The 110552-nt window shown below is 68.2% G+C and carries 103 protein-coding genes and 4 tRNA genes (1 of these 107 only partly in view); 48 read left to right on the top strand and 59 right to left on the bottom strand.

What is annotated here, in order from left to right; all coding sequences use genetic code 11:
• The first annotated feature begins 164 nt into the window (after window positions 1-164).
• The 4 genes from clpP (at window position 165) to AC07PF_RS15640 (ending at window position 5092) form a co-directional block, all read left to right on the top strand.
• Window positions 165-773: an ATP-dependent Clp endopeptidase proteolytic subunit ClpP gene (clpP, locus tag AC07PF_RS15655; protein WP_007855689.1), complete on the top strand. Its 609-nt coding sequence runs from the start codon at window positions 165-167 to the stop codon at window positions 771-773.
• Between the two features lie 203 nt (window positions 774-976).
• Entirely contained in the window at window positions 977-2242 is a 1266-nt protein-coding gene (gene clpX, locus AC07PF_RS15650; RefSeq protein ID WP_007855690.1) for an ATP-dependent Clp protease ATP-binding subunit ClpX, read from the top strand.
• A gap of 190 nt (window positions 2243-2432) precedes the next feature.
• A complete protein-coding gene (gene lon / locus AC07PF_RS15645) occupies window positions 2433-4859 on the top strand; it encodes an endopeptidase La (RefSeq protein WP_494609133.1) in 2427 nt (808 codons plus the stop codon).
• A gap of 157 nt (window positions 4860-5016) precedes the next feature.
• A tRNA-Gly gene (locus AC07PF_RS15640) sits at window positions 5017-5092 on the top strand.
• A 117-nt stretch (window positions 5093-5209) separates the two neighbouring features.
• Here AC07PF_RS15640 and AC07PF_RS15635 read toward each other — a convergent pair.
• Window positions 5210-6217 (bottom strand): GlxA family transcriptional regulator, encoded by a 1008-nt coding sequence (locus AC07PF_RS15635; RefSeq protein ID WP_494612500.1) that lies wholly within the window; start codon window positions 6215-6217, stop codon window positions 5210-5212.
• Between the two features lie 163 nt (window positions 6218-6380).
• On the opposite strand from AC07PF_RS15635, the gene AC07PF_RS15630 reads away from it, so the two are divergent.
• Window positions 6381-7586 (top strand): DJ-1/PfpI family protein, encoded by a 1206-nt coding sequence (locus AC07PF_RS15630; RefSeq protein ID WP_494612499.1) that lies wholly within the window; start codon window positions 6381-6383, stop codon window positions 7584-7586.
• Here AC07PF_RS15630 and AC07PF_RS15625 read toward each other — a convergent pair whose 3' ends face one another.
• The 4 genes from AC07PF_RS15625 to AC07PF_RS15610 form a co-directional block, all read right to left on the bottom strand.
• Window positions 7587-8066, bottom strand: coding sequence for a YdeI/OmpD-associated family protein (locus tag AC07PF_RS15625; protein ID WP_494612498.1), 480 nt, complete (start codon window positions 8064-8066; stop codon window positions 7587-7589).
• A 241-nt stretch (window positions 8067-8307) separates the two neighbouring features.
• Window positions 8308-8763, bottom strand: a complete 456-nt coding sequence (locus tag AC07PF_RS15620) for a hypothetical protein (RefSeq protein ID WP_146187919.1) — start codon at window positions 8761-8763, stop codon at window positions 8308-8310.
• Between the two features lie 213 nt (window positions 8764-8976).
• Entirely contained in the window at window positions 8977-9429 is a 453-nt protein-coding gene (locus AC07PF_RS15615; RefSeq protein ID WP_494612497.1) for a hypothetical protein, read from the bottom strand.
• Complete coding sequence (locus tag AC07PF_RS15610; protein ID WP_494612496.1) at window positions 9417-10028, bottom strand: hypothetical protein; 612 nt, start codon at window positions 10026-10028, stop codon at window positions 9417-9419. The genes AC07PF_RS15615 and AC07PF_RS15610 overlap by 13 nt, the downstream gene beginning before the upstream one ends.
• A gap of 76 nt (window positions 10029-10104) precedes the next feature.
• Between AC07PF_RS15610 and AC07PF_RS15605 the strand changes: the two genes are divergently transcribed.
• Entirely contained in the window at window positions 10105-11013 is a 909-nt protein-coding gene (locus AC07PF_RS15605; RefSeq protein WP_494612495.1) for a LysR family transcriptional regulator, read from the top strand.
• Here the strand turns inward: AC07PF_RS15605 and AC07PF_RS15600 are convergent.
• From AC07PF_RS15600 to AC07PF_RS15590, 3 genes are all read right to left on the bottom strand, one after another.
• Window positions 10977-11717, bottom strand: coding sequence for an aldolase (locus tag AC07PF_RS15600; RefSeq protein WP_494612494.1), 741 nt, complete (start codon window positions 11715-11717; stop codon window positions 10977-10979). The two genes, AC07PF_RS15605 and AC07PF_RS15600, sit on opposite strands and share 37 nt — an antisense overlap.
• Window positions 11718-11720: 3 nt before the next feature.
• The gene (locus AC07PF_RS15595; RefSeq protein WP_494612493.1) at window positions 11721-12725 is read right to left on the bottom strand and encodes a Bug family tripartite tricarboxylate transporter substrate binding protein; all 1005 of its coding nucleotides are present in this window, start codon (window positions 12723-12725) and stop codon (window positions 11721-11723) included.
• A 145-nt stretch (window positions 12726-12870) separates the two neighbouring features.
• Window positions 12871-13629 (bottom strand): helix-turn-helix domain-containing protein, encoded by a 759-nt coding sequence (locus tag AC07PF_RS15590; RefSeq protein WP_494612492.1) that lies wholly within the window; start codon window positions 13627-13629, stop codon window positions 12871-12873.
• A gap of 92 nt (window positions 13630-13721) precedes the next feature.
• On the opposite strand from AC07PF_RS15590, the gene AC07PF_RS15585 reads away from it, so the two are divergent.
• On the top strand, window positions 13722-14414 hold the full coding sequence (locus tag AC07PF_RS15585; RefSeq protein ID WP_494612491.1) for an aspartate/glutamate racemase family protein: 693 nt from the start codon (window positions 13722-13724) through the stop codon (window positions 14412-14414).
• A 49-nt stretch (window positions 14415-14463) separates the two neighbouring features.
• Window positions 14464-14537, top strand: a tRNA-Cys gene (locus tag AC07PF_RS15580).
• A gap of 110 nt (window positions 14538-14647) precedes the next feature.
• On the opposite strand, the gene AC07PF_RS15575 is transcribed toward AC07PF_RS15580, so the two are convergent.
• The 8 genes from AC07PF_RS15575 to AC07PF_RS15540 are packed head-to-tail and all read right to left on the bottom strand — an operon-like array spanning window position 14648 to window position 21927.
• Window positions 14648-14953, bottom strand: coding sequence for a gamma-butyrobetaine hydroxylase-like domain-containing protein (locus AC07PF_RS15575; protein WP_494609121.1), 306 nt, complete (start codon window positions 14951-14953; stop codon window positions 14648-14650).
• On the bottom strand, window positions 14943-15962 hold the full coding sequence (locus AC07PF_RS15570; RefSeq protein WP_494612489.1) for a HEAT repeat domain-containing protein: 1020 nt from the start codon (window positions 15960-15962) through the stop codon (window positions 14943-14945). Before AC07PF_RS15570 ends, AC07PF_RS15575 begins: the two co-directional genes overlap by 11 nt.
• 10 nt (window positions 15963-15972) lie before the next feature.
• Window positions 15973-16821 (bottom strand): ABC transporter ATP-binding protein, encoded by an 849-nt coding sequence (locus AC07PF_RS15565; RefSeq protein WP_494612488.1) that lies wholly within the window; start codon window positions 16819-16821, stop codon window positions 15973-15975.
• The gene (locus AC07PF_RS15560) at window positions 16818-17627 is read right to left on the bottom strand and encodes an ABC transporter permease (protein ID WP_145696082.1); all 810 of its coding nucleotides are present in this window, start codon (window positions 17625-17627) and stop codon (window positions 16818-16820) included. The genes AC07PF_RS15565 and AC07PF_RS15560 overlap by 4 nt, the downstream gene beginning before the upstream one ends.
• A 49-nt stretch (window positions 17628-17676) precedes the next feature.
• Window positions 17677-19089 (bottom strand): ABC transporter substrate-binding protein, encoded by a 1413-nt coding sequence (locus AC07PF_RS15555; RefSeq protein ID WP_494612487.1) that lies wholly within the window; start codon window positions 19087-19089, stop codon window positions 17677-17679.
• A gap of 49 nt (window positions 19090-19138) precedes the next feature.
• Window positions 19139-19372, bottom strand: coding sequence for a 4Fe-4S dicluster domain-containing protein (locus AC07PF_RS15550; RefSeq protein WP_007856045.1), 234 nt, complete (start codon window positions 19370-19372; stop codon window positions 19139-19141).
• 27 nt (window positions 19373-19399) lie between these two features.
• The gene (locus AC07PF_RS15545; RefSeq protein ID WP_494612486.1) at window positions 19400-21139 is read right to left on the bottom strand and encodes a fumarate reductase/succinate dehydrogenase flavoprotein subunit; all 1740 of its coding nucleotides are present in this window, start codon (window positions 21137-21139) and stop codon (window positions 19400-19402) included.
• The gene (locus tag AC07PF_RS15540) at window positions 21136-21927 is read right to left on the bottom strand and encodes a GntR family transcriptional regulator (RefSeq protein WP_494612485.1); all 792 of its coding nucleotides are present in this window, start codon (window positions 21925-21927) and stop codon (window positions 21136-21138) included. The genes AC07PF_RS15545 and AC07PF_RS15540 overlap by 4 nt, the downstream gene beginning before the upstream one ends.
• 265 nt (window positions 21928-22192) lie before the next feature.
• Between AC07PF_RS15540 and AC07PF_RS15535 the strand changes: the two genes are divergently transcribed.
• The 8 genes from AC07PF_RS15535 (at window position 22193) to AC07PF_RS15500 (ending at window position 27793) form a co-directional block, all read left to right on the top strand.
• The gene (locus tag AC07PF_RS15535; protein ID WP_494612484.1) at window positions 22193-22708 is read left to right on the top strand and encodes a DUF1697 domain-containing protein; all 516 of its coding nucleotides are present in this window, start codon (window positions 22193-22195) and stop codon (window positions 22706-22708) included.
• A 144-nt stretch (window positions 22709-22852) separates the two neighbouring features.
• Window positions 22853-23602: a hypothetical protein gene (locus AC07PF_RS15530; protein WP_494612483.1), complete on the top strand. Its 750-nt coding sequence runs from the start codon at window positions 22853-22855 to the stop codon at window positions 23600-23602.
• A 227-nt stretch (window positions 23603-23829) separates the two neighbouring features.
• Complete coding sequence (locus AC07PF_RS15525) at window positions 23830-24669, top strand: fumarylacetoacetate hydrolase family protein (RefSeq protein ID WP_494612482.1); 840 nt, start codon at window positions 23830-23832, stop codon at window positions 24667-24669.
• A 19-nt stretch (window positions 24670-24688) separates the two neighbouring features.
• Window positions 24689-25276 carry a VOC family protein gene (locus AC07PF_RS15520; RefSeq protein ID WP_494612481.1) on the top strand — a complete coding sequence of 196 codons (588 nt, stop codon included), beginning with the start codon at window positions 24689-24691 and terminating at the stop codon, window positions 25274-25276.
• 105 nt (window positions 25277-25381) lie between these two features.
• A complete protein-coding gene (locus AC07PF_RS15515; RefSeq protein WP_494612480.1) occupies window positions 25382-26371 on the top strand; it encodes a Bug family tripartite tricarboxylate transporter substrate binding protein in 990 nt (329 codons plus the stop codon).
• Between the two features lie 63 nt (window positions 26372-26434).
• Window positions 26435-26986, top strand: coding sequence for an NADPH-dependent FMN reductase (locus AC07PF_RS15510; RefSeq protein ID WP_007856057.1), 552 nt, complete (start codon window positions 26435-26437; stop codon window positions 26984-26986).
• Window positions 26983-27420, top strand: a complete 438-nt coding sequence (locus tag AC07PF_RS15505) for a nuclear transport factor 2 family protein (RefSeq protein WP_494612479.1) — start codon at window positions 26983-26985, stop codon at window positions 27418-27420. The genes AC07PF_RS15510 and AC07PF_RS15505 overlap by 4 nt, the downstream gene beginning before the upstream one ends.
• Before the next feature lie 40 nt (window positions 27421-27460).
• Window positions 27461-27793 (top strand): YciI family protein, encoded by a 333-nt coding sequence (locus AC07PF_RS15500; RefSeq protein WP_007856059.1) that lies wholly within the window; start codon window positions 27461-27463, stop codon window positions 27791-27793.
• A gap of 24 nt (window positions 27794-27817) precedes the next feature.
• Here the strand turns inward: AC07PF_RS15500 and AC07PF_RS15495 are convergent, their stop codons facing one another.
• The 9 genes from AC07PF_RS15495 to AC07PF_RS15455 all read right to left on the bottom strand — a co-directional run bounded on the left by AC07PF_RS15495 (window position 27818) and on the right by AC07PF_RS15455 (window position 37614).
• Window positions 27818-29524, bottom strand: a complete 1707-nt coding sequence (locus AC07PF_RS15495; RefSeq protein WP_494612478.1) for a tannase/feruloyl esterase family alpha/beta hydrolase — start codon at window positions 29522-29524, stop codon at window positions 27818-27820.
• Window positions 29525-29684: 160 nt separating this feature from the next.
• A complete protein-coding gene (locus AC07PF_RS15490) occupies window positions 29685-30593 on the bottom strand; it encodes an SDR family NAD(P)-dependent oxidoreductase (protein WP_494612477.1) in 909 nt (302 codons plus the stop codon).
• 55 nt (window positions 30594-30648) lie between these two features.
• Complete coding sequence (gene kce, locus AC07PF_RS15485) at window positions 30649-31590, bottom strand: 3,5-dioxohexanoate:acetyl-CoA acetone transferase (protein WP_494612476.1); 942 nt, start codon at window positions 31588-31590, stop codon at window positions 30649-30651.
• A gap of 65 nt (window positions 31591-31655) precedes the next feature.
• Entirely contained in the window at window positions 31656-32375 is a 720-nt protein-coding gene (locus tag AC07PF_RS15480) for an ABC transporter ATP-binding protein (protein ID WP_494612475.1), read from the bottom strand.
• On the bottom strand, window positions 32372-33127 hold the full coding sequence (locus AC07PF_RS15475) for an ABC transporter ATP-binding protein (RefSeq protein WP_007856064.1): 756 nt from the start codon (window positions 33125-33127) through the stop codon (window positions 32372-32374). The genes AC07PF_RS15480 and AC07PF_RS15475 overlap by 4 nt, the downstream gene beginning before the upstream one ends.
• Window positions 33124-34449: a branched-chain amino acid ABC transporter permease gene (locus AC07PF_RS15470; RefSeq protein WP_494612474.1), complete on the bottom strand. Its 1326-nt coding sequence runs from the start codon at window positions 34447-34449 to the stop codon at window positions 33124-33126. Before AC07PF_RS15470 ends, AC07PF_RS15475 begins: the two co-directional genes overlap by 4 nt.
• Window positions 34450-34453: 4 nt before the next feature.
• The gene (locus tag AC07PF_RS15465; RefSeq protein ID WP_494612473.1) at window positions 34454-35395 is read right to left on the bottom strand and encodes a branched-chain amino acid ABC transporter permease; all 942 of its coding nucleotides are present in this window, start codon (window positions 35393-35395) and stop codon (window positions 34454-34456) included.
• Between the two features lie 133 nt (window positions 35396-35528).
• Window positions 35529-36779, bottom strand: coding sequence for a branched-chain amino acid ABC transporter substrate-binding protein (locus AC07PF_RS15460; RefSeq protein ID WP_007856067.1), 1251 nt, complete (start codon window positions 36777-36779; stop codon window positions 35529-35531).
• Between the two features lie 43 nt (window positions 36780-36822).
• The gene (locus AC07PF_RS15455; protein ID WP_494612472.1) at window positions 36823-37614 is read right to left on the bottom strand and encodes an SDR family oxidoreductase; all 792 of its coding nucleotides are present in this window, start codon (window positions 37612-37614) and stop codon (window positions 36823-36825) included.
• Between the two features lie 306 nt (window positions 37615-37920).
• On the opposite strand from AC07PF_RS15455, the gene AC07PF_RS15450 reads away from it, so the two are divergent.
• A complete protein-coding gene (locus tag AC07PF_RS15450) occupies window positions 37921-39897 on the top strand; it encodes a helix-turn-helix domain-containing protein (protein ID WP_494612471.1) in 1977 nt (658 codons plus the stop codon).
• A 102-nt stretch (window positions 39898-39999) separates the two neighbouring features.
• Here AC07PF_RS15450 and AC07PF_RS15445 read toward each other — a convergent pair whose 3' ends face one another.
• Window positions 40000-41493 (bottom strand): ABC transporter substrate-binding protein, encoded by a 1494-nt coding sequence (locus tag AC07PF_RS15445; protein ID WP_494612470.1) that lies wholly within the window; start codon window positions 41491-41493, stop codon window positions 40000-40002.
• A 583-nt stretch (window positions 41494-42076) separates the two neighbouring features.
• On the opposite strand from AC07PF_RS15445, the gene AC07PF_RS15440 reads away from it, so the two are divergent.
• From AC07PF_RS15440 to AC07PF_RS15425, 4 genes are all read left to right on the top strand, one after another.
• Window positions 42077-42152, top strand: a tRNA-Gly gene (locus AC07PF_RS15440).
• A 165-nt stretch (window positions 42153-42317) separates the two neighbouring features.
• A tRNA-Leu gene (locus AC07PF_RS15435) sits at window positions 42318-42410 on the top strand.
• Window positions 42411-42898: 488 nt separating this feature from the next.
• A complete protein-coding gene (locus AC07PF_RS15430) occupies window positions 42899-43543 on the top strand; it encodes a DUF6806 family protein (RefSeq protein WP_035204089.1) in 645 nt (214 codons plus the stop codon).
• Between the two features lie 58 nt (window positions 43544-43601).
• Complete coding sequence (locus AC07PF_RS15425) at window positions 43602-44138, top strand: M48 metallopeptidase family protein (protein ID WP_494612469.1); 537 nt, start codon at window positions 43602-43604, stop codon at window positions 44136-44138.
• A gap of 8 nt (window positions 44139-44146) precedes the next feature.
• On the opposite strand, the gene AC07PF_RS15420 is transcribed toward AC07PF_RS15425, so the two are convergent.
• The 4 genes from AC07PF_RS15420 to AC07PF_RS15405 form a co-directional block, all read right to left on the bottom strand.
• Window positions 44147-44809 (bottom strand): TonB family protein, encoded by a 663-nt coding sequence (locus AC07PF_RS15420; protein WP_494612468.1) that lies wholly within the window; start codon window positions 44807-44809, stop codon window positions 44147-44149.
• Between the two features lie 47 nt (window positions 44810-44856).
• On the bottom strand, window positions 44857-45735 hold the full coding sequence (gene murI, locus AC07PF_RS15415) for a glutamate racemase (protein WP_007856116.1): 879 nt from the start codon (window positions 45733-45735) through the stop codon (window positions 44857-44859).
• 205 nt (window positions 45736-45940) lie between these two features.
• Window positions 45941-47494: a fumarate hydratase gene (locus tag AC07PF_RS15410; protein ID WP_494612467.1), complete on the bottom strand. Its 1554-nt coding sequence runs from the start codon at window positions 47492-47494 to the stop codon at window positions 45941-45943.
• Between the two features lie 134 nt (window positions 47495-47628).
• A complete protein-coding gene (locus AC07PF_RS15405) occupies window positions 47629-48528 on the bottom strand; it encodes a LysR substrate-binding domain-containing protein (protein ID WP_494612466.1) in 900 nt (299 codons plus the stop codon).
• A gap of 103 nt (window positions 48529-48631) precedes the next feature.
• Here AC07PF_RS15405 and AC07PF_RS15400 point away from each other — a divergent pair, with 103 nt between their 5' ends.
• Genes AC07PF_RS15400 through AC07PF_RS15390 form a run of 3 tightly spaced genes read left to right on the top strand, consistent with a single transcriptional unit; the run spans window position 48632 to window position 51989 of the window.
• Window positions 48632-50047: an amidase family protein gene (locus AC07PF_RS15400; protein ID WP_007855253.1), complete on the top strand. Its 1416-nt coding sequence runs from the start codon at window positions 48632-48634 to the stop codon at window positions 50045-50047.
• Between the two features lie 44 nt (window positions 50048-50091).
• Window positions 50092-51102, top strand: coding sequence for a tripartite tricarboxylate transporter substrate-binding protein (locus AC07PF_RS15395; protein WP_494612465.1), 1011 nt, complete (start codon window positions 50092-50094; stop codon window positions 51100-51102).
• A gap of 59 nt (window positions 51103-51161) precedes the next feature.
• Window positions 51162-51989 (top strand): inositol monophosphatase family protein, encoded by an 828-nt coding sequence (locus tag AC07PF_RS15390; protein ID WP_494612464.1) that lies wholly within the window; start codon window positions 51162-51164, stop codon window positions 51987-51989.
• Here AC07PF_RS15390 and AC07PF_RS15385 read toward each other — a convergent pair.
• Both AC07PF_RS15385 and AC07PF_RS15380 read right to left on the bottom strand, forming a co-directional pair.
• Entirely contained in the window at window positions 51986-52339 is a 354-nt protein-coding gene (locus tag AC07PF_RS15385; protein ID WP_494612463.1) for a hypothetical protein, read from the bottom strand. The genes AC07PF_RS15390 and AC07PF_RS15385 overlap by 4 nt on opposite strands.
• Window positions 52340-52612: 273 nt before the next feature.
• The gene (locus tag AC07PF_RS15380) at window positions 52613-54766 is read right to left on the bottom strand and encodes a putative bifunctional diguanylate cyclase/phosphodiesterase (protein ID WP_494612462.1); all 2154 of its coding nucleotides are present in this window, start codon (window positions 54764-54766) and stop codon (window positions 52613-52615) included.
• 644 nt (window positions 54767-55410) lie between these two features.
• Here AC07PF_RS15380 and fumC point away from each other — a divergent pair.
• Together fumC and AC07PF_RS15370 are read left to right on the top strand one after the other, a co-directional pair.
• Complete coding sequence (gene fumC, locus AC07PF_RS15375; RefSeq protein ID WP_494612461.1) at window positions 55411-56796, top strand: class II fumarate hydratase; 1386 nt, start codon at window positions 55411-55413, stop codon at window positions 56794-56796.
• Between the two features lie 415 nt (window positions 56797-57211).
• Window positions 57212-59269 carry a TonB-dependent siderophore receptor gene (locus AC07PF_RS15370; RefSeq protein WP_494612460.1) on the top strand — a complete coding sequence of 686 codons (2058 nt, stop codon included), beginning with the start codon at window positions 57212-57214 and terminating at the stop codon, window positions 59267-59269.
• Window positions 59270-59518: 249 nt separating this feature from the next.
• On the opposite strand, the gene AC07PF_RS15365 is transcribed toward AC07PF_RS15370, so the two are convergent.
• Entirely contained in the window at window positions 59519-60388 is an 870-nt protein-coding gene (locus tag AC07PF_RS15365) for an NAD(P)-dependent oxidoreductase (RefSeq protein ID WP_494612459.1), read from the bottom strand.
• Between the two features lie 121 nt (window positions 60389-60509).
• Between AC07PF_RS15365 and AC07PF_RS15360 the strand changes: the two genes are divergently transcribed.
• Window positions 60510-61316: a helix-turn-helix domain-containing protein gene (locus AC07PF_RS15360; RefSeq protein ID WP_494612458.1), complete on the top strand. Its 807-nt coding sequence runs from the start codon at window positions 60510-60512 to the stop codon at window positions 61314-61316.
• Here the strand turns inward: AC07PF_RS15360 and AC07PF_RS15355 are convergent.
• The 6 genes from AC07PF_RS15355 to AC07PF_RS15330 form a co-directional block, all read right to left on the bottom strand.
• Window positions 61313-62161, bottom strand: coding sequence for an SMP-30/gluconolactonase/LRE family protein (locus AC07PF_RS15355; RefSeq protein ID WP_494612457.1), 849 nt, complete (start codon window positions 62159-62161; stop codon window positions 61313-61315). The two genes, AC07PF_RS15360 and AC07PF_RS15355, sit on opposite strands and share 4 nt — an antisense overlap.
• Window positions 62162-62177: 16 nt before the next feature.
• Window positions 62178-62990: an NAD-dependent epimerase/dehydratase family protein gene (locus AC07PF_RS15350; RefSeq protein WP_494612456.1), complete on the bottom strand. Its 813-nt coding sequence runs from the start codon at window positions 62988-62990 to the stop codon at window positions 62178-62180.
• Window positions 62983-63714 (bottom strand): ribonuclease activity regulator RraA, encoded by a 732-nt coding sequence (locus AC07PF_RS15345; protein WP_494612525.1) that lies wholly within the window; start codon window positions 63712-63714, stop codon window positions 62983-62985. Before AC07PF_RS15345 ends, AC07PF_RS15350 begins: the two co-directional genes overlap by 8 nt.
• 8 nt (window positions 63715-63722) lie before the next feature.
• Window positions 63723-64922 carry a mandelate racemase/muconate lactonizing enzyme family protein gene (locus AC07PF_RS15340; RefSeq protein ID WP_494612455.1) on the bottom strand — a complete coding sequence of 400 codons (1200 nt, stop codon included), beginning with the start codon at window positions 64920-64922 and terminating at the stop codon, window positions 63723-63725.
• 19 nt (window positions 64923-64941) lie between these two features.
• A complete protein-coding gene (locus AC07PF_RS15335; protein ID WP_494609071.1) occupies window positions 64942-65931 on the bottom strand; it encodes a Bug family tripartite tricarboxylate transporter substrate binding protein in 990 nt (329 codons plus the stop codon).
• Between the two features lie 94 nt (window positions 65932-66025).
• The gene (locus tag AC07PF_RS15330; protein WP_494609070.1) at window positions 66026-66676 is read right to left on the bottom strand and encodes a GntR family transcriptional regulator; all 651 of its coding nucleotides are present in this window, start codon (window positions 66674-66676) and stop codon (window positions 66026-66028) included.
• A gap of 102 nt (window positions 66677-66778) precedes the next feature.
• On the opposite strand from AC07PF_RS15330, the gene AC07PF_RS15325 reads away from it, so the two are divergent.
• From AC07PF_RS15325 to AC07PF_RS15315, 3 genes are all read left to right on the top strand, one after another.
• The gene (locus AC07PF_RS15325) at window positions 66779-67768 is read left to right on the top strand and encodes a porin (protein ID WP_494609069.1); all 990 of its coding nucleotides are present in this window, start codon (window positions 66779-66781) and stop codon (window positions 67766-67768) included.
• Window positions 67769-67868: 100 nt separating this feature from the next.
• Complete coding sequence (locus tag AC07PF_RS15320) at window positions 67869-69311, top strand: aldehyde dehydrogenase family protein (RefSeq protein WP_494612454.1); 1443 nt, start codon at window positions 67869-67871, stop codon at window positions 69309-69311.
• Window positions 69312-69380: 69 nt separating this feature from the next.
• Complete coding sequence (locus tag AC07PF_RS15315) at window positions 69381-70937, top strand: hypothetical protein (protein WP_494612453.1); 1557 nt, start codon at window positions 69381-69383, stop codon at window positions 70935-70937.
• 119 nt (window positions 70938-71056) lie between these two features.
• Here the strand turns inward: AC07PF_RS15315 and AC07PF_RS15310 are convergent, their stop codons facing one another.
• The 7 genes from AC07PF_RS15310 to AC07PF_RS15280 all read right to left on the bottom strand — a co-directional run bounded on the left by AC07PF_RS15310 (window position 71057) and on the right by AC07PF_RS15280 (window position 79062).
• Window positions 71057-71827 (bottom strand): Crp/Fnr family transcriptional regulator, encoded by a 771-nt coding sequence (locus tag AC07PF_RS15310; protein ID WP_494612452.1) that lies wholly within the window; start codon window positions 71825-71827, stop codon window positions 71057-71059.
• Window positions 71828-71954: 127 nt separating this feature from the next.
• Window positions 71955-73073 carry a DNA topoisomerase IB gene (locus AC07PF_RS15305; RefSeq protein ID WP_494612451.1) on the bottom strand — a complete coding sequence of 373 codons (1119 nt, stop codon included), beginning with the start codon at window positions 73071-73073 and terminating at the stop codon, window positions 71955-71957.
• Window positions 73074-73154: 81 nt separating this feature from the next.
• The gene (locus tag AC07PF_RS15300; RefSeq protein ID WP_494612450.1) at window positions 73155-74315 is read right to left on the bottom strand and encodes an RDD family protein; all 1161 of its coding nucleotides are present in this window, start codon (window positions 74313-74315) and stop codon (window positions 73155-73157) included.
• A 134-nt stretch (window positions 74316-74449) separates the two neighbouring features.
• Window positions 74450-75454, bottom strand: coding sequence for a glycine betaine/L-proline ABC transporter substrate-binding protein ProX (gene proX / locus AC07PF_RS15295; RefSeq protein WP_494612449.1), 1005 nt, complete (start codon window positions 75452-75454; stop codon window positions 74450-74452).
• A 29-nt stretch (window positions 75455-75483) separates the two neighbouring features.
• On the bottom strand, window positions 75484-76716 hold the full coding sequence (proW, locus tag AC07PF_RS15290) for a glycine betaine/L-proline ABC transporter permease ProW (RefSeq protein WP_494612448.1): 1233 nt from the start codon (window positions 76714-76716) through the stop codon (window positions 75484-75486).
• Window positions 76713-77960, bottom strand: coding sequence for a glycine betaine/L-proline ABC transporter ATP-binding protein ProV (gene proV / locus AC07PF_RS15285; protein WP_494612447.1), 1248 nt, complete (start codon window positions 77958-77960; stop codon window positions 76713-76715). Before proV ends, proW begins: the two co-directional genes overlap by 4 nt.
• A 529-nt stretch (window positions 77961-78489) precedes the next feature.
• Window positions 78490-79062 (bottom strand): TIGR00645 family protein, encoded by a 573-nt coding sequence (locus AC07PF_RS15280; protein WP_007855275.1) that lies wholly within the window; start codon window positions 79060-79062, stop codon window positions 78490-78492.
• A 190-nt stretch (window positions 79063-79252) separates the two neighbouring features.
• On the opposite strand from AC07PF_RS15280, the gene acs reads away from it, so the two are divergent.
• Window positions 79253-81256 carry an acetate--CoA ligase gene (gene acs / locus AC07PF_RS15275; protein ID WP_494612446.1) on the top strand — a complete coding sequence of 668 codons (2004 nt, stop codon included), beginning with the start codon at window positions 79253-79255 and terminating at the stop codon, window positions 81254-81256.
• 412 nt (window positions 81257-81668) lie between these two features.
• Window positions 81669-82139 (top strand): hypothetical protein, encoded by a 471-nt coding sequence (locus AC07PF_RS15270; RefSeq protein ID WP_007855277.1) that lies wholly within the window; start codon window positions 81669-81671, stop codon window positions 82137-82139.
• 89 nt (window positions 82140-82228) lie between these two features.
• Here AC07PF_RS15270 and AC07PF_RS15265 read toward each other — a convergent pair whose 3' ends face one another.
• Window positions 82229-82534, bottom strand: a complete 306-nt coding sequence (locus tag AC07PF_RS15265) for a c-type cytochrome (protein WP_007855278.1) — start codon at window positions 82532-82534, stop codon at window positions 82229-82231.
• 119 nt (window positions 82535-82653) lie between these two features.
• Between AC07PF_RS15265 and AC07PF_RS15260 the strand changes: the two genes are divergently transcribed.
• The gene (locus tag AC07PF_RS15260; protein ID WP_494612445.1) at window positions 82654-82896 is read left to right on the top strand and encodes a TIGR04438 family Trp-rich protein; all 243 of its coding nucleotides are present in this window, start codon (window positions 82654-82656) and stop codon (window positions 82894-82896) included.
• Window positions 82897-83028: 132 nt separating this feature from the next.
• Here the strand turns inward: AC07PF_RS15260 and AC07PF_RS15255 are convergent, their stop codons facing one another.
• The 3 genes from AC07PF_RS15255 to AC07PF_RS15245 are packed head-to-tail and all read right to left on the bottom strand — an operon-like array spanning window position 83029 to window position 86213.
• Window positions 83029-83907 (bottom strand): LysR family transcriptional regulator, encoded by an 879-nt coding sequence (locus tag AC07PF_RS15255; protein WP_007855281.1) that lies wholly within the window; start codon window positions 83905-83907, stop codon window positions 83029-83031.
• Between the two features lie 60 nt (window positions 83908-83967).
• Window positions 83968-84915 carry an ornithine cyclodeaminase family protein gene (locus AC07PF_RS15250; RefSeq protein ID WP_494612444.1) on the bottom strand — a complete coding sequence of 316 codons (948 nt, stop codon included), beginning with the start codon at window positions 84913-84915 and terminating at the stop codon, window positions 83968-83970.
• Window positions 84912-86213, bottom strand: coding sequence for an FAD-dependent oxidoreductase (locus tag AC07PF_RS15245; protein ID WP_007855283.1), 1302 nt, complete (start codon window positions 86211-86213; stop codon window positions 84912-84914). Before AC07PF_RS15245 ends, AC07PF_RS15250 begins: the two co-directional genes overlap by 4 nt.
• Before the next feature lie 252 nt (window positions 86214-86465).
• On the opposite strand from AC07PF_RS15245, the gene AC07PF_RS15240 reads away from it, so the two are divergent.
• The 3 genes from AC07PF_RS15240 to AC07PF_RS15230 all read left to right on the top strand — a co-directional run bounded on the left by AC07PF_RS15240 (window position 86466) and on the right by AC07PF_RS15230 (window position 89422).
• Complete coding sequence (locus tag AC07PF_RS15240; protein WP_145696143.1) at window positions 86466-87371, top strand: amino acid ABC transporter substrate-binding protein; 906 nt, start codon at window positions 86466-86468, stop codon at window positions 87369-87371.
• 83 nt (window positions 87372-87454) lie between these two features.
• A complete protein-coding gene (locus AC07PF_RS15235; protein WP_494612443.1) occupies window positions 87455-88204 on the top strand; it encodes an amidohydrolase family protein in 750 nt (249 codons plus the stop codon).
• A 273-nt stretch (window positions 88205-88477) separates the two neighbouring features.
• Complete coding sequence (locus tag AC07PF_RS15230) at window positions 88478-89422, top strand: amidohydrolase family protein (RefSeq protein WP_494612442.1); 945 nt, start codon at window positions 88478-88480, stop codon at window positions 89420-89422.
• 88 nt (window positions 89423-89510) lie between these two features.
• Here the strand turns inward: AC07PF_RS15230 and ilvD are convergent, their stop codons facing one another.
• On the bottom strand, window positions 89511-91217 hold the full coding sequence (gene ilvD / locus AC07PF_RS15225) for a dihydroxy-acid dehydratase (RefSeq protein ID WP_494612441.1): 1707 nt from the start codon (window positions 91215-91217) through the stop codon (window positions 89511-89513).
• A gap of 163 nt (window positions 91218-91380) precedes the next feature.
• Between ilvD and AC07PF_RS15220 the strand changes: the two genes are divergently transcribed.
• The gene (locus AC07PF_RS15220; RefSeq protein ID WP_494609054.1) at window positions 91381-92346 is read left to right on the top strand and encodes a LysR family transcriptional regulator; all 966 of its coding nucleotides are present in this window, start codon (window positions 91381-91383) and stop codon (window positions 92344-92346) included.
• On the opposite strand, the gene AC07PF_RS15215 is transcribed toward AC07PF_RS15220, so the two are convergent.
• Window positions 92343-93518, bottom strand: coding sequence for an MFS transporter (locus AC07PF_RS15215; RefSeq protein WP_494612440.1), 1176 nt, complete (start codon window positions 93516-93518; stop codon window positions 92343-92345). The two genes, AC07PF_RS15220 and AC07PF_RS15215, sit on opposite strands and share 4 nt — an antisense overlap.
• Before the next feature lie 48 nt (window positions 93519-93566).
• Window positions 93567-94580: a GlxA family transcriptional regulator gene (locus tag AC07PF_RS15210; RefSeq protein ID WP_494612439.1), complete on the bottom strand. Its 1014-nt coding sequence runs from the start codon at window positions 94578-94580 to the stop codon at window positions 93567-93569.
• A gap of 258 nt (window positions 94581-94838) precedes the next feature.
• On the opposite strand from AC07PF_RS15210, the gene AC07PF_RS15205 reads away from it, so the two are divergent.
• Window positions 94839-96131, top strand: coding sequence for a hypothetical protein (locus tag AC07PF_RS15205; protein ID WP_494609051.1), 1293 nt, complete (start codon window positions 94839-94841; stop codon window positions 96129-96131).
• Between the two features lie 90 nt (window positions 96132-96221).
• On the opposite strand, the gene bfr is transcribed toward AC07PF_RS15205, so the two are convergent.
• Window positions 96222-96692 (bottom strand): bacterioferritin, encoded by a 471-nt coding sequence (gene bfr, locus AC07PF_RS15200; protein ID WP_007855294.1) that lies wholly within the window; start codon window positions 96690-96692, stop codon window positions 96222-96224.
• A gap of 212 nt (window positions 96693-96904) precedes the next feature.
• On the opposite strand from bfr, the gene lgt reads away from it, so the two are divergent.
• Together lgt and AC07PF_RS15190 are read left to right on the top strand one after the other, a co-directional pair.
• On the top strand, window positions 96905-97744 hold the full coding sequence (gene lgt, locus AC07PF_RS15195; RefSeq protein WP_494612438.1) for a prolipoprotein diacylglyceryl transferase: 840 nt from the start codon (window positions 96905-96907) through the stop codon (window positions 97742-97744).
• 10 nt (window positions 97745-97754) lie between these two features.
• Window positions 97755-98804, top strand: a complete 1050-nt coding sequence (locus AC07PF_RS15190) for a serine hydrolase domain-containing protein (protein ID WP_494612437.1) — start codon at window positions 97755-97757, stop codon at window positions 98802-98804.
• Between the two features lie 49 nt (window positions 98805-98853).
• Here the strand turns inward: AC07PF_RS15190 and AC07PF_RS15185 are convergent, their stop codons facing one another.
• Together AC07PF_RS15185 and AC07PF_RS15180 are read right to left on the bottom strand one after the other, a co-directional pair.
• Window positions 98854-99282, bottom strand: coding sequence for a GNAT family N-acetyltransferase (locus tag AC07PF_RS15185; RefSeq protein WP_494612436.1), 429 nt, complete (start codon window positions 99280-99282; stop codon window positions 98854-98856).
• 42 nt (window positions 99283-99324) lie between these two features.
• The gene (locus AC07PF_RS15180) at window positions 99325-100245 is read right to left on the bottom strand and encodes a LysR family transcriptional regulator (RefSeq protein ID WP_494609049.1); all 921 of its coding nucleotides are present in this window, start codon (window positions 100243-100245) and stop codon (window positions 99325-99327) included.
• A 107-nt stretch (window positions 100246-100352) separates the two neighbouring features.
• On the opposite strand from AC07PF_RS15180, the gene AC07PF_RS15175 reads away from it, so the two are divergent.
• Window positions 100353-101843 carry a M20 family peptidase gene (locus tag AC07PF_RS15175; RefSeq protein WP_494612435.1) on the top strand — a complete coding sequence of 497 codons (1491 nt, stop codon included), beginning with the start codon at window positions 100353-100355 and terminating at the stop codon, window positions 101841-101843.
• 7 nt (window positions 101844-101850) lie between these two features.
• On the opposite strand, the gene AC07PF_RS15170 is transcribed toward AC07PF_RS15175, so the two are convergent.
• From AC07PF_RS15170 to AC07PF_RS15160, 3 genes are all read right to left on the bottom strand, one after another.
• The gene (locus tag AC07PF_RS15170) at window positions 101851-102369 is read right to left on the bottom strand and encodes a GNAT family N-acetyltransferase (protein ID WP_494612434.1); all 519 of its coding nucleotides are present in this window, start codon (window positions 102367-102369) and stop codon (window positions 101851-101853) included.
• A 10-nt stretch (window positions 102370-102379) separates the two neighbouring features.
• Entirely contained in the window at window positions 102380-103213 is an 834-nt protein-coding gene (locus tag AC07PF_RS15165) for an alpha/beta hydrolase (protein ID WP_494612433.1), read from the bottom strand.
• A gap of 79 nt (window positions 103214-103292) precedes the next feature.
• Window positions 103293-104177, bottom strand: a complete 885-nt coding sequence (locus AC07PF_RS15160) for an SDR family oxidoreductase (protein ID WP_494612432.1) — start codon at window positions 104175-104177, stop codon at window positions 103293-103295.
• A gap of 110 nt (window positions 104178-104287) precedes the next feature.
• Here AC07PF_RS15160 and AC07PF_RS15155 point away from each other — a divergent pair, with 110 nt between their 5' ends.
• The 7 genes from AC07PF_RS15155 to AC07PF_RS15125 all read left to right on the top strand — a co-directional run.
• The gene (locus AC07PF_RS15155; RefSeq protein ID WP_494612431.1) at window positions 104288-105178 is read left to right on the top strand and encodes a helix-turn-helix transcriptional regulator; all 891 of its coding nucleotides are present in this window, start codon (window positions 104288-104290) and stop codon (window positions 105176-105178) included.
• 36 nt (window positions 105179-105214) lie between these two features.
• Window positions 105215-105526: a cupin domain-containing protein gene (locus AC07PF_RS15150; protein ID WP_007861092.1), complete on the top strand. Its 312-nt coding sequence runs from the start codon at window positions 105215-105217 to the stop codon at window positions 105524-105526.
• Between the two features lie 330 nt (window positions 105527-105856).
• A complete protein-coding gene (locus AC07PF_RS15145) occupies window positions 105857-106525 on the top strand; it encodes a GntR family transcriptional regulator (protein ID WP_145696162.1) in 669 nt (222 codons plus the stop codon).
• Window positions 106526-106527: 2 nt separating this feature from the next.
• Window positions 106528-108024 (top strand): malonyl-CoA decarboxylase, encoded by a 1497-nt coding sequence (locus tag AC07PF_RS15140; protein ID WP_494612524.1) that lies wholly within the window; start codon window positions 106528-106530, stop codon window positions 108022-108024.
• 170 nt (window positions 108025-108194) lie between these two features.
• Window positions 108195-109190: a tripartite tricarboxylate transporter substrate binding protein gene (locus AC07PF_RS15135; protein ID WP_145696163.1), complete on the top strand. Its 996-nt coding sequence runs from the start codon at window positions 108195-108197 to the stop codon at window positions 109188-109190.
• Between the two features lie 8 nt (window positions 109191-109198).
• Window positions 109199-109999: an enoyl-CoA hydratase/isomerase family protein gene (locus AC07PF_RS15130; RefSeq protein WP_494612430.1), complete on the top strand. Its 801-nt coding sequence runs from the start codon at window positions 109199-109201 to the stop codon at window positions 109997-109999.
• A 39-nt stretch (window positions 110000-110038) separates the two neighbouring features.
• Window positions 110039-110552, top strand: partial view of a malonate--CoA ligase gene (locus AC07PF_RS15125; protein WP_007861103.1) — the start only. 1052 nt of this gene lie beyond the right edge of the window; only the first 514 of its 1566 coding nucleotides appear in the window; the start codon lies at window positions 110039-110041; its stop codon lies off the right edge, out of view.

Genomic DNA, 110552 nt, shown 5'->3' with positions numbered 1-110552 from the left:
AGTTTCATGCCACGCAGGTGGTGTGCAGCGTTGGGGATAACTAAGATGCGCATACGGGTCGTCCCTTGCGGACGGCTCGGCATCGGTCTGATACAGGGGCTTGTGCTTTGGTGCACAAGCCCCAATTCATTTCTGGGTACAGTACGTGCCTGACTGGAGAAATAATGAGTTCACTGGATACACAAGCCCTGGGCATGGTCCCCATGGTCATCGAGCAGTCCGGACGCGGTGAGCGCTCCTACGACATCTACTCGCGCCTGCTCAAGGAGCGCATCATCTTCCTGGTGGGCGAGGTCAACGACCAGACCGCCAACCTGGTGGTGGCGCAGCTGCTCTTTCTGGAGAGCGAGAACCCCGACAAGGACATTTCGTTCTACATCAACTCGCCTGGCGGCAGTGTGACGGCCGGCATGGCCATCTACGACACCATGCAGTTCATCAAGCCCGATGTGTCGACCATGTGCGTGGGCTTCGCGGCCTCCATGGGCGCCTTCCTGCTGGCGGCCGGCGCCAAGGGCAAGCGTTTCTCGCTGCCCAACTCGAAGATCATGATCCACCAGGTGCTGGGCGGCGCGCGCGGCCAGGCGACCGATATCGAGATCCACGCCCGCGACATCCTGCGCACCAAGGACCAGATGAACCGCATCCTGGCCGAGCGCACGGGCCAGCCCCTGGAAAAGGTCAAGAACGACACCGAACGCGACTACTTCCTCACGGCCGACGAGGCCAAGGAATACGGCCTGGTGGACCAGGTGATCGCCCAGCGCCCCTGATCGGGGCCGTGCGATCGCGCGGCGGCGCTCGTTTCCCTGGCTTGCCTTGGCGTTGCGCTGGGGTTAAGTTATGAAAACTGCCCGCGGCCCGGGATGGATGCAGTGCATTCACCCCCGGTCGCAAGGGCGGTTTCCCCGGGAAAGAGCGCCGCTTTTTATTTGGTTATCATCCCGACAACTTTCCGTAACAAGGCATTGCCCCCATGGCCGAGAAAAAAGGCTCCTCCAGCGAGAAAACCCTCTACTGCTCTTTCTGCGGCAAAAGCCAGCACGAAGTGAAGAAGCTGATCGCCGGACCGTCCGTCTTTATCTGCGACGAGTGCATTGACCTGTGCAACGAAATCATCCGTGACGAGCTGCCCTCGGGCGAGCTGGCCAAGGACGCCAAGAGCGACCTGCCCACGCCGCTGGAGATCAAGACCAACCTGGACAACTACGTCATCGGCCAGGACCAGGCCAAGCGCACGCTGGCCGTCGCGGTGTACAACCACTACAAGCGCCTGCGCCACAAGGACAAGGCGCACAAGGACGACATCGAGCTGTCCAAGAGCAACATCCTCCTGATCGGGCCCACGGGCTCGGGCAAGACACTCCTGGCCCAGACGCTGGCGCGCATGCTGGACGTACCCTTCGTGATGGCCGATGCCACCACGCTGACGGAAGCCGGCTACGTGGGCGAGGACGTGGAGAACATCGTCCAGAAGCTGCTGCAAAGCTGCAACTACGAGGTCGAACGCGCCCAGCGCGGCATTGTCTACATCGACGAGATCGACAAGATCTCGCGCAAGTCGGACAACCCCTCCATCACCCGCGACGTGTCGGGCGAGGGCGTGCAGCAGGCGCTGCTCAAGCTGATCGAAGGCACCATGGCCAGCGTGCCGCCCCAGGGCGGGCGCAAGCACCCGAACCAGGACTTCCTGCAGATCGACACGACCAACATCCTGTTCATCTGCGGTGGCGCTTTCGCGGGCCTGGAAAAGGTCATCGAGAACCGCACCGAGGCGTCGGGCATCGGCTTTGGTGCATCGGTCAAGAGCAAGAAGCAGCGTTCGCTGACCGAGGTGTTCACCGAGATCGAGCCCGAGGACCTGATCAAGTTCGGCATCATCCCCGAGCTGGTGGGCCGCATGCCCGTGGTGACGGCGCTGGCCGAGCTGAGCGAGGATGCGCTGGTGCAGATCCTGACCGAGCCCAAGAACGCCCTGGTAAAGCAGTACAGCAAGCTCCTGGCCATGGAAGGCGTGGACCTGGAGATCCGCCCCGCCGCGCTCAAGGCCATCGCCCGCAAGGCACTGGCCCGCAAGACCGGCGCGCGCGGCCTGCGCTCCATCCTGGAGCAGTCGCTGATCGGTACCATGTTCGACCTGCCCAACCAGAGCAACGTCGAGAAAGTCGTGGTGGACGAGTCCACCATCGAAGAAAGCAAGCCGCCGCTTCTCGTGTACCGAGAGGCTGCCAAGAAGGCCTAGGGCCCTGAGAGCGCAAGCCCACGCGTTCTGAGCGTTCCAAGATGTCCCGGCGGTGCCTGCAACTGACTGCATGCGCCGCGCCGGGCAGCCCTCGGTGCTGCCCTTCAACCCTTCTTCCAGCGCGGCTGGGGGAGGGGGTTGAAAATCCCCACATGTGGACCATCTGCCACAGAGTTAACTGAGGATTTCCATGTCCGGACATACCCCCCTGCCAGCCACCCCCATCGACCTGCCGCTGTTGCCCTTGCGTGACGTGGTGGTGTTCCCCCACATGGTGATACCGCTCTTCGTGGGCCGCCCCAAGAGCATCAAGGCGCTGGAGCTGGCCATGGAGGCCGACCGCCGCATCATGCTGGTGGCCCAGAAGGCCGCCGCCAAGGACGAGCCCTCGGTGGCCGACATGTTCGACGTCGGCTGCGTCTCCACCATCCTGCAGATGCTCAAGCTGCCCGACGGCACCGTGAAGGTGCTGGTCGAGGGCCAGCAGCGCGCGCTGGTCTCGTCCATCGAGGACGGCGAGACGCACTTCACCGCCACCGTGACGCCCGTGGAACCTGCTGCCGAGGCCGCAAAGCCCAGCGAGATCGAGGCCCTGCGCCGCGCGGTGATGCAGCAGTTCGACCAGTACGTCAAGCTCAACAAGAAGATCCCGCCCGAGATCCTCACCTCCATCTCCAGCATCGACGATCCGGGTCGCCTGGCCGACACGATTGCCGCGCACCTGCCGCTCAAGCTCGAGAACAAGCAGATCGTGCTCGACCTGTCGGACGTGAAGGCACGCCTGGAAAACCTGTTCGAGCAGCTCGACCGCGAGGTCGACATCCTCAACGTCGACAAGAAGATCCGCGGCCGCGTGAAGCGCCAGATGGAGAAGAACCAGCGCGACTTCTACCTCAACGAGCAGGTCAAGGCCATCCAGAAGGAACTGGGCGAGGGCGAAGACGGCGCGGACATGGAAGAGATCGAGAAGAAGATCAAGCTCGCCAAGATGCCCGCCGAGGCGCGCAAGAAGGCCGATGCCGAGTTCAAGAAGCTCAAGCTCATGTCGCCCATGTCGGCCGAGGCCACCGTGGTGCGCAACTACATCGACGTGCTCACGGCCCTGCCGTGGAGCAAGAAGACCAAGATCAAGCACGACCTGGTGAATGCCGAGGGCGTGCTCAACGAAGACCACTTCGGCCTGGACAAGGTCAAGGACCGCATCCTCGAGTATCTTGCAGTGCAGCAGCGCGTGGACAAGGTCAAGGCACCCATCCTGTGCCTGGTGGGCCCTCCTGGCGTGGGCAAGACCTCGCTGGGCCAGTCGATCGCCAAGGCCACCGGCCGCAAGTACGTGCGCATGGCCCTGGGCGGCATGCGCGACGAGGCCGAGATCCGTGGGCACCGCCGCACCTACATCGGCGCACTGCCGGGCAAGGTGCTGCAGAGCCTGTCCAAGGTGGGCACGCGCAATCCGCTGTTCCTGCTGGACGAGATCGACAAGCTCGGCACCGACTTCCGTGGCGACCCGTCGAGCGCGCTGCTGGAGGTGCTGGACCCCGAGCAGAACCACACCTTCGGCGACCACTACGTCGAGGTGGACTTCGACCTGTCCGATGTGATGTTCGTCGCCACGTCGAACTCGATGAATATCCCGCCGGCCCTGCTCGACCGCATGGAAGTGATCCGCCTGTCGGGTTACACCGAGGACGAGAAGACCAGCATTGCCATGAAGTACCTGCTGCCCAAGCAGCTCAAGAACAATGGCGTGAAGGACGAGGAGCTCGAGATCACCGAGCCCGCCGTGCGCGACATGGTGCGCTACTACACGCGGGAAGCCGGCGTGCGCTCGCTCGAACGCGAGCTGTCCAAGATCTGCCGCAAGGTGGTCAAGGGCCTGCAGCTCAAGAAGCTCGAGCCCAAGGTCATCGTCACGGCCGACAACCTGCCCGACTTCCTGGGCGTGCGCAAGTACACCTACGGCCGTGCCGAGGCGCAGAACCAGGTGGGCCAGGTGGTCGGCCTGGCCTGGACCGAGGTGGGCGGCGACCTGCTGACCATCGAAGCCGCCGCCATGCCCGGCAAGGGCGTGATCACGCGCACCGGCTCGCTGGGCGACGTGATGAAGGAGTCGGTCGAGGCTGCCCGCACGGTGGTGCGCAGCCGCTCGCGCATCCTGGGGATCAAGGACGAAGCGTTCGAGAAGCGCGACATCCACATCCACGTGCCCGACGGCGCCACGCCCAAGGACGGCCCGAGCGCGGGCGCTGCCATGACCACGGCCTTCGTCTCGGCGCTCACGGGCATCCCCGTGCGCGCTGACGTGGCCATGACCGGCGAGATCACGCTGCGCGGTGAAGTTACCGCCATCGGCGGCCTCAAGGAAAAGCTGCTGGCGGCCCTGCGTGGCGGCATCAAGACGGTTCTGATCCCTGAAGAGAACGTCAAGGACCTGGCCGAGATTCCGGACAACGTGAAGAGCGGCCTGGAGATCGTGCCCGTGCGCTGGATCGACAAGGTGCTGGAAGTGGCCCTGGCCAGCCGGCCCGTGCCGCTGACCGACGAGGAAGTGGCCGTGGCGGCCGCGCCTTCGGCCGAGAAGGCCGGCGCACCGGCGGCCGACGGCCTCAAGCACTGAGAGGGTGCGGGTACAGCCCTGGTGAAAAAGTCGATGGAATGAATTGATTGCAAATTTTTCTGGGGTTTTCCAGAGACCCCCAAAAAATGCGCTACAATTCATTCCATCGCAGCACACAACGTACTAAACGATGTACAATGTAAGGCTTCGGTAAAATGCGGGAATAGCTCAGTTGGTAGAGCGCAACCTTGCCAAGGTTGAGGTCGAGAGTTCGAGACTCTTTTCCCGCTCCATATTTCGCAGGCGGTGTTTGTCACAAGCACTGCAGGCAATCAAAAAGGATCCTTCGGGATCCTTTTTTGTTTTCTGCCATTCCATCCCTTCGCTTCGGTTTGCCTGTGCCGGTTGCCCTACCGCGCGGGCCCGAAGCGCTCCCGGTACTGGCCCGGTGTGGTGCGCACGCGCTTCATGAAGGCGCGCTGCAGCGCGTCCACGCTGGTGAAGCCTGCGCGCTGTGCCACGCGGGCCAGCGGCCAGGCAGACGTCTCCAGCAGCGACTTGGCGCGGTCCACGCGCGCGGCCTCCACGAACTGCGCCGGGGTGAATCCCGTCTCGCGGCGGAAGGTGCGGGCAAAGGTGCGCTCGGTCATGCCGGCACGCTCGGCCAGGGCCGCGTTGCTGCACGGGCCGGTGGGGTCGGAGATGAGGGCGGTGGTCAGGCTGCGGATCGGCGGCGTGGCCGTGGCCTGCACCGCCAGGCCGGTGCTGAATTGCGACTGCCCGCCGGGCCGCCGCAAAAACAGCACCAGCTCGCGCGCCACGGCCAGCGCCGTGGCCGCGCCGCAGTCCGCCTCCACCAGCGCCAGGCACAGGTCGATGCCCGCCGTCACGCCCGCCGAGGTGTAGACCGGGTGGCTGGCCACGAAGATGGCGTCGGGCTCCACCTCGATGGCCGTGCCCAGCGAGCCCAGCAGCTCGCAGCGGTTCCAGTGCGTGGTGGCCCGGCGCCCGTCGAGCAGGCCTGCGGCGGCCAGCACCAGTGCGCCCGTGCACACGCCCACCACGCGGCGCGCGGCCGCTGCCCGGGCCTGCATCCAGTCCCGCAGGGCGGGGTGGCTTGCCGCGGCCAGCAGGGCCTGCTCGCTGCCGCCGGTGACCACCAGGGTGTCGATGCCGGGGGGCGCGTGCTGCAGTGCGACCACCGGGCCCAGCTGCAGGCCGGCGTGCGTGGCCAGGGGCTGGCCGGTGGGTGAGCACAGGGTCAGCCGGTAGGGCGCGGCGCCCGCCGGCAGGTGCTCGTTGGCCACCGCGAACACCTCCATGGGCCCGGCCACGTCGAGCATCTGCACACCGTCGAAGGCGATGAAGACCACCTCGGTACAAGCGGGTTGCGGGTCGGATGCGGTGCTGGGGGGCATGGGCTGGGGGCGTGTGGCAAGGGTGGGGCATGCTATCGCGCCCCGGGGTTGCCGGCCGCGGCGAAGGGTTGGCGGAAAGCGCAGGTGTTTTGTCCGACCGCAGGCGGTGGGGCCGCCTATCGTCACCGCACCGCGTTCGCGCACCCGTTCCTTCTGCTTGCCCATGGTGCCTTCTCCTTCCTCCCTCAACCGCCGCCAGGCCCTGGCCTGCTGCCTGGCACTGGCCGGCACGGCTGCCTGCGGCTGTGCCGCCACCGCCGAGCGCCCGGCCCCGGGTGCCGTGCCCCGCCAGTCGCGCCAGGTCTTTGCCGACGAGCTGCGGCGCTCCCTGCGTGCTGCGGGCGGTTCCCGTCGGCCCGTGGTCGCCGTGCTCGCGCACAACGCGGGCACGGAGATCACGGACTTCCTCGTGCCGCACGCGGTGCTGGCCCGCTCGGGCGTGGCGCGGGTGCAGGCGGTGGCACTGCGCCGGGGGCCGGTGGCCCTGTTGCCCGCGCTGCGGGTGGAGGTGCCTTGCGGGCTGGACGATTTCGACCGGCAGCACCCGCAAGGGGCCGACTGCGTGGTGGTGCCCGCCATGCAGGTGGACGACGACCCGGCCCTGCTGGACTGGGTACGCCGACAGTCTGCCCAGGGGGCCGCCATCGTCGGCGTCTGCTCGGGCGCGCGCGTGCTGGGCCGGGCAGGGCTGCTCGACGGGCGCGGTTTTACAGGGCACTGGGCCGACCGGCGCACGCTCCAGGCCCGCCACTCCACGGCCCGCCACGTCCCCGGCCAGCGCTACCTGGCCGACCGGGGCGTGGTGACCACCACCGGGGTATCCGCGTCCATCCCCGTGTCGCTCGCGCTGGTCGAGGCCCTGGGCGGTGCCGCCGCCGCACAGGCGCTGGCGCAGCAGGTGGGCGCAGCGTCCTTCGGGCCGGAGCATCCGAGCGAAGCCTTCGGCCTCTCGGCACGGCGCGTGGCCGTGTACCTGGCCAACCAGGCCCGGGGATGGGCGGGCGGGCGCCTGGCCGTGGGCATCGGGGACGGTGCCGATGACATCGGGCTCGCGCTGGCCATGGATGCGTGGAGCCGCACGCACCGCCTCGCCGGGCTCACGGTGCAGGCCGTTGCGGGCCGCCCTGTGGAGCCGCCCCTGCGCCTGGCCAGCGGGCTGCGCGTGCTGCTGCCGCCGCGCCCCGAGGGCACGCCATGGCCTGCACTGCCCTTGTACGCGGATGCCAGGCCCGCGCAGGTGCTGGACGCCGCCCTGTGCGACATCGGCCGGCGCTATGGCGCGGGCACACGCGACTGGGTGGCACTGGAGATGGAGCACCACCCGCTGGACGGTGCCGGCGGCTGCGCGGAGCCCGGCGCAGGGAGCTAGCTATTGCAGGTCCCCGCCACCCCACTGCTGCACCAGCAGCGCTGCACGGCGCTCGCGGGTCGCGGGGCTCTTGCCCGCGCGGATGTGCTCCATCGCCACGCGCTGCATGGCACCACTGAGGCCCTGCCATGCGGCGGCTCGCCCGGGTGACTGCGTGAGCAGGGCCTGCAGCTCGGCCGGCACGTCGGTGCTCGCGCGGGTCAGTTCCACCTGCAGCGCATCGCCCACGGCCACGCCGGCCGCCTTGCACCATGGGGCGGTGAACTCCAGGAACCAGGGCGACCGCGGGGAAGTGTCCCAGCGCTTGAGCGTGCGCCGCCCCAGTGCATGGCCGTTGGCCGTGCCTTCCACAAGCGTGGTGGCCTGCAGCCCCCAGGGCGCGACCACGGCATGGGGCAGCAACACGTACACGGGCAGGCGCGGGTCCTTGCGGGCCAGGGTGGCGGTGCAGCGCAGGGTGTCGGGTGCGGTGGCGGGCATGGGGATATTTTCAGGGGCCGGGGCCTTGGGGCGATCGATGGTCAGAGGCCGCCCCAGGTGCAGCGGGTGAAGCCGTGGACGGTGGTGATGCGCGCGTGGTGCGAGCCCTGCTCGCAGACGAGGCGCAGGCAGTCCTGGGCGGCGGCCGGCTGCGGCGATGTGGCCCAGATGAGCGGCAGGACCAGGGCGCCGCGCAGGGCCGTGGGGTGGGGCCTTGGCGGTCGGGCGGGTGGCGCTTTTTTTACTTGAAGGTGCTGCTCAGGATCACCCACTCGATGCCGTCACCGTCGCCGCCCACGTCCTCGCGCGTGGCGATGTTGATACCCAGTTCCGGGCAGTCCTGGCCATCACCCAGCCACTGCGTATCGCGCAGCTGCAGTTTGGCTGCCTTGAAGCGCTTCTTCACTTCGGCAAAGGTGGTGCCGCCGTGCAGCGGTGCGCCCTGGTAGGCCAGCGTGCCGCCCAGGAACTCGATGTCCTGCACCTTGTCGCCGGCGTCGTAGCGCACGCGGATGAAGGTGGCCTTGTCGGCGCTCTGGAAATCGTCCTCGTCCTGGTAGCGGTCGGGCTTGGGCGGCACGAAGCCGGCGGAGGCCATGGCCGCACGCAGGGCCGCACGCGGCTGGCCGAAGTCGATCTTCAAGGCGCCGCAGGAGATGCCTTGGCGGGGCAGGAGTTGCCAGGTGGAAGGTGTCATGTGCTTGCTGCAGGGAACGGCCGGGCCGGCGGCGGTGCGGATGGTACCCTGCGCCTGTACTCCGGTGCTGCACAGCAGCAGGGCGAAGCAGCACAGCATCGGGGCGCCAAGGCGGGATGGGAGGAGCACGCGGGCCTCTGGGTCGGCGGTGGACTGGGATGGCAAGCATAGCGGCCCTGTCTGATCCCACGGCCTGGCAAAGGGGCTTTTGCGTCAACCCGCGTGGCTGGCAAAGCGCACGATGCGCCACTGGCCCGCCCTCGTGCGCTGCAGGACGATGCCGAACAGGCAGGGGCTGCCCTGGAATTCCACGGTGACCTGGGGCTCGTCCACCTCGCGCCCTGCGAGCCAGCGCCGCAGGCGGTTGCCATGGGACTGGAGGGGCAGGGTGTAGCCCACCTGTGCGGGTGGGCACAGGTTGCGGGCCGCATGGGCCTGGAACTGCTCCAGCGTGGTCCCGGTGGCCCCGTTACGTGCCGTGCGCGCATGGGCGGCGGCAAAGCGGCCCTGCTCCACATCGTCCACGAAGGCCTGGGCCTCGGCGATGGCGCTGGCGGGCGTGTGCGGCTGGTGTAGCAGCCACCATGCCATGGCCCCGGCCAGTGCTGCTGCGGCGGCCACGGCCAGCGCGGCCCGGGGAGGGACGCTGCGCTTCAGGCCACCCACCAGTCCGCCACGAGGAAGGGGCGCTGCTGCCCCGGCACGCTGACCATGATGTGTCCGCGCCCACAGGTGGGGCCGCAACGCGTGCCCAGGTAGCGGATGGACACGGCGGGCACAGGCTCCTTGGCGCCCGGGGGCAGCACCGCGGCCTGCCCGCGCTCCAGGTGGGCCAGCAGTACCCATTGGTCTTCACCGTCCAGCGCCTGCGTGACCTGGCTGCAGCCGTGGCCGTCCCGGGCGCTGCCTGCAGCCTCGAGCAGGGCGGCTGCGCGGCGCCCTTCGATCAGCGCCATGCGCTCGGCCTCGGTCTTCCATTGCGTGGGCTTGGCCGCTGCCTGGCGTGCCAGGGCCTCGCGGTCCAGCAGCACGGTGATGCCGTTCAACTGCACCGACAGGCAGGACGCCGGTGCCCGCGGACGCTGGGCCACGCTGCGGGTCTCGTCCACCTCGGTGCCGGCGGGCGGACGTTCGGGCGGCGTGCCTGCGCCGTGGGCCGTCATGCCGGCCCCCAGGCCCATGGCCAGCACGAGGTGCGCAAGAAGGCGCCGCGCACGGTGTCGGGTGGGGCGGGCGGGCGGCTGTGTAGCGAATGCATGGCGCATGGCGATGGTGGGTGGTGAGGCAGGGGCGGGGCTGGATCATTCTAGGGGCCTGCAGATTCGCCGATGGCTGCATAGAATGGCTGCGATGCACGACAAGGACCGCCTGCTGCGCACATTTTTGCTGGTAGCCCAGGGCGGCTCGCTGCAGAAGGCTGCGGACAAGCTCGGCCTCACCCAGCCTGCGGTGAGCAAGCAGATCAGCGCGCTCGAATCCTTTCTCGAATGCGCGCTGTTCACGCGCCATGGGCGTGGCATGGCGCTCACGCCGCCGGGCCAGCGCCTGGCGCAAAGCGTGGCCGAGCAGTTCGCGCTACTCGATGCCGCGCTGGACACGGCGCGCTCCGCTGCCGATGCCGTGCGCTATGTGCGCATCGCCTCTGTCAACACGCTGGCGGCCTACCTCTTGCCGCCTGTCGTCGCGCAGTTGCGGCAGGCACACCCGGTGCTGGTCGTGCGGCTCGACACGGCCAGTTCTCCCGATGTGGTGGACCAGGTGGTGCGCGGCCACGCGGACCTGGGCATGGTCTACGACCTGGCGGTGAACACCGATGCGGTGCAGGTGCAGCGCCTGTACCACGAGGAGATGTGTGCCTATGGCCTGCTGCCGCCGGGGGCGCAGGCCGTGCCGCTGACGGTGGCTGCGCTGTCGCAGCGCCCGCTGATCGTGCCGCCCCGGCCCTATGCCCTCAGGCGTGTCATCGAACGCGAGCTGCCCGGCCCCTTGGCCATCGCTGCCGAATGCAGCTCGGTCAGCGCCTCGCTGGACCTGGCGGCGGCCGGCGTGGGCATGGTCATCCTGCCCAGCGCGCTGCCCGAGCTGGCCGTGGCCCCGCGCGGCCTGGCCCGCTTTGCCATCGCCGATGCCGACCTGGGGCGGCAGGTGGTGGTGATCCACCGCGCCGGCCCCCAGCCGCCGCAGGCGCTGGCGGCCGCGCTGCAGGTGATCGGTCAGTTCGCGGCCCGTGCCGCCTGGCGTGCCCAGTAGTCGAAGGTGCCATTGACGATGGCGCCCTGGAGCAGGAAGTCGTGCGCCTCCTTCGCTGCTGCGGGCTCCACCGGCTGCAGCGGGCCGATGGCCAGGGCATCCAGGCACATGCGTGCGTTGCGCTCGGCAAACACGTTCAGGTAGACGGCCTCCTGCAGCGTGGCCCCGGTGCAGACGATGCCGTGGTTCACCAGCAGGGCCGAGCGCCGGCCCGCCAGTGCGCCGGAGATCAGCGCGCCCTCGTCGTCGCCGGTGGGCACGCCCGGCCAGTGCGCCAGGTAGCCGCAGTCCTCGTGGAACACGGCGGCATCCATGTGCGCCACAGGCATGGGGATGCCCAGCATCGACAGGGCCGACAGGGCGGGCGGGTGTGTGTGCACGATGGCACGCACACCGGGGTGGTGGCGGTAGATCCAGCTGTGGAAGCGCACACCGGGGTTGGCCTTGCCGCGGCCCTCCAGCGTGACCAGGTGCTCGTCGATGAGCAGGGTGGAGGCCTCGCCGGCCTCTTCGAGCCCGGTGCCCAGGGCCAGCGTGAACATGCGCGACGAATCGCCGTCGCGCACGGTCACTTGGCCGGCCAGGCCGCAGGCATGGCCCTGGTGGGCCAGGATGTGGCAGGCATCCACGAAGGTGTTGCGAGGGCGGGCGTCGCGCGTGCCGCTGCCTGCGACAGGGTCCAGGTGCAGGGTTTTTTCGTGCATGGCTCAGTTCTCCAGCTTGATGCCGCGCTCCTGGATGAGCGCGCGGTTGGATTGCAGCTCCGTGCGCATCAGCGCGCTGAAGTCCGCAGGGGTGCTGGCAAAGGGCGCAAAGCCCAGGGCCTGCATGCGCGTGGCGAATTCGGCGCTGGTGACGACGGATTCCAGCGCGGCGGCCAGGCGTGCAGAGGCCTCCGCCGGCATCGCCGCCGGTCCCACCACGCCCACCCAGGGCGCGAAGTCGAAGCCCTTGAGGCCCGATTCGTGGAAGGTGGGCACGTCCGGCATCAGCGGGCTGCGCTCCAGCGTGGCCACGGCAATCGCCTTCACCTTGCCCGTCTTCTGGTACTGGCTGGCCAGGTTGGTGTCGATGAAGGTCAGGTCCACATGGCCGGCCACCACGTCGGCCAGCGCCGGCGCACCGCCGCGGTAGGGGATGTGCGTGACGAACACGCCCGAGCGTGCCTTGAAGGTCTCGAAAGCCAGGTGCGGCGGGCTGCCCACGCCCGCCGAGCCATAGGTCAGCTTGGCCGGATGGGCCTTGGCGTAGGCGATCAGTTCGGCCGGCCGGGGTGCGGCCGCCATGCCGGGCTGGGCCACCATCACCAGCGGGATCCTGGCCACCGTGCCGATATAGCGGAAGTCCTTGGCCACGTCGTAGGACACCTTGGGCTGCAGCACCGGGTTCACGGCCAGCGCGCCGACGTCGAGCAGGCCGATGCTGTAGCCGTCCGGCGCGGCGCGGGCAATGGTCTCGGCCGCCAGCATGCCGCCGGCGCCGGGCCGGTTGTCCACCACCACCGGCTGGCCCAGGCGGGTGGCCAGCCGCTCTGCCGTCAGGCGCGCAATGGTGTCCACCGCACCCCCCGGCGCCTGCCCGATGACGATGCGCACGGGGCGGCTGGGGTAGCGGTCTGCAGGGGTGGGCGCTGGCTGCGCGAACACGGGCAGGGCCGTGACCATCAGGCCGGTCAGCAGCAGCGCGGAGAGGGGGCGGAAGCGGGATTTCATCGGTGTACCTCGGGTGGGGAGTGGGGCCGCCGAAGCGGTCCACGCAGTCTAGGTACGGCCTTTTCATCGCGGCAGTGGCCCGGGGGCAACTCCGCCATGACGGGGAGTTATGGCTCGCGCGCCCACGGCGCAGGCGCCATGCCGGTCAGCGGCTGGTGCGGCTGCGGTAGGCGGTGGGCGTGGTGCCGAATGCCTTGCGGAACGCCGTGCCCATGTGCGACTGGCTGGCGTACTGCGCGGCGGCCGCCACATCGGCCAGCGTGCCCTGCGGCACTGCGTGCAGCATGTGGCGGGCGCGCTGCAGCCGGCGCTCGTTGACGTAGGCGTGGGGCGTCATCCCGGTGAGCTGCTTGAAGTGGCGCAAAAAGGCCAGCGGCGTGAGCTGCAGCCAGGCGCTCATCGCGGCGAGCGAGAGGTCCTCATCGGGGTGACCGACCTCGTCGTCGATGCGCTCGAGCACGCGGGTGTACAGTGGCCGCAGTTCGGCCAGGGCACTGGGGGTGGCGGGGGCGGCCTGCATGGCATCCAGTCCAGCCAGCAGGCTTTGCGCCAGGGGCTCCAGCGCTGCAGGCGGGGCTTGGCGCACCAGCAGCCCCCGCAGGGCCAGGGCTTGGCGCAGCAGGGCGGGTGGGGCGGTGCACTGCGGGCGCGTGGGCGGGCCAGCTGTGCCATCGTCGGGCGCAGCATTCCAGCGGATCACGAGGTACTCACCGCCTGTGGGCGATTCCGAAAACACGTCCAGGCCCGGCGGCGTGTACGAGAGGGTGCCCATCCAGGTGTCGAAGTCCTCGCGCCGGTCCGTGCCGATGGCGTGCACGCCGGTCTGCCGCTCCAGCGCCATGCCCAGCGAGGCGCACTGCGGGTTGTCATGGGCGCTGTAGGGCGCGCGGGCGAGCAGTTCCACCGTGAGGCCAGGGGCAGGGGCCGCTGAAATTCCGTGATAGACGATGGGCTGCACGGCCCGGATCATGGCACTTTTTTGCGAAGGAGCTTCGTGTGAAGACCATAGGCCTGATCGGTGGCATGAGCTGGGAATCCACCGCCGAGTACTACCGCCTCATGAACCAGGAGGTGCGCACCCGCCTGGGTCCGCTGCGCTCGGCGCAGCTGCTCATCCACAGCGTGGACTTCGGCCCCATCGCCCAGGCCCAGCACGAAGGCCGCTGGGACGACGCGGGCGAGCTGCTGGCCGGCAGCGCACGCCGCCTGCATGCCGCAGGCGCCGACGCCATCGTGCTGTGCACGAACACCATGCACAAGCTGGCCGGCACCATCGCCGCCGCCACGCCCCTGCCGTTCCTGCACATTGCCGCGCCCGTGGGCGAGGCGGCACGCCAGCGCGGCCTGCGCAGGCTGGGCCTGTTGGCCACTGCCTTCACCATGGAGCAGCCTTTTCTCAAGGACAAGCTTGCGCAGGACCACGGCCTGCAGGTCGTCACCCCCGACGCGCCCACGCGCGCCGATGTGCACCGCGTGATCTATGAGGAACTGTGCCAGGGCATCGTGCGCGACGCCTCGCGCGGCTTCTACCAGCGTGCCATTGCGCAACTGCAGGCACAAGGCTGCGACGCCATCGTGCTGGGCTGCACCGAGATCTCGCTGCTGGTGCAGCAGGCGCACAGCCCGCTGCCGTTGCTGGACACCACGGCGCTGCACGCCAGGGCGGCCGTGGACTTCGCTCTGGCATAGCGGTGGTTTTCCAGACCTGCCGCAAATTCGGTTAGAATCTGAGGCTCACGGCGCGATAGCAAAGCGGTTATGCCCCGGATTGCAAATCCGGTTAGACCAGTTCGACTCTGGTTCGCGCCTCCAGAATTTTCCAAGCCAGTATTGAAAAGCCTGCTATTTCATCGATAGCGGGCTTTTTTCTTTTGGTCTTTCCATCGCCCGTATTTTCCCGGCTTCAGCGGGCTGTTTCTGGGCTAAGAGCCGCTGGCGTGCTGCCGTTCGAGCAATCCCCTGAGAAACCCCCACGGAAAAATCCCGCGGTCGTGCCCGTCGCTGAACACGAACTGCACCCCGTAGGCTCCCACCGGCTGGATGGCTGCCACCTGGACCGCGGCCTCCGGGGCCAGCCCGCTCAAACCATTGCCGCGCAATGCCTTGCAGTCGGCGCAAGGGCAGTGGGCGCGCAGCACGGGGTAGGCCACCACCTGCCGCTCCCCGTCCGCCCAGAAGAACTCGAGTGCCGCGCGTGCACGGTGGTCGACGATGGAGTCAGGCGCCATGGGGTGTGCCCGACTGCGTTGCTGCTGCGGCAGCGATCTGTGCGATGGCCAGGCGCACGGACTTGCGCACCTCTGGGTCCGGGTCGTGCGCGGCCTGTTCCAGCCCGGGCAGCGCTGCGGCATCGCCGATTTCGCCCAGGGCCAGCGCCGCCTCCTTGCGCAGGTTGCTGATACTGTGGCCCAGTGCCGCGAGCAGCGGGGCCACGCTGCCGGCGCTGCGCAAGCGGCCCAGGCTGCGCGCTGCGCGCAGGCGCACCTGCCAGTAAGCATCATCCAGCGCCACCAGCAGGGCGCCGGTGGCCGCCGGCTGCTGCAGCTTGCCCAGCGCGGTGGCCGCTTCCTCGCGCACCTGCCAGCTGGCATCGCGCAGCGCTGTTTCCAGCGCGGCGCGGGCGCCGGCGTCGCCGGCCGCAAAGGAGAGTGCGCCCACGGCCGCACGGCGCACCTCGTCCACGGCGTCGGTCACCGCGAGCGCGGCCAGGGCGGGCAGCGCGGGCGCATGCTTGAGGTAGCCGAGCACGCCGATGGCTTCGCGGCGCAGCGCCACGGCCTCCGCCGTGTCCTGCCCAGGGCCTGGCTCCTGCAGCACCGCCAGCGCAGGCGCGGCGCTCGCCGGCACGCGCAACTCGCGCAGGGCGCGCAGCACGGCCGCGCGCACCCGCGCAGGCCCTCCATTCGCGTACGGCAGCAGCCATGCCGCGCAGGCAGGGTCTTTCAGCTCGGCCAGGCTGTGGGCGGCGGCCTCACGCACCTGGGCATCGGGGTCGTCGAGCACCTGGGCCAGGCCTTCCACCGCGTCCTGCTGCTCCATGGTTTCCAGCGCCAGCGCGGCCGCGGCGCGCACGGCCGGCGTATCGTCGCGCAGGGCCGCGACCAGCCAAGGCGCATGCGCCTCGTCGGCCAGATCGCCGAGGTCCATCACGGCGATGCGGCGCACCTGTGCATCGGTCGAGGCCAGGCGTTCGGCAAGGGCCTGCAGTTCGGGATCGTCGAGGGTCGAGGGATTCATTGGCGGTGGTCTAGATGGCGAAACGCAGTTGTGCAGCCGTGGGCGCACCCAGCGGCGTGAGGCGTTCCAGCGGCGCGCTGGCCGCCGCATGGGGATGCAGCAGTTGCAGGCATTGCCGCTTGAGCGCGGTGAATTCGGGCGAGGTGACCAGCGAGGGATCGCGCGGCCGCGCGAAGCCGAGCGCGAACTCGGCGACGATGCGGCCCGGCCGTGGCCCCATCACGAGCACCCGGTCGCCCAGGAACAGGGCTTCGTCGATGTCGTGCGTGATGAAGACGATGGTGGTGCGCACACGCGCCCAGGCATCGAGCAGCTGCCGCTGCATCATGAGCCGGGTCTGGGCGTCGAGCGCACCGAAGGGCTCGTCCATGAGCATCACGCGCGGATGGTTGATGAGCACGCGCGCAATCTCCGCGCGCTGCTGCATGCCGCCCGACAGCTGCGAGGGGTAGAAGCCCGCAAAGTCGCCGAGGCCGACGACACGCAGCATCTCCTGCGCGCGCGCATGGCGCTCGCGGCGGCCCACGCCCTGCATCTTGAGGCCGAAGGCCACGTTGTCCAGCACCTTCTTCCATGGAAACAGGGTGTGGTGCTGGAACACCAGGCCGCGGTCCGGATGCGGTCCGTGCACCGGCTCGCCGTCCACGCGGATGGCGCCGCCGGCCGGTGTGAGGTGGCCGGCCAGCGCGCCCAGCAGCGTGGACTTGCCGCAGCCCGAGGGGCCGAGCAGGCAGATGAACTCGCCGGGTTCGGCGTGCAGCGTGATGTCCTGCACGGCATCGAAGGCCTGGGCGCCCTGGCCCAGGCGCACCCGCAGGCCGTCGATGGCGATGCGCCCGGTGCGCACGTCGGCCTTCATGAGCGCTGCTCCTGCAACGCGCGCCAGGGCATCAGCGCCTGGCCGGCGTGGCGCACCAGCGTGCTGCTGCCCATGCCCAGCACACCGATGCACAGCATGCCGACCACGATGTCGGCGTAGTTCTGGATCGTGTAGGACATCCAGGTGTAGTAGCCGATGCCGAACTGGCCCGAGATCATCTCGGCCGTGACCAGGCAGAACCACGCCGTGCCCATGCCGATGGCCAGGCCGGTGACGATGCTGGGCAGTGCCCCGGGCAGCACCACCTCGCGGAACACGGCGAGGCGGCCCGCGCCCAGGCTGCGTGCCGACGCCACGAGGCGCGCATCCACGCCGTCCACGCCGTGCACCGTGTTGAGCAGCACCGGGAACAGCGCACCGACGAAGGTGATGAACACCATCGACGCCTCCGACGAGGGGAACATGAGGATCGCCAGCGGAATCCATGCCACGGCGGGAATCGGGCGCAGGACTTCCAGCGGCGGCAGCAGCGTGTCTTCGGCCCAGCGGGCGCGCCCGATGGCCAGGCCCAGCGCCACACCCACCACGGCGGCCAGCCCGAAGCCGATGAACACGCGGCGCAGGCTGGCCCCGAGGTGCTGCAGCACCAGCGGCGATTGCACCAGGGCCCAGGCGGACGCGGCCACCTCGCGCGGCGGCGGCACGTTCTGGAAGGTGATGAAACCCAGGTTGATGCGCTGGCCGGTGGCCAGATGCCAGGCGAGCACGCAGGCGAGCAGCGCGGCGATGCGCCAGGCCGCGCGCGGCAGGCCGGCGCGCAGGGTCAGGGAGGTGGAACTGGCCATGGTCGGTCAGGAGCGGTTGGCGCGTGGTGCAGTCGGGTGGGAGGGGGCGTCAGCCGGCCAGCGCGGCGCGCACGCCGGCGAAGTCCGCCACCTTGCCCCCGTGCCTGGCGGCCCAGGCATCGGCCTGCTCCTTGAGCAGGAAGGCATCGACCTCGCCCTTGGCGCCCAGCACGAACCAGGCATCGGCCGCGAGCAGCTTGTTGCCGCTGTTGCGGTCCTGGGCGTAGACCACGCGGGCCTTCTTGCCGGCCTTTTCCAGCCTGTTCAGGTCACCCAGGGCATTCTCGGGCGAGGCGTAGTGCCGCACCAGCGGTTCGCCGGCCACCCAGACCTGGGCCACGCGGGCCACGTCGGTGATGGGCTTGCCGGTCACGGCGTCCTTGGCCACCAGCGGTGCGCGGGCGTAGTTCTTGAGCTGGCGGTCGTAGTCGAGGCCCGCCTCCTTGAAGGCCGTGCGGATGTAGCCGTCCTGGACGAAGGCCTCGGCATCGATGTCGTTGTCGGTGCGCTTGAGCAGGCGCAAGGTCTCCAGCGAGGTCTTCACCGCCTGGCGGTACTCGGGCTTCCAGCTCAGGTCGCGCGTCTGCAGGCCCAGCGGGCCGTGGAACAGGTAGTTGACCTCGGCCTCGATGCCGGTGACCTTGGCGATCAGCTCGCTGTATTTTTCGGGTTCGGCGGCCACCAGGCGATCGGCCTCGAGCGCGGCACGCAGGTAGGCGGCGACGATCTCGGGGTACTTCTTGGCATAGTCCTCATCGACCAGGCTGCCATGGAAAGTGGGCGCATTCGCCTGCGAGCCATCGTAGATCTTGCGTGCGAAGCCGCGGTAGGGGAACAGCTCGGCGAAGGGCACGAAGTCCGCGTGCGCCTCGACCTTGCCGGCCTGCAGCGCCGGGCCTGCCACCTCGGGCGCCTGGGTGGTGATGGTGACATCCTTGAGCGGATCCCAGCCCTGCGCCTGGATGGCGCGCAGCAGCATGCCGTGCGAGGTCGACGCGAAGGGCACCGAGATGGTCCGGCCCTTGAGCTCGGCGAGCGACTGCACCTTGGAATCCTTGGGCACGACGATGCCGTTGCCGCTGCCGGTGGTGCTGCCGGAGAGCACCGTGATGAAGATGCTCTTCTTGCCCGCCTTCTGGAAGGCCGCGCCGTTGAAGCTGCCCGGAAAATCGGCCATGGAGCCCAGGTCGAGCTTGCCTGCCACCATTTCATTGGTCAGCGGTGCGCCGGAGGTGAAGTTCTTCCACTCGATCTGGTACTGCGCGTCCTTGTACTTGCCGGTGCGTGGCAGGTATTTCTCCAGCAGCTTGAGCTCACGGATCAGCAGGCCACCGGTGGCGCAGTTGATCGTGGTGTCCTGCGTGCCGATGGCGATGCGGATGGTCTCGGCCTGGGCAGCCGGAAAGGCCAGCGCCAGGGCAAGGGTTGCGCCCCACAGGGCCAGGGATTGTGCGTTTCTCATCGTGGTTTCCTCCGGTTGGATAGACAGGGCTGCTGCCTCGAACAGGTTCTCAGCGCAGCAGATACGGGATATCGACCGTGACGGCCCCGGTGGGGCAGTCCTTTTCGCAGGGCATGCAGTACCAGCACTCGTCGAATTTCATGAAGGCCTTGCCTTTGCTGAGATCGATGGCGAGCACGTCGAGCGGGCAGACGTCGACGCAGACGGTGCAGCCCTTGTGGGCAATGCACTTGTCCTCGTCCACGCGCACGGGCACGCTGGTGGGGTTGAAGGCGAGTGGCATGGGGTCTTCTTGGGGTGTTGGGGGTGGTCAGGTCTCGGCCGTTTCACGCGCCGTGGCGGGCACGCGCAGGTGCTGGTAGGCCGACATCTCGTGGGCATCCAGCGGCACGATGTAGGGATCGATCGGCCGCTTGAAGCTCACCATGGCCTCGCCCTGCTTTTGCAGCTGCGTGTGGCAGAACCAGTCGCGGTCGTTGCGCTCGGGGAAGTCCACGCGGTGGTGGTACAGACCCCAGCGGCTCTCGGTGCGGTACAGCGAGGCGCGTGCGGCCATCTCGGCGCAGTCGCGGATGGCGTGCACCTCCATGGCGCGCATCAGCTCATGCGGCCCGGGGGCGCTGAGCTGTTCCAGGTCCTCGTGGATCTGCTCGAAACGCGCCAGCCCGATCTCCATCTTGCGTGTCACCTTGGGCGGCTGCAGGTAGTCGTTGACCATGCGGCGCAGCTTGTATTCGACCTGCGCGGGCGGCAGGCCGCCGCTGCCCCGCAGCAGGGGCGCAGTGACACGCGCATGCTCGCGCGCGACCTGCCCGGCATCGAGGGCGGGCAGTTCGGTCTCGGCGCAATGGCGCGCAGCGCTTTCCCCGGCGAGCCTGCCGTAGACGAAGGCGCCGAGCATGTAGTTGTGCGGCACGCAGGCCAGGTCGCCTGCCGCATGCAGGCCCGCCACGGTGGTGCGCGCGTGTTCGTCCACCCACACCCCCGAGGCCGAGTGGCCGCTGCACAGGCCGATCTCGGAGATGTGCATCTCCACCATCTGCGCGCGGTAGTCGGTGCCGCGCCCGGCATGGAAGCGGCCCCGGCTCGGGCGTTCGTTGGTGTGCAGAATGTGCTCGATGGTGGCGATGGTCTCCTCGGCCAGGTGGTTCAGCTTGAGGAAGACGGGGCCGTTGCCGCCCTGCAGTTCGTTGTAGAACTCCATCATCATCTGGCCGCTCCAGTAGTCGCACTCGATGAAGCGATCGCCCTTGTTGTTGGTGGTGTGGCCACCGAAGGGGCCGGTCACGTAGGCGCAGGCGGGGCCGTTGTAGTCCTTGATCAGCGGGTTGATCTGGAAGCACTCGATGCCCGAGAGCTCGGCGCCCGCGTGGTAGGCCATGCTGTAGCCGTCGCCGGCATTGGTCGGGTTCTCGTAGGTGCCGAAGAGGTAGCCCGAGGCCGGCAGCCCCAGCCGCCCGGCGGCGCCGGTGGCCAGCACCACAGCCTTGGCGCGGACCACGTGGAACTCGGCCGTGCGGCAGTCGAAGGCCATGGCGCCGGCAATGCTGCCGTCGGCCGCCGTGAGCAGGCGCGTGACCACCAGGCGCTGCGTCATCTCCACCCGTGCGCGCTTGAGCCGCCGGTAGAGCACGTTCTTGATGTTGTGGCCCTCGGGCATGGGCAGCACGTAGGTGCCCATGTGGTGCACCTTGCGCATCGCGTAGTCGCCGGTCTCGTCCTTCTCGAACTTCACGCCCCAGCGGTCGAGCTCTTCGATCATCGCGTAGCTGTTGCGCGCATAGGCCATGACCGTCTTCTGGTTGACGATGCCGTCGTTGGCCGTGGTGATTTCCTTCACATACTGCTCGGGGGTGGCGAACCCCGGCACCACCGCATTGTTCAGGCCGTCCATCCCCATCGAGATGGCGCCGCTGCGCTTGACGTTCGCCTTCTCCAGCAAGAGCACTTCGAGCGCGGGATTGGCCTCCTTGGCCTTGACGGCGGCCATCGGGCCGGCCGTGCCGCCGCCGATGACCAGCACGTCCACGGTGCGGGTAATGGTGTTCATGGGGTGGCCTTTGCAGGGTGGTTGCGGTCGGGGGCCGGCGGCGTGCGCGCAATGCGCAGGCGGTGCTGGAAGGCGTCGCCGCGGAAGTACAGGTCTTCGAAATCCAGCGGCGTGCCATTGGCGGTGTGGGTCAGGCGCTCCACATGCAGCACGGCCGTGCCCTCGGGCACGCTCAGTGCCCGCGCCAGGACTTCGTCGGACAGCATGGCCTCGATCTGCAGGTCGGCGTGGCCGAGCGCGATGCCGTAGTCGTTCTCCAGGATCAGGAAGATGTCGCGCCCGGCCAGGTCCGCCTGGCGCAGGCGCTCGCCGATGGCGTGCGGGAGATAGGTCACTTCATAGGACACGGGCGCCCGGTTGAGGTTGCGCACGCGCTTGATCTGCGCCACGGGCGAACCCTCGGTGAGACCCAGGCGCTGGGCGACGCGCGGTGAGGCGGGCACGGTCTTGTGGCTCGTGACCTGGTTGCGGATTTCGTAGCCCATGCGCACCATGGCCTCGGCGAAGCCTTCAAGCTGGCCCAGGTGCTGGAAGGCCTTGGGCTTGGTGACGAAGGTGCCCTTGCCCGGGATCTTGAAGATCAGGTTCTCGCGCTGCAGGTCGCTCAGCGCCTGGCGCACCGTGATGCGGCTGACCTGGAACAGCGCCACCATGTCGCTCTCCGAGGGGAGCTGGGCATGGGGTGCGTAGGTGCCATCGAGGATGCGCTCGCGCAAGGTTTCGCGCACCTGCGTATAGAGGGGAACGGGCGAAAAGGCGATCGGTGCGAGGACCTTGGCTGAAGACATTGGCTGACTTGTTATGACCAGTTGGGTTGGGTCTGATGCTAGCCAGCGATGCTTCTTCGGTTAAATAACCAAAACGTGCTTCTATATTTGAAAAATGCTGAGTGTGCGGATGGCCCGCATCGGCATTGGCATCGCGCAGGCCCGCGCGCCATGCCGGTTGTCCAAACCCGTGGCACCGGCCTTGATGCGCGCGGGGTGATCCGCCCCGAACACGTCTCTCTCTCAGGCGGCAGTAGACTTTTGTCAAACCACACCTGGAGTGACTGTGGAACGCTATGTCGCTTTTCTGCGGGGCGTCAGCCCCATGAACTGCAAGATGCCAGAACTCAAGCGCTGCTTCGAGGCGGCTGGCTTTTGCGATGTGAAGACCCTGCTGTCCAGCGGAAACGTGGCCTTTTCTGCAAAGCCCGACATCGTTCCCGTCCTGGAGGGCGCGGCAGAGGCCGCAATGGAGGCGCACCTTGGACGGATTTTTCAAACCATTGTCCGTCCGTCTTCCTTCCTTGGGCGGCTGTTGGGGCGGGAGCCGTTCGCGGATTTCAAGCTCTCCGCCAATGCGAAACCGGTCATTACCTTTCTTCGCAAGCCCTGCGACGCAGAGATCGCGCTTCCGCTAGGGCCAGCGCACGCCCGCATCCTCAAGCTCGAGCACACGGAAGTGTTTTCAGCCTATGTTCCCGACGAGAAAGGCGCTGCGCTCGGGGCCCTCCTCGAGAGAAAATTCGGCAAGGCCATCACGACCAGAACGCTGGAAACGGTGCGAAAGTGCGCTGCCTCTTAGCGGTGGTGTGGAGCGAACCGATAAACTCGGCTGCGCTGGCTCCAGGTCCGCGAGGGCGTGGTGCAGGGCCAGTGTGCCACCGGTGTTGACGTCGGCCGGAGACGCTTTGGGTCCGCGATGTCGCTCCACACAAGGGTTCCCGGCATGGCCAGATCGAACAAGCGCCTCGTCGAGCAGCCTCCTTTACCTGCCTCCCATTTCGCAGCGCAGACGTCCGATGGAGTCGCGAAGGACCACCGGGTGGAGACCGCGCGCAGAAGGCGGGAAGAAATGCGGGCGCGCATCCTGGCCGCTACCCAGCGGGTGATGGTGCGGATCCGCGATGATGCCCCGGTGATCGAGGATGTCGTGCGAGAGGCCAAAATCTCCCGCGGGACGTTCTATACCTACTTCGACTCGTTGGACAAGGCCTGTCTGGCGGCCGGCCTTCAGGCGCAGGACCAGATGATGCGGGACATCGACCAGCTCCACAGCTGCCTGAAGGAGCCCTGGGCGCGTGCCGCCGTGGGGTTTCGCGTGTTCATGGTCCGTGCCTGGCAGGACCCGCTGTGGGCGTCGTTCGTGGTGCGGCTGGATACCTGGCAGTGCGAGTCGCGGCTGGGCAAGAGCATCCTGCGCGATCTTGAGGACGGCAAAGCGGCTGGCTATTTCCATTTCCAGGATGCGATAGCGGCCACCGAGTTCGTGCTGGGCGCTTCCGCCAACACCGTGCAGGCCTGCCGGCGCGGTGTTGCCGACCTGCAGCGGTACATGGAGACTGCACAGCACATGCTGTTCCTCTCGCTGGGTGCCTCGGCGGAGCTGGCCGATCGTGCCGTGGCGTTTTCCCAAAAGCATCTTGAGGCGTGGGAGTCTGGCGAGCTGCAGGCGTGGTTGCCGCTGAAGGCTGACTAGCAGACCGGGCCGGTTGCGCCGCGGCATTCGCTGCAGGCGGTGCATTCCCGCGCGGGCGCCTGGCCCGCGACACGCATGCTGTCGCCTGGCTGCCGTGCGCCTGCGGCGGATGACATTTCGTCAATTTGACCCAAGGTATCTCTCGATGGTGGCTGCACCGGTCCCTTCGCATACTTCGTGCATTCGCCACGTCGCTCGCTGCGACAGGCTCTGCAAGAGACCGATTCATGAAATTGCTACGACATGGCCCCGCAGGCCAGGAGAAACCCGGTGCCCTGGATGCCGATGGGCAGGCACGCGACCTGTCGCTGTTGGTGGCCGACTTCACCCCCGACTGGCTGGCACCTGAGAAGCTGCAGGCCCTGGCTGCGATCGACCTGGCGCGCATGCCCCTGGTCCCCAGGGGCACGCGATTCGGCACGCCTGTTGCCGGAACACGCCAGTTCATCGCCATCGGGCTGAACTACCGAAAGCACGCGCTCGAGGCGGGCATGGAGATCCCCAAGGAGCCGGTGATTTTTTCGAAGGCGATCACTTCGCTGTCCGGGCCCGACGACGACGTCACGCTGCCCCCGGGTGCCGAGACCGGTGACTGGGAGATCGAACTCGGTCTCGTGATCGGCCGCACCGCGCGCCAGGTCCCGGTCGACAGGGCACTGGAGCATGTCGCCGGATACTGCCTCGCCAACGATGTGTCGGAACGCGACTGGCAGACAAAGCGCGGGGGCACCTGGAGCAAGGGCAAGAGCTTCGACGGCTTCGGCCCGATCGGGCCCTGGCTGGTGACCCCGGACGAGCTGGAGGGCCTGCAGGGCATCCCGCTGGAGCTGCAGGTCAACGGCCAGGTGCGCCAGCGCAGCAGCACGGCGGACATGATCTTCTCCGTGGCCGAGATCGTCTCCCACCTCAGCCAGTTCATGACCTTGTTGCCAGGCGATGTGGTGATCACCGGCACGCCGGAAGGAGTGGGGCTGGGGACGAAACCGGAACCGGTGTTTCTCCAGCGCGGCGACGTGATGACCCTGAGCGCAGGGCCCCTCGGCACCCAGCGCCAGCGTGTCATCTGAACCAGGAGCAATGCACACCATGTCCACCCCAATTCGCCCGCAGAGCTTCGCGCATGTCGTCTACCGAACCTACCAGTTCCAGCGCATGCTCGACTGGTATGTCGCCGTGTTCAACGGCGAGGTGCAGTACCAGAGCCCGGTGATCGCCTTCGTCACCTACGACCACGAACACCACCGCGTTGCGCTGCTCAACCTGGGGATCATCAAGGGCGAGGGCGAGTCCGGTGCGCGCTCTCCACGTGGCCAGCCCGGCATGGACCACGTCGCCTACGGCTACCGCGATCTGACCGAGCTGCTGGACAAGTACGAGGAGCTCAAGGGCAAAGGTGTGATGCCCTACTGGTGCATCCACCATGGGATCACCATCTCGCTGTACTACGCGGACCCCGACGGCAACCAGATGGAGTTCCAGGCCGATTGCTTTGACGACAACGATGCGGCCAATGCCTTCATGGATGGGCCGCATTTCGAGACCAATCCGATTGGCGTCGAGTTCGACCCCGAGGAACTCCTGGCAAAGCTGCGCGCGGGAGCGCCGGCATCCGACTTTCTGCCCCGGCGTGTGCAGCTCCCGGTGTCGGACATCCGCGGATCGCTGATGGGCTGACGCCGAGCCACCGATCTCTCTTTTCTCTTCTTTCGCTGCCACGCCCCTGCGGTCTTGCCGGGGCAGCGGTGGCCGAGGGCGCACTGCGCCACTGACTGGACTCCCGTGAAGCCCCTTCCATTGGCATCGGCCCTGTGCCGGGTCGTCCTGTTCGCCGGCATGGCGGCCTGTTCGGCCCCTGCGCTGGCGCAGGACACCTATCCTTCGCGCCCGATCACCCTTGTCGTGCCTTTTGCCGCCGGTGGTGCTGCCGATACGGCACTGCGGGCTTTCCAGCCCGCGCTGCAGCGCAGCCTGGGCCAACCCGTGGTGATCTCCAACCGGGCGGGCGCTGGCGGTGCCATCGGTGCCACGGCCGTGGCCAACAGCAAGGCCGACGGCTACACGCTGCTGTTCACCTTCTCGACCCTGGCCACCCTGCCCGAGCAGGCGATCTTGAACCGGCAGACGCCGCCGTTCACGCTCGAGCAACTGCTTCCCGTGGCGCGCATCACATCGGACCCGGTGGCCATCGTAGTCCGTGCCGACAGTCCCTACCGCTCGGCGGCCGAATTGATCGCGGCGGCCAAGGCGAAGCCCGGTGAAGTCACCTACGCCTCCAGCGGGAACTACGGTCCGAGCCACATTCCCGCCGCCATCCTGGCCGATGCGGCCGGCGCCAGGTTCAACCACATTCCCTATACCGGTGGCGCGCCCATGATCACCTCCCTGCTGGGCGGCCAGGTGGATTTCGCGGTGTTCAGCCGCTCGCTGATCTCCGCGCAGGTGGAGTCCGGCAAGCTCCGCTACCTTGCGAGCTACGGCACGGAGCGGTGGACACGGGCCCCTGTTCCCGCGTCGTTGGCAGAGGCGGGCCTGCGCATCGACTATGTCAACTGGCTTGGCGTCTTTGCGCCCTCGCAGACCCCGCCCGAGGTCGTTCGGCGCCTGCAACAGGCACTGCGCGGGGCCGCCGCCGACGCGACCTTCGCCGACACCTACAGCAAGAGCGGCGGCATGGTCACCTACCTGGATGGGCCGGAGTTCCAGCAGTACTGGTCTGCCGAGATCCAGCAGGCCAGGGACATCATCCGCAAGATCGGCAAGGTCGAATGAAGCACGCCCGCACCGGCTGACGCCCGTGCTGCCGCACCACCCCTCAACCATTTCAGGAAATCCATGCAAGCCATCGACGTCGCCATCCTCGTGGGCAGTCTGCGCCGCGAATCCATCAACCGCAAGCTGGCCGACGCGCTCGTGCGCCTCGCCCCGGAGAACCTCCGGTTTCGCCATGTCGCGCTCGACGAGCTGCCGATGTACAACGGTGACCTGGAGGCCAACCGGCCCGAAGCGGTGAACCACTTCACACGCGAGTGTGCGCGGGCCGATGCCTTTTTGTTCGTGATGCCGGAGTTCAACCGGTCGCTGCCCGCAGTGCTCAAGAATGCCATCGACTGGGGTTCCAAGCCGATGGATCGCAACGTGTGGCGCGACAAGCCGGTGGCCATGACGGGCACGTCGCCGGGTGCCATCGGCACCGCTGTCGGGCAGCAGCACCTGCGCCAGATCCTCGGCATCCTGGGCTCCAGCGTGCTGGGCGGAGAGGCCTATGTGTCTTTCAAGCCAGGATTGATCGACGCGGCCGGGGACATTGCCGTCGAGGACACGCGGGTGTTTCTGGCTGCCTACATGCAGCGGTTTTCGGCATTCGCCGCCAGGTTGGTCCCATGAACACCCATCCCCCTGTGGCCGCGGCAGACGCGCTCGACGAGGCGGCCTGCACACGCCTGTGCATTGACTTCGCCAACCACATCGATGCGCGCCGGTACGGCGCGTGGCTCGACCTGTTCACCGAGGATGGGGTGCTCGACCGCATGGGCACGCGGATGTGCGGCCGTGCCGAGCTGAAGCGCTTCCTGGATGCGCGGCCGGCCACGGTGGCGACCTGCCATCTGTGCACCAACATCCGCGTGGAGCGGGCATCGCACGACGAAGCCACCGGCTTTTGCTATGTGCTGTTCTTCAGCGGGGTGGCGGGCGAGGCAGGTGCAGCCGCCACGGCAGCAGGTGCGCCGTCTGTCGTGATCTACCGCGACCGGTATCGGCGCACGCCAGCCGGCTGGCGCATTGCCGAACGCCGCATCGAGATGGCGATGAAGCCCTGACCCACCCCTGCGTTCCGTTTCCCATGGAGTGACCACAGACATGCTGTTCATGCTTTACTGCACCGATGCGCCCAACCAGTCGGAACGCCGGGCGGCGCTGCGGCCCCAGCACAAGGCCCAGGTCGCCAAGGTGGCAGACCAGCTGGCGCTTGCAGGCCCGATATTCGCCGAGGATGGCGTCACCATGATCGGCAGCCTGGTCGTCGCCGATTTCCCGGACCGCGAAGCGCTGGACGCCTGGCTGCGCGACGAGCCTTACACGCAGCAGGGCGTCTACGGACAGGTTTCCATCCACCCGTTTCTCAATGTGTGGCCGCAGAAGGCGGGCGCTCCGCCGCGTGATCTGGGGCGCATCACCGCGTTCGCGCGCTGACACGCCCCTCTTGATGGCAGGCGGCTACTCTGCGCAGGCAAACGAAGCGGCCAGATTCACGTCGCCCGTGCCTTTGTACTTTGGCCACAGGGGATGGTCGCAAAGGGGCCGGGTCCGCCCGGGGACCCCTGTGGCGTCGGTGGTGATCTGGTTGCCGGGGGCGGTGCCGCCCTCGACCCAGCGCTCCAGGGCCGTCAGCGAGTCCCAGGTGGCATTGAAGGCCGTGCTCACCGCATGCCCGAGGCCGGGGACCTCGTAGTAGCGAGCGAAGCTGCGCACGCGCTCCGGGCCCATCTGGCTCTGAAGACGGCGGTAGTAGTCCTCCGTGGCGCGTGAACTGACCAGCACGTCGGCCAGGCCGTGCGCCAGCAGGAGTTTTCCTCCCTTCGCTGCGAAGGCCGAGATGTCGGTTGCGGTGTCCAGCTGGCGGCTGAGCTCGCTGATGCGGGGGCCCCAGGGGCCGGGGTTCTCGGGGTCCAGCAGCAGCGAGTTGAAGCTGGCGTCGCGCGTCACCGAGTACTTGATCCACTGGTCCACCAGCACGCTGATGTAGGGGGCTGTGCGGGGCACGGGCATGGCCGGCGCGGTGGTGCCCAGCGCGAGGAAGGTCACCGTGGGTTGCACGGGAGACGGGTTGGACGCGATGCCCAGGTCCGCCCCCCAGACGTTGTAGCCCGGGTAGCGTGTTTCGCCGCTGGCCAGCGGAAAATGGAAGACCGTGTCGGTGTTCATCACCTTGAGCGCGCGGATCTGCGCGTCGGACAGGCAGTTGTCACCGGTATCGGCGCCACCTGCGCAGCGCAGTGGCGCACCGCCCGCCGTGGCCAGCACCGGGTCGAAGCTGGCATTGCATTGCTTCTGGTTGCTGATCAGCCCGTCCTGGATGCCGTCGAGCGCGTCGCAGGCCTCCATGGCGGCCTTGTAGACGAGTGCCCGCTTGGGCACATTGGGGTAGGCGCCCGGCTGGGCCAGGGCGATGTTGCTGCGATGCCCACCCAGCAGTGCCGCCGCGTCGTTCCACGCCGGGTACCAGGCAATGGCACCGTCCCAGTCGGCTGGCCAGCGCTGGATGGCGGCGAGCGCTTCGCGGCCGCCCGTGGAGCCCCCTGCAAAGTACGATTTCTGTGGATGGGCGGCGTAGCGCGCCTTGACGATGTGCATGGCCGCGTCGCGCGTCTTCTTCAGCGCATCGCCGCCAAAATTGCGCACGGCTTCGTCGTTCAGGCCCCAGGTCCCGTCCTGCGATCCGTAGGCGTTGGCCTGGTGGCCCGAGTCACTGGCGAACGTGGTGTAGCCGCGGCCCAGAGGTGTCGGCTGGTCCAGGGGGCCGTTGGAGACATTGCCCCGCACGTTGGGAACCGAGCCGTTGAAGCCGCCGCCGCCAAACATCATGGCCTTGTTGTTCCAGGCCATGGGCAGCGCGACATTCAAGCGGATGTCGGGTGCCGCGGCGTCGACAGGGCCGATGCGTGCGGTGACCAGGCAATGGGCCGGTACCGTGGCGACGCCGCTGCCGCTCGCTTCGACTGGAGTGGCGGTGAGCACGCTGCCGCCCGATGTGGGCAGGTGGATGGCGGATGCCGGGATGGCCAGCCCCGCCAGCTTGTCGCAGGCCAGGGGTGCCGGCGCAGCGTCCGCCGAGCCATTGCCGCCGCAGGCAATCACCGCCGCGCTGGCGAGGGCCAGCACAGCCCACCGTCCGGGGGTATTGAGCGCATAGAACTGTCTCATGCTTGTCTCCTTGTGTTTTTGGATGGAATGCCGGGCAGCGCCTAGGGCCGCCGCCCGAGACGAGTCTCGATGGGCCAGACAGCCAGGGCAATGTGCGCGCCAGACACCTGGGATGCCCGGCGCATGTGCGCTGCCCACGGTGTCGGGCGCCGGGCCGCCGTCAGACAGCGGTGGCGACCTGCGTTTGCAAGCCCGCCTTGGCGAGTTCGTGCCGGTACTGCTCCCATCCCGAGGCGGGGACCATTTCCTGCGCACGGGACTGCACCTGCGGCAGCCTGCTGCGCACTAGCTCGGCGGCGTCGGGGCCGCCGCTGACATGGATGCCTTGGGTCATGGTGATGTGGGCGCTTTCGAAGCTGCCGGCGCCTGCCAGCAGGATCATGCGGGTGGGCGCATCGTCGGCCACCAGCGCGATCAGCCCCGGGCTGACCCGTTCGGGCGCCAGGCTGTCCAATGCGTCCTGCGGCAGCACGCCATGCGTCATCCCGGTGGCGGCGCTGGGCGCCAGGCAGTTGACCCGGATGCCGTGGCGTTCCCCCTCCAGCGCAAGCGTCTGCATGAGGCCGACCAGCGCCATCTTTGCCGCGCCGTAGTTGGCCTGCCCGAAGTTGCCGTACAGCCCCGAAGACGAGGTCGTCATGACGATGCGGCCATGGTCTTGCGCCCGCATGAGCTCCCACACCGCGCGGGTGCAGTGCACGGCCCCCATGAGGTGCACTTCCACCACCAGGCGAAAGTCGTCCAGCGACATCTTGGCGAACGACTTGTCGCGCAGGATGCCCGCGTTGTTCACCAGAATGTCGATCCGCCCCCACAGGCCGGCCGCCTTGTCGACCATGGCCTGCACCTGCTCCGGCTGGGTCACATCGGCGCCGTCCACCATGGCCTCGCCCCCGGACTGCAGGATCTCCGCGACCACGCGCTGGGCCGGGGAGCCGGTGCGCTCGGCACCCAGGTCGTTGACGACCACGCGTGCGCCATGGCGCGCCAGTTCCAGCGCGTGCGAGCGCCCCAGGCCACCGCCGGCTCCGGTCACGATGGCCACTTTGTTGTGCAACAGCTTGCTCATTGATGTTCCTCTCGCTTCGTTCAGATGAATCAGGTTTCTTCAGGGGCGCACGGGCTCAGATGGCCGTCGCGCTCGCGCCTTTGAGGCCGAGCATGGTCCGCGCCTCGGCGGGGCTGGCCACTTCCAGGGACAGCTCCTGCAGGATGCGCCGGATCTTGTGCACCTGGTCCGCGCAGGAGGTGGCCAGTTGCCCCTTGCCCAGGTACAGGCTGTCCTCCAGCCCCACCCGTACGTTGCCGCCCATGGCCGCCCCGATGGTGAGCAGCGGCATCTGGTGGCGCCCGGCGCCCAGCACCGAGAAGCGGTAGCCGTTGCGGCCGAACAGCCGGTCGGCCGTGGACTTCATCACGTACAGGTTCTCCGGGTCGGGCCCCAGCCCACCCAGGATGCCGAAGATGGCCTGGATGAACAAAGGCCCCTTCACCAGCCCTTCGTCCACAAAGTGGGCCAGGTTGTGCAGGTGGCCCACGTCATAGCACTCGAATTCGAAGCGGGTGCCGCAGTCCTCGCCCAGCACCTTCAGGATGTGCTTGATGTCGCGGAACGTGTTGCGAAAGATCAGGTCTTCCATGCCCTCGATGTAGGGCTTTTCCCAGCCATGGCGCCACTCGGAGATCTTGCGCGCTGCGGGGTGGATCGAGAAGTTCATGGAGCCCATGTTGAGCGAGCACATCTCCGGCTGGGCGAGCAGCGGATAGGCCAGCCGCTCCTGCAGCGTCATGCGCGTGCTGCCTCCGGTGGTGATGTTGATGACCGCATCCGTGGCGGCCTTGATGCGCGGCACGAACTGCGCGAACACGGCGGGGTCGGCGGTGGGGCTGCCGTCGGCGGGGTTGCGCGCATGCAGGTGCAGGATGGCCGCCCCAGCTTCGGCGGCGTCGATGGCTTGCCGGGCGATCTCATCGGGTGTCAGCGGCAGGTAGGGGGACATGCTGGGTGTGTGCACCGAGCCTGTCACGGCGCAGGAGATGATGACTTTGTTCAGGTGGTTGTCCATGGCGTTGCTCGGATAACGGGTCGCAAGGAGAGGTGGGGAAAGGAAACAGGGGGCGCAGGGCGCGCTCACACGGCCAGCCAGTCGGCCAGCAACTGCGCGTCGGACGACAGCTCTGCGGGCGTGCCTTCGAAGACGATGCGGCCATGTCCCATCACGCAGACGCGCGTGGACACCTTCAGGGCAATGGCCAGCTTCTGCTCAACCAGCACGACCGAGACACCGCGCCGGTGCATGTCGCGGATGCACTCGCCCACGGCGGTGACGATCTTGGGCGCCAGGCCCTCCGTGGGTTCGTCGACCAGCAGCACCAGCGGATTTCCCAGCAGCGACCGGCAGATCGTCAGCATCTGCTGCTCACCGCCCGAGAGGCTGGCCGCCTTGGTGTTGCGCCGCTCCTTCAGGCGCGGGAAGTAGTCGAACATCTGCCCGACCGTCCACTGCACTGCGCCCGGCACGGCGGGCTGTTCACCCATGTGCAGGTTTTCGTCCACGGTCAGGTTGCCGAAGACCTCGCGCTCTTCAGGCACGTAGCCCAGGCCTGCGCGGCAGATGGTGAATGGGCGCTGGCCCGTGATGTCGCGCCCCTGCAGGCGCACGGTGCCCGCAGTGGGGGGCACCAGTCCCATCAGCGCCTTCATGGTGGTGGAGCGGCCCGAGCCGTTGCGGCCCAGCAGGCTGACCACTTCATTGCGGCGCACGTCGAACGAGACGCCGTGCAGGATGTGGCTCTTGCCATAGTGCGCATGCAGCTGGTCCACGCCCAAAAGCGTTGCGTCCGGGCTCATGCCAGCACCTCCTCGCCGAGGTAGGCTTCCTTCACCGCGGCGTTGTCCCGGATCTCGTCGGGGGTGCCCGTGGCGATGACCTGGCCGTAGACCAGCACGCTGATGCGGTCGCTGATCGAGAAGACCACCTGCATGTCGTGCTCGACGATGAAGAGCGCGCGGCCCTGGGTCACCTCGCAGATCAGCTGCGCGGTGTAGTCGGTTTCCTCGTTGGACATGCCCGCCATGGGCTCGTCCAGCAGGATGACCTGGGGGTCCGAGGCCAGGGTCATGGCGATCTCGAGAGAGCGCTGCTCCGAGTACGAGAGTTCTGCCGCCATCATCCGTGCGCGTGACTGCAGGCGCACCCGTTCCAGCAGGTGTTCGGTCTGCTCGCGCACGCGCACGACGCTGTCGATGAATTTCCAGAACGTGTACTGCAGGCCATGCGAGCGCATGACGGCCAGCCGCAGGTTTTCGAACACCGTCAGCTTGGGAAAGATGTTGGTGATCTGGAACGAGCGTGACAGGCCCAGGCGATTGATCTCCTGGGGCGCCTTGCCCTGGATCTGCGCGCCGTCGAACACGATCTCGCCCGAGGTCGGTGTGAGGTTGCCCGAGATCAGATGGAACAAGGTGGATTTGCCCGCGCCGTTGGGGCCGATGAGGGCATGGCGCTCTCGGGGCCGCAGGTCCAGGTCCACGCCCCGGATGATCTCGGTCGGGCCGAAGGACTTCTTGAGGCCCCGAAGGGAGAGAATGGAGTCGGTCATGCGGGCTCCTGTGTGCGGGTGGTGATGGTGGAAGGTGCGGTGGCCGGGGTCGCGGGCGATGCAGCGGGGCTGTCGCCGCCCTGGCGCTCGTCCTGCAGCGTCCGCAGCTGCCTGCTGGCGACGAAGGCGAGCGCAATTCCTGCGAGCAGCAGCGCGAGCGGCACCAGCCAGGTGGTCAAGGCCAGGGGCACCCAATCCACGCCGAAGAGCGGGATGGCTGGCCAGGGCGCCGAGGGATCGGTGCCGAGCGAGGCACGGTAGTCGCGTGAGAACACGCGGCGAAGCATCTCCACCACGAAGGCCGTGCCACTGCCAAGCAGGACAGTCGCAGCTGTGAAGAGCGCGACCACGGGCGCGAGCCGCAACGGGCCGGCCCTGCGCCACAGCAACACCGATCCGCTCGCGAGCCCTGCCAGCCCCTGCGGCATGAACATCATGACCACCACGAAGACAATGCCCTGGTAGAGCAGCCAGGACTGGGTCAGGTCCGACACCGCGTAGCCGAAGAACGTCATCAGTGCTGCTCCCAGCGCCGGCCCGAGGAAGGTGCCCACGCCACCGATATAGGTGTTGAGCACGGCCGCCGCCGAGAGCGTGCTCTCGAACAGCACGTAGTTCGCCGCTTCGTTGTTGATGACCTGCAGGCCGCCCGCGATGCCCGAGAACATGGCCGACACCGTGAACACCAGAACGCTGAGCCGGTGCACGTCGTAGCCCAGGAAGGCCAGCCGGTGGCGGTTCTCGCGCAGGCCCAGGGCCAGCCGGCCCACGGGGGTGCGGGTGTACAGGTACAGCAGCAGCAGGGAGAGCAGCACCCAGGCCAGCGTCAGGTAGTAGACCTCGGCGGTGGAGCCGAAGCTGAGACCCAAGGAGGGCATGCGCATGCTGGAAACGCCGGCCTCGCCGCCGAAGACACCCTTGATGTGCGGGGCGATGGAGTGCAGCAGTTCTGCGATCGCCAGAGTGATCATGGCGAAGTAGGTGCCCGTGCGCTGGGTGGAGAACCAGCCCGCGATCACGCCCACCGCCAGCCCCCCCAGTGCGCCGGCCAGCGGCAGCAGCGGGGTCGGGACAATGCCGGCGCCCCCGACGGCGTTCATGGCGTGGACCGTGGCGAAAGCACCCACGCCGAAGTAGGCCGCGTGGCCGAACGACAGCATGCCGGCCTGGCCGCACACCACGTTGTAAGCCGAGGCGAACAGCGCCGCGATCAGCATCTGGATGGCTGCATTGAGCAGGCCCGCGGACAGCAGGTAGGGCAGGCCCGCCAGGATGGCGGCGCCCAGGCACAGGCTGCCAAGCAGGAGATGGCGTGTGGTCATGGCATCAGGCCTTTTCACCCAGGAGACCGGAGGGGCGCACCAGCAGCACGAGCAGCATGAGTGCGAAGGGCAGGGTGGCGGCAAGGCTGGAAAGCTTGAGCGTGAGCAGCCCGCCCACGCCCTCGGCCCAGCCGCGGACGCCGAACACCGCCAGCAGGTCGGCCAGGCTGGCATCGATGGCCACCGCGAGCGAGGTGATGGCGCCGATGAGAAGCGAGGCCAGCATGGCGCCCTCGAGCGAGCCCAGGCCGCCCACCACCACCACCACGAAGACCATCACGCCCAGCTCCAGGGCCATGTTGGGATTGGTGGTGTAGAAGGCGCCGGCCACCGCGCCGGCCAGGCCGGCCAGGGCCGCCCCCACGCCGAACACACCCATGAACACCAGGGGAACGTTGTGCCCCAGCGCTTCGGCCATGCGCGGCCGGTAGATGGCCGAGCGCACGACGATGCCCACCCGGGTGCGTGTGAGCAGCAGGTAGATCACCACGAACATGGCCACCGCCACCGCCCCCATGAACACCCGGTAGGCGGGATAGCTGGCCGCGCCGATGGAGAACGCCGCGAAGTCCAGCCCGTGGGGAAGGCGGTAGTTGACCGGGAAATTGCCGAAGAACAGCTTGATCAGCTCGGCGATGATGAAGGACAGGCCGAAAGTGAGCAGCAGCTCATGGGCATGGCCGTGGTGGTGCACGCGGCGCAGAAAGTACTTCTCCACCCCCACGCCCACCAGTCCGACCAGTACGGTGGCTGCAACTAGGGCCAGGGCGAAGCCCAGTACGTCGGTGAGGGCGTAGGCAAAGTACGCACCCAGCATGTAGAACGATGCGTGCGCGAAGTTGAGCACGCCCATCATCCCGAAGATGAGCGTGAGGCCGGCAGAGACCATGAACAGCAGCAGGCCGTAGATGGTTCCGTTCAGCAACGAAACGATGAAGGTGTCCATAGGAGTGTGTGGTTCGCGAGGAAAAAGGCGGACGAGCGCTACCCTGCAGCGGGCCGTGGGGCAGCCCGCCGGGGGGCTCGTGGGACGAAAAGAGCGAAGAGGGAAGGGGCGCCCGCTCCGGGGCGCCGGCCTATCAGGAGGGGCGTTGCATCTTGCAGCTGGCCTGGGCCGGCGTAGCCGCTTCCTGGGCCGAGAACAGCTTCACCGGCTTGAAGCCCATGTCGGTGTTGTCCACCTTGTAGCGGGCCTCCTTGGAGACCGTGGAAACGACCAGGGGCAGCAGGGCCTGGTGGTCGTCCGCACGCATGCTGATCTCGCCGTTCGGTGTCGAGATCTTCGTGGTCTCCAGTGCGCGAGCGAAGGCGTTCACGTTGAACTTGCCACCTTCGGGTTTCACGCGGCCCAGGGCATCGCCCACCATCAGCAGACCGAACACGGTCTGCGGGTCGGTGGCTACAGGCGCGCTGCCGGTCCTGGTGCGGTAGTCGTTGACGAACTTCTCACCTTCGGCCCCGCCGGCCTCGGCATTGAAGGTGTGCGCGATGAAGTGGCCGACGGCCAGGTCCCCGGCATTGGCGATGTTGCCTGGCTGGTCCAGGAAGATGGTGCCAAAGCGTGTCTTGAGGCCGGCGGCGCGCGTGGCCTTCATCAACAGCAGCAGGTCGTTGGACCAGTTGCCCGTGATCACGGTGTCGGCCTTGGCCGCCCCGATCTTGGCCACATAGGGGGCAAAGTCCTGGATGCGGTTGACGTCGTGCAGTGTTTTCTCGACCACTTCGTAGCCGCCCGGCGCTGCGTTGTCGACCGTGGCCTTCTCCATGTCCTGGCCCCAGGAGTAGTTCTGGTTGATCGCATAGACACGGCTGCCCAGGGCGCCTGCCGACTTCATCGCCTGCACGAGTGCCTTGGTGCGCACCTGGGCGTTGCCGCTGAACCGGAAATGGTGGAAGTGGCACTTTTCTCCGGTGAGTTCGAGCGCCTCGGCCCCGACGTTCAGGTAGACGATCTCCTTGCCCGGGTTGCGCAGGTTGTGCTTGCGCACGTCCTCGGTGAGCTGCCCGCCCACGGCGGACGAGGCCCCCTGCACGATGAGGTGCACGCCATCGGAAATCGCGGTCTTGAGCTTGTCGGCTGCGCCGGTGGGGCCACCCTGGTTGTCGTACTCCACCAGCTGGACGGGCTGGCCGTTCCAGCCGCCCAGGGCATTGATGCGGTCCACGGCATAGCGGGCCGCCGTCCGGTACATCAGGCCCGAAGCTGCCTGCGGACCCGAGAGCGTCTCGATCACGCCGATCTTGACGTTCTGTGCGGATGCGGTGCCGCTGGCCAACACGCCGGCCGCGGCAATGGCGGCAGCGCCGAGGGTGTGGTTGATCATCTTCATACGGTCTCCTTTTGTTGATATGGGCGTACCGGCAGCAGGTGCCTTACAGGTACTCGAGATTTCCGTCCACGCTGATCGCCTGGCCGGTGATGTTGCGGGCCGCAGGCGAGCTCAGGAACAGGGCGGTGGCCGCCACGTCCTGCGGTGTGACCATGCGGCGCAGCGAAATCTTGCGCAGGTATTCCTCGCGCATCGCATCCACGCTGATCCCGGCGCTGGAGGCTCTGGCTGCAATCACCCCCTCCATGCGCTCGCCCTCGACGGTGCCGGGCAAGATGGCGTTGACGCGCACCCCCGCAGGGCCGAGCTCGATGGCCAGCGACTTCATCAGGCCCACCACGGCCCACTTGGTCGAGGCATAGGGCGTGCGCAGGGCATAGCCCAGGCGTCCTGCCACCGAGCTCATGGCGACGATGCCGGGGCTGTGGGTGGACTTGCGCAGCAGCGGCACGGCGCGCCGCGCGAAGAGGAACTGGCTGTTCAGGTTCACGTCCACCGTGCGCTCCCACTGGTGGGCGCTGAGGTCTTCGATGGGACCCGTGGGGCCGGCGATGCCTGCGTTGTTGACCAGCACGTCCAGCCCGCCCATGCTGCCCAGCATGTCCTCGAAGACCAGGTCCACATCGCGTTCGACCGATGCATCGGCGACGCTGGCGGTGATGCCTGGCATGTCCGTGACCAGCCGGTCGATGGCGGAGCGATCAATGTCGCAGATGTGTACATGCGCGCCGGCTTCGCTGAAAGCGCGGGCGACGGCTGCCCCGATGCCGCTGGCGCCGGCGGTCACCAGTACGCGCAGGCCCGGTGCTGGGACCAGAGAATTCAGGATGCTCATAGGACAGGAAGCGGTTGCATTGCGGTGATTGCCGCCCAGCGCCTGCTGGCTGCGGCGAAGTGGTTGGTGGGGACGGGCTGGTGTTGCCCGCCTGGTGACCGAACTGTCCTGGAATGCGGGGGAGATATCTATGTGGGTTGCGCACATTCACGGCATGGGGTGAATGTGCGCGAACCACTTGGTAGAAACCCGCGATCGCCATGAAAAAGCGCTGCGGGTGGTTCGCCGAAGGCCCACACTCAAGGCTTGCTGGCGCCAATCGGTGCGCGCCACACGCTTTTGTCCAGCCCGTTGGAGAACCCGCGCATGACCCGTGCCGCAGACCTTGTCGAGACCGATGCGAGCGAGCGCATCAGTGAGGAGCTGATCCAGCTGCTGCACCGCGCCGGCTCCTCCGAGGAGCTTGCGGCCTGCCTGGCGCGCGTGGAGTCGCTTCCCGACGCAACGGCCCGCAAGCCAGACCTTCTGGAGCTGGTGCGCATGGCGATGGCCATTCGCAACCGCCTGGACGTGCAGCACCAGCGCGAGAGCGGGATGCTGGCCGTCATCGAGTCCGCGCGCGACCTCTCCAGCCGCCTGGACCTGCCCGAGCTGCTGGCCACGGTGGTGTCGCGTGCCCGCCGGCTCCTGGGGTCGCAGGTGGCTTGGCTGTCGGCCTACGACGCGGGCCTGGACGCCTTTCACGTGCTGACGGCCGATGGCGCGTTGTCGCGCGGCACCGGTGAGATGCTGGCGGGGCGCGACCTGGGCATCGTGAGCGTCGTGGTCCAGACCCGGCTGCCCTTCACTACCGCCGACTACCTGCATGACACCCGCTTCCCCCACGATCCGCAGCTGGACGTGACGTTTCGGGAGGAGGGCATTGCCGCGGTGGTCGGGGTGCCGCTGCTGTGGGAGGACGAGGTCATCGGCCTGCTCTTCGTGGCCGACCGGTACCACCGGACGCATACCGCGCACAACATCTCCATCCTCAGCACCCTGGCGACGCATGCGGCGGTGGCCATCAAGAACGCCATGGCGTTCGAGCAGACCCATGCGGCGCTGCGCAGTGCCGAGATGGCCCATGCGCAACTGGAGCGACATGCCCTGAGCGTGCAGGCTGCGGCCGAGGCGCATGACCAGATGACCACGCTGCTGGCCAAGGGCGCCACGCTGGCCACCATCTGCCAGTCGGTCGCGCAGATCATGGAGGGCGAGGTGCTGGTGCTCGACGAGGTCGGCCAGACCATCGGTCGGGGCGCAGCCGAGGGCTACCAGGGCCAGGGTGCCGGTGCGTACCGACCCCATGGAGAGCACAGCGACGCTCTGTCACGTGCGCTGGGTGACAGCCGCCGCATCGGTCGCTCGGTGGTGGCCTACGAAGCGCTGGGCGAGACCTGCCGCCTCATCACGGTGATCGGTGGCAACGATGTACTCGGAACGATGCTGCTGTTCAGCGGGGCGGCGCTGGATGAAGTGGCGATACGCACGTATGAGCGATGCGCGAGCATCGTGGGCATCGTGCTGCTGTCGCGAGAGCGCGCCGAGGCCTCGCAAAGCCGTGATCTGTCCAGCCTGCTGCGCAGCCTGCTGTCACCCCGCCAGGACGACCTTCACCTGCTCGGCGACCGTGCCGGGCGGTTCGGGGTGGACCTGTCGCGGCCCACGTCCCTGCTGTTGCTGGAAACACGCGCCCCCGAGACCGGGTACCTGGCACGGTGGCTGCGCTCCGCGCAGGTGCTGCCGCACATCCTCTTCGATGAAATCGATGGCGTGCTGACCGTGCTGTGTGCCACGACCCGCGCGGACGATGTCCGGCGCACCATCGACAGCGCGGCCCGGCAGCATTTCGGGGCGAGCTTCCTTGGCGTGGTCTCTCGCCCCATCGCGCAGCCTTCGGAGATCCCCGCACTCCACTCGTCGCTGCGCCGTGCGCTTCCGGTGATGGCCCGCGTGGGTATGCGCGGAGTGATCATCGGCCAGAACGAGATGGCGCTGTACTCCACGCTGTTCGAGACGCATGACCAGGCAAGCCTGCATGCCTATCTCCAGAGCACCATCGGCGCCCTCGTCGCCTATGACGAAAAGCGGGGCTCGGAGCTGGTGGCCACGCTGCTGGCCTACTTTGATTGCAACCAGAACGCCAAGGCCGCAGCCGAGCGGCTGGGCATCCATGTGAACACCATCCGGCAGAGGCTGGCGACCGCGGAAGGACTGGCCGGGCACTGGGGCAACGCGCTGCGTGCGCTGGAGATCCATGTGTCCTTGAGGCTCTGGGTCCTCAGTGGGCGCACGCAGGCCTGACCTGCGCGGGCAGTGCAGGGCAGGGCTTCACCGCAGGGCGAGCACCGCACCTGCCGCAAGCCGGTGCGATGGTGGTGAGCGAGCACGCGGGCTGGCGGCCCCTCAGCCCCAGGACAGTGCCGAGAGATCGTTGGCAAAGATCGGCGCGTCCTTCCACAGCCCGCGCAGGTTGCGCGCCGCCACGGTGATGAACTGCGGCTGGTAGAGGTAGGTGTGCACCGCGTCCTCGGCCAGCAGCCGCTGGGCGTCGCCCAGGTAGCGCTGGCGGTCCGCCGTGCGCAGGCTGTTCTTCGTCTTCTCGAAGATCTCGTTGAACTTGGCCGACTGGTAGCCCCAGTAGTACTCGGGCTTGGTGTAGTTCACCAGGTCGAAGGGCTCGACATGCAGGATCAGGGTGAGGTCGTAGTTCTTCTGGCCATAGGTTCCGCTGATCCACTGGGCCCACTCGACGTTCTGGATCTTGGCGATGATCCCGATCTTGGCGAGCTGGGCCGCGATCAGCTCGCCGCCCTGGCGCGCGTAGGGCGGTGGGGGCAGCACGAAGCTCAGTTCCAGCGGCGTCTTGACGCCGGCTTCCGCCAGCAGGCGCTTGGCCTTCTCGATGTCGAAGGGGTTTACGCCCGTGGTGTCCACGTAGCCGGGCGCGCCGGGCACATAGTGGCTTCCGATCGGTACGCCACGGCCATCCACGGCAGCGGAGATGACGGCCTTGCGGTCGATGGCCGATGCAATGGCCCGGCGCACGCGGACATCGTCCAGCGGCTTCCTGGCGTTGTTGAGGGCCAGGATGGTCTTGCCGCGCGAGGCATTGAAGACCACCTGGAAGCGCTTGTCCCGCTCGAACTGCGGCAGGGTGCGCGATACGGACGCGTGCGGAAACAGGTCCACGTCACCCGCCAGCAGGGAGGTGGTCTGCGCGGCCGGCTCGGAGATGAAGCGGAAGGTCACGCGCGGGATCTGCACTGCGTTGGCGTCGCGCCAGCCCGCCCATTTGGTCAGCGCGATCAGCGAGCCCTTGTTCCAGGCGCCCAACTGGTAGGGGCCCGTGCCCACGGGCCGGGTTTCGTTGGTGTCTGCGGTCTTGGGCTCGACGATGATGGCCGTGGCTTGCCCCAGCAGGAACAGCAGGTCGGGCTCGATGTCCTTGTTGAGCACGACCACGGTGTGCTCGTCGACCACGCGCGTCGTGAGGCCGCTGAAGAGGCGCCGGTCCTTGTTGGTGCTCTTCTCGCCGCCCGCGCGGTCGAACGAGAACTTCACGGCCTGCGCATTGAAGGGCTCTCCATTGTGGAACCTGATGCCCTTGCGCAGCCTGAAGGTGGTGGTCTTCAGATCGGGCGACACCTCCCAGCTCTCGGCCAGCAGGGGCTTGACGCTGCCGTCGGACTGGATCTTGGTGAGTGTCTCGAAGATGTTGTAGAGCACCACTTCGGCGATCTCCGCGCCCGCCTTGGCGGTCGGATCGAGCCCTGTGGGCTCCAGCGTCAGGCCGATCACGAGGCTGTCTTTCTTCTTCTGCGCAAATGCGCGGGGCACGGCCAGTGGGGTTGCGGCGGCTGCGGCGCCACTGGCCAGCAAGGTACGGCGTTTCAACAAGTTGGATTCCTGGGGAAGAGGGGACGTTCGATGTCGGGAATGCGCCGCTGCACACGGAGTGCAAGGGCACGCAAGTGCGCCGCATCATCTGCGAGGGGCGGGGCGCCGTGCAACCAGATGCTTATGACCGAATCGTCCGTGAGCGCGCATGCGGGCCCATGGCGATCGGTTGCCCCTGGAGCGCCGTGGCGGAACGCAGGTTTTCCACCTTTGCTTCCTCGGAATGGGTCTAAGAAGAAGAACCGTTGTGCCCCTTGCCGGCGTGGCGATCCGGCCGGGGGCGCATTGCCTACACCGCGCCCCGGTTCCGTAGTAGCATGGAAGCGCCGCAGCACCAGCGGCTTCCTCCCTCGTGACCATCACGAGTTCAAGCCCGCCTCCATACGGGCTTTTTTCCGTGCGGTGCAGGGCGGATCGGGCAGGCTGCCGACCTGCGGCCTGTACCGTGAGCGAGGCTCCGGGCAGGCCTGCGCAGGTCGGATGCAAAAAATTTTGGTGCCGAAGTTTGCAAGCCCAAAAAATGGCGCTATAATTTGAGTCTTGCTGATGCAGACTGACGGTAACGACAGTAGTTCAGTGAAATGCGGGAATAGCTCAGTTGGTAGAGCGCAACCTTGCCAAGGTTGAGGTCGAGAGTTCGAGACTCTTTTCCCGCTCCAGATTCAAAAAGGGAAGCTTAGGCTTCCCTTTTTTCTTGGCGTTGCAATGCGCACCCGTGAGGGACGGCTTTGTGACCGGATGCGACAGGGCATTGCACACCCGCACGGCCCACGCTACGCTGCAGCGCAGGTCCGTACCGCGTACGCACCCCGCTGGCAGCCGGCGCCCCGATGGTGAAATTGGTAGACACTGCGGACTTAAAATCCGCCGCTTTCCTGAAAAGGGGCGTGCCGGTTCGACCCCGGCTCGGGGCACCAACACACAAATTTCAATCGCTCTGATCTTCCCTGCAATGGGGAAATTCGGTTGAAATCAACGGACTTGCTTTGGTCGGTGATGGCCAGAAGGCCTCTCCCCGTCACATTGGCTTGCCGCACCACACAGGCCATATGTACACGAAGTCACCTGCGGGCTCCAGGGCCTCGAACAGCACGCGACCGTCTTCCCTGACCATGAAGCGCTCGAACCGCTGTACGCGCCGCAAGAGTTCTTTGTCGGGTGATTGGCAACGGTGTGCAGCAAGATACCAAAGAACCGCGGCGAATTTCTACCCACCTTGGTGCAGAGCGCCTGCGTCGAGCACATCGCCTGATGCGCTTGGCGCCATGAGAAAATAGCGCTATCGTGGGGCTGAAAGGATGCGCCAGCGTAGTCAACGCCCCCATTTTTCCCAAGAATCCAGGGCAAGCCAGTAGGCATGGGGCTTGCCGATCCCGGCTTCGGGCACCATTACTATTCGAAAATCATGTCAAGTTACAACGCACCCTTCGAAATCCACGTCCATGGCCAGGTCCAGCTGCGCGCCGATGCCAGCTTCGAACAGATCCAGGAGGCCCTGAAGCCCTTGTGGAAATACGCTGGCGCGCGTTCGCTGGCCGATGGCGCTGCCAGCGCCTACGAGGAAGAGCCCGGCATCAAGTTCGACGCCCAGGAGCATCTGCTCCAGATGTGCTGGACGGTGCGCGGCGACGAGGATTTCCGCCAGTCGCTCGACGAGATGTGCATGAGCCTCAACGAGCTCTCCGAACTGGGCGCGGCGATCGAGGTCACGTTCTACGACGCGGACTTCGACGAAGAGGACGACGACGGTGGCGAGGGTGCCGAGTCGCGCGACGACTTCCTGATGCTCTTCGTGGGCCCCACGCCCGCAGCCATCATGCAGGTGCAGCGCGACCTGCTGGTGCAGGACGTGGTGAACATGATGGAGCGCCACTTCGACGGCGCCGAGCTCGGTGGCGTGGTGGCCGAGATCGACAAGCTGTTCAGCCAGCGTTTCGACGCCCTGGTGAATTCGCTGGAGATCGGCAAGCCACCGCGCGGCCCGGGTGGCGGCGGTTCTGGCGGCAGCGGCCATGGTGGCGGTGGCCGCCGTCCGCGCCACCTGCACTGATCGATCCTGCATCTCCCCTGCATCCACGGGCCTTCCGAGGATGCAGGGAGCGTGACGCATGACGACGATTGCCCCCGCACTGCTGCCCTACCTGCAGTCCTACCCCGCACCCTTGCAGCAGCAGGCCCGCGAGCTGCTCGCCCAGGGCCGCCTGGGCGTGGCGTTGCAGAAGAAATACCCCGCTGCCCATGCCGTGCGCAGCGACAAGGCGCTGTACGACTATGCGCAGGAGCTGAAAAACCGCCACCTGCGCAATGCGGGCACCATCAACAAGGTGCTGTTCGACAACAAGATCCACGTGGTGCGGCATGCCCTGGGCCTGCACACCACGGTGTCACGCGTGCAAGGAAACCGGCTGGCGACCAAGCACGAGATCCGCATTGCCGCGATGTTCAAGCAGGGGCCCGACGAGTTCCTGCGCATGATCGTCGTGCACGAACTCGCGCACCTGCGCGAGAAAGACCACGGCAAGGCCTTCTACCAGCTGTGCCAGCACATGGAGCCGCAGTACCACCATTACGAGTTCGACCTGCGCCTGTACCTCACGCATGTGGAGCACACAGGCGAGCGGCTCTGGGGTGGCGGGCCGGCCTGACTGTTAGTTCATTCCCACTTGCAGCGCTCCTGGGCCGGCACGGGCTCGGGTGCCGGTTTGCCATCGTCGCGGTTGAAATCGAAGCCGGTGATCACGACCAGCCTGCGGTAGCGCTGCGAACCATCGGCCATGGGCCTGGCCGGGGGCGTGCCGAAGGGGGCCGAGGCCTGCACGACCTTGAGCATGTGCTCGTCCAGCGCGCGGTCTTGCGATGACTGCAGCACATCGGCCTGGATCACCGCGCCGTCGTTGGCCAGGGTAACGCCCACCACGCCCTGGCCGTAGAGCCGGTTCCCGTCCTTGCTCGGGAAATGGCGCGTGCCGCAGTCTTCGATGCGCCGCTTCATGCGCGCGTAGTAGGTCTTCATAGGCGCGCTCATGTTGGCGCCGGGCGAGATGTACAGGTCCCGGGGCGGGTTGGCGCGGCCTTCGATCTCGGCAATGCGGGCACGCAGCCGCTGCTTGCGCACGGTCTCCGGCATCTCCGCCAGCTGGCGCTTGAGGTCGCGCAGCATTTCGCGCTGGGCTTTTTCCAGCTCGGCAATCTGCGCGGCCTGCTCTGCGGGCGATGCAGAAGAAGACGGAGAGGGGGGCGTGGCAGGGGCCGGCTGCGCGGCCGCGCAAGCGGCGGCCAGGGCGCATACCAGGGCCATGAGGGGCCGGATTCGCATGGTGGTCATCGTCAATGGAAGGCTGGGAAATCCGGCTGCATGCCGGATCAGAGCGCGCTGTGTTCCGTGGTTTCCGAGGCGATCGCCACGGTCTCGCAGCGGCCGGCGGGCACGTCCAGCCAGCGCTGCGCGGCGGCCTGCAACTGGGGCAAGCCGCCGGTGGTGAGCAGTTGCAGCGGTGCTGGCGCCACGCCCGGCCCGGCCAGCAGGCCGGCCCCTTCGAGCAGCCGCCGCGTCTGGCGCGCCACGGGCTCGCCGGTCTCGATGAAGCGCACCGCGGGGCCCACCAGCGTGCGCAGGTCGCGCTCGGCAAAGATGTAGTGCGTGCAGCCCAGCACCAGGGTGTCCATCTCGCCTGCGCCAGTGCCAAAGGCACCCATGGCCTGGATGTAGCGTTCGCACAGCTCCCAGGTCTCGGTGCCCTGGGGGCTGGTGGGCACCGGTTGGTCCACGCTGCGCTCGATGGCATGGGCCAGGCCGTCGCAGGGCTGCACCACGAACTCGGTGGCGCCCTGCAGGCTGGCCAGCAGCTTGCCGAACTTGGCGCTGGTCAAGGTGCCGCGCGTGCCGATCACGCCCACGCGCCCGGTGCGGGTGGCGGCCAGGGCGGGCTTGATGGCCGGCTCCAGCCCCACCAGCGGCAGCGCCGGGTAGCGGCTGCGCACCTCGTGGATGGCCGCCGCCGTGGCCGTGTTGCAGGCCACCACCAGCGCCTTGATGCCATGCTGCTCCAGCAGGTGGCGGGTGATGGCATGCGTGCGCGCACCCACATAGGCATCGCCGCGCTCGCCGTAGGGGGCATGCGCGCTGTCGGCCAGGTAGACGAAGCGCTCGTGCGGCAGCTCGGCGCGCAGGGCCCGCAGCACGCTCAGGCCACCCACGCCGCTGTCAAACACACCAATGGGCTGGGAATTCGGGGAGGTCATGGGCGCAGGAGGGAGAGGTCGTGCAATGGATGCCCCGCACTGTAACGCCGCCGGGCCCTCCCTGCACGGAGGGCAGGGTGAAAACCTGGGTGCGGGGCTGGCGAAGGGCAGGGGGTGGCGCCAAAGAAAATCCCCCGGCCGCGCCTGGCGCGCTACCGGGGGATCGAGGGGGCAGCCCGGCCTTTCAGGCCGCGCTGTCAGCTGGTCAGGCGGCTGCTACTTCAATGCCGCGGAACTCACCGGTGGCAATGCGCTTTTGCCACTCGGCAGGCCCGGTGATGTGGGCACTGGTGCCCCCCGCATCCACCGCCACCGTCACCGGCATGTCCACCACGTCGAATTCGTAGATGGCTTCCATCCCCAGGTCCGCAAAGCCGAGCACCTTGGCGGTCTTGATGGCCTTGCTCACCAGGTAGGCGGCGCCGCCCACGGCCATCAGGTAGGCGCTCTGGTGCTTCTTGATCGCCTCGATGGCCACCGGGCCGCGTTCGGACTTGCCGATCATCGCGATCAGACCGGTCTCGGCCAGCATCATCTCGGTAAAACCGTCCATGCGCGTGGCGGTGGTCGGGCCGGCCGGGCCCACGGCCTCGTCGCGCACCGGGTCCACCGGGCCGACGTAGTAGATCACGCGGTTGGTGAAGTCCACGGGCAGCTTCTCGCCCTTGGCCAGCATGTCCTTGATGCGCTTGTGCGCGGCGTCGCGCCCGGTGAGCATCTTGCCGTTGAGCAGCAGGGTGTCGCCGGGCTTCCAGCTGGCCACTTCTTCCTTGGTCAGGGTGTCGAGGTTGACCTTCTTGCTCTTGTTGTAGTCGGGCGCCCAGTTCACGTTGGGCCACAGGTCCAGCGAAGGCGGCGTCATGTACACCGGGCCCGAGCCGTCCATCACGAAGTGGGCGTGGCGCGTGGCCGCGCAGTTGGGGATCATGGCCACGGGCTTGCTGGCCGCATGCGTGGGGTACATCTTGATCTTCACGTCCAGCACCGTGGTCAGGCCGCCCAGGCCCTGCGCGCCGATACCGAGGGCGTTGACCTTGTGGTACAGCTCCAGGCGCATTTCCTCGACCTTGTCGAGCTTCTCGCCGCGCGAGGACTTGGCCTGCAGCTCGTACATGTCCAGGTCGTCCATCAGGCTTTCCTTGGCCAGCAGCACCGCCTTCTCGGCCGTGCCGCCGATGCCGATCCCGAGCATGCCCGGCGGGCACCAGCCTGCGCCCATGGTGGGCACGGTCTTGAGCACCCAGTCGATGACGCTGTCGCCGGGGTTGAGCATGATCATCTTGCTCTTGTTCTCGCTGCCGCCGCCCTTGGCCGCCACGGTGATGTCCACCGTGTTGCCGGGCACGATCTGCGCGAAGATCACCGCGGGCGTGTTGTCCTTGGTGTTCTTGCGGTCGAACTGGGGGTCGGCCACCACGCTGGCGCGCAGGGTGTTGTCGGGGTGGTTGTAGCCGCGGCGCACGCCTTCGTTGATGGCGTCTTCCAGGCCGGCGGGGAAACCTTGCCAGCGCACGTCCATGCCCACCTTGAGGAACACGTTGACGATGCCGGTGTCCTGGCAGATGGGGCGCTGGCCGGTGGCGCTCATCTTGCTGTTGGTCAGGATCTGGGCGATGGCGTCCTTGGCCGCGGCGCTCTGCTCGCGCTCGTAGGCACGCGCCAGGTGGGCGATGTAGTCGGCGGGGTGGTAGTAGGAGATGTACTGCAGCGCAGCAGCAACGGACTCGACGAGATCGTCGTACTTGATCGTGGTGGTCATCGTGTTTCTGTCGTGGGCGGAGAGGAGCGCGTCTTTGCGCGCTGCTGGCTGTCCGGGGAAGACGCCAGACTGCGATTATCCCATCCACGTGCTTACACCGTGCTGGCGCTCCGGCAAGCCCCTTGAAGGTTGGCCTATCGGCAATACCGCTGGAACAGCGTGGCCAGCCTCCCAGCCGCCAGCGACAAGGGCGATGCCCGCAGCTTCAGGATGCCCAGCGTGAGCGCCGGGAGTTCCATGCGCAGGGGCACGCGCACGATCTGGCGGGCATAGGGCTCGATGGACAGGAAGCGCTCGGGCAGCATCAGCAGCAGGTCGCTGCGCGTCATCAGGCTCCAGGACACGCCGAAGGTGTTGGCCTCCAGCAGCCGCTCGGGCACGGGCAGGCCCTCGCGCACGAAGCGCTCGAAAAGCACCGTGTGGTGGCTGCCCGGTGCCCGGTGCACCAGCCACTCGGCGTCGACCAGTTCCTCCCAGGTGGTGGCCCGGGCCAGGGGATGGCCAGGGCGGCAGGCCACCATCATCTGGATGGGGGCGATGGGGTCGAGCTCCAGGTCGGAATCCAGCGACCCCTCGACGGCCGCGGCCACGGCAAAATCCACGAAGCCTTCGCGCAGCTGCGGCAGGGCCAGGGGCATCAGGCCCTCGAACAGCCGCACCTGGGCCTGCGGCATCTCGCGCTTGAACTCGCGCAGCACTTCGGGCAATGCCCCCATGAACACCACCGGGGTGACGGACACCGCCACCGAGGCCTGCTGGCCGCCCTGCAACTGGCGGATGTCCTGGCGTGCCATGGCCAGTTGCGCCTGTACCAGGCGCGCGCGGATGGTGAGTTGCCGCCCGCATTCGGTCAGATCGACACCGCGGGAGCTGCGGTGCACCAGCGGGGCGTCCACCTCGGCCTCCAGCTCGCGGATGGCCTTGGTCACGGCTGGCTGGCTGATCCCGAGCGCACGGGCCGCCGCCCGGATGCTGCCTGAATCCACGACCTGCAGCAGGGCTTTGAGCTGGTAGTCCTTCATGTCGGGTGACAACCTGTGGTTATTGCCAAAGTGTTCAAGGCATCTTACGCGAGAGCCTCTGCCCCCGTACGCTGTGTCCATTCCACCGCCATCCACCGCAACAAGGACCTGCCCGATGTACGACACCTCCCAGGAACTCTGGCGCCTGGGCGCCGCAGAAACGGCCGCTGCCATCCGGCGCCGGGACATCTCTTGCCGGGAGGTGACGTCCAGCGTGCTGGCGCGCATCCAGGCCGCCAACCCCCGAGTGAATGCCCTGACCGAGGTGCTCGGCGAGGCCGCGCTGGCCGCTGCGGACGCGGCCGACCGGCAGGTCGCCGCAGGCGGGCCGCTGGGCGTGCTGCACGGCGTGCCGGTCACCACCAAGGTCAACGTGGACCAGGCGGGCCTGGCGACGACCAATGGATCGGTGCTTCAGCGCGGACTCATTGCGCAGGAAGACGCGCCGGTCGTGGCCAACCTGCGCCGTGCCGGCGCCATCCTGGTGGGTCGCACGAACACCGCCACGTATTCGGTGCGCTGGTTCACGGACAACGCGGTGCATGGCCGCACCCTCAACCCCTGGGACGCAGGCACCACGCCCGGGGGCTCCAGCGGCGGGGCTGCCGTCGCGGTGGCCTGCGGCATGGGCGCCATCGCCCATGGCAACGACATGGGCGGATCGATCCGCTACCCCGCCTACTGCTGCGGTGTGGCCGGGCTGCGCCCCACGGTGGGTCGCATCCCCGCCTACAACCCGAGCGCGGCGGCGGAGCGCGGCATCACCGCACAGCTGATGTCCGCCCAGGGGCCGCTGGCGCGCTCGGTGGCCGACCTGCGGCTGGCGATGCAGGCCATGGCGCTGTTCGACGCGCGCGACCCGAACTGCGTGCCGTGGCCGCAGGCACCGGAATCCGCACCCCGGGGCGGCTTGAGGGTGGCGCTGTGCCGGTCGTACCCGGGCATCGCGGCCCACCCCGCCGTGGTGCAGGCGCTCGACGAGGCTGCGCGCTGGCTGGCCGATGCGGGCTATACCGTGGAAGAAGTCCAGCCCCCGGCGCTGCGGGAGGCGGCCGAGCTGTGGCGTGTGCTCGGCGTCGAGGACGGCCGCCGCGGCATCAGCGCCGCCATTCGCGACCATGGGGACGATGCCATGCGGTTGAGCCAGGGGTTCATGGAGCAGGGCATTGCCGAGGGCGGGCGCGATGCCTTCCAGGACGCTCTGGCCCAGCGTGCCGGACTGGCGCGGCAGTGGTCGGTGTTTCTGGACCGGTTTGCGCTGCTGCTCGTGCCCGTGTCCTGGCAACCCCCTGCGTCGCAGGACGAGGACACGCAGTCCTGGCCACGCTTTCGGGCGCTGCTCGATGCGCAAAGCCCCTTGCTGGCCACGGCCTGCCTGGGCCTGCCGGGCATTTCCGTACCCACCGGCTTGCACGCATCGGTGCCCATCGGCGTGCAGCTGGTGGCCGCCCGCTTCCGCGACGACCTGCTGCTCGATGCGGCGCAGGTGATCGAAGAAGGCGCCGGTTTCGTTGCGCTGCTGAACCGTTGAATCCCCCCTGCGTTCGTCCATCCACAATCCTTGCGAGGTGCCCCATGTCCCCTGACGATATTTCCCCTTCTCCCACGCTTGCGCTGCACCGGCGCAAGCTGGCCCTGTTGGGTGGCATGCTGGCGGCGGCTGGCCTGCCGATGGGCGCCAGCGCGCAGTCCAAGGACTACGCAACCATGCTGATGCCGTTTCCGCCCGGTGGGGCGGGCGACTTCCTGGCGCGGGTTCTGGCCGACAAGCTCAAGGCTGAGCTGGGCCGCAATGTGGTCGTGGACAACCGTCCCGGCGGCGCCACCCGCATCGCGGGCGAGGCGCTGCGCAATGCACCGGCCGATGGCGGCACCGTACTGCTCTCGCCCGTGGACCCCATGTTCATCGGCCCGGCGATCTACTCCGGCATGCGCTATGACCCGATGAAGGACTTTCGGCCCATCACCGATGTGGCGGCGCTGCAGTTCGGCATTGCCGTGGCGGCCCATTCGCCGCACAAGACGCTGGCACAGTACCTGCAAGCCGCCCGCGCCCAGACTGCGCAGGCGGACATCGGCATCTCGCTGATCGGGTCGCTGCTGCACTTCCTGGCCATGGACTTCATGGCCCAGTCCGCTTCCAAGGGGCAGATCGTGCCCTACAAGGGTGGCACGCCCATGCTCAACGACCTGCTGGCCGGGCAGATCCCTGCCGGCATGGATGCGACCACTACCTTCATGGAGTTCCACCGCGCCGGCAAGATCCGCGTGCTGGCCGTGTCGGGCAGCCGCCGCGCGGCCAGCTTGCCCGATGTGCCCACGTTCGCGGAGTCGGGCTTTCCCGACCTGGTCGCGACCTCGGGCTACGTGGTCTATGCGCGTGCGGACACCCTGCCCGCCGCCGTGGGCCAATGGAACCAGGCGCTGCGCAGGGTCCTGGCCCAGGACGAGGTGCGCGCCAAGCTGCTGCATGCGGGCTACGACCCGGTGCCGGGCTCCGAGCCGGCAGACGTGTCGGCAGCCACCGAGCGCGCTGCGGCGCGCTGGCTGCCGGTCATCAAGAAGTCCGGGTTCAAGGGCGACTGAGGGAGGGGCCTGCACTGCGCTGTGCTGGCACCGGCCGATTCCCGGTGACACTACCGGGCATGACCTTTCCCACGTCCGAACTCGCGTTTCTGGGGGCTGTGCTCGCGGACGCGGCCCGCACGCAGATCATGCCCCGCTTCGCGCGCCTGTCCGGCGTGGACCGCCGGCAAAAGACCTCGGCTTTCGATATCGTGACCGAGGCCGACGAGGCGGCAGAGGCCGCCATCCTGTCGGCCCTGCGTGCGCGGCATGGTGATGCCGCGGCGTATGTCGGGGAGGAAGCTGCCGGGCGCGACCCGGCGCTGCTCGCATCCATTGCCATGGCCGACCTGGCCTTCATCGTCGACCCGCTGGATGGCACGAAGAATTTCGCCTCGGGCCTGCCGCTGTTCGGGGTGATGGCAGCGGTGACCGTGGCGGGTGAGGTGGTCGCTGCCGCCATCCACGACCCGGTGCGCGCGGATACGGCCTTTGCGATGAAGGGCGGTGGCGCGTGGATGGAGTCGGCGGGCGGCGAGCGCACGGTGCTGCAAGTGGCGCAGCCCGTTCCCGTGGGGGAGATGGAGTGCGTGGTCGGCACCAACTTCCTGCCGGAGCCGCTGCGCACCCAGGTAAATTCGCGGCTGTCGCGCCTGGGCATGAGCACCTGGTTTCGCTGTGCCGCGCACGAGTACCGGCTGGTGGCGGCCGGCCATGTGCATGCGGTGTTCTACAACCGGCTCATGCCCTGGGACCACGCGGCCGGGTGGCTGCTGCACCGGGAGGCGGGCGGGTACTCGGGCCACTTCGATGGCAGCGCCTACCGGCCGTCGCACACGACCGGCGGGCTGGTCTGCGCGCCCGACCAGCGCAGTTTCAATGCGGTGCGCGAGGCCTTGCTGGCCTAGGCGGGCTCGTCCTCGGCCCCGGGCTCTTCGCTTTCTTCTTCGGGGGACAGGTCCGCATCCACGTCCACCGCAGGTTCGGCGGCCAGTTCGCCATCGGCATCGTCAGGCGAGAAGGCCTCCATGTGGTCGGGCAGGATGTCGCGGGCCTCGCGGTGCAGGCCGGGCTCCACGCTGGCGCGCTCGCCGGTGCCGTGGCGGTCGGTGTCCATCTCCGGGTCGGCGCTGTAGACGCCTGCGCTGTCGCTGCCCGAATCGGATGCATCGCTGGGCCCCATGCTGTCGTTGCCGGTGGCGCTGTGGGTGGGCGGAAGGTTGTCGGCATCGATGCCGAGCAGGCTGCTGGTGGCCATGGAAATCTCCGATCTGGCTGGGTAGGTGCGCACCGGTCAACGTGAATCGGCACGTCAATGGCGGTGCGGCCACTGTGGTGCCATGGTGCACGCGCCGGGCGGCGTGCGCTGTAAGAACATGCCGATGATTGCTACCGTTGGTCACGCGGGCCGGTGGCCTGGTCGGCAACGCTGGCGGGTCCGGCGAAGGCGCCAACGTCTGTCTGCGGATGCGAGTGGCCTGGCCCCTGCCGCCGTGCAGGGGCGGCCCCGGTACAGGGGCCGCGAAGGGGCTTACAAGCTTCCGATGACGGAGGGTGTGAAGTCCACGGCACCCTCCGGTTTTTCGCCCTGCGACCAGGCGAACAGCGAATCCGCCGGCATCGGGCGGGCAAAGAAGAAGCCTTGCAGCTCGTCACAGTCCATGCCCAGCAGGATGTCGCGCTGGCCCATGGTTTCCACGCCTTCGGCCACCACGCGCAGGCCCAGTGCGTGCGCCAGGCTGACCACGGCGCTCACCACGGCGCGGGCGTCTTCGCTGTTTTCCAGGTCGTTCACGAAGCTGCGGTCGATCTTGAGCTGCTGCGCGGGCAACTGGCGCAGGTAGTTGAGGCTGGAGTAGCCGGTGCCGAAGTCGTCGATGGACAGGAACACGCCGATGCGCGCCAGCCCGTCGAAGGTGCGCTGCGTGGCCTTGATGTCTTCCATGGCCACCGACTCGGTGATCTCACACAGCAGCTGCGAGGCATCCAGGCCGTGGAACTGGAGCGCCTGGCCGATGCGCTCGGCCAGGCCGCTTTCGCGCAGCTGGTGCACCGACAGGTTGATGGCCACGCGCATGCGCATGCCGCTGCGTGCCCATTCGGCCGTCTGGCGGCAGGCCTCGTTGATGACCCAGCTTCCCAGGCGCCCGATCAGGCCGAAGCGCTCGGCCAGCGCGATGAAGACCAGCGGGCTCACCATGCCGTGCTTGGGGTGGTTCCAGCGCAGCAGGGCTTCCACGCCGCTGATCTGGCCGCGCGTGCCGTCGATCTTGGGCTGGTAGTGCAGCGCCAACTCGCCCCGGTCCAGGGCCTGGCGCAGGTCGTTGAGCAGCTCCAACTGTTCGGAGGCATCCGAGCCCATGTGGGGCTCGAACATGGCGTAGCAGCCACCGCCCGCGCGCTTGGCTGCGTACATGGCGGCATCGGCGTTGGCCACCAGCTTGGTGCGCTCGCCATGGTCGGGGTGCACCACAATACCGATGGAGCAGGCGATCTGCACCTTCTTGCCGGACACCTCGAAGGGTTGCGCCAGCGCTTCGAGCACGCGGTTGGCCATGCTGACGCAGGCGGCCACGTCGGTCACGTCTTCCAGCAGGATCAGGAATTCATCGCCACCCACGCGGGCCACGGTGTCGCACTCGCGTGCTTCCTTGCGCAGCCGGTCGGCGGCGCTGCGCAGGATCACGTCGCCCGCCGCATGGCCGAAGGAGTCGTTGATGGGCTTGAAGCCGTCAAGGTCCACGAACAGCACGGCCAGCCGGTCTTCCACGCGCAGGTGGTTGGTGCGGTCCAGGCGCAGCAGGGCGTGGATGAGGCGGTCTTCGAACAGCAGGCGGTTGGGCAGGCCGGTGAGGGCGTCGGCAAAGGCGCGCTTTTGCAGCTCGTCGTTGGCCGCTTGCAGGCGGGTGTTGCTCTCGCGCAGCGACTGGGTGAGCTGCTGCGCCGTGTTCTGCAGCCGCGCGTCCAGGATGGAGGTGAACAGGGTGCTCACCAGCAGCATGCCGGTGGCGATGAGCACCATGGCCGTCAGGCCCGGACCGCCCAGTTCGCCGGCGCTCAGGCACACGGCGCCCACCGCAAACCGGGCCGCCGCCATGCCGGTGTAGTGCATGCCGCAGATGGCGACGGCCATCACGAAGGAGGCGGCCAACTGGTAGGGCAGGCGCTGGCTGGGCCGCACGCGGCGCAGCAGCTTGAAGATGAGCAGCGCCGAGGCCGAGGCCAGCACCGCGATCAGCACCGACAGCACCACCACCCGGTAGTCCCAGACGATGCCGGGGTTCATGTCCATGGCCGCCATGCCGATGTAGTGCATGCCGCTGATGCCGGCCCCCATCACCAGCGCGCCCAGCGCCAGTTGCATGCGGCCGAAATGTTCGCGGCTGGCCAGCTCCAGCGCCACGCCCGATGCGGCCACGGCCGCCAGCCAGGACAGCAGGGTGGCCCCGCCGGAAAACCCGATCTCGATGGGCAGCTTGAAGGCCTGCATGCCCAGGAAGTGCATGGACCAGATGCCTGTGCCCATGACGATGGAGCCCGCCGCCCACCAGGCCAGGCCCACGCGGCGCTGCGCCGTGCGCACGCGCCGGGCCAGGTCCAGCGTGACGTACGAGGCCAGCATGGCAATGGCAAAGGACGCGGCCACCACGAACAGGTTGTAGCTGAAGGGCATGAACGTGTTCATGGAGTGGAGCAGGAGAAAAAGGCGGTTGTGGATAGGCAGGTTGCGCCAGCCCAGGCGCGCCGTCAAGAGGGCGTGCCTGTGCTGGAGGCGGAGCCTGTTCACGGTCTCTCCCAGGGCGCGCGCAGGCCGCGGCCACACCCGGTTGCAGGCCCCAAAGGGCCAACCAGGACATGCATGCCCAGCGCAAGAAGGGGAGGGGCGGCGGGGCTGGCTCCAGGTGCCGGTCGGGTGGCATCCGCAGCGCCGCTGCCTGGGGTCCATGGGGCTTGGCGCGCCCAGGACGGCACGGCCCGGAAAAAGACCGTGAACGGGTTCTTTCTGGGGCAAAGTGTACCAATTTGTTGCGAGATTTGTTGGGGTGCGGGCTCTAGGTATGTAACCGGGCGCCCCCGGTGTGCCCCATCGGGCCCTGCCCATCCGGACTCCGGGGCGTCACAATCCGTGGGTGCCTGTGTACCTGGGGGAGCGGCATTTCCCCGGCTCCCGTCCATGCCTTTGGGTTGGTAAATGAGAATTGTTTGGTTTTGCCTTATGCTCCCGGGCGCGCCGGGTTCTCCCCGGCCAGCCCTTTTCCCGGCCCGTGGCTGGCGCACCGGGCCGCGCTGTTTCCTGTGGCAGTTGTTTACCCTGGAGTACCGTTTTCCATGACCTCCCGTACCGAACGCGACACCTTTGGCCCCATCGAGGTGCCGGCCGACAAGCTGTGGGGCGCGCAGACGCAGCGCTCGCTGCAGAACTTCGACATCTCGGGCGAGCAGCAGCCGCGCGAGATCATCAAGGCCCTGGCGCAGGTCAAGCGCGCCTCGGCCGTGGTCAACCAGGCCCTGGGCCTGCAGGACGCGAAGAAGACCGAGGCCATCGTGGCCGCGGCCGACGAAGTCATCGCCGGCAAGCACCCGGGCGAGTTCCCGCTGGTGGTGTGGCAGACGGGCTCGGGCACGCAGACCAACATGAACGTCAACGAGGTGCTGGCCAACCGCGCCAGCGAGATTCTGGGCGGCGAGCGCGGCGAAGGCCGCCTGGTGCATCCCAACGACGACGTGAACCGCAGCCAGTCGAGCAACGATGTGTTCCCCACTGCCATGCACGTGGCTGCCGTGGAGGCGCTCACGCACAAGCTCTTGCCCGCCATTGCCAGCCTGCGCGCCACGCTGGACAAGAAGGCGAAAGATTTCGACGGCATCGTCAAGATCGGCCGCACCCACCTGCAGGACGCCACCCCGCTCACGCTGGGCCAGGAGTTCTCGGGCTACGTGGCCCAGCTCGACCATGGCGAGCGCCATGTGCGCGCCGCGCTGCCCCACCTGTACGAGCTGGCCCTGGGCGGCACCGCCGTGGGCACGGGCCTGAACGCCCCCAAGGGCTATGCCGAGCAGTCGGCCGCCGAGCTGGCGCGCCTGACGGGCCTGCCCTTCGTCACCGCGCCGAACAAGTTCGAGGCCCTGGCCTCGGTGGACGGCCTGGTGCACGCCCACGGTGCCTTGAAGACCCTGGCCGCCAGCATGATGAAGATCGCCAACGACGTGCGCTGGCTGGCCAGCGGCCCGCGCAGCGGCATCGGCGAACTGAGCATCCCCGAGAACGAGCCCGGCTCGTCCATCATGCCCGGCAAGGTCAATCCCACGCAGAGCGAGGCGGTGACCATGCTGGCCGCGCAGGTGTTCGGCAACGACGTGGCCATCAACTTCGGCGGTGCCTCGGGCAACTTCGAGCTCAACGTGTTCCGCCCCATGGTGGCCCACAACTTCCTGCAGAGCGTGCGCCTGCTGGCCGATGGCATGGTCAGCTTCAACGACCAGTGCGCCGTGGGCATCGAGCCCAACCGCGAGCGCATCACCGAGCTGGTGGACCGCTCGCTGATGCTGGTGACCGCGCTCAACACCCACATCGGCTACGACAAGGCCGCCTACATCGCCAAGAAGGCACACAAGGAAGGCAGCAGCCTGCGCGAGGCCGCCGTGGCCTCGGGCCATGTCACGGGCGAGCAGTTCGACCAGTGGGTGGTGCCGGGCAACATGGTGGGCCGCTGAGCGGGCCCCTCGCAGCCTCTCACTGATCCATGCAGTGGCCGGGCGCACCTGGTGCGCCCGGTGGCGTGCTCACGCCGTGGCGTTACGCGCGGCCGGCCAGCGGGCACGGCATGACCGTGGCGCTGAACATACTCCTGGTGGCCGCAGCGGGTCTTGGCGATAGCCAGACAAATACAACTCGTTTACATTCTCATTTGCTGCATTGCAAAACCTCTGTCATTCGACAGTGGTAGCGGCAACTACCTGCCAACCCGATAGGGGCTTGGCGTGTCCGGCGGTGCGCCGGCTCTAGGTCTGGTCGTTTCGTGCCCAGGCTGCCCAGGACGCGTGGTCCTGGCTTATGGCGCACATGGCAAGCTGGCATGCAGGCCCCTTGGTCACCTGTGTCTGCCAACAAATTTCCATGAGCCGTGCCATGAAAACCTACCGACTCCTTCCCACCGCCTATGCGGCGCTGGCCGCCTGCGGCCTGCTGGCCCCCCTCTCGGCCGCGCATGCGCAGGCCACCGGCAGCGCCTCTGAGCGCCAGCTCGATACCGTCAACGTCATCGGCTCGGTCGATGAGCTGCAGAGCCTGGACTTCTACGCCCCCAACTCCAGCGTGGTGCTGCGCCGTGCCGACATCGAAGCCCAGGGTGCGCGCAAGCTCGACCAGGCCTTGCAGTACCAGGCCGGCATCGTGAGCGAGCCCTTCGGCGGCGACAACAAGGTGGACTGGTTCAAGATCCGCGGCTTCGAGGCATCGACCTCCATCGACGGCACGCCCACCACCCCCAACGGCTTCTTTGTCTGGAAGTCCGAGGTGTTCGGCCTTGAAGCCGTGGAAGTGGTCAAGGGCGCCAATTCACTGGTGTTCGGCGCTGCCGGCACCGGCGGCGTGGTCAACCTGGTGACCAAGCGGCCCAGGAAGGAGCAGGCCCTGTCCATGAACGCCGAGACGGGCAACCGCGGCAAGCTGGGCGTGGGCGTGGACTACAACGGCGTTGCCAACAGCGATGGCTCGGTGTACTACCGCATCGTGGCCCAGGCACGCAAGGAAGACGGCCAGCAGCGCCGCACCGAGATGGAGAGCTTCTACCTGGCGCCCAGCGCCACGGTCGAGTTCAGCAAGGCCACCACGCTGACTTTGCTGGGCAGCGTGCAGCGCGACAGCGGCACCCCCACCAACGGTTTCATGCCGGGCTGGGGTTCGCTGATCAACACGCCCTATGGCCGCATCGACCGCCGCACCAACCTGGGCGAGCCCGACTTCGACCACCTCAAGCGCACCCAGGCCAGCCTGGGCTGGCTGCTGAGCCACAAGTTCTCGGACCAGTGGTCCTTCTCGCAGAACTACAAGTACTCGCACCTGGACCTGGACCAGCAGAACGTGTTCGCGTGGTCCTCGGACAACAACCGCATGGCCAAGCGCGGCTACAGCTTCACCCAGGGCGACACGCGCAACCACTACCTGGACAACCGCGTCACGGGCAACCTGAAGCTGAGCGACAGCATCAAGTTCAGCCCCACGGTGGGCGTGGACTACCTGAAGTCCTCCACCTCGGGCCGGAACAACGGCTTCGGCTTCGTGCCGGACATGGACATGTTCGCCCCGGCCTACGGCGCGCCCATCACCCTGGACAGCACCCCCTATGCCGACCGCCTGCGCCAGTGGGGTGCCTACGCATCGGGCCAGCTGCAGGTGGGTAGCAACTGGACCTTCAACGCCGGCCTGCGCCGCGACAGCGCGAAGAACAGCGTGCCCGGCGGCTACGACGTGGACCACAATAGCTTCAACGCGGGCGCCATGTACATGAGCTCCTTCGGCGTGGCCCCCTACGTCAGCTACTCCGAGTCGTTCAGGCCCGCCCTCGGTGTCGACAGCAACAGGAACCCCTACAAGCCTTTCGAAGGCCGGCAGGCCGAAGTGGGCGTGAAGCTGGAGCCATCGTGGCTCAACGGCGGCACCATGACGTTCGCCTACTTCGACCTGGAAGAGAAGAACGCCCTGGCGGCCGATGCCTCCAACGTGCAGCGCCAGATCGGCAAGCGCACCAACCACGGCCTGGAGTGGCAAGGCGACTTCAAGATCGGTAGCGCCACGGCCATCAAGGCCTCGTACACCCACAACAACTCGCGCCAGGACCAGAGCGTCACGCAGTCCCTGCGCACGCCGCTGATCCCCAAGAACCAGGCCAGCCTGTGGGTGAGCCACCGCTTCAACAACGTGGCCGGTGCCGACGGCGCCCTCACGGTGGCGGCCGGTGCGCGCTACAACGGCTCCACCGTCGACGAGGCCAACTACGCGGGCCGCACGGTTGCCTCCTACACCCTGCTGGACCTGATGGTGCGCTACGACATCAGCCGCCAGTGGGCCCTGCAGCTGAACGCGCGCAACCTCACGGACAAGACCTACCTGAGCGGCTGCGACTTCTACTGCTACTACGGCGGTGGCCGCACGGTCGACCTGCAACTGCAGTACCAGTGGAAGTGATGTGAAGTGAACACCCCCTGAGTCGCTTCGCGCCTTCACCCCTCTCTCATATTGCTTCGCAATCTGGGAGGGGGACGCCCCAGCGCGGCGGGGCGGCCCTTGCGCGGGGGCACTGGCTTGGGCCGCGCCAGTTTCATGCGTCGCGGGCGGCGCGCAGCGCAATGAATAACTGATACGGACTCTCCGTCAACCGTCGAAGGCGAAGCCGTATGAGCCGGCCGAGGGACGGCTCTGGCCTCCGTGTGCGGGTCAGCCGCGCATCACCTTGACCACCGCGGCGGCCTCCTCGTCGGCGTAGCCGGCCTCCTCGGCCTGGCGGAACAGGGTCTCCGCCAGCTCCGGCACGGCGGCGTGGATGCCTGCATCGCGCGCATGCTGCGCGATGCGGCGTGTGGCGTCGATGGAGATGCGCAGCGGGCTTTGCGTGATGGCGAAGTCGCCGCTCTGTATCACCTTGCCCTCGTGTTGGAGGAATTCGCCGAACGAGGGCGCGATCTTGTTGATGATGGTGCCGTAGTGCGCGACGTCCAGGCCCTCGGTCTCCGCGATGCGGGCCCCGTGGAAGAAGCCCACCGTGGCGCCATAGACATAGGACAGCGTGGCGAAGTCCATGGCCGAGGCGAGGGACGCGCGCTCGCCCAGGTAGGCAATGCCGCCGCCGAAGACCTGGAGCACGGCCAGCGCGCTGTCGAAGGCCTGCTGTGCGCCCGACACCAGCACCGGCGTCGTGGGCGCACCCATCTGTTCGGGCGCGGCCTGGATGGCGCCGTCCAGGTACAGGGCGCCCTGACTGCGCACCCAGGCGTCCATCTCCAGCGCCTCCCGGGGGCTGCCGGTGGTCAGGTGGACCACGGTGCGGCCCTGGAGCGCCGCGCCCACGTCCGGCGACAGCAGGATGGCGTTGGCCACCTCGTAGTCCTTCACGCAGACCACCACCACCTCGCTCGCGGCAACGGCCCGGGCCACGTCCTGGTGCAGGGTGGCTCCCTGGCCGACCACCTCGGCGGCAGCGGCCGGCGAGCGGTTCCAGACGCTCACCGCATGGCCTGCCTGCAGCAGCAGGGCGGCCAGTTTCTTGCCCATCATGCCCATTCCGATCACGGTCGTTGTCTTCTTCATAGCAAAAGCCTTTCGGGGAGTAACGCCAAACCGCGGACACAAAGTGCGCTCGCGGCGACAGGCCAATAATCGAAAAAATCGCTTTGCCGGTCGCGCACGAACGGCTGTTTGGAGAGCACGGATGGACGAATCAGCTTTGGCGGTGGCACCCGGCCGCGCGGGCCTGCAGGTGGACCTGGTGGAAACGCCGGGCGGTGTGGTCGAGCTCAGGCCGCTGGCGGACCTGCGCATCCGCGTGCATTCGGGCGAGCCGGTGCAGGGCATCTGCGGCGCGCAGCGCTTTGTCTACACGCGCGGTGACGTGGACATCGTTGCCGCCGGGCAGGCCGACATCTGGCACGAAGACGGGCCGGGCCGCTCCGTGGTGCTGCGCTTTTCTCCTGCGCTGCTCGAGCGCACGGCGCAGGAGGCCGGCCTGCCCGCCGGCCGCGCCGCCCTGGCGCCGCGCCACCAGTTCCAGGATTCGCACCTGGCGCACATCGCCTGGGCGCTGGAGGCCGAGCGCCAGGCCGGCTCCCCCAACGGCCGGCTGTATTCCGAGAGCCTGGGCACAGCCCTGGCCGTGCACCTGCTGGGCCGCTACACCCTGGCCAAAAAGGCACTGCCCAGCCTGTCCGCGGCGCAGCTGCGCCGGGTGGTGGACTACATCGAGAACCGGCTGGACGAAGACCTCTCGCTGCCGGTGCTGGCGGAGTTGGCGCACAGCAGCGTGTCGCACTTCAAGACCTTGTTCAAGCGCTCGCTGGGCGTGCCGGTGCACGAGTACGTGGTGCAGCGCCGGGTGGAGCGCGCCAGCGCGCTGCTGCGCCAGGGCCGGCTGCCGGCCAGCGAGGTGGCCCTGGCGGCGGGTTTTTCGCACCAGAGCCACATGGCACGCAGCATGCGGCGCGTGCTCGGGGTCTCTCCGAGCGCGCTGCGCGCGGCCTAACGGGGAATCTGCAGCCTGAGCAACGCGCCGTCGTGCGCCGTGGGCTCCCAGCCCGGCCGCACCAGGCTCGTGACCCACAGGTCGCCCGCCGCGCCGAAGGCGCACATGGTGGGCGCGCGGCAGGGCAGGGCGATGCGACGGTGCCGCGTGCCATCGGGCGCCAGGATGTTGAGGGCGCCTGCCGACACACCGGCCGACCAGTAGCGCCCGGTGCCATCGATCTGCGCGCCATCGGGGCGGCCTTCGGCCTCGCCCAGGTCCGCGAAGGGGCGGGGCGCGCCCATCGTGCCCTCGGCCTCGTTCCACGCCGCCTGCCAGACCTGGCCGCGAAAGCTGTCCGAAAAGTACAGCGTGCGCGCGTCGGGGCTCCAGGCGATTCCGTTGGCCACCACCAGGCCGGCATGCAACTGGCGCACGGCGCCGCTGTCGCTCACGCAGTACAGGCCGCCGCTGGCCTGCTTGTCCGCACGGTCGTCCATGGAGCCCACGACGAACCAGCGCCCACCGGGTGAGCGCTTGCCATCGTTGAGCCGGTTGCCTGGCGGCTCGTGCGGCGCCAGCGAGCACACCGTGCGGAATGCGCCCGTGTGCAGGTCCAGGTCCACGATGCGCTGCTGCAAGGCCAGGCGCACGGTGCCGTCGCCCCACAGCGCCAGCGCGCCCACCACCTCCGGCAGCTGCCAGCGCGTGAGCCGCTGGCGCGCAGGTTCGAGCCGCAGCACCTGCTGGCCGCGCACGTCGATCCAGTACAGCGCCTGCTCGCCAGCGTGCCAGGCCGGGGACTCGCCCACGCGGTTGCCCACGGGCCAGACCTCGATGGGGCCGGTGCCCGGGTGCTCCTGCACGTGGGGGGCGATTGGCTCAGAGGAATGGGGGGCGTGCATTGTCGAAACCTGCCGCAGCAAAGCTGCCGCCCTGGAAATGTTCGGCGACGGGGTCGCCCGACTGCACGCCTTCGAGCGCTGCGGTGTGCGGGTCGGCCGAATGGACGGGCCGGTAGCCCAGCGCACGGGCCCGCTCGTCGGCCCACCATGAACGCCTGTTGGCCGATGCGCCGTAGACGATCTCGTGCGTATAGTCGGCCGTGAGGCCCACCTGCACCAGCTGGGCCAGGTCTTCCGGGTGGATCCAGTGGCTCAGCGCGCGGGCATCCGCAGGCGCGGGGCTGCAGTGGCCGATGCGCAGGCCGAAGCCGCGCACGCCGTGCTTGATGGCGTACATGGCGGCCAGCGCTTCCATGAAGACCTTGCTCACGCCATAGCGGCTGTCGGGCAGCGGCGGGGCCGTGCCGTCGATTGTCTGGCTGCGCGGGTACAGGCCCACCGCGTGGTTGGAGCTGGCGTAGACGATGCGCTGCACGCCGGCCGCGTGGGCCGCCTCCCAGAGGTTGGCGACGCCCACGACATTGGCCGCCAGCAGCGTGTCCCAGCCGGCCTCGCGCGGGTAGCCCGCGAAGTGCACGACGGCCTCGCAGCCCTGCAGGGCCTGGGTCAGCGCTTCGCGGTCGGCCAGGTCCAGCTGGTGCGCGGTCTCGCGCGGGTCCTCGGCTTGCACCGCGGCCACGTCCAGCAGGCGCAGCTCGCTGCACAGGGGCAGAAGGTAGGGCCGGATGGCACGGCCGATGCGGCCGGCCGCCCCGGTCAGGGCGATGGTGCGGGGCAGTGCATCAGTCATGGGCGAGCGGCCACCGGTCGGCGTGTGCGGCCTTCCATGCTTCGTAGGCCTGGCGGCGCTCGGGGTCGATGAGCGGGTAGGTGCCGATCAGGCTGTCACCCGCGCCGATGCGCTCCTCCACCCAGGTCTCGTAGATGGTCTGCACATAGGCCTCGTGTGCCACGGCGTCTGCAATGTGGCGGGGGATGCAGACCACGCCCTCGGCATCGCCCACCAGCACGTCGCCCGGGTACACGGAGACACCGCCGCAGGCAATCGGCAGGCCGATGTCGATGGCGTGGTGGCGGATCAGGTTGGTGGGGGCCGAGGGGCGCTGGTGGAAGGCCGGGAAGGGCATGGCCGCGATTTCCGGCGAGTCGCGGAAACCGCCGTCGGTCACCACGCCGGCCACGCCGCGGCGCATCAGCCGGGTGACGAGGATGTTGCCCGAGGACGCAGCCGTCGCATCGCCGCGGCTGTCCATCACCAGCACATGGCCGGCGGGGCAGGTTTCCACGGCCACGCGCTGCGGGTGCGCCGGGTCGTCGAAGGCGTCGAGGCCGTCGAGGTCCTCGCGCGCCGGGATGTAGCGCAGCGTGAAGGCCAGGCCCACCATGCGGGCTGTGGCCGGGTTCACGGGCCGCACTTCCTGCAGGAAGACGTTGCGAAAGCCGCGCTTGAACAGCACCGTGGTCAGGGTGGCGGTGGATACGAGCCCCAGGCGGGGCAGGGTGTGGGAGTGCAGTGCTTGCGTCATGGGTTCTTCAGGTCTCGTCCGATGCGTGCCCGGGGGCGACGCGCTTGCAGGTAAACAGATTCGTGGTCGGTGCCGGCATTCCAGCCGCCGGTGGCCAGGCCGACATTGCACTGGCTCGGGTGCGCGGCGATGAAGTCCTCGCGCAGCCGCACATCCAGGCCCGGCCCGGTGCCCGCCGAAAGGAAGCCGGGCTCCACGCGCAGGCCGCTGTCCATGACCTGTGCGCGCCCTTCCCAGTCCGGGTCCATGCGCTCGAGCACCAGCGCATTGGGGATGGCGCTGAGCAGGTGCACCATGGCCACTTCCGCGACCGGCCCGAGCGATCCCGAGTGGGGCGCCACCATCACCGACAGGGCCTCGGCCATGCCGGCGAGCTTCTTGATCTGCGTGATGCCGCCGAAGCGCCCGCCATCGGGCTGCACCACGTCGAGCAGGCCCTCGGCCAGGAAGGGCTGCATGTCCTGCAGCGTGGCCAGGCGCTCGCCCCCGGCCAGCGGCAGCGCCACCTTGTCGCGCACCAGGCGCCAGCCGCGCATGTCGTCGGGCGCGACGGGTTCTTCCAGGAACAGCAGTTTCAAAGGCTCCAGCTCCCGGCCGATGGCCACGGCGTCGGCCGGCGCCAGCCATGGCGGCCCGTGCAGGTCGCACATCAGGTCGATGTCGGGGCCGATGGCGGCGCGCACGGCATGGGCGCGCTCCACCACGTTGGCGATGCCGCCGACCTTGATGCCCTGCGCGCCTGCTGCCACGGCCGCGCGTGCCGCTTCGGGCGTGGCGGCATGCACGTAGAACGGCACCTGGCTGCGCGTGGCGCCGCCCAGCAGTTCGTACAGCGGCACGCCCAGCGCCTGGGCCTTGAGGTCCCACAGCGCCATGTCGATGGCGTTGATGGCGCCCATGCCCACCACGCCGGTCTGGCCGTGGCCCATGCAGGCCACGCGCATGCGTTGCCACAGGCGCTCGGTGCCGCGCGCGTCCTCGCCCACCAGCAGGGGGGCCAGGTCCTGCACGGCCGCTGCCACGGCCCGGGGCCAGCCCGAGCCTTCGCCCGTGCCCACCAGCCCGTTGTCGGCCCGCACGGTCACGAACAGCCAGTTGCGCGAGGTCGCCAGGGCCGACTTGCCCGTGCCCGTCCACCCCGTCTGCGGCGGAGCGCCCGCCTGCATCAGGTGGCAGCGAATTTCTTGGATCTTCATGGGGTTCCTTTGCTCTCTCTCACTCGGGCTTGATGCCCGCGTCCTTGACCACCGATTGCCAGCGGGCCAGCTCGCGCAGGTAGAAGGCCTGGAAGTCCTCGGGCTTGCCGCTGGTCACGACCTCGGAGCCGAGCTGCGCCACGCGGGCACGGAAGGCCTCGCTGGTCGCGGCGGCGACCACCGCTTCGTGCAGGCGCTTGACCACGGGTGCAGGCGTGCCGCCCTTGACGGCGATGCCCTGCCAGCTGCGGATATGGGTGCCGCGTGGCAGCTTCAATTCCTCGGCGCTGGGCACGTTGGGCAGGGATGGGATGCGGCTGCTCTGCATCACCGCGACCGGGGTGACCCGGCCCGAATCGATGGTGGCCTTGAGCGAGCCGGACATGAGGTCGAACATCAGGTCCACCTGGCCCGCCATCAGGTCCTGGTTGGCCGGGGCGCCGCCCTTGTAGGGGATGTGCAGCATGTCGACCTTCATCTCGCGCTTGAAGAGTTCCATGGCCAGGTGCGAGGAGGTCGCCACCCCGCCCGAGGCGGCCTTGGCTCCGCCCGGGGTGCGCTTGGCCAGGGCCACGGCGTCGGCGGGCGTCTTGATGCCGCTCTCGCTGGAGGCCACCATCAGCACCGGCACGCTGGTGATCTGCGAGACCATCTGCAGGTCTTTCGCCGGGTCGTACTTCACGCCGCCGATCCAGGGGTTGGTGGCGAAGTGGATGGCCGCGAAGACCAGCGAGTAGCCGTCCGCCGGGTTGTTGAGCAGCGTCTGCGTGGCGATGTTGCCCGAGGCTCCGCCCTTGTTGTCAACGATGACGCGCTGGCCCAGGTTCTTGCCCATTTCTTCGGCCAGGGCCCGCGCCACCGTGTCGGCGCCGCCGCCCGGCGCAAAGCCGATGTACAGCGTGATGGGCTTGTCAGGGAATTTCTGCGCATGGGCGGGGCCGGCACCTGCCAGCGCGCTCAGTGCGGCAAGAGCGGTCAGGGCCAGTCGGCGGGAATATCGGTGTTGCATGGTGTTGTCTCCTTCAGGTTTTTTTGGGCGCAGGCAATCCCGCTCCCCGCCTGGCAGGGAGTGCAGGTATTGCCGTCAGGGAAAAACGGGTGGGCTACGGGCTGGGCAGCATGGCGAGCAGATCCTGGCGGGACATCTCCGCGTGCTCCAGCGCGATGGCCGCCGCACGCTGGCCATCGTTGGCGCGCAGGGCCGCGATCATCTGGCCGTGCTGCACCGTGACCATCTCCAGGCGCTCGCTGCCGTAGCCCTTGCTGCGCCGCACGGCATCGACCAGCGCTGAGCGGCCTTCCAGCATCTCCACCGCCATGCGGTTGCCCGAGATGCCGTCCATGTAGCGGTGGAAGTCGCGGTTGGCGATCACGCAGGCAGGGATGTCCGAGCGTGCGGCCGCGCCCTGGCGCGCTTCTTCCAGTTCCACCAGCCGGTCGATGTCGGCCGGCCTGGCCGCCCCGGCCGCGTCGGCGGCCAGCATGGACTGGATCGCCCCGCGGATCTTGTAGAGCTGGTTGATGTACAGCGCATCCACCGTGGGGATCACGGCGCCACGGTTCATGCGCATGGCCACCACGCCTTCGCCCTGCAGCTGCAGCAGCGCCTCGCGCACCGGGTTCTGGCTCACCTGGTAGTGCTTGGCCAGTTCCGTCAGCGTGATGTGGGCCCCCAGGGCCCAGACGCCTTCGACGATGTCATTGCGCAACTGATCGCGCAAACGAATGTAGGTGGGGGTGTTGAGTGCGTCCATGTTGCCAGTATATACTCCATTTCAGATTTTATAAAATCCAAAATCTACAATCCAGAACATCGGGCATGCAGCCCCGTTCACAACCCCGAGGAGACTTGAGACATGAAGAAGAACACCACCGTTGTCCGCCACGGCCTGCTGGCCTGCGCCGCCCTGGCCTGCCTGCCCGCCCTGGCCCAGTCGTCCGTGACCATCTATGGCCGCGTCGACCTGGGCGTGTTCCACCAGAACGGCGGCACCACCCCCACCAATGGCGGCATCAGCCCTTCCGGCCCGGCCGCCAACATGTGGCAGGTGCGCCAGGGCTCGGCCGGACGCATCGGCTTTCGCGGTGTGGAGGACCTGGGTGGCGGCCTGGAAGCCGGCTTCCAGATGGAGCACCGCTTCGACGCCGACACGGGCCTGGCGCACAACCCCTACTTTGAGGCGCGTTCCTATGTGTACGTGGGCGCGCCCAAGGCCTGGGGCACGGTGTATGCGGGTCGTGAGTACATCCCCGCCTTCTGGGTGGCGCTCAAGGCCGACCCCTGGGGTTTCGACACGGTGGCCACGCCGGGGCCGCGGCATCTGCTGGCCAACTATGGCGTGCCCGTGAGCGGCATCCGCAGCGACAACACCATCGGCCTGCGCAGCGCCACCTGGGGCGGCTTCTCGACCAACGTGGCCTGGAGCGCGGGCGAGGGCACACGCTCGAACACGGCAGGCGCCAATGTCGAATACACCTCGGGCCCGCTCTACGTGGGCGCGGCCTACGACAGCACCACGGCCCAGCAGAAGATGTGGATGGCCGCCGCGTCGTATGACTTCGGCATCGTGCGCCCGGCCCTGCTGTATGCACGCTCCAGGGTGAACAACGTGGACAGCAGCAACGTCTCGCTGACGGCACGGGTGCCGGTGTCCACCCACCTGGTGAAGCTGGCCGTCTCGCGCCTGGACCCGCAAGGCCCCGGCAATGCGAACCTCAAGCTGTCGGTGGGCTACGAGCACTTCCTGAGCAAGCGCACCTCCATCCTGGCCAACGTCGGCAGCGCCAAGCAGGACAGGCTCACGCGCACCACGCTGTTCGACATGAGCGTCAAGCACAACTTCTGACCCCGGGCGCCGCTGCGCGCTTGCCAAGGCCTTGCGCGCGCACCTTTGGGGGTGCGCGTGCTGTCCGTTGCCGACCGTTCCATTCCACACCGCCCCCGCCATGCACTGCGAATCGCCCACTTCCTCCCATGATCCTGCCGCCGACGCGGCGCTGGCCGCCCCGCTTTGGGCGGCCAGCGACCCATCGACCCGGGCCGCGCTCCTGCAGGCGCTGGCCCTGGTGCTCGAACAGCACCGCGAGCCCCTGGTGGCGCTGGCGCATGAGGAAACCCATCTGGGCGCCACACGGCTGAACGGGGAGCTGGACCGCACCTGCTTTCAGCTGCGCGCCTTTGCGGACCTGGTGCTCGCGGGTCGCCTGCACGCGGTGGAGCACGACGCTGCGCTGGACGGGGCGCCGCCGCGCGGCAGGCCGGACATGGTCCGCCTCCTCGTCCCCCTGGGGCCGGTGGCCATGTTCGCGGCCAGCAACTTTCCCTTCGCGTTCTCGGTGCTGGGGGGCGACACCGCGTCGGCGCTGGCCGCCGGCTGCCCGGTGGTGGTGCGTGCGCACCCAGCCCACCCGCGCCTGTCGCGCGCCGTGTTCCAGCGGGTGCAGCAAGTGCTGCAGGCGCAACGTCTGCCCAGCGGCCTGGTGGGGCTGGTGGACGGTGCTTCGGTGGAGCACGGCGCTGCGCTGGTTGGCCACCCTGCCATCCAGGCGGTGGCGTTCACGGGTTCCCAGCGCGGCGGACTGGCGCTGCAGACCCTGGCCTCGCAGCGGGCCGTGCCGATTCCCTTCTTTGGCGAGCTGGGGTCGGTCAATCCCCTGGCGGTGTTGCCCGCGGCCTTTGCCGCCCAGGCGCCCGAGGCGCTGGCGGCCCAGCTGGCTGCGTCGGTGGCGCTGGGCATGGGCCAGTTCTGCACACGCCCCGGTGTGGTGGTGCTGGTCGATGGCGAGGCGCCGCGCCGTTTCATCGGTGAACTCGCCCGGCAGCTGGCCGCGGCGCCCACGCACCCCATGCTCACCCCGGCCATCGCCCAGGCCTACCTGGCTGCAGCGCAGGCCCTGCGCCGCAACGCCGCCGTGCATCTGCTGGTGGAACCCGCGCCCGAGCACATGGGCCCGCTGCTCGCCACCGTGCAGGCCGACCATTTCATGCGTCAGGCGGACCAGGCAGCGCTGCGCCACGAAGTCTTCGGGCCTGCGGTGCTGGTCGTCGTCTGCGAGGACGAAAGCGCGCTGGCCGCCGTGTTCGCGTCCATGGAGGGCGCCTTGGTCGCCACCCTTTGGGGGGCCGAGGCAGATTCCGCGCTGGCCCGGCAGCTTGTTGCCGTGGCAACGGCCCGCGCCGGCCGGGTGCTGTTCGGCGGTGTGCCGACCGGCGTCGCGGTCACGCGCGCCCAGCAGCACGGCGGCCCCTGGCCTTCTTCCACGCAGCCAGCCTCCACCTCGGTGGGGCTGCACGCCTGCGAGCGTTTTCTGCGGCCCGTGGTCTACCAGAGCGCACCTGCGTGGGTTCTGTCCGGGCTTGCCATCGGAAAGGAGCTGACCCACCCCTGAGCACTTCGCGCAACCACCCCTGGCCTCGTACACCTGCGGGCCGCCCAACAACGACTACAGGAGACAACCATGACTTGGAATCTGAAAACCACTGCCCAGGCGCTCGCCCTCGCCGCCTGCGCCAGCACCGCCTTCGCCCAGCCGGGGCCCGGCTTCGGCCTCATCGGCGAGATCAAGCCGCGCAGCACGGCCGACATGGTGGCCGCCGGCATCACCAGCCCCTTCGGCATCGGCGGTGAGACCACCGACCGGGGGTTCAGCACCTTCGACAACTGGAAGGACTACCTGGGCCCGCTGGGCGCCTCCAAGGTGCGCATCCAGTCGGGCTGGCACTTCATCGAGCCGGTGATCACCAGCCCCGCGACCTACGACTTCGCCAAGCTCGACGCCATCGTCAACGGTGTGCGGGCGCAGGGCGTCAAGCCCTTCGTGTTCCTGGGCTATGGCAACGAGCAGGCGGGCTGCACCAACTGTGGCACCAAGGGCCTGGGCGGTGCGCTGCCCACGGGCACCGGGCGGCAGAAGTGGCTGGACTTCGTGCGCGCCACCGTCACGCGCTACAACCAGCCCACGGTCAAGGTCAGCGACTGGGAGATCTGGAACGAGCCCGATGGCCATGTGCCCGCGGCCGACTACGCCCAGCTGGCAGTGCAGACCGCGCAGCTGATCAAGAGCATCCAGCCGGGCGCCAAGATCACCATCGGCTCCTTCACCACTGGCGTGCTGGGTGGGGCCACGTCCGATGGCTACCTGTACGCCCAATCGGTGGTGAACTACTTTGCCGACAACAAGGGTGCGACCGTGCCCAATGCCGACGTGTCGGTGGGCTTTCACCCCTACTGGGGCCTGCCGGACTATGACTCCTACCCGTCCCAACTGACCAAGTTCGATGCGCTGCGCACGCTGGTCGAGGGCCGTGGCTTCAAGCTGCGCCAGGGCGAGAACGGTGCGCCATCGAGCGCCTGCCAGTACTTTGCGCTGTGCGAGGGCGCGGCCTTCGACGAGGCGAACCAGGCCAAGTACATGCTGCGGCGCATGCTCGGCGACTTCTCGCGCGGCATCGAGACCAACATCTTCACCATCGTCGACCTGCACTACGATTCGACCAAGAACACCAAGGGGCTGTTGCGCACGGGCACCTGGCAGTACAACCCGAATCCGGCCTCGGGCCCCAAGAACGGCGACCAGACCGTGCAGGGCCGCAAGATCGCCTATGGCTCCTACCAGAACGTGACGGCGATCTTCGACAACCGCCTGCAGCGCATCGCCAACCACGGCTGCACCGCGCCCTACGGCCACACGGTGCATGCGTACTCGCGCAACGATGCGGGCGTGGTGCGCAACATGCTGGTGGTGTGGAAGAAGACCACCGAGCTGCCGACCGCCACGGCGGGCACCGCGCCCATCACCATCAGCTGCACGGGCTTTCACTTCCCGCGCTATGCGCAAAGCAGTACGCTGCGCCCGCGCTTCGCGGACCTGCTCGATGGCAGTGTCTACCAGCTCACGGACACCAGCGTCGTTGTGAACAACAACGCGGGTGCCAACAGCGTGCAGGTGAAGAACCTGCCCGTGGGCGACTACCCGGTGGTGATTGCCGACCAGGGCCTGGTGATCTTCCAATAAGAGCGGCTGACAAAACTCTTCTGGCGTCGTTGCTGCGTCTTGCCGTACTACCCGTACTGCCTGCGACGCAGCGCCTGGCCAGAACCGCTTCGCTGAGTTTTGTGATCCGCTCTGAGGCGTCAGTCGGCAGGCAGCGACTCCTGCTGCGCCAGCGCTTCGAGCTGCGCCAGGTTGTGCACCACGATGTCGCGCTGGTGGATGCCGATGATGCCCTCGCGCTCCATCCACTTGAGCTCCATGTTGATGCGCTGGCGCGAGCCGCCCAAAAGCTGCGCCAGCTCGTCCTGCACCAGCGACAGGCCGATGGCGCCGCGCGTGCCGGGCACGGCGGCGCGCTCGCCGAAGCGGCGCAGCATGTGCAGGAGCTGCTTGGCCAGCCGTGCGCGCAGGGGCAGGGTGGCCATGTCCTCCATCATCCAGTACAGGTAGCGCATGCGCCGCGCCTGCAGGGTGAGCAGGGCTTCGCCGAACGAGGGGTGCTCGCGCAGCAGCTGGCGGAACACGGCCTCGGCCACGCTGAGCACCGTGGTCGGGCCGTGCGCGTGGGCATCGTAGGTGTTGGCACCCTGGTGCAGCACCTCGGCCTCGCCCACCCAGATGCCGGGCTCCACATAGGCCAGCGTGACCTGCTTGCCCGAGGGCGTGGTGCGCCGAAAGCGGATGGCGCCGCTGGCGCAGGTGAACCAGTCCGTCGCCAGCTTGCCCTGCTCGACGATCATCTTGCCGTGCGCGTAGCGCGTGACGCGGCCCAGGCGCAGGATGTCGTGCCGGAGCGAGGGGGTGAGCGCGGCGAACCAGCGGCCGCGGTTGATGGCGTCGCGCTCCTCCAGGCTCAGGAAGGGGCGCTGCTGCGCATTGCGGTCAACGCCGTGGCTCAGGGAATCCAGCATGGTGTGTGGCTGCTCTCGGGGCAAGTCGAAAGGGAGGACCGGCGTTTGCCGCGCTGCAGCAATTTTAGCGATGCTCCGGCGCCACGTGCTGGGCGCAGGGAACATTGGCGACAGGGCGCCTGGCGGCTTATCCCTTGCGGGGCGGCCTGTGCAGAAAGGCCAGCAGCCGCCGCTCCGCCGCGCTCAGGCCCCGGGGCGAGGCTGCGCCGCCGATGCGCGCCCACACCGACTGCATGCCCGGCCCGGCATCGGACGCCAGGCGCGAGCCCAGCTCCAGCACCGCCGGGTGCACGTACGACTTCCTGCACACGGCGGGGGTGTTGCCGAGCTGGCGCGCGACCTCGGCCAGGATGTCCTTGGCGCGGTAGGCCTGTGGTCCCGCCGGGCCCGCGCAGGCCAGGCGCGTGAGCTCCAGCGCCTGCACCGTGCCATGCCAGGTGCGGAAGTCCTTGGCGGTGAAGCGCAGGGCATCGCCGCCGGCCCGGTCGCCTCCCGTGATCTCGGCCAGGTAATCGTTCACATCGCCCGAGCCCACGGCATGGGGCTGGCCTTCTTCGTCTTCGTACTGGAACAGCTCCTGCCCCGGCAACTGCTGGCAGCGGCGCACCACGCGGGCCACGCGCGGGTCGTCCAGCTCAGCCTGCTGCGGCACGCCGCTCTTGCCCCGGAAGCTCAAGGTGAGCTTGCTGCCGTGCAGCCTGGCATGGCGTGTGCGCAGCGTCGTCAGGCCGAAGGAGTTGTTGCTGCTGGCGTATTCCTCGTTGCCCACGCGCACGAAGGTGGTGTCCAGCAGGCGCACCAGCGTGGCCAGCACCAGGGTGCGCGACAGGGCCTTGCCGCGCACGCCTTGCCTCAGGTCCCGTGCGACACGCGCACGGATGCGCGGCAGCGCGCGGCCAAAGGCCTGCATGCGGCCAAACTTGCTTTCGTCACGCTGCATGCGCCAATCGGGGTGGTAGCGGTACTGCAGCCGGCCGCGCGCATCCAGGCCCGTGGCCTGCAGGTGGCCATTGGGCAGCGGGCAGATCCACACGCTGGTGTAGGCCGGGGGGATCGCCAGTTTGTTGATGCGCGCCACCTCGTCGGGGTCCACCACCCACTGGCCGTCGGGGCTGCGGTAGCGAAAGGCCTTGCCGCGCTTCACGCGCGTGAGGCCGGGCATGGCAGTGCTCACATAGCGCAGGCCACCCGGCAGGCGGGGACGGGATGGAGTGGTCTTGCGGGGGGACGGAGCAGGCGACGGCATGCCCCGATCACACCGCGGCCCGCCGCTACCGGCCGTAGGAATCCGCTCGGCTCCGGCGTGGGACGGGGCCGCGCGGCCGGGTTACTTTGCCGCGCCCGCCACGGCGTGGCGGCAGCCGAAGGACAGGTTCTCGCGTGCGATGTCGTCGCTGCCGCACTGCCACTTGCCCAGGTCGCTCTGGCCCTTGCGCTTCTTCATCGTGGGCATGTAGACCAGGTGCTTGCCGTCCAGTGGCTCGCCCGCACCGTCCGCAATGGTCAGGCGCACCACGCCATTGGCGGGCTCGATGGCCAGTGCCTTGAAGCCTGCCGGCAATTGTCCGGCCTGGGTGATGCCGATGGCCGCGGCATTGGCAGGGAAGCCGCCGCTGCTGCGGTAGTGGTTCTCCACCAACTGCAGCACGGGGCGAGCGGCCTTGTCCAGCTGGCGCACCTGTTCGCGGTGCGGGTTGGCGGGCTCGTCGCCCTGGTTCCACAGCGCCACGGCCACCATGATCGCGAAACTGAAGGCCGACAAGGCGCCCAGCACCACCATCGTCTTGAGGAACCAGCCGGGGCCGCGTTCCAGTGCCACGGCCTTCTGGATGGCGGTGTCGCTGGCGCGGCTGGAGACCACGAAGGTGCCGGTCATCGAGCTGTGCAGGCCGCGCTCGCCGAACAGGGCCGTGAGCACGCGGTGCAGCAGGAAGGGGATGGCCAGCGTGAGACCCAGGGTCAGCGTGTACTTGAGGAAATGCCGCAACATGGAACGCATGACGCCGGGGCGCCCGCCCGTGGCCGTGGCGACGCGCATGCCCAGCAGGCGCTTGCCTGGGGAGCCCGCGCCCATGGCGTCCATCAGCGCGGGCGAGAACAGGCCCAGCACGGCCAGCGCCAGTGCGGCCGGATAGGCGGCGTTGGGCGCCGCGTCGAAGGCGGGGCGGGCGAACACCCAGGCCAGCACCATCGCAATCGGCAGCACCAGCATCAGCAGCCCGTCGATCAGCGTGGCGCCCAGGCGCGCCAGGGTGCCGGGAAACACCTCGACCAGCTCGGCCTGGTGCGCCTGCGCGGGCGCGGGCCGGGGGGCTGACGCGGGCGGCTTGGCCGTGGGGAAGGCGAACGGGGCTGGTGCCGGTGCTGCGCCTGCCTGCGTGCCAGCCACCGGCAGCGGGGCCTGGCAGCTGAAGCACTGGGTGTAGGAAGCGTGGTTCTGCCAGTTGCAGCGCGGGCATTGCATGGTGGGGCGGCAGGCCATCGGCATGGCCGGCAAGGGTGGGTCGAAGCGGCCGGATTATGCGGCGCGCGCCCTGCCGCCTGCGGCGTGCCGCGGCCACTTGTGGCCTGCACGACACACACTCACCCGAAAGAGTGAGACATTCCGCACGACTGGCCGATTTATCGGGATGCTGCCAGCGCCTGCGCGATCCAGCCATCGAAGGTGGCCTGGTGCGCGCGGATCCAGCCGTCCGCATGGCGTGCCAGGTCGGCCGGGCGGTTCTGCCCGTCGCGCATGGCCAGGTTCTGGGCATTGATGTCGCCCACGGGCAGCTGCATCACCTCGAACAGCCTTGCGGCCGCCGGGTTCTGGTCGGTGAACTGTTTGTTGGCCACGATGCGCTGCTGGTTGGGGATGAAGCCATAGTTGCGGCCGTTGGGCAGCTCCGTGTCCACCCCTGCCTGATCGCCCGGCAGCGCCGAGTGCGGTACCTCCAGCCACACGACCTCCTGGCCGGGGCGCAGCACGCCGCTGACCCAGTAGGGCGTCCAGGTGTAGTACAGGATGGGCTGGCCCTGGCGGAAGCGGGCGATGGTGTCGGCAATCAGCGCCGAGTAGCTGCCCTGCACATGGGTCACCGTGCCGCGCAGCCCGTAGGCGGTGAGCTGGTGCTCGATCACGCCTTCGCAGCCCCAGCCGGGCGTGCAGCCCGTGAGGTCGGCCTTGCCATCACCGTTGGTATCGAACAGTTGGGCGAGCTTGGGGTCCTTGAGCTGGTCGATGCGGGTGATGCCGTATTGGTCGGCCGTCTTCTTGTCGATCAGGTAGCCCTGCACGGCGTTCTGCGAGTAGCTACCGGTGCGCGAGAGCCTGGCGTCGCCCCCGGCGTTCTTGTAGAAGTCGGCGTGCAGCGGGTCCCAGTGGTTGGCCATGTAGGTGGCATCGCCCTGAGCGATGGCCACGTGCGCCGTGGGGTACTCGACCTCCTTGCTGGGCTGCACGGTGTAGCCCAGCTTTTCGAGCGCGCGGCCCACCAGCAGGGTCTGAAAGCTTTCTTCGGCAATGGAGCTTTGCAGCGGTTGCACGGTAACGCCCTTGCCGGGCAGGTCGCCTTGCGCGTGTGCCCCGCCGGCCAGGGCGAGGGCGGCGAGCACGGCAGCGATGCGGTGGTACTTGAATGCCATGGATGGATTCCTTGTCTGTCTGTGGGCGTTCAGTGCCCGGCACGTGCCAGGGCTGCCGGGGCGGGCAATGCATCGCCTTGCGACGGGGCGCCGGCGGGCCGCACCAGGCGTGCCACCAGGCGCAGCGCCAGTCCTACGGGGCCGGTGTGCCACCAGTGGCGTGCACCGCGGCGCGGCCGGCCCAGCGACTGGGTGATGCGGTCCAGCGTGATGGCCAGCAGCACGATGCCCAACCCGCCCACGGTGGCCAGGCCCATGTCGAGGCGGCCGATGCCGCGCAGCACCATCTGCCCCAGGCCTCCCACGGCGATCATCGAGGCGATGACCACCATGGACAGCGACAGCATCAGCGCCTGGTTGATGCCGGCCATGATGGAGGGCATGGCCAGCGGCAACTGCACCTTCACCAGCATCTGCAGCGGCGAGGCGCCGTAGGCGCGCGAGGCCTCGATCAGGTCGGGCCGCACCTGGCGCAGGCCCAGGTTGGTCAGGCGCACCAGCGGCGGCAGCGCGAAGACGATGGTGACCACCACGCCCGGCACGTTGCCGATGCCCAGCAGCATCACCACCGGCACCAGGTAGACGAAGGCCGGCGTGGTCTGCATGGCATCGAGCAGTGGGCGCAGGAGGCGCTGTGCGCGGTCACTGCTGGCCAGCACGATGCCCAGGGGCAGCCCGATCAGCACGCAGAAGGCCAGCGAGGTGAGCACCAGCGACAGCGTGACCATGGCCTCGGGCCAGATGCCGAGCAGCGCCACCAGTGCCAGCGACACCACCGTGCCCAGCGCCAGCGCACGGCCGGCGAACTGCCAGGCCAGCAGGCCGGCCAGCACGACCATGGCGGGTGCGGGCAGGCTGGTGAGCAGGCTCTCCACGCCGTTGAGCGTGCCGTCGATGGGCGCGCGCACGCTCTGGAAGAAGGGGCGCAAATGCGCCATTGCCCAGGTCAGTCCCTGGTTGATCCAGTCCTCCACGGGCAGGGAGCCGTCGAACAGCTGGTGCAGGGGCAGGCCGCCCGTGGCCGACGGATCCACGGCTGCCGCCATGTCGGCCGGTGGCGTGGGCGTGTTGATGAGCCAGTCGGTGGACGCCGCGCCGCCGTCGCCGGCCTGCATGGAGGCCTGCCAGGGATCGACGAAGGGCGCGGGCTGCGGCAGGGCGGTGGTGGCATCGCCGGCCCAGGGGCTGGCGTCGGTCTGCAGGGGCAGGGATGCTTCCCGCGCCATGGCGGGGAGCGTGGCGTTCAGGGTCGTCTCGGTCATGCGGGGCTCCCGGTGGTGGCGGTGGAGGGGGTGGTGGCGGGAAGGGGCGGCGTGTCCCGGTCCAGAAAGCGCAGCAGCGTGGTCTTGCTGATGGCGCCGCGAAAGCGCCCGTCCGTGTCCACCACGGGCAGCGCGCACGGGGCCTGAGCCACCTGGCCGAACAGGTCGGCCACAGGGGCCTGTGCGGCAATGGGCTCCACCACGCCGATGTAGGCATGCTGCAGCCCCAGCGGCCCGGTGTGGCCGCGCAGGGCCGTGCGCAGCGAATCGGCCGACACGGTGCCCAGGTACTGCCGGCTGGGGCTGAGCACGTAGGCGAAGTCGTCGTCATGCCCCTCGATGAGCTGCAGCGCCGCGCGGGCGCCCCGGTCGCTGTGCTCGTTGACCACCGTGAGGCGCTTGCGCGCGATGTCGCCGGCCTTGAACACGGCGGCCGCATCCACCCCGCGTACGAAGCTGCGCACGTAGGCGTTGGCCGGGTTGCGCAGGATCTCGTCGGGCGTGCCCACCTGCACCACCTCGCCATCCTTCATGATGGCGATGCGGTCGCCGATGCGCATGGCCTCGTCCAGGTCGTGCGAGATGAAGACGATGGTGCGCCGGCGCACCTGCTGCAGGCGCAGCAGCTCGCTCTGCATCTCGGTGCGGATGATCGGGTCCAGCGCCGAGAATGCCTCGTCCATGAGCAGGATGGAGGGGTCGCTGGCCAGCGCCCGCGCCAGGCCTACGCGCTGCTGCATGCCGCCGGAGAGTTCGTCGGGGTAGCTTGCGCCCCAGCCCGCCAGGCCCACCTGGTCCAATGCCAGGGCGGCCTGTCGCTCGCGCTCGGCCCTGCCCACGCCGGCCAGCGCGAGCCCGAAGGCGGCGTTGTCCAGCACCGTCAGGTGCGGCATGAGCGCGAAGGACTGGAAGACCATGCTGATGTCCTTGCGGCGCAGGGCGCGCAGCGCGCGGCCGCCCAGGGCGTTGATGTCCTCGCCGTCCACCAGGATGCGGCCGGCCGTGGGCTCGATCAGGCGGTTGAGCATGCGCACCAGGGTGGACTTGCCCGAGCCCGACAGGCCCATGACGACGAAGATCTCGCCGGTCGCGATGGTGAAACTGGCGTCGAAGACGCCGATGGACTGGCCGGTCTGCGCCAGGATGTCTTTCTTGTCCAGGCCCTGGCGGGCCAGGTCCAGCGCGGTCTGCGGCGCGTCGCCGAAAACCTTGAACACATGCTCGATGGTGATTTGCTTGGCCATGTGGTGGGTCCTTCCTCGGTGGGTGACGGGTGAAACAGCTCGCCCGGCCACCCGCAGGTGGCCCAGGCTCGGTCGACGGCCGGAAAAGCGAAGCCCTGATGCGGCAGCCGACCCGGCGCACAGGCGCAGGGCAAAAAGGCAGGGATGGGCACGGCAGGTACCCGGATCGGCCCGGATGGCACGCGAGGTGGTGCGCAAGGGCCTGGGTGTCGGCGCGGCACCGCAGGGGGGATGAGCGCCGAAAGATGCATCAGGGCCGGAGATCCGGCCATGGCGTCGGGGGCTGTCCGTCAACAGGTTTCAGCCGTCCCGACAGGGAGATTCACCCCGTGGAAGGGCGAATTACCTGCGTTGCAGGTTGTAAAACACCCATGAATTATAGGCATTCAGTGTCTTTATGTCGAAAGTGCGGGCTTTTCGGACGGTGGTATACGCGGGCGCAGTGCGTGCAGCGCGTACGGCGCCCACGAAAAAGCCCCGCAGGGCCTGCGCTGGCAGGCCCGTGCGGGGCTTTTTTTTGAGGGGGCGGTCAGTGCTTGGCGGGCGGTGCGCTGTGCGCCATCAGGCGGTCCGTCGCGGCGATGGCCAGTGCGCTCAGCAGGAACACCACGTGGATGATGGTCTGCCACATCAGCACCTTGATGTCATAGTTGGCGGCGTTGATGAAGGTCTTGAGCAGGTGGATGGAGCTGATGCCGATGATGGCGGTGGCCAGCTTGACCTTGAGCACCGAGGCGTTCACGTGGCTCAGCCACTCGGGCTGGTCGGGGTGGTCTTCGAGGTGCAGGCGCGAGACGAAGGTCTCGTAGCCGCCCACGATCACCATGATCAAGAGGTTGGAGATCATCACCACGTCGATCAGCGCCAGCACCACCAGCATGATGATGGTCTCGTTGAGCGCCGTGACCTCGAAATCGCTCTTGTAGCCGATGCTGGATACCAGCGATTTGAGCGCCGCCGTGTTGCCGAACGCCGCCTCGACCAGGTGCACCAGCTCCACCCAGAAGTGGAACACGTACACCGCCTGCGCCAGGATCAGGCCCAGGTACAGGGGCAACTGCAGCCAGCGGCTGGCAAAGATCAGCGAGGACAGGGGGCGCATGGGCGTGGGTGTCAGTGGGGGCTTGGGAGCGGACATAAAGTGGGCGGGGTAGGGGAGACGCGCGATTTTAGGGTGTCTCCCGCAATGGCCTGTGACAGGAGCTGTAAGCTTCGTGCCAGTCAGTGGCTTGTAAGTGCCGCGCAGGACAGTACCGGCCAAATCAATTCCATCAGACCCAGGAGACAACAAGATGAGTGCAGCATCCACCTCTACATCGGCAATCGAGTCCGTGCTGGTTGAAAACCGTGTGTTCCCCCCATCGGATGCCATCGCGCGCGCCGCCCGCGTGTCCGGCATGGCTGGGTACGACGCCCTGTGTGCCGAGGCCGACAAGGACTTCGAAGGCTTCTGGGCCCGCCTGGCGCGCGAGAACGTGCAGTGGACCCGGCCCTTCACGCGCACGCTCGACGAATCCAATGCCCCCTTCTTCAAGTGGTTCGACGATGGCGAGCTCAATGCCAGCGCCAACTGCCTGGACCGCCATATCGGCACGCCCACCGAGAACAAGGACGCGATCATCTTCGAGGCCGACGACGGCACGGTGACCCGCGTGACCTACAAGGAGCTCCTGACCCGTGTCAGCCAGTTCGCGAATGCGCTCAAGGCCCACGGCGTGCAAAAGGGCGACCGCGTGCTGATCTACATGCCCATGACGGTGGAGGGCGTGATCGCCATGCAGGCCTGCGCCCGCATCGGCGCCACGCACAGCGTGGTGTTCGGCGGCTTCAGCGCCAAGGCCGTGCAGGAGCGCATCATCGACGCTGGTGCCGTGGCCGTGATCACCGCCAACTACCAGATGCGCGGCGGCAAGGAGCTGCCGCTCAAGGCCATCATCGACGAGGCCCTGGCCGCCGGCGGCTGCGACACCATCCGCAACGTCTTCGTCTACCAGCGCACGCCCACGGCCTGCAACATGGTGGCCGGGCGCGACAAGACCTTCACCGAGGCCCTGGAAGGCCAGAGCACCGACTGCCCGCCCGTGGCCGTGGGGGCAGAGCACCCGCTGTTCATCCTGTACACCAGCGGCTCCACCGGCAAGCCCAAGGGCGTGCAACACAGCACCGGCGGCTACCTGCTGTGGGCCAAGCTCACCATGGACTGGACCTTCGACCTGCGCCCGGACGACATCTTCTGGTGCACGGCCGACATCGGCTGGATCACCGGCCACACCTACGTGGCCTACGGTCCGCTGGCAGCCGGCGCCACGCAGATCATCTTCGAGGGCATCCCGACCTTCCCGAACGCCGGGCGCTTCTGGCAGATGATCGAAAAGCACCGCTGCACGATCTTCTACACCGCCCCCACGGCCATCCGCTCGCTCATCAAGGCCGCCGAAGGCGACGCCGCCGTGCACCCCGCGCGCTCGGACCTGTCGAGCCTGCGCATCCTGGGCAGCGTGGGCGAGCCGATCAACCCCGAAGCCTGGATGTGGTACCACAAGAACGTGGGCGGCGAGCGCTGCCCCATCGTGGACACCTTCTGGCAGACCGAGACCGGCGGCCATGTCATCACCCCGCTGCCCGGCGCCACGCCGCTGGTGCCCGGCAGCTGCACGCTGCCACTGCCCGGCATCGCCGCCGCCATCGTCGATGAGGTGGGCAACGACATCGCCAACGGCACGGGCGGCATCCTGGTCATCAAGCGCCCCTGGCCGAGCATGATCCGCACCATCTGGAACGACCCCGAGCGCTTCAAGAAGGCCTACTTCCCCGAAGAGCTCAAGGGCTACTACCTGGCCGGCGACGGCGCCGTGCGCAGCGCCGACCGCGGCTACTTCCGCATCACCGGCCGCATCGACGACGTGCTCAACGTCTCGGGCCACCGCATGGGCACCATGGAGATCGAATCGGCCCTGGTCTCCAAGACCGACTTGGTGGCCGAAGCCGCCGTGGTGGGCCGTCCCGACGACGTGACCGGCGAGGCCATCTGCGCCTTCGTCGTGCTCAAGCGCTCGCGCCCCACCGGCGAAGAGGCCAAGCAGATCGCCAACGAGCTGCGCGCCTGGGTCGCCAAGGAAATCGGCCCCATCGCCAAGCCCAAGGACATCCGCTTCGGCGACAACCTGCCTAAGACCCGCAGCGGCAAGATCATGCGCCGGCTGCTGCGCAGCATCGCCAAGGGGGAGGCGATCACGCAGGACACGAGCACGTTGGAGAATCCGGCAATCCTGGATCAATTGGCCCAGACCAATTGATCCAGGAAGGCGCCGCGTAAGCGGCGCCTGCGCGCAGCGCTTGCCGGATTCGGGAACACTCATTTCGCCGAAGGCGATGTGATGTGGCCACAGAACCCCGTTGTTCATCCACCGCGCATGATCGAAGCACCCTTTTGACGTTGCGAAGCCTTTCGGGTCCCACGGGCCCGACTGCCCCTTCCGGAGCGCTTTTCCTCCCTCCCTCTCTTTTTCGTTTCGGGACGCTTCGCGACTTTTTTATCCCGGTCACCGGCCGCTGCGCAGCGGCCTGGCAGCCGCCCCTGTAGGACAGCTTCGGCAAACTGCTGCAAGGTCTGTGTTTGCAGCCCCGCATGGGTTACAACCCGTTCAACGCGCCGCCGGCCATGAGGGCCGGTGGGCGATGCGTGCAACGAACGAACGGAGCTTTACCATGCAATTGCGATCCATCGTGCTGCTGCTGACCATGCTGGCGATTGCCGTGCTGGCGGCGTTCAACTGGGCTGCACTGTCTGCCCCCGTGCTGGTGTCCCTGGGCCTGACCACGCTGGAGGCGCCCCTGGGCCTGCTCATGCTGGGGCTCACGGCCTTGCTGGCCGTCGTGGGTGTGGCCTACGTGCTGTCGCTGCAAGGCTCGGTGCTGCTGGAGACACGCCGCCACACCAAGGAGCTGCAGGCCCAGCGCGAACTCGCCGACAAGGCCGAGGCCTCGCGATTCACCGAGCTGCGCAGCTTTCTGGAAACCCAGCAGCAGCAAACGCATACCGCCCTGCTGGCCCGGCTGGACCATCTCGAAACCCGCCTGGCCGCCCGCGCCCAGGAATCCGACAACACCACCGCCGCCTACGTGGGGCAACTGGAGCAGCAACTGCGCGTGCGCGGTGCCGACATGAACCTCGTGTAACACGGCCCGTACCAAGGTGCCAGAAGCACAACAGCCGCCCCACTGGCACAGTGAGGCGGCTGTTGCGTAGGGGGCGCAGAGCGGTGGGCTTACTTGACCGTCAGCACCCAGGCCGCCAGTTTCTTCGCATCGGCCTCGTTCACCTGGGCATTGGCGGGCATGGGCACGGGTCCCCACACGCCGCCACCGCCTTTCATGATCTTGCCCGCGAGCTTGTCCACGGCGTCCTTCTGGCCCGCATACTTGGCGGCCACTTCCTTGTAAGAGGGGCCCACCACCTTCTTGTCCATGGCATGGCAGGCCATGCAGCTCTTGGCCGTGGCCAGCGCCAGGTCGGCCATGGCGGGGCCCGCCACCGACAGCGAAAGGGCCAATGTGATCAGAGTGCGCTTCATGGTGGGGATTTTCCTGTGGGTTGGGTTACAGTTCTTTTAACGGAATTGTAGTGACTTGGGTTGACCCCGGCCCCGCAGGCCGCCAAGTCCCTGCGCCCCCGTATTGTTTGGAGAATGCTATGTACATCCTTGCCATCGCCGTCATCCTGTCGGCACTCAAATACCTGGAAATCGGCCCCGTCGCAAACATGGATTGGTGGTGGATCCTGGGCTTCTACGGCGCTACCATCGTCTGGTGGGCCTGGGCCGACGGCACGGGCTATACCAAGCGCAAGGCCATGGAGCGCATGGAGGAAAAAAAGCAGGCACGCATCAACAAGCACAAGGAAGCGCTGGGCATGGCGCCGCGCAAGCCGCGCTGAGGCATCCTTTCCTCCCGGTGGGGCTGCCTTCGGGCCAGGCGCTGGTCGACTGACGGCTGGTGCCCCTCGCACCATGACAAAAGCCCGTGCCACTGGGGTACGGGCTTTTTCACGCCTGCCGCCTGGCAGGAATCAGCCCAGGGCTCGCCCCATCTCCTCCACCAGCGCACCGGCCGCCGCGCTCCAGGGCAGGTCCCGCGAGCGCAGCGCATAGGCCACCGTGCCCACTTCCGGTGCCAGGGGCCGCACCTGCAGGCCGGGGTGGCGCCGGGCGTACCAGGCCGACCAGTTGTCCACCAGCGCCCAGCCCAGGCCCTGGGCGGCCATTTCGATGGCGGCGTGGTAGCTCGCGGTGGTGATGCGCGCGGCAGGCGCCACGCCATGGGCGTCGTAGGCCATGTGCAGCTGGCGACCAATGGGGTCGGCCGGGTCCAGGTCGATCAGCGGGTGATCGGCCAGGGCCTGCAGGGGGACGGGGCCATCGCCGGGCGGCAGGTCCAGGCCCACGCAGGCCACGCGGCCGCGGCCGATCGGCAGGTCCACCGCGGCGGGGTGGTTGGAGGGCTCCAGGGCAAAGCCCAGGTCGGCCTCGCGGCGCACGATGGCGTCGGCGATCTGGCGCGAGTGCAGGGTGCGAAAGGTCAGGCGCACATCCGGGTAGGCGCGGTTCCAGCGGCCCAGGGCCTGGGGCAGCACCTCCATCGACAGCCCGGGCACGCACAGCAGGCGCAGCACCGTGTCGGAGCCGGCACCGAGGTTGGCCGCGCTGCGGCGCACGGCATCGAGCTGGCCGAAGAGCTGCTCCACCTCGGGGAACAGGCGCCGGGCTTCCACCGTGGGCGTGAGCCGGCCGCGCACGCGCTGGAACAGCGTGACACCGATGCTCTGCTCGGCCTGCTGCAGCAGCCGCGAGGCTGCAGGCTGGGTGATGTGCAAGGTGTCGGCCGCGCCCTTGACGGTGCCGGCGCGCATCACGGCATAGAAGATCTCGATGTGGCGGATGCGGAACATGGGCACAGAGCGTAACAGGCGCGCGGGGTGCCGGCGCCCCGGGGGAGGGGGCCGGCCGCCTCAGGCGCCGCCGTGTTGCGCTTGCCAGGCCTTCCAGACCAGGGCCGCGGCCGCCAGGTCGGTGAGGCCCACGCCCACCGACTTGAAGACCACGACCTCGCTGTCGGACTGCCGCCAAAGGGCGTCTGCCGCGCCCAGTTCCACCAGGTCGACGATGCGCTCGGGTGGCAGCACGCCATGGGCCTGGCCGGTCACCACCTCGCCGGCCTCGACCAGGCTCTGGGGCTTCCACTCCACGATGAGGCGGGCCGCGCGCGCCAGGGTGGCATCGTCGAGTTCGCTGCCCGTGGGCAGGCTGGTGCCCACGGCGATCACGGTAGCGCCGGGCTTCAGGCGGTTGCCGTCGAACACCGGGGTCTTGGATCGGGTGGCGGTGACGACGACGTCCGCCCCATCCACGGCAGCGTCGGCCGCCATGGCGCGCACCGGCCGCTGCCAGCGCTGCGCTGCCTGGGCGCAGAAATCCGTGGTGTCGCCCACGCCGACCACGCGCACCTCGTCAAAGGGCTGCTCGGCCATCAGGGCGTCCAGGTGGGCGCTGCCCTGCACACCGGTGCCGAACAGGGCCAGCACGCGGCGCCCGGTGGCCAGCCGCGACACGGCATGCACCGACAGCGCCGGCGTGCGAAAGCGCGTGATCTCGTTGCCCTGCACGGTGGCCAGGGGGCGGCCCGTTGCCGTGTCGAACAGGTTGCAGACGAAATCGAAGCGGCCCGCCACGGTGCCATAGGTCTTGACGGCGGCCAGGCCTTCGTCGAGCCAGACGGCCCCCATGGCACTGAGCCGGAAGGCGCCGCATTCGATGCGGGTGCGTGCCTGGATCTGCGCCGTGCCCGCTGCCAGGCTGGCGAAGGCGCGCGCGATGGACTCGCGCACCGTGGGTACGCTCAGGTGCTTGGCCACGAAGGCGTCGTCGATGAAAGTGAGGTACGTGTTGTCGTTGCTCATGCGTTGCCCGCTGCCAGTGCGGCTGAAGAAGAGAAATGGGAGGCCGGGGCCTTACCCTCGAAGTGCGCCGCCAGCCGCTCGGCAGAACCGAAGGCCAGCGTGAAGCCCAGGGCGCCCTGGCCGGAGTTGACGAACAGGTTGCGCAAGCCACCGGCGCGGCCAATGCACGGCAGCCCGGTGGGGGTGGCGGGGCGCAGGCCGGCCCAGGGGCGCACGTCGCCCGGCGTGCCGCGCAGGCCGAACAACTGGCGCACGCTGTCCACCAGCAAGGCGATGCGGCCGTGGTCGATGCGTGTGTCCTGGCCCACCAACTCGGCAAATCCGGCCACGCGCAGCCGGCGCGTTGGGCCCGTGCCCAGCGGTGCGAACACGGTCTTGGTGGCGGTGTCGGTGAGGCTGGTGGCGGGCATGCGCACGATGTGCCCGGCCGCCACGTCGATGCTGTAGCCCTTGAGCGGCTGGATGGACACGCTGCCGCCCACGCCCAGAGGGCGCAGCAGCCCGGGAGTCTGCGCCCCGGCCGCCACCACGCAGGCATCGAAGGCAATGCGCTGCTGCGTGCCGTCGTGCTCGGCAAGCAGGCCCCGGGGCTCGCTGCCCTGGCAGTCCCAGGCGAGAAAGCGATGGTTCCACAGCGCGGTGAAGCGCGGGCCGCTGGCCAGTTCGTCGGCCAGCGCGGTGCACACCCTGGCGCAGTCGGCCACTTCCTCGCTCGGGGTCCAGATGCCGCCCGCCAGCGTTGCGGCGGGGTCCAGCGCAGGCTCGCGCGCGCAGCATTCCGCGCCCGTCAGCACCTGCTGCAGGGGGCCGTGCATGGCCTGCTGCAGCTGCACCTGGCGGCTGGCAGACTCCAGGCCTGCGGCACTGCGGTACAGCACCAGCTTGCCCTGCGTGGCATGCTCGATGCGCGCCGCCGGGACGTTCGCGCGCCAATGCTGGAAGGCGCTGTGGCTGTCACCGGCCAGGTGCAGCAACTGGCGCGTGGTGGCATCGGCGCGGGCCTGTGTGCAGGCGGCCATGAACTGCAGGCACCAGCGCCATGCAGCCGGGTCCAGCCCCGGGCGCAGGCGCAGCGGCGATGACGGCGAGAGCAGCAGCGACGGCAGCTGCGCAAAGATGGACGGCGCCGCCAGCGGCGCCACATAGGCATAGCTCAGCTGCGCGCCGTTCTGCGCGCTGGCACCACCGGCCGGGCCGGGGCCCTGGTCCAGCAGCACCACCTCGTGGCCCCTGGCGACGAGGGCCCGCGCCGTCGTCAACCCGACGATGCCGCCACCGATCACTGCAATACGCAACAACGCCTGCTCCTTGGTACAAAAAGAGCCCGCATCATCGGCGTGGCCTGCGGCGGCGTCGATTGCCGGAATGCCGATGGCCCATGCCCTGGCGGCATACCTTTCCTGCGGCGGTGCGCCTGCACCAGGACGGTGCCTGCAGGCGTATGCCGCCAAGGCATACACCATGGCGAAATTGCTACTCGCGGCGCGGCGGCCGGGCCCGTACATTGCGAGTGTTCGCAGACCCCCTTACAACACTTCCGGAGAGCACCCATGAACCGCTGGACCCGCACCGCCCTTGGCGCCGCCCTGTCGCTGGCCGCCCTGTCTTCTTCCTTCGCCCAGCCGCAGCCCACGCTGGCCAAGATGGCGCAGACCGGCGTGATCCACCTGAGCTACCGCGATTCGTCGGTGCCGTTCAGTTACCTGAACGACGCCAAGCCCATCGGCTTCAGCATCGAGATCTGCGACCGCATCGTGGAGATGCTCAAGGCCAAGGTGAAGCGGCCCGACCTGAAGATCGAGCGCCAGCCCGTGACCTCGCAAAACCGCATCCCGCTGGTGATGAACGGCACGGTGGATTTGGAATGCGGCTCCACCACCAACAACGTGGCGCGGCGCGAGCAGGTGGAGTTTGCGGTGAACTACTTCTACACCGGCACCCGGATGATGGTGAAGAAGACCTCGGGCATCACGGCGCTGGCCGACCTCAAGGGCAAGAAGCTGGCCACCACCAGCGGCACCACCAACGTGCAGGTGCTGCGAAAGTACCTCAAGGACAACAACCAGGAGACCGAGATGCTGCTGGCCAAGGACCATGCCGATGGCGCGCTGCTGGCCGAAGGCGGCAGGGCCGATGCCTATGCCATGGACGACATCCTGCTGTACGGCCTGGTGGCCAATGCCAAGAACCCGGCGGAATGGACCATCGTGGGCGAGGCCCTGCAGGTCGAACCCTACGCCATCATGCTGCGCAAGAACGACCCCGAGTTCAAGAAGGAAGTCGATGCCGCGCTGGTCTCGCTCATGAAGAGCGGCGAGTTCGAGAAGCTCTACGACAAGTGGTTCCTGCAGCCCATCCCGCCACGCAATGTGCCGCTGAATGTGCCCATGAGCGCCGAGCTCAAGAAGAACCTCAAGGAGTTCAGCGACCGACCTGCGGCACCTGCCGCCCCCTGATCGGTCCACCGCCGGATATCCCGCGCAGCCAGTGGCTGTGCGGCGCCTCCCTTCCCGAAACCTCCTTGAACCTGCCTGATCCGATGAACTCTTCCAAGCCCATGACCTTTTCCAAGCACCCGCGCCGGCTGGCCGTGATGACGCTGTGCTCCGTTCTCGGCACGGGCGTGATCGGCGGTTGCAGCAGCGGCAGCGGGCCGACCGCCACGGCGCCCGTGGTCGACTACCTGATCCGCGGCGCAGCCGTGTACACCGGTGATGGCGTCGAAGCCGTCCTGGGCGATGTGGGCGTGGCGGGCGAGCGCATCGCCTTTGTCGGCAAGGCCCCAGCCGGCACGGTGGCGCGCCGGACCATCGAGGCGCAGGGCATGGTGGTCGCTCCGGGCTTCATCGACGCCCACACCCATGCCGATGAGGACCTGCTGTCCGACTCGGCCGACAAGCGGCTGAACCGGCCCTTCCTCACGCAGGGCGTGACCACCGCGGTGATCGGCAACGACGGCTTTGGCAGCTACGACATCGCCGGACAGGCCCAGCGCCTGCGCACCAACCCGCCGGGCACCAACGTCGCCATGTTCGTGGGCTTCGGCCCTGTGCGCCAGAGCCAGCTGGCCAATGCCAACGCGGCGCCCACGCCCGCGCAGCTGGCGACCATGAAGCAACTGGTGGAGGGTGCCATGTGCCAGGGGGCCATCGGCCTGTCCACCGGGCTGTACTACACGCCGCAGAACTTCTCGACCACCGAGGAAGTGATCGAGCTGGCCAAGGTGGCAGCCGCGCACGGCGGCCTGTACGACAGCCATATCCGCAACGAGCAGACCGGGGCCTGCTAGTGCTATTTTTGGGGATCGCGTTGCCCGGCCTGGGGGCTGGATGCAAGGCGCCCGTGCGCAGCAAGGTATGCACCTTGCAAGCGCGGGCAACGCCGCAGACGGCCCCCAGGCCGGGCAACCCGAAGGGAAGGCCCTTGCCGGCCTGCCACTCGTCGTTGCGCTCCTTGCGTGTGCAAGGGCACACGCGGCGTTGCGCGCCTAGATTGGCACGCCGGCAAGGGCCTTCGCGACCCCAAAAATAGCACTAGCAGGCCCCAGGGCCTGCCCGATGCCGTGGCCGAGGCCCTGCGCATCGGTCGCGAGGCGAAGATCGCCGTGCACATCGCCCACATCAAGGCCCTGGGCGTAGAAACGCAAGGCATGGCGGGTGCGCTGATCCGCATGGTCGAGGCAGCGCAGCAAAGCGGCCAGAAAGTCACGGCCGACCAGTACCCCTGGCTCGCGTCGAGCACCAATCTTTCGGCGGCGTTGATGCCGCCCTGGGCCAATGCGGGCGGGCGCGAGGCGCTGCTCAAGCGCTTTGACGATGCCGCGGTGCAGGAGCGCCTGCGCAAGGACATCACCGAGAACCTGCGCCTGCGCAACGGGCCCGAGGCGATCCTGATCTCCTCGGGCAACCCGAAGTACGTGGGCAAGACGCTGCAGCAGATCGCCAGTGCCACCGGCACCGATGCAGTGGCAGTCGTGGTGCAGGTGCTGCGCGAGAGCGAGGTCAAGATCGCCAACTTCAACCAGAGTGACGCCGACGTCCGCGCCTTCATGGCTCGCCCCTGGGTGGTGACCTCGTCGGACTCGTCAGCCGGGCACCCACGCGCTGTAGGCTCCTTCGCGCAGAAGTACGCTGAGTACGTGGTGCGGCAAAAGCACCTCTCCATCGGCCAGTTCGTGCGCAGCAGCACGGCGCTCACGGCCGATGCGCTGGGCATCGCCGAGCGCGGCCGCCTCAAGGCCGGGCACTTTGCGGACATCGTGGTGTTCGACCCCGCACGCTTCAAGGCCCGGTCCACCTACACCGCGCCGACTCTGCTGTCCGAAGGTGTTGTGCTGACCATGGTCAATGGCAAGCCGGTGGTGGAGCGTGACCAGCCCACGGGCGTAGCCGCCGGGCAGGTGCTGCTGCGCAAGGCGCGCGAAGGTCTTTGCAGCGCGCAGTCGATGAAGACGGCCAAGGTGGTGCCTCCGAGCGGCCTGGCTGCGACCCACGACCATGCCCACTGAGCCGGCAGTAGCAGCGCCAACAAAAAAGCCCGCGGCCTGAAGAGGCCACGGGCTTTTTGTTGGGAGGTCCTGCTGTTCAGCCTGGGGATCAGTACGCGTCCAGCACCGCGCCCTTGCTCGCGCTCGATGCATTGAAGGCGAACTTGGCCTGCACGCCACGCGTATAGCGGGGTGCGGGCGCCGTCCAGCCGGCACGGCGCTTGGCGATTTCTTCTTCGGGCACGTTCAGTTTCAGCAGCAGCTGGCGCGCGTCGATGGTGATGCTGTCGCCTTCGTTGACGAAGGCAATGGTGCCGCCGGCAGCGGCTTCTGGTGCCACGTGGCCGACCACCATGCCCCAGGTGCCGCCGGAGAAGCGGCCGTCGGTGATCAGGCCCACGCTCTCGCCCAGGCCGGCGCCGATGAGCGCGCCGGTGGGGGCCAGCATTTCGGGCATGCCGGGGCCGCCCTTGGGGCCCAGGTAGCGCAGCACCATCACGTCACCGGCCTTGATCTTGCCGGCCAGGATGGCTTCCAGGGCCGATTGCTCGTCGTCGAACACGCGGGCCGGGCCGGTGATCACGGGGTTCTTCAGGCCGGTGATCTTGGCGACGGCGCCTTCGGGGCTGAGGTTGCCCTTCAGGATGGCCAGGTGGCCCTGCGCGTACATGGGGTTGTCGATGTTGCGGATCACGTCCTGGTCGGCACGCGGCACATCGGGCACGTCCTTGAGCACTTCGGCAATGGTCTTGCCGCTGATGGTGATGCAGTCGCCGTGCAGCAGGCCGGCCTTGAGCAGCACCTTCATGACCTGCGGGATGCCGCCTGCGCGGTGCAGGTCCACGGCCAGGTACTTGCCGCTGGGCTTCAAGTCGCACAGCACGGGGGTCTGCTTGCGGATGCGTTCGAAGTCGTCGATGTCCCATTCCACGCCCGCGGTGTGGGCGATGGCCAGGAAGTGCAGCACGGCGTTGGTGGAGCCGCCCGTGGCCATGATCACGGCCACGGCGTTCTCGATGGCCTTCTTGGTCACGATGTCGCGGGGCTTCAAGTCCATCTTGATGGCCTCGATCAGCACTTTGGCCGATTCCTTGGCCGAGTTCATCTTCTCGTCGTGCGGGTTGGCCATGGTGGACGAGTAGGGCAGGCTGATGCCCAGGGCCTCGAAGGCGCTGGACATGGTGTTGGCGGTGTACATGCCGCCGCACGAGCCGGTGCCGGGGATGGCGCGCTTTTCGATCTCCTTGAGGTCGAAGTCGCTGAGCTTGCCAGCGGCGTTCTCGCCCACGGCCTCGAACACGCTCACGATGTTCAGGTCCTTGTCCTGGTAGCGGCCGGGCAGGATGGTGCCGCCGTACACGTAGATGGCGGGCACGTTGGCGCGCAGCATGCCCATCAGGCCGCCGGGCATGTTCTTGTCGCAGCCGCCGACCACCAGCACGCCGTCCATCCACTGGCCGCCGACGCAGGTCTCGATGCAGTCGCTGATGACCTCGCGGCTGACCAGGCTGTACTTCATGCCTTCGGTGCCCATGGCCATGCCGTCCGAGATGGTGGGCGTGCCGAACACCTGGGCGTTGCCGCCGGCTTCCTCGATGCCGGCGATGGCCGCGTCGGCCAGCTTCTGCAGGCCGCTGTTGCACGGGGTGATGGTGCTGTGCCCGTTGGCCACGCCGACCATGGGCTTGACGAAGTCGCCCTCTTCGTAGCCCATGGCGTAGTACATGGAGCGGTTGGGCGCACGCGACTTGCCCTGCGTGATGTTGGCGCTGCGGTGGTTGATGGGCTGGATCGGGATGGTCTTGCTGTCTGCCATGGCTGATTTCCTGGTGGGGGACTCGTTGTAATGGATGGGGCACTCCTGCGGCCAGGGTGTCCAACGCTCTCGGGGTGCAAGTATGCGGCGTTTGCCGCTGCGTTTCCAATCCCTTTCACCTGCTCGATTAATATGTAAAACGTATCACAGGCACATCACCGCCATGAAAGAAACCCTCATCGACGTCCGCGCCTGGCGCCAGTTCGTGGCCGTGGCCGAGGAACTGCACTTCGGCCGCGCCGCCATCCGCCTGCACATGACGCAGCCGCCGCTGACCCAGGCGATTGCGCAGATGGAGCGCTCGCTCGGCGTGGTGCTGTTCGACCGCACGCGCCGGCGCGTGGCGCTGACCCCGGCGGGCGAGGCCCTGCTGCCCGACGTGCGCGACTTTTTGGAGCGCGCGCAGGCGCTGCCCGTGCGGGCCCGCGCCGCGGCCGCGGGCGAGGTCGGGCGGGTGCGCCTCGCCTTTGTCTCCACTATCGGCTTCGAAAGGCTGCCCGAATGGGTGCGCGATTTTCGCGTGCTGTGCCCGCAGGTGGCGCTGGAGCTGGTGGAGGCCACGGGTGATGTGCAGCGCGCCCTGTTCGCGCGCGGCGAGCTCGATGCCGGGCTGGTGCTGCACTCCCCCGGCGCGGCCCCGCCCGAGCTGGCGCGCCTGCCCGTGGGCGAGGAGCCGCTGGTGCTGGCCCTGGCCGAGCGCCACCCGCTGGCCCAGGCGCCGCGGCTGGACCTGGCGCAGGTACTGGCCGAGCCGCTGGTGATCTTTCCGCGGCGCATCGTGCCTTCGCTGCACGATGCCATCTTTGCGCTGTACCACGCGGCCGGCCGGGTGCCCGTGGTGGCGCAGGAGGCCATCCAGATGCAGACCATCGTCAATCTGGTGTGGGGCGGCCTGGGCGTGGCCTGGGTGCCCGAGAGCGTGACCCAGTTCCGCCGCGAGGGGGTGGTGTACCGGGCGGGCGATGCATTCGGGTCGGCAGCGGCCAAGGTGAAGAACAAGGCCGCAAAACCCGCTGGCGCGCCGCTGCTGCCCGTGTGCGAGACCAGCCTGGTCTGGCCCGCCGGGCTGAACAACCCGGCGCTGGCGCGGTTTGTCGACTTCGTGCGCGAGCGCTCGAAGACCGCTTAACCTGCCGCGACCGGCGTCGTGCGCCCGCGCACGAAGAGCAGGCCCGCGGCAATGGCCAGCAGCGGCAGCGCCACGGCGTTGATGGCGGTCCAGCCCACCCCGGTGAGCAGGGCGCCTGACGCAAAGGACATCATTGCCGCCACGATGCCGTTGGCCAGCTGCATCAGCGCCTGGGCCTGGCCGCGCTCCTCGGGTGCATGCGATTCGGACAGCAGCGTGGTGCCTGAGATCACCATCAGGTTCCAGCCCGTGCCCAGCAGGAAGGAGCTGGCCAGGAACTCGGTGAACGACAGGCCCGACAGCGCCACCACCGCGCTGGCCGCCAGGCACGTGGCGCCCACCGTGGCCACGGGGCGGCTGCCGAAGCGGTCCACCAGCGCGCCCGAGAACAGCGCGGGTGCGAACATGCCGATCACATGCCACTGGATCACCTGCGCCGCCGAAGCGGCCGAGAAGCCGCAGACCTCCATGGCCAGTGGCGTGGCGTTCATCACCAGGATCATCAGGCCATGGCCGATGGCCGTCATCACCACCGCCGCGCGCAGGCCGGGGCGGGCCAGCAGGGCGCGCATGGCGGCCATGCCGCCCGCCGCTGGCTTGGGCGCCACGCCCTCGCGCAGCCGTGCCATCACCCCCCAGCCCAGTACGGCCAGCGCCGCGATGGCCACGTAGGCGCCCGCGAGCGGCGTGGCCAGCAGGTTGCGCGACCACAGCGCCAGCGGCGGCGCGAACACCGCTGCGCACAGGCCGCCGGCCACCACGCAGGCAGCGGCCCGGCCCTTTTGGGCGGGGTCCACGGCCTCCAGCGCGGCATAGGTGTAGTAGCCCGACGATGCCTGGTAGGCACCGATGGCCAGCGTGCCCGCGCAGAAGATGGCAAAACTGCCCCACTGCACGCCGGCCATGCTGACGAGGCCGCCCACCACGCCGCACAGCGCGCCGGCCTGCAACCCTGCGCGCCGGCCGCGGCGCTGCATGAACAGCGACAGCGGCTGTACCGACAGCAGATTGCCCAGCACCAGCAAAGCGAGTGGCAGCGTGGCCAGCACCGGCCAGGGCGCCAGCCGCGCGCCGACGATGGAGGTCAGCGTGATGCCGATGATGGAGCAGCCCCAGTACAGGGCCTGGCCGGCAAACAGCAGGCGAACGGACGCATTGCGCAGGAGCAGCATGGGCAGGGCTTTCGGTGTGCGCCTGGCTGGCGCAGGGAGATGGGGGAATCAGTCGGCCAGGGCGCCTGCGCCAAAGCGCTGCGCATAGGCCTGTGGACTCACGGCACGGTGCTTGTGGAAACTGCGGCGCAGGTTCTCGGGGTGCTCGAAGCCGCACAGCCGGGCCACGGTGGCCACCGACGCCTGGGTCTGGGCGAGCAGGGATGAGGCGGCCTCCACGCGCACCCGCTCCACATAGCGCCCGGGCGTGGTGCCCAGCTCGCGCTGGAACACGCGGGTGAGCGTGCGCGGCGGCATGCAGGCACGCTCGGCCAGGGCGTCGAGCGACAGGTCGTTGCCCAGCTGCGAGGGAATCCATTCGAGCAGCGCCGCCAGCCGCGGGGCGTGCCGGGTCTCGGGTGCCAGCAGCGCACTGAACTGGGCCTGCCCGCCGGGGCGGCGCATGAACATCACCAGCCGCCGTGCCACGGCCAGCGCCATGGGCCGGCCCAGGTCGGCCTCCACCAGCGCCAGGGCCAGGTCGATACCGGCCGTGACGCCGGCCGAGGTGAAGAGGCGGCCGTACACGGGGTGGGCCGCGTCGTAGGTGTGCAGGCAATCCTCGTCCACCTGCACGGCCGGGTAGTCCTGGCGCATCCGCTCCATGCGGCACCAGTGCGTGGTGGCGCGCAGGCCATCGAGCAGGCCGGCCTCGGCCAGCAGCAGCGCGCCCGAGCAGACCGAGCCCAGGCGCCGCACCTGGGGTGCCGCCTGGCGCAGCCATTGCTGCATGCCGGCGTGGCCCAGCTGGTCTGCCACGCCATCGCCGCCTGCCACCAGCACGGTGTCCAGGCCCGCGGGGTCGGTGTCGGCCCAGCTGCCATCGGCCAGCAGCGCAAAGCCTGCCGAGGTGACGACAGGCCCTGGCGCCTCGGCCAGCAGGCGCAGCGCATAGGCGGGCGCCAGCCCGTGGCCCGTGTGTTCGGCATTGGCCGAGCCGAAGACCTGCATCGGGCCGATGGCATCCAGGCTCATCACGCCGGGGTAGACCAGGCAGGCAACGGTGCGGGTGGGGTGGGGCATGGGGCCAGTGTCGCCACTTGTCCGGTTGGCCGCAATGACAATCAGCCCACAGATATGGCCATATGCTCCCAACTGCCGTTGGAGCCACAGTGCGGTGCCACGGGCGCCGGTGGATGCCGCCCGGCGAGGATTGTCAAAAATCCATAATTTGCTGGTCATCGCTGGTGCACAGGCGCTATCCTGCAATCAGACGGGCCGGCCAGCGGGGCCCGCAACCCAGCCCGAGCCTGTCCATTGCACGCCTTGAGGAGACTGTGAATGCCTTTGCCCTTGCGGTTTCCCAGAGAGATGGAGTGCTTCCTGAAGGCAGCGCAGCTGCTCGGCGCCATCCAGGGTGACCCCGGGCGGTTGGGCCCGGTCCTCGAGCTTCAGAAACTGCTCATCCGCCGCATCGCCAGGTCGGAGTTGAGCCATGCCCGCCTGCAGGATGCCCGGCTGCGGCTCAAGCAGCGCCTGGTGCGGGAGCGCCTGATCGGCGAGAAGGCGCGCGAGACGCGGGAGTTGGTCCTGAAGATCCAGGACCGCTGCGACGCGCTGGAGCAGCTGCGCTTTCTGTACCGCTGCTTTGGAGACGGCATCGCGGCGGCCTACCAGGCCCCCCATCGCCACCGGTACTTCTACTTTGCCCAGCGGGCCCATGCCAAGGAGCGCCCGGGACTGCTCTCGAGGAAAGACATGTTTCGCAGCCGGTACCGGGCCCTGAAGCTGGGCATCGGCATGGGCATCCCGGTGGTCCTGGCCGATGTGACCAACATGCTGGGGCAGGGCGATCTATGCGTCCTGGCCGGCAGCGAGCCCCAGCCCATGGAGCTGAAGTCCTTCAACCAACGCGGCTCCGCGGCCAGACTCCATCAGGAGGCGTTGCTGCGCACCATGGCGTTCCTGGCACGCCAGGCCCCTGCAGGTACCGCCAGCCCGGGCAGCGCTTCCCAGCCTGGGGAGATTACTCCCGGTGTGGCGCACAGGGCGCATCTGAACGAATGCGTGCGGCAGGCCCTGGAGTGCGGAATCGCGCAGGTGCTTCCCGAGCCGGGTCTGTGCTACGTGGTCGTGCGCAATGACCACTACCGCAACCACCCGGATTGCCTTCGAACGCTCAAGGGGTTGCGCTCGAAGTCGACGATGTCGGTCCAGGTGACGCCCGAAACGGCCTGGATACCGATGCAGCCGTTCACCCTGTCCATGACCGCCGGCAACGCCGTGCTGTTCATGCAGGGGGTCTTTCAGCTGCTGGTCTACATCGACATGAAGGTGCTGGTATCGCACTTCGCATCGCTCGGGGTCCATGCCGTGGCCCTGATGGATGGCGTGACCGCCCTGCAGCTCTCCAACGACGCCGAAGACCTGGAGCATGGGCTCTACCGGGTCAGCGAAGTGCTCTTTCAGCGCATCTCCTGCGAGTTCATGCCGCTGCGCAGCTTTGCGCAGGAGATGGCCGGGATGCTGGAGCCGGCACAAGCCCAGGGGGACCAGGATCTGCTTTTCGCGCCGTCGGGGGAGTGGGACGAGGCGCGGCACTACTACGAAGACGAAGGGCCGCACCTGCATTGAGTGGCGCCTGGTGGGCGCACCGGCTCGCCCTCACCGGGCGCCGGGCGGCCAGCCGTGTGGCCGCCAGGGCGGGAAGGCCTCGCTTGCCGCTCAGGCGGCGGCCTGGGATTGCAGGTAGTTCTGCAGGCCGATCTTGTCGATCAGGCCGATCTGCTTTTCGAGCCAGTAGGCGTGGTCTTCCTCGGTGTCGCGCAGCTGGGCCAGCAGCAGGTCACGGCTCACATAGTCGCCCACGCTCTCGCACAAGGCCATGCCGTTTTGCAGGGCAGCGCGCACTTCGTACTCGGTGGCCAGGTCCTTGCGCAGCATCTCGGGCACGGTTTCGCCGGGCGTGAACTCCTTGGGGCGCATGTCGGGGCGACCGCCCAGGAAGAGGATGCGGCGCAGCAGCGCGTCGGCATGCTGGGTTTCTTCCTGCATCTCGTGGTCCAGGCGGGTGTAGAGCTTGATGAAGCCCTGGTCCTCATAGATGCGCGAATGCGCGAAGTACTGGTCGCGCGCAGCCAGTTCGCCGCGCAGCAGATCCTTGAAGTAGTCGATGACTTGTGGGTTGCCCTGCATGTTCTTTTCCTTGTTACAGGCAGAAGTATCGCGCGCCCAGGGGGCTTTGCGGGGGAAAACCCCGGGGTGGCGCTCTGCATGCGTACAGGGATCAGAAGCGTTCTCATCGGGGGGGCCGTGCCGGTCGCCGCAGGGCCCTGCGCCACCTTCCCCCACACCCTGCGGGGCTGCCGGCTGCAGGTGCCACGGCGCGCGGGCACAATACCGCCCAAATGCTGACCTACCCCCAAATCGATCCCATCGCCCTGCAAGTGGGCCCGCTGGCCATCCACTGGTATGGCCTGACCTACCTGGCGGCCTTCGGCCTGTTCATGCTGCTGGGCATCGCGCGGCTGCGGCACCAGCCGTTCGCCTCCATCACCGGGCCGGGCGCCTGGACGCGCAAGGACGTGGAAGACATCCTGTTCCTGGGCGTGGCGGGCGTGGTGGTCGGCGGACGGGTGGGCTACTGCCTGTTCTACAAGCCGGGCTACTACCTGAGCCACCCGCTGGAGATCTTCTACGTGTGGCAGGGTGGCATGGCCTTCCACGGCGGGTTGCTGGGCGTGATCGTGGCCATGCTCTGGTTCGCTCACTCGCGCAAGCGCCCCTGGCTGGAGGTGGCCGATTTCGTGGCGCCCTGCGTGCCCACAGGTTTGGCGGCAGGCCGCGTGGGCAACTTCATCAACGGCGAACTCTGGGGCCGCTTTGCCAGCCCCGACCTGCCCTGGGGCATGGTGTTCCCGCAAAGCGGCTCCATGCTGCCGCGCCACCCCTCGCAGGTCTACCAGTTCCTGCTCGAAGGGCTGCTGCTGTTCGTGCTGCTGTGGCTGTACGCGCGGCGCGAGCGCCGCCAGGGCCAGGTCGCGGCCGTGTTCCTGATCGGCTACGGTGCCTTCCGCTTCATTGCCGAGTATTTCCGCGAGCCCGATGCGCACCTGGGTATCCTCTCGCTGGGCATGAGCATGGGCCAGTGGCTGTGCGTGCCCATGATCGTGGCCGGCATCGCCATGTGGCTGTGGGCCGCCAAGCGCGAGGGCGGCACGCCCGCGCTCACCGCGTCCAAGTCCTGAGCTGCCTGTTGTGGTCACCCGCCGCCAGCTGCTGCTGACCGGTGCTGCGGTCTCGCCGCTGCTGGCTTCGTGCGCGGCGGACCTCACGCGCTACCAGGGCCAGTCCGTGGCCGAGGTGGCCGATCGCCTGGGCGTGTGTGCGGCGGCGTATGCCACGCTGCAGGCTGGCCGCGTGCAGCCGACCGCCTTGGCCGGCCATTGCAAGGCCCCTGCGGACGCTGTGTTCCAGGCCGCCTCGCTGACCAAGCCCGTGGTGGCCTACGGCGCATTGCGCTTGGCGCTGGCGGGGCAACTGGACCTGCAAGCCCCGGTGGCGCACTACCTGCCGCAAGGCTATGTGCACTACCAGCATGCGCTGCGGCGCGCGCCGGGCGACGCCAGCGACACCGTGCCCGCCAGCACGCTGGCCCGCATCCCGGTGGCCGCCTTGCTCAACCACACCTCGGGCCTGCCCAACTGGACCAGCGGCGCGCTGGCCCCGGGTTTCGAGCCCGGCCAGCGCTGGCGCTATTCGGGCGAAGGCTATGTGCTGCTGCAGGCGGTGATGGAAGCCGTCACCGGCACGCCCATCGCGCCGTGGATGCAGGCGCAGGTGTTCGAGCCCCTGGGCATGCGCGACTCCAGCCTGGTGTGGAACAGTGCCTACGAAGGCCGGGCCGTGCATGCCAATGGTGCGGCCGCCGGTGGCCTGCGCTGGAACGTTCCGGTGGCTGCCGCTTCGCTCTACACCACGGCAGGCGATTTTGCGCGCCTGCTGGCCGCCTTCGTGGCCGATGAGCGGCTGCTCGCGCTGGTGCTGTCGGCCCCCGTGGTGGCCGACAAGGCCCTGGGACTGGAGTGGGGCCATGGCTGGGGCATCGAACGCACCGCCGCCGGCCCCATGCTCTGGCAGTGGGGCAACAACCCGGGCTTTCGCAATTTCGCCATGGTCTCGCCGACGTCGCGCGACGGCTTCGTGCTGCTGACCAACAGCGACCGGGGCATGGCCCTGGCCGTGCCGCTGGCGCAGCAGGTGCTGCCGGGGGAGCACCCGGTGTTCAGGTCGCCCTTGCTGGGTTGAAGCTCCATAGAACCTGTTGACGATCCCCTGCGAGATCGTAAACAGGTTCTTATTCCAGCGGCTTGCGCATCAGCGCCAAATACTGGCCCTGGATGTAGTCGTCGATGCGCGCGTACTCGCCGTAGCCCTGCTTGAGGTAGAAATCGCGCGCCTGCCACTCGAAGGTTTCGAGCTTGGCATTTCGGGCGCCCAGCGCCTTGCCCTGGGCTTCTGCCATGCCCAGCAGGCGAGCGCCCAGGCCCTTGCCACGCTGGTCTTCGGCCACCCACAGCACATCTGTCTGCAGCCAATAGACAAATACGTAGGAGCGGATGCCCGCGACCAGACGGCCATTGAGATCCCGCACGTCCAGACGCACGGGCTGCACCTGCGGGTACTCGCCCACGGTGCGGTAGTTGAACTCGCGCATGTGCTTGCCCAGCGTGCCGGCTTGCAGGTCTTCCAGAGAGGGCGGAGCAAAGGTGAACGAGGAGGCCATGGATGCGAAGGCAGGGCTGGATGGGGCGGCGATGATACCGGCTCAGCCAGCCGAACCCGCCTCCTGCAACCAGCCCTGCACCTGCTGGCGCAGGCCGTCCAGCACCGGGTTGGGGGCCCGTGCCACGCGCTGCACCCAGGCGATGTGCGACTCCAGCCCCCGGGTGGGAATGTCGAGTGGCACCAACCGCCCCTGGGCCAGCAGGGCGGCCGCGGGGGCCACAACGCCCATGTACAGCGCATCCGTGTGGCAGGCCACGTCCAGCAGGTCGGGCACGGACTCACTGGCCAGGCCGATGAGCACCTCGGGGTGGGCCTGCAGGCCCAGGCGCTGAACCAGCAGCCGCCCGACGGCCGCGCTCATGCCCGTGCAGGCCACGGGGAACTCCGTCAGCTCGGAAAACACCACCGGGCGGCGCTGGGCCAGCGGGTGCCCGGGGCGGGCCAGCACCCCGGTGGGCAGTTGCACCAGCCGGTGCACTTCCAGGTCGGCGTGGGAGCCGGGCAGGGAGTGGTAGTCCGTCACCAGGGCGTCCAGCGTGCGGTCGCGCAGCGCCTGGATCTGCTGGGCCTGGGGGCCGCCACCCAATTGCAGGCGCATGCGGCCCGCGTCGCGGGCCGCCAGGCGCAGCAGGCGGGGGGCCAGCAGGGCGTGGGGCGTGGCACTCATTCCCAGGCGCACGGAGCCGACTTCGCCGCTGACCTGGTGGCGCACCACCTGGTGCAGTTCATCGGCCTGGGCCACCACCTGGCGCGCATGCTCCAGCACCGTGCGGCCGATGGGGGTGAGGGCGTTGCGGTGGCCGCTGCGCTCGACCAGTGCCGCGCCCAGGTGGGCCTCCAGCATGGCGATGCTGCGGCTGAAGGCCGCCTGCGAGCGCCGCGTGCTGTCGGCCGCACGGGTGAAGCTGCCGCTGTCGGCCAGGGCAATGAAGTGGCGCAACTGGGCGATGGTGGTGGTCATGCGAAAAATCGAACGAAACGACTTGAATTATGCATTGGACGAACATTTCGTTACCGATTTAGGATGGCTTTCAATGCTCCCTACCTGAAGAGAAAGACGCGACCGACATGATCAAGAAAATCCTGCTGGGGCTGCTCGCCCTGGTGCTGCTGCTGGCCGTGGCCCTGGGCGTCAACACCGCGCGCAAGGGCTCGCGCCAGCTGGAGGTGGCGCCGATTGCCAAACTGCCGGTGGACGATGCCGCCGTGGCCGGCCGCCTGGCCGAGGCCGTACGCCTGCGCACCGAGTCCTCGCGCGACGATGCCAACTTCAGCGCCGGCCAGTTCCTGCAGTTCCACGCGCTGCTGCAGCAGCGCTTTCCCTTGGTTCACGCCAAGCTCAAGCGCGAAGTGGTGGGCGACCTGAGCCTGCTCTACACCTGGCCCGGCAGCGATGCCAATGCCGCCCCGGTGATGCTGATGGCCCACCAGGACGTGGTGCCCGTGGCCCCCGGCACCGAGGGCGACTGGGAGCAGCCCCCGTACTCGGGCGCCATCCAGGGCGGTTTCGTCTGGGGCCGCGGTTCCTGGGACGACAAGGGCAACCTCATGAGCCAGCTCGAGGCGGTGGAGATGCTGCTGGCCAGCGGCTTCACACCCCAGCGCACCATCTACCTGGCCTTCGGTGCCGACGAGGAGGTGGGCGGCCTGCGCGGCGCGGCAAAGATCGCGTCGCTGCTGCAGGAGCGCAAGGTGCGCCTGGATTTCGTGATCGACGAGGGCCTCTTGATCCTCGACGGCGTGATGCCTGGGCTGTCCAAGCCCGCCGCCGTCATCGGCGTGGCCGAGAAGGGCTACCTGTCGGTGGTGATGAAGATGTCGGGCACGCCCGGCCATTCGTCCATGCCACCGCACAAGGGCAGCAGCGCCATCGCCATGATGAGCGACGCGCTCAAGCGCCTGGACGAGGAGCAGATGCCTGGCGGCATCCGCGGCGTGGCGGGCGAGCTGTTCGACACGCTGGCCCCCGAGATGGGTGGCGTGAACCGGATGGTGCTGTCCAACCTGTGGCTGTTCCGCCCCGTGGTGCAAAAGCAGCTCGAAGGCGCCTCCAGCACCAATGCCATGCTGCGCACCACCACGGCGCTGACCATCGTGAACGCCGGCAACCGCGACAACGTGGTGCCCGGCCGCGCCGAGGCGACCGTGAACTTCCGCCTGCTGCCCGGCGACAGCAAGGAGCAGGTGATCGACCACATGCGCAGCAAGATCAGCGCCCCCGCCGCGCAGTACGAACTGAGCACGCTGCCCGGCGCGGTGGACGCCTCCAAGGTCGCACCCACCGACTCCACCCAGTACCGCCTGCTCAACCAGACCATTCGCGAGATCTTCCCCGACGTGCTGGTGGCCCCGGGCCTGATGGTGGCGGGCACCGACTCGCAGCACTACGGCGCCGTCAGCGACCACATCTTCAAGTTCTCGCCGGTGCGCGCGAATTCGGAGGACCTCAAGCGCTTTCACGGCACCAACGAGCGCCTGGAGATCGCCAACTACGCGGACGCGATCCGCTTCTACCATCGGCTGATCGGTCAGGTCAGCCAGGTGGGCGCCAAGCCTTGAGAGCGGCTCAGCCGCCGGCCAGCTGGTCCATCGCCTCGCGCGTGAGCCGAAAGCTCAGCCGATCGGCCACCTGCACGGCGCCCAGGCTTTTGTAGAAGGCGATGCCGGCGTGGTTGGAGTCCTTCACGTTCCAGTCCATGCGGCCGCAGCCCTCGCTGGCGCCGTAGGCTGCGATCCAGGCCACGAGTTGGCGGCCGATGCCCTGGCCACGTGCGTTGGTGCTCACGAACAGTTCCTTGAGCAGGCACTGGCGCCGGTGTTCCGGGCTCGGGTCCACCAGCGAGTGCATCAGTACCACGGCGGCAAAGCCCAGCGCCTGGCCCGCACCATCGCTGGCCACCACCAGCCGCGCGGGCGCTCCCGGTGCCAGCAGGTGGTCGCTCAGGTGGGCTTGGACGGTTTCGCGCGAGGCGCTGGCGACGCCTTCTCCGGCATAGTAGGCGTTCAGTTCGCAAAGCAGATCGACGAGCGGCGCGTCCGCGTGGGTGGCTAAGGCTATCTCCACGGCGTGGCGGGGCGTCTGCATGCTGCCGCTGTCAGGGGAAGAAGCGCTTGAGCGCGTCCTCGAAGGCGGGCAGGTCCGTGCCCACGTGGCTGGCGTTGTAGTCCGCATTCACCAGCGTGAACCCGGGGTTGTTCTGTGCCCGCATCTGCTCGTACAAGGGCTTGATGATGTTGGTGTTGTTGCCACCCGTGCCGGCACCGGTCAGGTACAGCGTCGTGGGCAGGGGCTTGCCGTCGAGCTGCTTTTCGTAGGCGAGGAAGGCCGCCGTGCTGCCGTGGCCGCCGTAGCTGGCCTCGGTAGACAGATAGTGCGAGAAGCTCAGCGACCCTGACAGACCCTCTGTCACCAGTGCCGCGATGACGAAGTAGCCCCCGTGCGACAGGCCCGAGAGCACCCTGCGCTTGGGGTCGGCGCGGTACTGGCGCTCGATGGCCGGTGCCAGCTCGCGGGTGATGAAGTTCAGGTAGCGGGTGGCACCGGGCAGCAGGAAGTCGGTTCCACGCATGATGGTGCCGCCGATGCCGACCAGGATGGCTTGGGTGCCCCGCGTCTGCATGGCCTGTTTGAAGGTGTCGAAGCGCGTGGGCGTGACGCCCGATCCATACAGTGCATCCCCCTCGGTCGCGTAGATGACCGGCAGCGCCGCGGTGCCCGTGGCGTACGACTGAGGCACGTACACCTGGATGGCGTAGGTGTACCCGGTCGATTCGGATTTGAGCGTGGAACTGAAGACCTGGCCGATCGGCTCGGGCGGGGGCTCGTTCGAACCGCCCCCGCCGCAGGCGGCAAGGGCAGAGGCGGCGCCCAGTGCGAGCAGTGCCGTGCGGCGGTCCATGGTCAGGGCCGTGTGCGTTCTTTCTGGCATTCCGGTTCTCCTCCTGTTGGGCCATTGTAGGGAGGGTTGCAGAAATGCATGCACGGACACCTGCACATGGAGGGCCGAGTCAGAACTGCGCCCTGTCCAGGTCCTCGATCAGCGTGGTTTCCACTGGTCGCCAGCCCAGGCGTTGCTGCGTGAGCGCGCTGGAGGCCGGGCTGTCCATGCCGGCAAAGCGGGCCAGCCACCCGAAATGCTGCTGTGCGCCGCTGGCCGGCACCGAGACCACGGGCAGGTTCAATCCGCGGCCGATGGATTCGGCAATCGCCTTGAGCGCCACGCCTTCCTCTCCCACCGCGTGGTAGCGTGCGCCGGCCTGGCCCTGTTCCAGCACCAGCCGGTACAGGCAGGCGGCGTCGAGCACATGCACGGCGGGCCAGCGGTTGGCGCCTTCGTCCACATAGGCCACCGTACCCTTTTCGCGTGCCAGCGCGATCAGGTAGGTGATGAGCCCCTGCTTGAACGGGTCGTGTACCTGCGGCAGCCGCACCACGCAGGCATGCACGCCCTGCTGCGCCAGGGCCGCGGCGGCCTCTTCCGAGGCACTGCGCGGCACGCCTGCGCTGCTGGGAATCGGGGCATGCTCTTCGGTGCCCACGCCGCCCGTTCCCAGCAGCGTCATGCCGGTGGTCACGAGCAGGGGGCGGTCGCTGCCCTGGAGCTCTGCGCCCAGCGTGGCGATGACCTGCCGGTCGGCCTCGCAGTTGGCTGCATAGGTGGAAAAGTCGTGGTTGAACGCCGTGTGGATCACGCCGTCGGCATGGGCGACGCCGCGGCGCAGGCTGGGCAGGTCGTCGAGTGAGCCGCGGTGCACCTCGGCGCCCACGGCGGCCAGGCGCTCGGCGCCTTCGTCCGAGCGGGCCAGGCCCAGCACGCTGTGGCCCGCATCGATCAACTCGTTGACGACGGCCGTTCCGACGAAACCGGTCGCGCCGGTCACAAATACTCGCATGGTGATGTCCTTGGCTTGTAAAAAGAAGGGCAGTGTCGTTAGACTGCTTATCCCGGTAAAGTAGTGTTCGTATACAGGTATAAGAGATAACAGGAAGAGCGCCCCATCCCATGCCCGACATCAACGACAACGCGCTCGGCGACTACCTGCGCGACCGCCGCGCACGGCTCGATCCGGCCGCTCTGGGCTTTCCGCTGGCGCGCCGGCGCACGCCCGGCCTGCGCCGCGAAGAGGTGGCCCAGCGCGCCCATGTCAGCGCCACCTGGTACACGTGGCTGGAGCAGGGGCGGGGAGGGGCGCCTTCGGCCGAGGTGCTCTCGCGCATCGCCCACGCGCTGATGCTCACCGAGGCCGAGCGCGAATACGTCTTCCTGCTGGCCCTGGGGCGCCCGCCCGAGGTGCGCTTGCAGGATGCCGAGGGCGTGACGCCCCGCCTGCAGCGCGTGCTCGATTCGCTGGAAACCAGCCCGGCCTATGTGAAGACCTCCACCTGGGATGTGGTTGCCTGGAACCATGCCTCCACCCGCGTGCTGACCAACTATGGCGCCCTGCCTGCCGGACAGCGCAACATCCTGCGCGTGGTCTTCGGCAGTACGGAGTTGCGCCGCAAGATGCCCAACTGGGAGCGCGACTCGCGCTTCATTGTCGGTGCCTTCCGCGCCGACGTGGCGCGCGCCGGCGCCGCCGCGCGCGTGCAGCCCATGGTCGACGAGCTGTGCCAGCTCGACCCCGAGTTCCGCGCCCTGTGGCGCGGCAACGATGTGCAGAGTGCCTACGGCGAGCACCCCAAGCATGTGGTGCACCCGGTGGCCGGCCCCATCGATCTGGAGTACTCGGCCTTTGCCGTCGATGGCCGGCCCGACCTGGGCATGGTGGTCTACACCCCGGCCACGCCGCGCGACCTGGCGCGCGTGAAGGCGCTGATCGCGGCGGGCGAGGGCACCAGGGCGGTTGCTGCCCTGCCGGCCGCGAAGCGGCCCCGCCAGTCCGCGCCGGCCTAGTGTCCTGCCCCGCTACCCCACCAGGAGACGAGCCAGATGACCACCCCGCCCGCCAACCCACCTGTTCACGCGAGCTTCGAGCAGTTCCAGGCCCGGTCGCTGGCCGACGGTTTCGATGAGGTGCTGGTGCGCGAATGGGCGCCGGGCCAGGTGGTGCCCGAGCACCGCCACGACTTCGGCGTGAGCGCCATCGTCGTGCAGGGCGAGATGTGGCTCACCTGCGCAGGGCAGGAGCGCCACCTCGTGCCCGGCGATAGCTTTGCGCTGTACCGCAACGAGCCGCATTCGGAGCGCTATGGCGTACAGGGGGCGACGTACTGGGTGGCGCGGCGCAACGCTGCTGATTGAGCACGGCGCGACGGACTGCAGCGCATGGCTGCGCTGTGGCGTTCTCCAATGCTGCCGGCCACGCCAATTTCAGATGGTCGGCACCTTGCAAATGGGCGCAGCCACCGGCTCATCCAGGCCTTGTCTTGTTGCTCCCCCGCCGCATTCCCCTGATTTTTGGGCTGTCTTACGAAAAATCACGCTTTCCCTCTTGTCATTTTGCATAATTATGAGAAATTACACCCATGCGAAAGCAAAGCCAGCGTTTGTCGTCATTTGAGGACACGTTGGCGGCAAAAGCCGGTCCCTGATGCAAGGGCCGGCAGCCGATCGCCCGGAGTTCGCCTGAATATGCGCCTGGTATCCAATTCCCTGCACGACGAAGTCGCCTCGCGGCTGCGGGAGGAGATCTTTGCCGGCACGCTGGCGCCGGGCAGCTTCCTGGACGAAGTGGCGCTGTGCGAGCGGCTCGAAATTTCGCGCACACCGCTGCGCGAGGCGCTCAAGGTGCTGGTGGCCGAGGGGCTGCTGCGCCATGAGCCGCGGCGCGGCTGCTTTGTGGCCGAGGTCACGGCCAAGGATCTGGACGAGATCTTCCCCGTGATCGCGCTGCTCGAAGGGCGTGCCGCCCACGAGGCCACGCGCCGCGCCAGCGCCGCCGACGTGGCTGCGCTGGAGGTGCTGCACCAGCGCCTGCAGGCGCACGCGGCGGCCGGGCGCATCCCCGAGTACTACGCCGCCAACCACGCCATCCACGAGGCCTTCATCACCCTGGCCGACAACCGCTGGCTGGCCCAGGTGATTGGCGACCTGCGCAAGATCCTGCGCCTGGCGCGGCTGCAGCAACTGCATGCGCCCGGCCGCCTGCAGCAGAGCCTGGCCGAGCACCTGGCGGTGTTTGCCGCCCTGAAGGCCCAGGACTGCGATGCCGCCGAGGAGGCCATGCGCACCCATCTGCTGCGCCAGCGCGAGGCCCTGCGCGACGTAGCCCGCACCCAGCAATCGAGGTTGACACGATGAACATGAACACCGCCCCTGAATGGATCGCCCGCAGTGTCTCGCGCCTGCGCTCCGCTGCCCCTGCCAGCGACAACAAGGCCCCCGGCGACAAGCCCGCGCGAGCAGCGGCTGCCGACAAGGCCAACGTGACCGACGTGGTGGCCAAGGTGGCCGCGCCGCGCTCCACCAACGAGCGGCTGGCGGCCACGCTGCGCCGCGGGCAGGAGGCCTTGTCGCCGCGCGCGCTGCGCCGCCTGCTGGCCGACCTGCAGGAGGTGGTGGCCCCGCAGGTGAGCGAGCTCGAAGGCGGGCGCCGCGCCCAGGGCGTGGCCCAGTGGTATGCCGAGGCTACTGCGGAAGAGCGGCGCGACATGTGGCTGCTGCTGTGCGAGCAGTTCGCGCCCGACGCCACGCGCTTCAAGTCGGCCCGCCAGCGCTACGAGGCCGCGGCCGGAACGGCCGAGGAGGGCCAGGCCGAGATCAGCCTGCGCCGCGCCCTGGTGTCGCCGCGCACGCGGCTGCTGCAGCGCTTTGCGGTGTTTCCCGAGGGCATGCGCTTTCTGGTGGACATGCGCGCCGAGCTGCTGCCCCTGCTCAAGGCCGACAAGCGCCTGCTGGCGCTCGATGCCGAGCTGGAGCACCTGTTCTCGACCTGGTTCGACGTGGCCTTCCTGGAGCTGCGCCGCCTGTCGTGGGACTCGCCGGCCTCGCTGATCGAAAAGCTCATCAAGTACGAGGCGGTGCACGACATCCGCAGCTGGGCCGACGTGAAGAACCGGCTAGACAGCGACCGCCGCTGCTACGGCTTCTTCCACCCGCGCCTGCCCAACGAGCCGCTGATCTTCGTCGAGGTGGCGCTGGTGGACCACATCTCCAGCAGCATCACGCCACTGCTCGACGAGGCTGCCGCACCAGCCGACCTGGCCCGGGCCACCACGGCCATCTTTTACTCCATCAGCAACACCCAGACGGGGCTGCGCGGGGTGAGCTTCGGCGATTCGCTGATCAAGCACGTGGTGGAGACGCTTACCGAGGAGTTCCCGCGCCTGCGCACCTTTGCCACGCTCTCGCCCATTCCGGGTTTTCGCGGCTGGCTGGCCAAGCATGCCGCGCCCATGCTGGAGCGCCTGGACGAGAAACGGCGTGGCGAACTGGGCCGTGCCGTGGGTTTCGAGCCGCCGCAGGCCGCGCATCTGCTCACCGCACTCGAAAAGCCGCTGGAGCTGGACGCGCGCTCGCCCGTGCGGCAGCTGTTGCTCGAATGCGCGGCCCACTACCTGGCGCGCGAGCTGGCCGAGGGCAAGCCCGTGGACCCGGTGGCGCGCTTTCACCTGGGCAACGGTGCGCGCGTGGAGCGCCTGAACTGGGGCGGCGACCCCTCCACCAAGGGCCTCAAGCAGTCGTACGGGCTGATGGTCAACTACCTGTATGACTTGAAGCGCATCGACAAGCACCGCAGCCTGCTCGCGCAGGGCAAGATCCCCACCTCCGGGGACATCGACAGCCTGTGCAAAAACTGATCTGAAGAACCCGGGCGTGGGCCCGGTGCCTCGGTATGCAGGCGGTTGGTGGCAATCCCTGCAGACAGGGTGTGCATCGGTGACACCCGTGTCGTGAGCCGGCGCTACCATGCGCCTCTTGTGTGTTGGCAATTCCATTTCATTTTTATTTTTATAAGACAGGAGACAAGATGAAAGACAACGACCTGCAGCGCCGCGACGTGCTGCGCGGTGCCGCCGCTGCGGCCGCTGCAATGGCCTGTGGCAGCAGCTGGGCCCAGGCGTCCGCATGGCCGAGCAAGCCGGTGACCCTGGTGGTGCCGTTCCCTGCTGGCGGGGGCACCGATGCCTTCGCCCGGCCCATGTCCGCCCAGTTCTCCAAGACCGTCGGCAAGACCCTGGTCATCGACAACCGGGGCGGTGCCGGCGGCACCGTGGGCGCCAGCTTCGCGGCCAAGGGCGCACCCGACGGCTACACCCTGTTCATGGGCGCCGTGCACCACGCCATCGCTCCGTCGATGTACCCCAAGCTCGACTACGACATCGAGAAGGACTTCATCCCCCTGGCCCTGCTGGCCAACGTGCCCCAGGTGCTGGTGGTCAACCCCAAGGCAGTGCCGGTGGCCAACTACCAGCAGTTCATCGAGCACGTCAAGCGCAACCCCGCCAAGCTCAACTACGGCTCGGCCGGTGCCGGCACCTCGCACCACCTGGCGGGCGAGCTGTTCAAGCAGCAGACCAAGACCTTCATCACCCACATCCCGTACCGCGGCGCGGGCCCGGCCCTGCAGGACCTGATCGCGGGCAATGTGGACATGATGTTCGACGGCCTGGGTTCATCGGCAGCGCACATCAAGGGCGGCCGCATCAAGGCGCTGATGGTCTCGGGCAGCAAGCGCAACCCGGCCTTCCCCGACGTTCCCTGCGCCGCCGAGGTGGGCCTGCCCGACTACACCGTGACCACCTGGTACGGGCTGTGGGCGCCCAAGGGCACGCCGGCCGATATCCAGGCGCGCATCGTGGAAGAGGTCAAACGCATCGGCACGGCCGATGAGATCAAGACCATCTGGGCCAGCAACGGCGCCGAGTACGGCACCCTGACGCCGCAGCAGTTCGGCGCCATGGTCAGCAGCGAAGTCAAGCGCTGGGCCACGGTGGTCAAGGCCTCGGGCGCCAAGCTCGATTGATGCGCAGCATGGCAGCCGCAGAGGTCGTTGCAGAGCGCGCTGCCGGGCAGGCAGGGCAGGCCGGCGTGGTGCAGGTCACGCTGCGCCACACCGGCCGGCTCAACGCCATGTCGCGTGCCATGTGGCAGCAGCTGCGTGCCGTGTTCAAGGACATCCAGCGCAGCCATGAGGCGCGCTGCGTGCTGATCGAGGGCAATGGCACGGCCTTCTGCGCGGGCGGCGACATCTCGGAGTACCCGGGCTTTCGCTTCGATGCGGCGGCGCTGCGCGAATTTCACGAAGGCGATGTCTGGGGCGGGCTGTCGGCCATGCTCGACTGCGATGTGCCCATCGTCGCCCACATCGCCGGCGCCTGCATGGGCGCGGGCGTGGAGATCGCCAGCTGCTGCGACGTGCGCGTGGCCCAAGCGGGGGCGCGCTTCGGTGCGCCCATTGCGCGCCTGGGCTTCCCCATGGCGCCGCGCGAGGCGCAACTGGTGGCCGGCGCCGTGGGCGAGGTCACTGCACGCCAGATGCTGCTGGAGGCGGCCACCTTCAGTGCCGACGAGATGCTTGCACGCGGTTTTCTGAGCCGCGTGGTGGCCGGTGCCGAAGAAGCGCGTGCCGAGGCCGTGGCCAGTGCGTGCCGCATCGCCGCGCTGGCGCCTGGCGCCGCACGCCTGAACAAGCAGACGATGCGCGCGCTCAAAGGCGTGCCGCCTGCAGACCCCCTGTCGGGCCATGCCCCCGACCCCTATGCCTATGCGGACAGCGCCGAGCACCGCGAAGGCATCACCGCCTTCCTCGAAAAACGTCCCCCCGTGTTTTGAATGAACCACCGTTTTGTTGCACATCCGGATGACCGCACCATGAGTTCCACCACCCCCCAGCAAAATCTGTTCAGCGCCTTGCGCGCTGCCTTCCCCGCCGACCTGGCCAGCACGGCGGTGGAGACCTCCACCGCCGATGGCCGGCCGCTGCTCTACAGCTGGAGCGACCTGGAGCGCGCCAGCGCCCGCATCGCCAACCTGCTCGCCTCGCTCAAGCTGCCCGAGGGCAGCCGCGTGGCCGTTCAGGTCGAAAAATCGGTCGAAGCGCTGCTGCTGTACCTGGCCACCCTGCGTGCGGGCTATGTGTTCCTACCGCTCAACACGGCCTACCAGAGCGCCGAGATCGAATACTTCATCGGCAACGCCGAGCCTGCCGTGGTGGTCTGCACGCCTGGCAACTTCGGCTGGGTGAGCAAGATCGCCTTCACCCAGGGCACGCAGCATGTCTTCACGCTGGGTGACGACCGCACCGGCAGCCTGCTCGATCGCGCCGCGCACCATGGCGACGAGCACACGCCCGTGCAGCGCTCGGCCGACGACCTGGCCGCCATCC

This window comes from Acidovorax sp. GW821-FHT10A04 (assembly GCF_059415825.1).
Note: the sequence above shows the minus strand (reverse complement) of the source record. Positions and strands in the feature narration are given on the sequence as shown.

Excerpts from the sequence above, each read along its gene's own strand:
- AC07PF_RS15490 (WP_494612477.1), bottom strand. The coding sequence starts at position 30,593 with ATGAGCAAGCTGTTGCACAACAAAGTGGCCATCGTGACCGGAGCCGGC.
- lgt (WP_494612438.1), top strand. The coding sequence starts at position 96,905 with ATGCTGACCTACCCCCAAATCGATCCCATCGCCCTGCAAGTGGGCCCG.
- AC07PF_RS15280 (WP_007855275.1), bottom strand. The coding sequence starts at position 79,062 with ATGCGCCCCCTGTCCTCGCTGATCTTTGCCAGCCGCTGGCTGCAGTTG.
- AC07PF_RS15475 (WP_007856064.1), bottom strand. The coding sequence starts at position 33,127 with ATGACCGACTCCATTCTCTCCCTTCGGGGCCTCAAGAAGTCCTTCGGC.
- AC07PF_RS15425 (WP_494612469.1), top strand. The coding sequence starts at position 43,602 with ATGACGACGATTGCCCCCGCACTGCTGCCCTACCTGCAGTCCTACCCC.
- AC07PF_RS15565 (WP_494612488.1), bottom strand. The coding sequence starts at position 16,821 with ATGAAGGCCGACGTGCGCACCGGGCGCATCGCCATCGACGGCCTGCGG.
- AC07PF_RS15455 (WP_494612472.1), bottom strand. The coding sequence starts at position 37,614 with ATGAGCATCCTGAATTCTCTGGTCCCAGCACCGGGCCTGCGCGTACTG.
- AC07PF_RS15205 (WP_494609051.1), top strand. The coding sequence starts at position 94,839 with ATGCCTTTGCCCTTGCGGTTTCCCAGAGAGATGGAGTGCTTCCTGAAG.
- AC07PF_RS15315 (WP_494612453.1), top strand. The coding sequence starts at position 69,381 with ATGACTTGGAATCTGAAAACCACTGCCCAGGCGCTCGCCCTCGCCGCC.
- AC07PF_RS15185 (WP_494612436.1), bottom strand. The coding sequence starts at position 99,282 with ATGGCCTCCTCGTTCACCTTTGCTCCGCCCTCTCTGGAAGACCTGCAA.
- AC07PF_RS15155 (WP_494612431.1), top strand. The coding sequence starts at position 104,288 with ATGCCCGACATCAACGACAACGCGCTCGGCGACTACCTGCGCGACCGC.
- AC07PF_RS15370 (WP_494612460.1), top strand. The coding sequence starts at position 57,212 with ATGAAAACCTACCGACTCCTTCCCACCGCCTATGCGGCGCTGGCCGCC.
- AC07PF_RS15460 (WP_007856067.1), bottom strand. The coding sequence starts at position 36,779 with ATGAAGATGATCAACCACACCCTCGGCGCTGCCGCCATTGCCGCGGCC.
- AC07PF_RS15340 (WP_494612455.1), bottom strand. The coding sequence starts at position 64,922 with ATGAAGATCCAAGAAATTCGCTGCCACCTGATGCAGGCGGGCGCTCCG.
- AC07PF_RS15165 (WP_494612433.1), bottom strand. The coding sequence starts at position 103,213 with ATGCCAGAAAGAACGCACACGGCCCTGACCATGGACCGCCGCACGGCA.
- AC07PF_RS15410 (WP_494612467.1), bottom strand. The coding sequence starts at position 47,494 with ATGACCACCACGATCAAGTACGACGATCTCGTCGAGTCCGTTGCTGCT.
- AC07PF_RS15620 (WP_146187919.1), bottom strand. The coding sequence starts at position 8,763 with ATGACACCTTCCACCTGGCAACTCCTGCCCCGCCAAGGCATCTCCTGC.
- AC07PF_RS15350 (WP_494612456.1), bottom strand. The coding sequence starts at position 62,990 with ATGACTGATGCACTGCCCCGCACCATCGCCCTGACCGGGGCGGCCGGC.
- proX (WP_494612449.1), bottom strand. The coding sequence starts at position 75,454 with ATGGCATTCAAGTACCACCGCATCGCTGCCGTGCTCGCCGCCCTCGCC.
- AC07PF_RS15250 (WP_494612444.1), bottom strand. The coding sequence starts at position 84,915 with ATGAGCAACGACAACACGTACCTCACTTTCATCGACGACGCCTTCGTG.
- AC07PF_RS15300 (WP_494612450.1), bottom strand. The coding sequence starts at position 74,315 with ATGCCGATGGCCTGCCGCCCCACCATGCAATGCCCGCGCTGCAACTGG.
- ilvD (WP_494612441.1), bottom strand. The coding sequence starts at position 91,217 with ATGGCAGACAGCAAGACCATCCCGATCCAGCCCATCAACCACCGCAGC.
- AC07PF_RS15325 (WP_494609069.1), top strand. The coding sequence starts at position 66,779 with ATGAAGAAGAACACCACCGTTGTCCGCCACGGCCTGCTGGCCTGCGCC.
- AC07PF_RS15545 (WP_494612486.1), bottom strand. The coding sequence starts at position 21,139 with ATGAACACCATTACCCGCACCGTGGACGTGCTGGTCATCGGCGGCGGC.
- AC07PF_RS15265 (WP_007855278.1), bottom strand. The coding sequence starts at position 82,534 with ATGAAGCGCACTCTGATCACATTGGCCCTTTCGCTGTCGGTGGCGGGC.
- AC07PF_RS15540 (WP_494612485.1), bottom strand. The coding sequence starts at position 21,927 with ATGTCTTCAGCCAAGGTCCTCGCACCGATCGCCTTTTCGCCCGTTCCC.
- murI (WP_007856116.1), bottom strand. The coding sequence starts at position 45,735 with ATGACCTCCCCGAATTCCCAGCCCATTGGTGTGTTTGACAGCGGCGTG.
- AC07PF_RS15145 (WP_145696162.1), top strand. The coding sequence starts at position 105,857 with ATGCGCCTGGTATCCAATTCCCTGCACGACGAAGTCGCCTCGCGGCTG.
- AC07PF_RS15365 (WP_494612459.1), bottom strand. The coding sequence starts at position 60,388 with ATGAAGAAGACAACGACCGTGATCGGAATGGGCATGATGGGCAAGAAA.
- AC07PF_RS15470 (WP_494612474.1), bottom strand. The coding sequence starts at position 34,449 with ATGACCACACGCCATCTCCTGCTTGGCAGCCTGTGCCTGGGCGCCGCC.
- proW (WP_494612448.1), bottom strand. The coding sequence starts at position 76,716 with ATGACCGAGACGACCCTGAACGCCACGCTCCCCGCCATGGCGCGGGAA.
- AC07PF_RS15500 (WP_007856059.1), top strand. The coding sequence starts at position 27,461 with ATGCTGTTCATGCTTTACTGCACCGATGCGCCCAACCAGTCGGAACGC.
- AC07PF_RS15170 (WP_494612434.1), bottom strand. The coding sequence starts at position 102,369 with ATGCAGACGCCCCGCCACGCCGTGGAGATAGCCTTAGCCACCCACGCG.
- AC07PF_RS15330 (WP_494609070.1), bottom strand. The coding sequence starts at position 66,676 with ATGGACGCACTCAACACCCCCACCTACATTCGTTTGCGCGATCAGTTG.
- AC07PF_RS15150 (WP_007861092.1), top strand. The coding sequence starts at position 105,215 with ATGACCACCCCGCCCGCCAACCCACCTGTTCACGCGAGCTTCGAGCAG.
- AC07PF_RS15450 (WP_494612471.1), top strand. The coding sequence starts at position 37,921 with ATGACCCGTGCCGCAGACCTTGTCGAGACCGATGCGAGCGAGCGCATC.
- AC07PF_RS15235 (WP_494612443.1), top strand. The coding sequence starts at position 87,455 with ATGAACTCTTCCAAGCCCATGACCTTTTCCAAGCACCCGCGCCGGCTG.
- fumC (WP_494612461.1), top strand. The coding sequence starts at position 55,411 with ATGACCTCCCGTACCGAACGCGACACCTTTGGCCCCATCGAGGTGCCG.
- AC07PF_RS15180 (WP_494609049.1), bottom strand. The coding sequence starts at position 100,245 with ATGACCACCACCATCGCCCAGTTGCGCCACTTCATTGCCCTGGCCGAC.
- AC07PF_RS15255 (WP_007855281.1), bottom strand. The coding sequence starts at position 83,907 with ATGTTCCGCATCCGCCACATCGAGATCTTCTATGCCGTGATGCGCGCC.
- AC07PF_RS15605 (WP_494612495.1), top strand. The coding sequence starts at position 10,105 with ATGGCTGCGATGCACGACAAGGACCGCCTGCTGCGCACATTTTTGCTG.
- AC07PF_RS15510 (WP_007856057.1), top strand. The coding sequence starts at position 26,435 with ATGCAAGCCATCGACGTCGCCATCCTCGTGGGCAGTCTGCGCCGCGAA.
- AC07PF_RS15525 (WP_494612482.1), top strand. The coding sequence starts at position 23,830 with ATGAAATTGCTACGACATGGCCCCGCAGGCCAGGAGAAACCCGGTGCC.
- AC07PF_RS15320 (WP_494612454.1), top strand. The coding sequence starts at position 67,869 with ATGCACTGCGAATCGCCCACTTCCTCCCATGATCCTGCCGCCGACGCG.
- AC07PF_RS15465 (WP_494612473.1), bottom strand. The coding sequence starts at position 35,395 with ATGGACACCTTCATCGTTTCGTTGCTGAACGGAACCATCTACGGCCTG.
- AC07PF_RS15140 (WP_494612524.1), top strand. The coding sequence starts at position 106,528 with ATGAACACCGCCCCTGAATGGATCGCCCGCAGTGTCTCGCGCCTGCGC.
- bfr (WP_007855294.1), bottom strand. The coding sequence starts at position 96,692 with ATGCAGGGCAACCCACAAGTCATCGACTACTTCAAGGATCTGCTGCGC.
- acs (WP_494612446.1), top strand. The coding sequence starts at position 79,253 with ATGAGTGCAGCATCCACCTCTACATCGGCAATCGAGTCCGTGCTGGTT.
- AC07PF_RS15505 (WP_494612479.1), top strand. The coding sequence starts at position 26,983 with ATGAACACCCATCCCCCTGTGGCCGCGGCAGACGCGCTCGACGAGGCG.
- AC07PF_RS15480 (WP_494612475.1), bottom strand. The coding sequence starts at position 32,375 with ATGAGCCCGGACGCAACGCTTTTGGGCGTGGACCAGCTGCATGCGCAC.
- AC07PF_RS15395 (WP_494612465.1), top strand. The coding sequence starts at position 50,092 with ATGTCCCCTGACGATATTTCCCCTTCTCCCACGCTTGCGCTGCACCGG.
- AC07PF_RS15400 (WP_007855253.1), top strand. The coding sequence starts at position 48,632 with ATGTACGACACCTCCCAGGAACTCTGGCGCCTGGGCGCCGCAGAAACG.
- AC07PF_RS15555 (WP_494612487.1), bottom strand. The coding sequence starts at position 19,089 with ATGAGAAACGCACAATCCCTGGCCCTGTGGGGCGCAACCCTTGCCCTG.
- AC07PF_RS15160 (WP_494612432.1), bottom strand. The coding sequence starts at position 104,177 with ATGCGAGTATTTGTGACCGGCGCGACCGGTTTCGTCGGAACGGCCGTC.
- AC07PF_RS15220 (WP_494609054.1), top strand. The coding sequence starts at position 91,381 with ATGAAAGAAACCCTCATCGACGTCCGCGCCTGGCGCCAGTTCGTGGCC.
- AC07PF_RS15570 (WP_494612489.1), bottom strand. The coding sequence starts at position 15,962 with ATGAATCCCTCGACCCTCGACGATCCCGAACTGCAGGCCCTTGCCGAA.
- AC07PF_RS15520 (WP_494612481.1), top strand. The coding sequence starts at position 24,689 with ATGTCCACCCCAATTCGCCCGCAGAGCTTCGCGCATGTCGTCTACCGA.
- AC07PF_RS15635 (WP_494612500.1), bottom strand. The coding sequence starts at position 6,217 with ATGCCCCCCAGCACCGCATCCGACCCGCAACCCGCTTGTACCGAGGTG.
- kce (WP_494612476.1), bottom strand. The coding sequence starts at position 31,590 with ATGGACAACCACCTGAACAAAGTCATCATCTCCTGCGCCGTGACAGGC.
- AC07PF_RS15270 (WP_007855277.1), top strand. The coding sequence starts at position 81,669 with ATGCAATTGCGATCCATCGTGCTGCTGCTGACCATGCTGGCGATTGCC.
- AC07PF_RS15610 (WP_494612496.1), bottom strand. The coding sequence starts at position 10,028 with ATGCGCCATGCATTCGCTACACAGCCGCCCGCCCGCCCCACCCGACAC.
- AC07PF_RS15240 (WP_145696143.1), top strand. The coding sequence starts at position 86,466 with ATGAACCGCTGGACCCGCACCGCCCTTGGCGCCGCCCTGTCGCTGGCC.
- AC07PF_RS15380 (WP_494612462.1), bottom strand. The coding sequence starts at position 54,766 with ATGAACACGTTCATGCCCTTCAGCTACAACCTGTTCGTGGTGGCCGCG.
- AC07PF_RS15215 (WP_494612440.1), bottom strand. The coding sequence starts at position 93,518 with ATGCTGCTCCTGCGCAATGCGTCCGTTCGCCTGCTGTTTGCCGGCCAG.
- AC07PF_RS15530 (WP_494612483.1), top strand. The coding sequence starts at position 22,853 with ATGGCCAGATCGAACAAGCGCCTCGTCGAGCAGCCTCCTTTACCTGCC.
- AC07PF_RS15550 (WP_007856045.1), bottom strand. The coding sequence starts at position 19,372 with ATGCCACTCGCCTTCAACCCCACCAGCGTGCCCGTGCGCGTGGACGAG.
- lon (WP_494609133.1), top strand. The coding sequence starts at position 2,433 with ATGTCCGGACATACCCCCCTGCCAGCCACCCCCATCGACCTGCCGCTG.
- AC07PF_RS15575 (WP_494609121.1), bottom strand. The coding sequence starts at position 14,953 with ATGGCGCCTGACTCCATCGTCGACCACCGTGCACGCGCGGCACTCGAG.
- AC07PF_RS15385 (WP_494612463.1), bottom strand. The coding sequence starts at position 52,339 with ATGGCCACCAGCAGCCTGCTCGGCATCGATGCCGACAACCTTCCGCCC.
- AC07PF_RS15420 (WP_494612468.1), bottom strand. The coding sequence starts at position 44,809 with ATGCGAATCCGGCCCCTCATGGCCCTGGTATGCGCCCTGGCCGCCGCT.
- AC07PF_RS15175 (WP_494612435.1), top strand. The coding sequence starts at position 100,353 with ATGATCAAGAAAATCCTGCTGGGGCTGCTCGCCCTGGTGCTGCTGCTG.
- proV (WP_494612447.1), bottom strand. The coding sequence starts at position 77,960 with ATGGCCAAGCAAATCACCATCGAGCATGTGTTCAAGGTTTTCGGCGAC.
- AC07PF_RS15495 (WP_494612478.1), bottom strand. The coding sequence starts at position 29,524 with ATGAGACAGTTCTATGCGCTCAATACCCCCGGACGGTGGGCTGTGCTG.
- AC07PF_RS15335 (WP_494609071.1), bottom strand. The coding sequence starts at position 65,931 with ATGCAACACCGATATTCCCGCCGACTGGCCCTGACCGCTCTTGCCGCA.
- clpP (WP_007855689.1), top strand. The coding sequence starts at position 165 with ATGAGTTCACTGGATACACAAGCCCTGGGCATGGTCCCCATGGTCATC.
- AC07PF_RS15595 (WP_494612493.1), bottom strand. The coding sequence starts at position 12,725 with ATGAAATCCCGCTTCCGCCCCCTCTCCGCGCTGCTGCTGACCGGCCTG.
- AC07PF_RS15260 (WP_494612445.1), top strand. The coding sequence starts at position 82,654 with ATGTACATCCTTGCCATCGCCGTCATCCTGTCGGCACTCAAATACCTG.
- AC07PF_RS15430 (WP_035204089.1), top strand. The coding sequence starts at position 42,899 with ATGTCAAGTTACAACGCACCCTTCGAAATCCACGTCCATGGCCAGGTC.
- AC07PF_RS15210 (WP_494612439.1), bottom strand. The coding sequence starts at position 94,580 with ATGCCCCACCCCACCCGCACCGTTGCCTGCCTGGTCTACCCCGGCGTG.
- AC07PF_RS15390 (WP_494612464.1), top strand. The coding sequence starts at position 51,162 with ATGACCTTTCCCACGTCCGAACTCGCGTTTCTGGGGGCTGTGCTCGCG.
- AC07PF_RS15310 (WP_494612452.1), bottom strand. The coding sequence starts at position 71,827 with ATGCTGGATTCCCTGAGCCACGGCGTTGACCGCAATGCGCAGCAGCGC.
- AC07PF_RS15600 (WP_494612494.1), bottom strand. The coding sequence starts at position 11,717 with ATGCACGAAAAAACCCTGCACCTGGACCCTGTCGCAGGCAGCGGCACG.
- AC07PF_RS15560 (WP_145696082.1), bottom strand. The coding sequence starts at position 17,627 with ATGGCCAGTTCCACCTCCCTGACCCTGCGCGCCGGCCTGCCGCGCGCG.
- AC07PF_RS15625 (WP_494612498.1), bottom strand. The coding sequence starts at position 8,066 with ATGCCCGCCACCGCACCCGACACCCTGCGCTGCACCGCCACCCTGGCC.
- clpX (WP_007855690.1), top strand. The coding sequence starts at position 977 with ATGGCCGAGAAAAAAGGCTCCTCCAGCGAGAAAACCCTCTACTGCTCT.
- AC07PF_RS15305 (WP_494612451.1), bottom strand. The coding sequence starts at position 73,073 with ATGCCGTCGCCTGCTCCGTCCCCCCGCAAGACCACTCCATCCCGTCCC.
- AC07PF_RS15135 (WP_145696163.1), top strand. The coding sequence starts at position 108,195 with ATGAAAGACAACGACCTGCAGCGCCGCGACGTGCTGCGCGGTGCCGCC.
- AC07PF_RS15630 (WP_494612499.1), top strand. The coding sequence starts at position 6,381 with ATGGTGCCTTCTCCTTCCTCCCTCAACCGCCGCCAGGCCCTGGCCTGC.
- AC07PF_RS15360 (WP_494612458.1), top strand. The coding sequence starts at position 60,510 with ATGGACGAATCAGCTTTGGCGGTGGCACCCGGCCGCGCGGGCCTGCAG.
- AC07PF_RS15130 (WP_494612430.1), top strand. The coding sequence starts at position 109,199 with ATGGCAGCCGCAGAGGTCGTTGCAGAGCGCGCTGCCGGGCAGGCAGGG.